Genomic DNA, 114,249 nt, shown 5'->3' on the forward strand with positions numbered 1-114,249 from the left:
GCCGGCGATGCTGGACGGGTACGGGCCGATCCCGCCGTCGATGGCGCGCAGGCTCTTGGCCAACGGTGCGGGCTCGTTCTACCGGGTGCTCGTGGACCCGCGGGGCGGGGCGCCGCTGGAGATCGGGCGGAGGAGTTACCGGCTGACCAAGGCGATGCGGGCTTGGCTGATGCTGCGGGACGGCAAATGCCCTTTCCCCGGGTGCAGCAACAATTCCCTGGACAACGACGCCGACCACCTCCTGGCCTGGGCCAACGGCGGCACCACCGGGATCAGCAACCTGGGACAACCGTGCCGCAAACACCACAGACTCCGGCACACCACCGGCTGGGAACCCACCCCGGCCACCATGAACGAGCCGCCCGGCTGGACCTCACCCACCGGCCGGCACTACACCTCCGAACACCAGGACTGGGAACCACCACGCGGCCCCCAGGGTTTCTTCCCTCGACACGGAGTCTGCTCGAGGAAGTTCTCCTGGACTACCTTGCCGTGTGACCGGCGCGGGTGGGGCAATCCAACGCGGTGGTTATGACAGGCTTCAGCCCACCTGGTACTTGAAGCCCCGGTGCGATCCAACGAACCCGAGTCGCTCATAAAAGCGGTGTGCGTCCCGGCGTGCCTCGTCAGAGGTGAGCTGGACGAGCGACGCCTTCAAAGCGGGGGCGGCACTTTCCATAACCCACCGCATCATGGCTGATCCGATTCCCCCTGACCTGCTGTCGCTGCGGACCCGGACAGCTTCGACCAGAAGCCGCGTCGATCCGCGCCGGGCCATGCCGGGGATCAGGGTGAGCTGCATGGTCGCGATTGCCTCGCCTGTTTCGTCCACGACCATGAGCAGCTCGTTGGAAGGGTCTGCGACGATTGCCGTCAATGCGGACCGGTAGGCGTCGGCATCGGAATCCTGGGCAATGTCACCCCTCGCTGCACTGATGGGGTCGTCCGCGAGGAGAAGCATCAGGGCAGCGAGGTCGCCGCTGGATGCCCGCCGCAGCGTAAACTCCTGGGTCCTGGTGCGAAGGGTTACGGGTAAGTCCAGGGTAAGAATCACTCCTGCAGTCTCCCACTGATCACCCCGGGGAGCCGCCTGCTCCAGGTTCCCGGTGTGCCGTGCGGAGATAGCGGATGTGGGTGGCCAGCGGTGAATGGAGCACCTCGACGGGTTCGAAGTCGAAGGATTCAGCGCCGTCGAAGATCCGTTCACCCGAACCGAGCAGAACCGGTGCGATGTCGAGGGTGAGCTCATCGATCACGCCCGCCGCCAGTGCTTGCCGGACGGTCGAGGCCCCACCGGCAATATCCACGCCGTTGTCACCGGCAGCCTCGCAGGCTGCGGCGTAGGCCGCGTCAAAGCCCCCGGTCACGAAATGGAAGCTCGTGCCGCCCTCCATCTGGATCGGGTCGTGTTCATGATGGGTGAGAACGAAGACGGGCGCGTGATAGGGCGGCTCGGGCCCCCACCACCCACTCCATTCCTCGTCCCAGTCGCCGCGGACGGGGCCGAACATGTTCCGGCCCATCACGTACGCACCCCGGGGGCGCATAAGCCATTCGTCCGCCATCTTGTCGGCGTCGTTGGCCCGTGGATCACCGATGTGCCAGCCGTGCAGCTCCAGCCCCCTCAGGCCCAGGGGGTGCTCACGGCTCTGGTGTGGCCCGGCGACGAATCCGTCCAGCGAGATCGACATATGGCAGGTGGTGTGCGGCATTGCGGACCTCCTGGGCGATTGCGGCCTGACTCTGGCCAAGGGGATTCCGGGATCCTAGCATGCCCCGTGGAACTCAGTCAGCGCCGCGTCGGGAGCGGCCTTCCGGTCTTTAGTCGCTGCGGGTACCGAAAACGATTTCATCCCAGGACGGGACGCTGGAGCGTTTGGGCCGCGCGGGCCGTTCCGGTGCCTCAGCTTCTGGCAACTGGCCCGTGCTGGGGGAAGAGTCATCCTCCCTGGCTGCCGGACGGCGCGGGTTGCTGCCCAGCAGCTCGTCCAGCCCGGCACCGCCGGACGCGGCGCCCGGAGCGGAACCGGAGGGCTTCTGCGGGGACGCCGCGATGGTGATTTCCCTCGTGTCGGTGCTGACGCCGTCGTGCAGCTTCAGCGCGTCATCCTGAAGGTCACGATGCGGCGGAAGGAGGCTGAGCCGGGACAACATCGAGGGCCGCGCGTCGCGGCGCCGGATGAAGGAATCACCCTGCGCGGCGGGGGCGTCGCCCTTCCCGTCCTCCACCTCCGGATCCGCTTCCCCGGGTTCGGCCGCAATCTCCGAGGGGCGGGGGTGGGCTGCCGGCACGCCATGGGTCAGCAGCAGTGCCAGGGCATCATCCGAATCCTCGTCCACGCCAAGGCGCTGGCCCCGCCGCGACCGCAGCATGTCCAGCAGGCCGTCGGCTTCCTTCCCCGGAGCCTGCGGCGGGCCTGCCTCTCCGGACGGCGCGGCCTTTGCCGTGTCCGCGTCCGTTTCGAAGTCAAAGGGACGGTCTGACACGGCCGTGAGCCGGCGGGCCGGTACCGGCCCGTCCAAGGGTTCAAGTTCGCTGAGCTGTTGCGCCCACCGGTTGGTGTTCTGCAAGGACTTGCGGCCCGGATTGAACGTCCACAGGGCGGGCGGTTCCTCGCCAATGCCGGGTGTTCCGCCGGACTTGGCCTCAAAGCTCGCCGACACCGTCCAGGTACCGTCCTGCCGCCGCCACGAGTCCCATTCCACCGTCGCCGGGTCGATGCCGTGGGCGGACAGCCGGTGCGCCACCATGTCGTCGAGGGTGGCCGGGTTGTCGCCGAACGCCGACCGGTAAATGTCGTGGCCGGGGGAGGGCGCTGCGACCTCCACCTTGCGCGCCTGCTGGGCCACGTACTCGCGCTCGGCCAGGACGGGCCCCTCGTACCGTTCAACCTTGGCCAATGGCAGGCCGGACAGTTCCGCGACGTCGGCCGCGGTGGCCCCGGCGCGGATCCGCGCCTGGATGTCGCGGGGCGACATGGGAATGGCGGGCCGCTCAGTGCGCGGCTTGCCCGTGGTCCGGCTGGCCGTCCTGAGGGCCTCGTCGATCGGCAGCTGGAACATCTCGCCGCCGGCCCCGCTCAACAGGAGATGCGTCCCGTCGTCGTGCACGCCTACAAGCCGTAGATCCTGCATACAAATCCTCCACCCTGGCATTACTATCAACCGAAACTCTGCCACCCGGCCGGGTGGATTTGGCTCAAGGGGCAGGGCGCGCCGTGATTTTCCGCCGGATCCTGGGCCTGGCAGGTGCCGGCGGCGGCTTTCAGCGCGGGGCGAGCGCTGCCGCGAGCCGCTCCGGGTGCCGGGTGGAGGTCAACCAGTAGGGGGTCCGGTCGGCGGGGTCGGTGATTTCGATTTTGACCACGGGGTCGATCCAGCCGCGGATGCACAGATACGCCAGGCCGTTCAGCCGGGTGCCGCGCTCCGCCGTCGCCTCGCCGGAACGGAACTGCTGCACGTCGCCCACGAACCGGCGTTCGATCGAGGCCCGGCCCACCGTGAGGGAGTCCTCCGTCACCGTGATGGCGGGGGTGGAAAGCACCAGGAGGACGGTAATGATCAGGAAGAGCACGGCCGCCGCGGTGTAACCCGCCGCCATGCTGATGGGCGCGAACACCAGGATCCCGGCTGCTGAAACACCGGCAGCGATAATCCAGATCCAGGCGTTGGGCCACAACTTTTCCCGGTAGGCGGCAGGTGCCCCTGCGGACGGAGTGCTGGGAACAGATGCGGACGGGCTTGATTCGGGCATACGCCAAGCTTTCCACCTTTGGCCCGCTATTTCGACTTGGCGCAGCGCCGCCCCACTGTGGGACGTGCGCCGGCGGCAGGGCCGCCTAGGAGCGATTTGGGGGCGCGGGTTAGAGTGAGTGACTGTGACTGATCATCCCGCCACAGTAGACCTTGCCCCGGAAACAGCCTCCCCGGCCCCGGGCGCGCCCACCCTCCAGGTGCAGCTGAAGATGCTGGATCCGGAACTGGAAGCCCCGTCCTACGCGCATCCGGGCGACGCCGGCGCGGACCTTCGCGCGCGCGAGGACGTCACGCTCCTGCCGGGAGAGCGCCGGCTTGTACCTACGGGCGTCGCCATCGCCCTCCCGGAGGGCTTCGTGGCCCTGATCCACCCCCGCTCCGGCCTGGCCACCAAACACGGCCTGACGATCGTCAATGCCCCGGGGACCGTGGACGCCGGATACCGGGGCGAAATTTCGGTTACCCTGCTCAACACCGATTCCTCCCAGCCGATCGAGCTGCGCCGCGGCGATAGAATTGCCCAGATGGTGATCCAGCGGGTGGAGTACGCCCAATTCATTCCTGTCAGCGAATTGAGCGGGTCCGTGCGCGGCACCGGAGGGTTTGGTTCCACTGGCGGCTTCAGCGTCCCCGGAGCCTGACACCCCGCCTGTCCACGCTGCCACGCCACTACCCGTCGCGGACCCGGTCCGTGCCGGCACATTCATAACTAAGGAGTCACCCATGGTCTTTGGGCTCGGCAGGAAAGCCAAGAAAGCAGAGCCGGGCGAACCGGACGAAACCCTCACCGCCGCAGAGACCGGTACGGGGGAGTCCGGAACCCCGTCACGCCGCCAGGACGGCCCCTTCGACGAAGCCGAAATCGGCAGCCGCGACGGTTACGTCGACCTGGGCGCCCTCCTGATCACGCCCAGCGAGGGCCTGCAGCTCCGCCTCGAAGTGGAGGAGGCAACCCAGCGCGTCGTGGCTGTCACCCTGGACCTTAACGGATCCAGCCTCCAGCTCCAGGCATTTGCCGCCCCGAAGACCGAAACGCTCTGGGACGAGATCCGCGAGCAGATCGGCCAGTCGGTCGGTGCCCAGGGCGGCCAGGTCGAAGAAGTGGAAGGCGCCTTCGGCACCGAGCTCGTGGCCAAGCTCCCCGCGGGCCTGCCCGACGGCAGCCAGGGGTACCGTGTGGCCCGGTTCATCGGCGTCGACGGGCCACGCTGGTTCCTCCGCGGTGTCCTTGGCGGTCCGGCAGCCCTGGAAAAGCCGGCCGCCGAAGCGCTTGAAGCCCTGTTCCGGAAGGTCGTTGTGGTCCGGGGCGACAGCCCCATGCCGCCGCGCGACCTGTTGCAGCTGCGCCTGCCCAAGGATGCCTCCGCCACTCCTCCGCCCGCCGCGCCCACCCTGGAGGAGCCCGAACGTGGTCCGGAAATCACCCAAATCGGCTGAGCCGGCCGGAGCTTTTCGTGGCACCGCCGGGATCACTCCCATTGACCAGCTTCCGGACAAGGGCCGCGTCCTGTGCGAGGGGCACGTCGAATCGGTGACCTTCGTGCCGGCCGACCGGACCGCCGAGTTCAGTGCCCTGCTCGCCGACGCCGACGCCGGACATCCGGGACCGGGCGCGGGACGCGGCAGGGCGCCGCGGCTGCGGATTGTGTGGCTCGGACGACGGCGGGTCCCCGGCATCGAGGCCGGTGCGCTGTTGCGTGTGGAAGGGATGCTGGCCCGCGGCAAGGACCTGCCCACCATTTTCAACCCCCGCTACGAGATTCTGTCCCGCGAGGAGAACGAATGACCCCGCACCAGCCCGACCCGTCCGATGCCCCGGGCCCCGAGCCGCGGAAGACGCCCGCCGGGGAATCCTCGCCAATGGCTGGGCTGGCGGCCGAGTACGCCGCCAAAGCCGGGCTGCACCGGACCCACGATGGGCGGGTGGACGTGCTGCGCAGCGCCGGCGGCGTACAGGGGATCGCGGAGAGCATCGTTCCCGGGTTGGTGTTCCTGGTCGCGTTTACCATCACCCGCGAACTGACGCTGTCCCTGGTGGCGGCGCTGGCATCGGCCGCCGTGTTCACCGTGGTCCGGCTGGTGCAGCGCCGGCCCCTGACCCAGGCGCTGGCAGGTGTTGCCGGCGTCGGCATTTCAGCATGGCTGGCCAACACCACCGGCAAGGCGGAGGATTTCTACCTGCCCGGCTTCATCACCAACGCCGCCTACATCCTGGCGATGGTCGTCTCGATTTTGGTCAAATGGCCGGTGGCGGGCCTGCTGTTCGGCTTCATTCGGAACGAAGGCGTGGACTGGCGCAAGGATCCTGCACGGGTCAAGGCCTACCGCCTGGGCACCTGGATCATCGTGGCGGTACTGGCGCTGCGGCTCATCGTGCAGGTCCCGCTCTACCTGATGGGCACGGACGGCCTGGCGGCCTTGGCAACCACCCGACTGATCATGGGCGCGCCCCTGTACATTCTCGGTGTCTGGGTCGCGTGGCTGGTTACGCGGCCGGCTCCGGCCGGAGCCGAAGCCGCCCGCGACTGAGCCTGCGGCGGCGCAGCACCCCCGGCGCAGTACCCCGGCGCGCCAGGGGCTGCGCAACTAGCCGTCGAAGCCGTCGTCGTCCGCTGCCGTCCCGTGCGCGCCCGCGGCAGCCGGGCTTCCGGCCACCGGCTGCGGCGTGTCGATGCTGCCCGGCGCCGAGGAGAGCAGCGCACGCAGCCCGTCCTCCGCGGCGATGGTGGTGACGAAGAAGAGCTCGTCGCCGCCGTCGATGACGTCGTCGCGGCTGGGGGTGATCGGCGCCTGGTCCCGAAGGATGGCAACCAGCGTGGCGTCCTCGGGCCAGTGGATGTCTCCCACGGTCATGCCGATCACGTGCGAATCGTGGGGAACGGTGAATTCCACGAGCGACGCCACCCCGGTCTGGAGCGTCAGGAGCCGCACGAGGTCGCCGATCTCCACGGCCTCCTCCACGAGGGCGGTCATCAGCTGCGGGGTGTTGACGGCCACATCCACGCCCCACGAGTCGTTGAACATCCAGTCGTTCTTGGGGTTGTTGACCCGGCCCACGGTGCGGCCCACACCGAACTCGGTCTTGGCCAGGAGGGACACCACCAGGTTGACCTTGTCGTCACCCGTGGCGGACACCACGACGTCGGCGTCCTCAACCTTGGCCCCCTGGAGGGTGGACAGTTCACACGCGTCACCGACCAGCCAGTGGGCGCCGCGCAGGCCGCTGCGGCCGATGACCTCGGGCTTGAGGTCGATCAGGAGGATTTCATGCTTGTGCGCCAGCAGTTCCCTGGCAATGGACGATCCGACGCTGCCGGCACCGACGATAACGACTTTCACTGGTACTCCTTGGCGGGGGCTTTGGCGAGGATCTGGGCGATCTGGGCGCTGCGGTCCACCTGCAGCATGGCGTGCACGGTGTCCCCGTCCTGGTAGGCCGTCCCGGCGTCGGGCAGCAGTCCTTCGCCGAACCGGGTGAGATACGCCACACGCACGTCCGCCGCTTTTTCGATGCTGCTGATCCGGTGCCCGATCCAGCCGGCGTCAAGGTCCAGTTCGGCCAGGACCAGCCGTCCGGAAGGCTCGCGGAAATCGCCGGCAAGGTGCTGTTCGGGAAGGATCCGGCGGAGCACCTGGTCCGCACTCCAGCGCACCGCGGCCACGGTGGGGATGCCCAGGCGCTGGTAGATTTCGGCCCGTCCGGGGTCGTAGATCCGGGCCACCACATGCGGGACGTGGAAAGTTTCGCGGGCCACCCGCGTCGCCAGGATGTTGGAGTTGTCGCCGCTGGACACCGCCGCGAAGGCATACGCCTCACCGACTCCGGCCTGCTTGAGGGTGTCCCGGTCGAAACCCACGCCGGTGACCTTCCGGCCCGTGAACCCCTGGCGGAGCCGGCGGAATGCGCGGTCGTCCTGGTCGATGATGGCCACGGAATGCCCGGCATCCTCCAGCGTGTGCGCCAGCGTTGCCCCCACCCGGCCACATCCCATGATCACGAAATGCGCCACCAGTTTCTCCTTTGTATTCCTGTCACGGTTGTGCAGCTAGAACTCTACAGTCACCGCCGCCCTTCAGGCGGGGTGGCGGCCGTCATGACATCGCCCGCGAATCAGACTAACTTTGTGGGGTGTTGACAATACTGAACGCCGTCAAACGCGTGCTGGTGGGCAGGCCGTTCCGCAATGACCGCCTCTCCCACACCCTGCTGCCCAAGAAAATCGCACTCCCGATTTTCGCGTCCGACGCCCTCTCCTCCGTGGCCTACGCACCGGACGAGATCCTGCTGACCCTGGCCCTGGCCGGCGTCAGCGCCGTGGCATTGTCGCCCTGGGTCGGCCTTGCCGTCATGGTGGTCCTGCTCACCGTCGTGGCCTCCTACCGGCAGAACGTGCACGCCTATCCCTCGGGCGGCGGCGACTACGAGATCGCCAACGAGAACCTGGGCAAGTTCGCGGGCTTGACCGTTGCGTCGGCACTCCTGGTGGACTACGTCCTGACCGTGGCTGTGTCCATGTCGTCGGCGGCGGCGTACCTGACCACCGCTGTCCCGTCGCTCCACGGCCAGCAGGCGGCCATTGCCACCATCGGTGTCATCATTCTTGCCCTGGTCAACCTGCGCGGCATCAAGGAGGCGGGCAGCGTGTTCGCGGTCCCCACCTACATCTTCATGGCCTCGATCTTCGGCATGACGGCGGTGGGCGTCTTTCAGGCCGCCACCGGCCAGCTCGGTCAAGCCCCCTCCGCCGACTTCACGATCGTGGCGGCGCCGGGCTTTGACGAGGGGCTGGTGGGCCTGACCGGCGCCTTCCTGCTGCTGCGGGCCTTCTCCTCCGGGGCCGCCGCGCTCACCGGTGTCGAGGCGATCAGCAACGGCGTTCCCAACTTCCGGCCGCCCAAGAGCAGGAATGCCGCCACCACGCTGCTGCTCCTGGGCATCATCGGCGCCGCCATGCTCGCCGGCATCATCTATCTGGCCAACGCCACCAAGGTGCACATCGTGCTGGACCCTGCCACCGAATTCCTGCTCAACGGCAAGCCGCTGCCGGAGGACTACATCCAGAACCCGGCCATCAGCCAGATCGCGCAGACCATCTTCGGTGCCGGCTCCATCCCGTTCTACATCGTGGTGGCCGCCACCGGCGTCATCCTGGTGTTCGCGTCCAACACCGCCTTCAACGGGTTCCCCGTCCTCGGGTCCATCCTCGCCCAGGACGGCTACCTTCCCCGCCAGCTCCGCACCAGGGGCGACCGCCTCGCCTTCAGCAACGGCGTCCTGGCCCTCGCGGCGGGGGCGCTGGTGCTCATCATTTCCTTCGACGCGGACGTCACCAAGCTCATCCAGCTCTACATCGTGGGCGTGTTCATCTCCTTCACCGCCAGCCAGCTGGGCATGATCCGGCACTGGGGACGGGAACTGAAGCTCGCCAAGGACAAGGCCGTCCGGCGCCGGATGGTCAAATCCCGGACCATCAACACCATCGGCTTCGGCATGACCGGCCTGGTCCTGGTGATCGTCCTGATCACCAAATTCGAACAGGGCGCCTGGATCGCGCTGCTGGCCATGTTCATCCTCTTCCTGATCATGTGGAGCATCCGCGCGCACTACGACAACGTGGCCAAGGAACTCGCCGTGGACGAGGACTCGTCTCCGCGGGCGCTGCCCACCAGGGTCCACGCCGTCCTGCTGGTGTCCCACGTGCGCAAGCCGGTCCTGCGGGCCCTCGCCTATGCCCGGGCCTCCCGGCCTTCCCGGCTGGATGCGATCACGGTGGACATCGACCATGAGGAGACGGCGCACACCGTTGCCGACTGGGAGAAGCTGGAAATACCCGTCCCGCTGACCGTGCTTGCCAGCCCGTACCGCGAAACCGTCACCCCGATCATGGAATACGTCAAGCAAATGCGGCTGGATTCCCCGCGCGACCTGGTGGTGGTCTACATCCCCGAATACGTCGTGGGCAAGTGGTGGGAGCAGCTGGTGCACAACCAGACCGCCCTGCGCATCAAGACCCGGCTGCACTTCGAGCCCGGCGTCATGGTGGCCAGTGTGCCGTGGCAGCTCAAATCCTCCGAAGAAGCAAAGAACCTCCAGGACGTGCAATGACCGCCAGAACATTCCCCGCCGTCACGCACGAAGTGGACGCGGCAGGCCGGGCCGGCGAAGAGGCCGTCGTCGACGTCGGACCGGTGGCCCACGGCGGGCACTGCGTCGCCCGGCACGAGGGCCGCGTCATCTTTGTCCGGCACGCCATCCCCGGCGAAAAGGTCCGCGTCCGGCTGACCGACGCGGGGGAGGACGCGAAGTTCTGGCGTGCGGACACCATCGAGGTCCTGGACGCCTCGCCGGACAGGGTGGAGCATTTCTGGCGGCCCGCGGATTCCCTGCGGGCCTGGAGCCACGGCCACCCGCCGGTGGGCGGAGCCGAGTTCGGCCACATGGCCCTGGCCCGGCAGCGGAGCCTGAAAGCGGGCGTCCTGGCCGAGCAGCTGGAGCGCCTCGCCGGCGTCGGGCTCACCACGGAGGTCGAAGGGGTGGGGAAGGACGCAGGAACGGCGGGCGTGGCGGACGCGTCCGACGGCGGCGGGGGCCTTGGGTGGCGCACCCGGGCCAGTTTCTCGGTCACCCCCGGTGGCAAGCTGGGGATGCATGCCCACCGGTCCGGGTACATCGTTCCCGTCCGGGAGATGCCGTTGGCGACGGAGGCGATCAACGCCTTGCGCCTGTGGGACCTGGACCTGCAGGGCGTCGAACGCGTCGAGGTGGCCGCGCCGGCCAACGGTTCCCGGCCCCTGGTGCTGCTGGCACCGGCACCCGGAACCAGGGACAAGCGGCTGAAGGCCATCGCCGCGGACCTGCCGGCCGATGTCTCGGTGGCGGGCTTCGATCCGCTGACGGGCAGCGTCACCCAGCTGAAGGGCCGCACCTGGGTTCAGGAATCGGTGGCCGGGCACGATTACCGCGTCACCGGCGAGGGGTTCTGGCAGATCCACCGCGACGCGCCCGAAACACTTGTGGGCAGTGTCACAGAATTCCTGCAGGGCGGCGGTTTCCTGCACCCCGGCGCCGTCGTCGCCGACCTCTACGCCGGGGCGGGACTGTTCACGGCCGTCCTGGCCGACGCCGTGGGGGAGACCGGCTCCGTGCTCTCCGTGGAGGGGGCGCGGGGAACCAGCAGGGACGCGCGCAAGAACCTGCATTCGGCTCCCCAGGTGGAGGTGGTACAGGGCAGGGTGGAACGCGTCCTGCGCCAGAAGCCGCGGAATTTCGACGCCCTCATCCTCGACCCGCCCAGGGCAGGCGCCGGCAAGGCCGTGGTGGGCCAACTGGTGGCGGCACAGCCCCGAGCCATCGCCTATGTGTCCTGCGACCCGGCGTCGTTCGCCCGTGATCTGGGTTACTTCCAGCACTCCGGCTGGACGCTGGCGGGCCTGCGGGCCTTCGACCTGTACCCCCATACCCACCACTTGGAGACCGTGGCATTACTGGTTCCGGCTCCGTGATGCCGGCGGTGTTTTCGACTACGATGGCCGTAGTAGTCCCACGTCGCGCACCGAATTCCCGGGCCGGCCGTGTGCAATTTTCGGGCCCTGGAACTACTTAGGGCGTCCTAACTAGCAGGCGGTCAACCGCGCGACAAAGATGAAACTGTTGCGAGAGGAGTCCTGCGATGAGCACTGTGGACAGCTTCGGTTCAAAAGGCAAACTTAATGTAGCCGGAACCGAGTATGAAATTTTCCGGTTGAACTCCGTTGAAGGTGCAGAAAACCTTCCGTTCAGCCTCAAGGTATTGCTTGAAAACCTGCTGAGGACCGAGGACGGCGCGAACATCACTGCCGATCACGTTCGCGCTTTGGCAGGCTGGGATCCGAATGCGGAGCCCGATACAGAAATCCAGTTCACGCCGGCCCGCGTGATCATGCAGGACTTCACCGGCGTTCCCTGCGTGGTTGACCTGGCGACGATGCGTGAAGCGGTCAAGGACCTGGGTGGCGACCCCAAGCGTGTCAACCCGCTGGCGCCGGCCGAAATGGTCATCGACCACTCGGTCCAGATCGATGCCTTCGGCAACTCCGGCGCACTGGAGCGCAACATGGAGATCGAATACCAGCGCAACGGCGAGCGTTACCAGTTCCTGCGCTGGGGCCAGACCGCGTTCGACGACTTCAAGGTTGTTCCCCCGGGAACCGGCATCGTGCACCAGGTCAACATTGAGTACCTGGCCCGCACCGTGATGACCCGCGAAGTGGACGGTGCGCTGCGCGCCTACCCCGACACCTGCGTCGGCACCGACTCGCACACCACCATGGTCAACGGCCTGGGCGTGCTCGGCTGGGGCGTCGGCGGCATCGAAGCCGAGGCAGCAATGCTCGGCCAGCCCGTCTCCATGCTCATCCCGCGCGTCGTCGGCTTCAAGCTCAGCGGCAGCATCCCCGCCGGTGCCACCGCCACCGACGTCGTGCTGACCATCACCGAAATGCTCCGCAAGCACGGTGTGGTGGGCAAGTTCGTGGAATTCTACGGCGAAGGCGTGGCCGAGGTGCCGCTGGCCAACCGCGCCACCATCGGCAACATGAGCCCGGAGTTCGGCTCCACCGCGGCCATGTTCCCGATCGACGACGTCACCCTGGACTACCTGCGCCTCACCGGCCGGTCCGAGCAGAACGTCGCCCTCGTGGAGGCCTACTCCAAGGAACAGGGCCTTTGGCACGATGCTTCCCGCGACATCAAGTTCTCCGAGTACCTGGAACTGGACCTCTCCACCGTCGTTCCGTCCATCGCCGGCCCCAAGCGCCCGCAGGACCGCATCGAACTGACCGAGGCCAAGGACGAGTTCCGCCACGACCTGAAGAACTACGTCTCCCACGACGCCAACGCCGGCACCCTGGACGAGTCCCTCGAAGAGACCTTCCCGGCCTCCGACGCCCCGTCCTTCACCTCCGGCGCAACCCACGTTTCGGACACCGACCGCGAACCGCCGAAGTACTCGGCAGCGCACGGCGGCGCCGGACGCATCACCAGCCCCGTGCCGGTGAAGATGGCTGACGGACGCGAATTCGAACTGGACCACGGTGCAGTCACCATCGCCTCCATCACCTCCTGCACCAACACGTCCAACCCGTCGGTCATGCTGGCCGCCGCGGTCCTGGCGCGCAACGCCGTCGAAAAGGGCCTGACCGCCAAGCCGTGGGTCAAGACCTCCGTCGCTCCCGGCTCGAAGGTCGTCACCGACTACTACGAGAAGTCCGGCCTGACCCCGTACCTGGAGAAGCTCGGCTTCTACATCGTCGGCTACGGCTGCGCCACCTGCATCGGCAACTCCGGCCCGCTGGAGGCAGAGATCTCCGAGGCCATCCAGGCCAACGACCTCGCCGTCAGCGCAGTGCTCTCGGGCAACCGCAACTTCGAAGGCCGCATCAACCCGGACGTCAAGATGAACTACCTGGCCTCCCCGCCGCTGGTCATCGCCTACGCCCTGGCCGGGTCCATGGACTTCGACTTCGAAACCGACGCGCTGGGCAAGGACGAGGCCGGCAACGACGTCTTCCTGAAGGACATCTGGCCCAACCCGGTTGAGGTCCAGCAGGTCATCGACTCCTCGATCGACAAGGACATGTTCGCCAAGGGCTACGAGGGCGTCTTCGACGGCGACGACCGCTGGAAGGCACTGGACACCCCGGCTGGCGACACCTTCGCTTGGGATCCGAACTCCACGTACGTCCGCAAGCCCCCGTACTTCGAGGGCATGCAGGCGCAGCCGGAGCCCGTCAAGGACATCGCCGGCGCACGCGTGCTGCTCAAGCTCGGTGACTCCGTCACCACCGACCACATCTCCCCGGCCGGTTCGTTCAAGTCCGACACCCCCGCCGGCCAGTACCTGCTGGCCAACGGCGTGGAGCGCAAGGACTTCAACTCCTACGGCTCCCGCCGCGGCAACCACGAGGTGATGATCCGCGGTACGTTCGCGAACATCCGCATCAAGAACCAGCTCCTGGACGGCGTCGAGGGTGGCTTCACCCGCGACTTCACCCAGGCTGATGGCCCGCAGGCCTACGTCTACGACGCCGCCCAGAACTACCAGGCAGCCGGCACCCCGCTGGTGGTCCTGGCCGGCAAGGAGTACGGTTCCGGTTCGTCCCGTGACTGGGCTGCCAAGGGCACCGCGCTGCTGGGCGTCAAGGCCGTCATCGCCGAGAGCTACGAGCGTATCCACCGCTCCAACCTGATCGGCATGGGCGTCCTGCCGCTGCAGTTCCCGGCCGGCGAAAACGCTGCCAGCCTCGGCCTGACCGGCACGGAAACCTTCTCGGTGGAGGGCGTCACCGCCCTGAACGAGGGCACCACGCCCAAGACCCTGAAGGTGACCGCCACCGCGGAGGACGGCTCCTCGAAGTCGTTCGACGCCGTCCTGCGCATCGATACCCCGGGTGAAGCGGACTACTACCGCAACGGCGGCATCCTGCAGTACGTGCTGCGCCAGATCTCCGCAAACTAGCGGGTTCCTGCCAGCAGGCAGCATGTCCCGAAGCCCCGGCCGGTCACCGACCAGCCGGGGCTTCGGCTTTGCATCCGGGCTTCGCCTCCAAGGCGAGGCGTTAGAGTTAAACGGCACGTCTACCACCCGAAGGAGGGGTCATTGGGAATCTTGGACACCATCCGGAATCCGCAGGACCTGAACGAGTTGACCGAGGAACAGCTGGGACAGCTGGCCTCGGAGATCAGGGAGTTCCTGATCACGAACGTCTCCCAGACGGGCGGCCACCTCGGACCCAACCTCGGCGTCGTGGAACTGACGCTGGCCGTGCACCGCATCTTCGAGTCTCCCCGTGACAGCATCGTCTTCGACACGGGCCACCAGTCCTACGTCCACAAGCTGCTGACCGGGCGCCAGGACTTCAGCACGCTCCGCCAGGAAGGCGGCCTCTCCGGATACCCGTCACGGGCCGAGTCCGAGCACGACATCGTGGAGAGCTCACACGCCTCATCATCCCTGTCCTGGGCTGACGGCATTTCCCGCGCCCGCCAGCTCACCGGCGAAGGCGATCGCCACGTCGTGGCCATCGTCGGTGATGGCGCGCTGACCGGCGGCATGGCCTGGGAGGCCATCAACAACATTGCCGCGGACAAGAAGCGGCGCGTGGTCATCGTCGTCAACGACAACGGCCGCTCCTACGCGCCCACGGTGGGCGGCTTCGCCGACTACCTCGCCTCGCTGCGCCCCACCATCGACTCGTTCCGGGCGGCCCCCGCCTACGAGGGTGCCCTGGACTGGTGGAAGAAGAAACTCCAGAACGGCGGCCCGGTGGGCCAGTTCACCTACAAGAGCCTGCATGCCATGAAGAAGGGCATCAAGGACTGGTGGGCCCCGCAGGGCATGTTCGAAGACCTGGGCATGAAGTACATCGGGCCGGTGGACGGCCACAACCTCCAGGCCATGGAGAACGCCCTGTCCACCGCCAAGCACTACGGCGGCCCGGTCATCGTCCACGCCATGACGGAAAAGGGGCACGGCTACGCGCCCGCCCGGGCCCATGAAGCGGACCAGTTCCATGCCGTCGGCATCATCGACCCCGAAACCGGCGAGCCCACCGGCTCCGCTGGTGCGCAGTCGTGGACCTCGGTGTTCGCCGACGAAATCGCCGCCATTTCCGACGAACGCGACGACGTCGTCGGCATCACCGGGGCGATGCTCATCCCCGTGGGCCTGCACAAGTTCGCCGCCAAGCACCCGGAGCGCGTCATCGACGTCGGCATCGCAGAGCAGCATGCCCTCACCGCCGCAGCGGGCATGGCATTCGGCGGCCTCCATCCCGTCGTCGCCGTCTACGCCACATTCCTCAACCGGGCCTTTGACCAGCTGCTCATGGACGTCGCACTCCACAAGGCCGGCGTCACCGTCGTCCTGGACCGCGCCGGCGTCACCGGCCCCGACGGCGCGAGCCACCACGGCATGTGGGACATGGCCATGGTCCAGATCGTCCCCGGCCTGCACCTGGCCGCGCCCCGCGACGCCACCCGGCTGCGCGAGGAACTGCGCGAAGCCCTCGCCGTCAGCGACGCCCCCACCGTGGTGCGCTTCTCGAAGGGGTCGGTGGGCCCCGAGGTCGAGGCCCTGGAACGGCTGAGCGACGGCGTGGACATCCTGGCCCGCCGCCCCTCGGGTTCCACCGAAAACGACGTCCTGATCGTCAGCGTCGGTGCGATGTCCGAACTCGCCCTGGACGTTTCCAACCGGCTCGGTGCGCAGGGCATCAGCACCACCGTGGTGGACCCGCGCTGGGTGCTGCCGGTCCGCCGCTCCATCATCGCGCTGGCCTCGCACCACCGGCTGGTGGTCTGCATCGAGGACGGCGTCCGCGCCGGCGGCGTCGGTTCGCGGATCCGGCAGGAAATGCGCGCCGCGGGCGTGGACACCGCCCTGAACGAGGTGGGCCTGCCCGTCGAGTTCCTCGACCACGGCACACGGAGCCAGGTCCTGGAACGGGTGGGTCTCACCGCCCAGCAGATCACGCACGACATCGTCGCGCAGGTGCTGGGAACCAAGGTTCCGTTCGCCCGCCCCCTGCCGGGGCAGCAGCACCCCACCACCGGCAGCCTCCCGATCCTGTGAGGGACGAAGACGCGCTGAAGTACCCGGGAGCGGTGGGGGAGGCCGGCCCTGCCCTGCACACCACTACGACCCGGGTCCCCAACGGACTGACGCCCGGCCAGTTGGTGGTCTCGCGGAACAGGAAATGGAACGGCAAAGCGCACTGGGTAGTCCCGGGGCGCTACCTCGGCGAAGACCAGCACGGATGGTGGATCTTCCAGGGCACCAATGAATTCTGCTCGCGTCCCGGCGCCGCGTTCTACACCCGCTCCGACGCCGTCCTGCTGGTGCCGCGCCGCGGCGACTGGGTGGCCACGTTTTACGACTCCGCCCATCCCAGCGGCGTCCGGGTCTACGTGGACCTCGCCGTCGGGCATGAGTGGACGGACATCCGGCCCGCCGTCACGGAGTTCCACGTGATCGACATGGACCTGGATGTCATCCGCACCGGGCAGCGCGGCGTCTTCATCGACGACCAGGACGAATTCGCCGAGCACAGTGTGGCGATGAACTACCCGCGGCAGCTGATCGAGGACATCCAGTCAGCCGCGGACGAGCTGTACCACGCCGTGAAGGCGCAGCAGGCGCCCTTCGACGGCTCCGATATTGAATGGTTTGCAAAAGGACGCACATGAGCGGAATTGTCAGGGTTTACAGGCGCGACGACGAAGGGACCCTCCACTTCCGGGAAGCCTGGTTCGACGAGGACTACTCGCAGTTCGTGATGAACTTCGGCGTCGTGGGGCACCAGAGCAAGACCGAGGAAACCGACGTCGCCGATGCCTCCGCGGCGGACGGCCTGCTGGACGCCTTCGCCGCGCAATGCGGGGAAGACGGCTACGCCGAAATCCCCGCGGAGCAGCAGTCCTGGGTGGTGGCCCAGTTCGCCCTCAAGACCAGGAAAGGCACGGACCGTGACCGCTTCCTGCAGAAGAAGGCCACCGACGCCCTGATCAGCCACCTCGCCTGGCGTGGACTCGGGACGGTGGAACGCTCGGAATTCACCGACTTCAAACTGAACATTTTCTGCCTCTGCCCGGACGTGAACAAAGCAGTCAATGCCATCAAGGTCTGCATCCGCGGCGAGGACCTGGACTTCACCAAGCTCAGCATCGGCGCGGCACCCTACAGTGACCCGGACCAGTTCAAACTCAAGCACTCAGCGAAACCTGCCAGCAGCTTCAGCCTTTAGGAGGCGCCCGTGACCAGCTACCGCCGTGTCGGTAAATCAGGCCTGACCGTCTCCACCGTGGGCCTGGGCTGCAACAACCTTGGCCGGGCCAACACGGCCACCGAGTCGCAGGACGCCACCGACGCCGTCGTCCACGCAGCGGTGGACGCCGGCATCACGCTGTTCGACGTTGCCGACACCTACGGACGCGAACCCGGGCTCAGCGAAACCATGCTGGGCCAGGCGCTCGGAAACCGGCGCCCCGGCGTCGTCGTTGCCACCAAGTTCGGCATGGACATGAAAGGCGCCAGCGGGCCCGACTTCGGTGCCCGCGGCTCCCGCCGCTACATCATCTCGGCCGTCGAGGCATCGCTGCGGCGGCTGGGCACGGACTGGATCGACCTCTACCAGTTCCACACCCCGGACCCGCTGACCCCCATCGACGAGACCCTCGCGGCCCTGGACACCCTGGTCACCAGCGGCAAGGTGCGCTACATCGGCCACTCCAACCGGGCCGGCTGGCAGATCGCGCAGGCGGAGTACGTGGCCCGCGAGCTGGGCACCGCGCGCTTTATTTCCACCCAGAACCACTACAACCTCCTGGACCGGCGTGCCGAGCTCGAGGTAACCCCCGCCGCGGAGGAATTCGGGCTCGGCGTCCTGCCGTACTTCCCGCTGGCCAACGGGCTGCTCACGGGCAAGTACTCGCCGGGACACGCCCCGGCAGGCTCCCGGCTGAGCCACACCCGCACCACCATGGTGGACGACGCCGACTGGGACCAGCTGGGCAGGTTCAGCGCCTTCGCCAAGGAACGCGGCCTCACCGAGATCGAGGTCGCCTTCTCCTGGCTCGCCGCACAGCCGTCCGTGGCCAGCGTCATTGCCGGGGCCACCAGGCCGGAGCAGGTGCGGCAGAACGCGGCGGCAGCGGACTGGACGCCCACGCCGGAGGACCTCGCCGCCCTCGACGACATCTTTCCCGCGGTTCCCAAGGTCGCCCTCTTCTAGGCAGCCGTGCCCGCCTACCTGCTGGATGTCGATACCGGCATCGACGACGCCCTGGCCCTTGCCTACCTGGCGGCGCTGCCGGACACGGAGTTCGTCGCCGTCACCGCATCCCCCGGCAACGTGGACGCCGACCAGGTGGCCTGCAACACCCTCGCCCTGCTGGAACTGTGCGGCCGACCGGGCGTCGACGTGGCCGTGGGCGCCCGGGCGCCCCTGTCCATCCCGCTGCTCACGACACCGGAAACCCACGGGCCGCAGGGAATCGGCTACGCCGTCCTGCCCGGACCTGAAGGACGGCTCTCGCGGCGGAACGCCGTCGACCTCTGGATTGAACACGCCCGGGCCCGGCCGGGGGAGCTGACCGCCCTCATCACGGCGCCGCTGACCAACTTCGCGCTGGCACTGCGGAAGGAGCCGGCGCTTCCGGACCTGCTGGCGAAGGTGGTCATTATGGGCGGGGCCTTTTACCACCAGGGCAACACCACGCCGACCGCCGAATGGAACACGCACGTGGACCCGCACGCGGCGAAGGAGGTCTACGCCGCCTACCGCGGCCGGCCCCTGGAAAAACTGCCCATCGTCTGTTCGCTGGACACCACCGAACGGATGGAACTGCGCCCGGCCCACGTCGCCGCGCTGGCCGAAGCGGCCGGCGCCCGCGTTCCCGAACTGGTGCTCCCGGACCAGCCCGAAGGGCAGCGCAGCACCTCGGACAACATCCTTGTCCGGCACCTGTCCGATGCCCTGCGCTTCTACTTCGAGTTCCACCGGCTCTATGACCAGGGATACCTGGCCCACGTCCACGACTTCTTCGCCGCCGGGGTCGCCGCCGGCACGCTCGAGTACAGCGCCCGGCCCGCCACCGCCGACGTCGAAACCGAATCGCCCCTGCTGGCCGGAACCACGGTGGCCGACTTCCGCGGGCTGTGGGGCGCGCCGCCCAACGCCAGGATCGTCTCCGGCAACAACCCGGAGCAGGCGTTCCGTGAGCTCGTGTCCGCTGTCGGCAGCCTGGCGCGGCGGGTGGGTTGAAAGGTCAGGCCGCGGGATCCTTGCCCCCGGGTACGTTGCGCCGGCAGGCCAGTAGAATAGGCCACGGACCGGCCCGGCGCAGTTGCCGCCGGACGCTGCCGAGGTGACATAGGCAGCCACAACCCAGCCCGGACCGCCGGGCCCTGCCCGCACCCAAAGGAACATCCCCACATGTCATCGCCCTCCCTGACGCTACCGTCCCAGGAACGCCCCGCGCGCCGCCGGCTGCTGGAAATCCTGGGCGCCCTGGCCATCGCCGGAACATATGTCTACCTGGTCCTCAACCAGCCCACGGACATCACCGGCGGTCCGGGCAGCGCGTCCGCCCTGATTGCCCTCTCCGGGTTCCTCGCCGGGGCAGTCCTGCTGGTCATCGCCGTCCTGCCCACGCTGCCCGCATCCACCCTGGTGCTGATCCCCGTGGCATTGGTCCTGAACATCGTGCTGGGCCAGTTCGTGGGCAGCACCCTGGTTCCCTTCTACCTCGACGCCATCGGCACCGTGCTGATCGCCGTCCTGGCAGGCCCGGCCGCCGGCGCGGCCACCGGCGCCCTCAGCAGCATCGTGTGGTCCTTCTTCAACCCCACGGTGCTGCCGTTCGCCGCAGGAGCCGCGCTGATCGGATGCCTCGCCGGGCTCGCCGCCCGCTACGGCCTGTTCCGCCGTTTCTACCTGGCACCTGTGGCCGGGTTCGTGACCGGCATCATCGCGGGCGTCGTCTCGGCCCCGGTAGCCGCCTTCGTCTTCGGCGGGACGTCCGGCGTGGCCACCGGCGCCATCGTCAGCGCGTTCCGGGCCATGGGGGACACCCTCCTGGCTGCCATCACCAAGCAGGCGCTGATCTCCGACCCCATGGACAAGGCCATCGTGTTCACCATCGTGGCCCTCCTGGTGTACGCGCTGCCGCGCCGGACCCGCCAGCAGTTCCCCTTCATCCGGCGCCACCGGGTGCTCGCAGGCAGGGACCAGGCCGCGGCGGCTGCCAGCCATGCCGAAACCCGGCCGCAGGACACCGCGCCGGGTACACGGCAGAACGGCTGAGCCGGCCCCCGTGACCGTACGTTCCGCGGCGGGGACAGCAGCGCCGGCCAGGCCGGCGCGGCTTAATCCGCTGACCCTCCTGGCAGCCGCCGGCTGCACGGCGGTCATGACGACGGCGGCAGCCAGCTGGGCTGTGTCGCTCGCCGTGACCGCGGCGTGCGTCGGCTTGTCCGTTGCGGGCGGCACGGCCCGCCGGGTGCTGCCCGCGGCTGCCGCCGTCCTGGTCCCGCTGGCGGTGTCGCTGCTGGTGCTGCACGGGTTGTTCTTCCCCGAGGGACGTACGGTCCTGGCCGAGTGGGGCCCTGCCCGTGTTACCGCCGAGGGACTTGGCTTCGCGGTGCAGCGGATCCTGCTCCTGGCAGCGGTGGTCCTCGCCCTGCTGGTGTTCTCGTTCAGCGTCAGCGTCCCGGACCTCGTGGCCGCACTGTCCGCCCGGGGTGTGGCGGGCCGGTTCGCCTTCGTGCTGGCATCCACGCTGACGCTGATGCCCGCGATCGCCGCACGGGCCGAACGCATCCGGCAGGCGCAGGAATCACGCGGCCTGGTGGTATCCCGCAACCTGTTCTCCCGCGCGGCGGCATTCCGGCTGCAGGCCGTACCACTGGTCCTGTCGCTCGTGGAGGACGCTGCCACCCGGGCCACCGCGCTGGAATCGCGCGGCTTCAGCGCCCCGGGGCCGCGGACCAGCTACCGGGAAGTGGCCGACTCCGGGATGCAGCACGTGGTGCGCCTCATCCTGGTAGTGGCGGCTGTGGCCGCAGTAGTGCTCCGCGTTGTGGCAGGCTCCGGTGGCTGAGCGAACGGCCGCCGGTGGCGCCGGTGGCGCCGGCAACCCGGATGCCGCTCACAGCGATGGAAGGCTGGCGCTGGCGGCGGACATCCGGGAGTTCACCTTCCACGATGGCACGGCACCGGCCCTGCATGATGTGGCCCTCTCCGTCGCCCCCGGCTCCTTCACTGCCATCCTGGGCGCGTCAGGCAGCGGCAAGTCCACCTTGGGGAAGCTCCTCGCGGGCTGGCTGGCCCCCGGCGGACACGGAAGGCTCACCGGGTTCCTGGAACTGTCGGGGACCCGGCTGGAGTTCGACGGCGGCGCCGACGATCCGCGGATCGACCCCGCCCGGTGGGGCCGGCACGCAGGGTTCGTGCCCCAGGACCCCGCAGCGATCCTTTCGACGGTCCGGGCCACCGTGGCCGAAGAGCTGGCGTTCGGCCTGGAGAACGCCGGGATGGAACGCAATGCCATGCAGGCCGCGGTGGAGCGTACTGCGGGCCTGCTCGGCCTTCAGGGCCTGCTGGACCGGGATCCTGCACGGCTCTCCGGCGGCCAGCTGCGACGCCTGGCCATTGGCTGCGCGGTCATCGCCGGCCCTCCGGTGCTGATCATGGACGAGCCCTTCGCCTCACTGGACGCCGCCGGCGCCCGGGACCTCGCCACGCTGGTGCGCCGCCTCGTGCAGGACGGAACCGCCGTCGTGGTCCTTAGCCAGGCCGTGGAACCGGCACTGCTGGAGGCACAGCACTGGCTCGTCCTCGAGGACGGCACGGCCACCGCCGCCGGCACCCCCGCCGGCCTGGCTACGGCCCCTGGACTGCCGGCAGCGGTCCGGCGCCCAGCGCAGGAAAGCCCAGCTCAGGAAAGCCCAGCACAGGAACGCCCAGGCCAGGGAGCTGTGCGGTCCCCGGCCAGGCCGGCCGCACCGCCGCCCGCCGCGCCCGGCGCGCCTGCCGCGCTGCAGCTGGCCGGCGTCTCCTTCGCGTATCCGGCAACCGCGGGGGTGGCAGCCGGACGCCGGAGGCCGGCACGCGGCAACTGGCGCCGGGATGCCGCGGGGGCAGGGAGCCTGGACCGCGGGCCGACCGTGCTGGAGGATATCCACCTGGCCGTCCACCCCGGCGAGGTCATCGCCGTGACCGGGCCCAACGGCGCCGGGAAATCAACCCTCCTGCGCCACTTCAATGGCCTGCTCCGGCCCACTGCGGGGACCGTGCTGGTGGCCGGCGGCGACATCGCGGGAGCGCCGGTGGGCCGGACTGCCGCGTCGGTGGGCCTGCTGTTCCAGCATCCCCGGGACCAGCTGTTCGAACGCACCGTCAGCCGGGAGGTCCGGTTCGGCCTGGACCGCCTGTTCCCGCCGGCGGTGGCGGCGGAGCGGGCGGCGGCGGCGCTCGAGGCGACCGGCCTGGCACGCTTCGCCGGGGAGCATCCGGCCGAACTGCCCGCTTCCAGCCAGCGCCTGCTGGCGCTGGCCACCGTCCTGGCCCGCAAGCCGGCAGTGCTGGCGCTGGATGAGCCCACCGTCGCACTGGACGGTCGCGGGCTGGCCCTCTTGGATGCAGCCGTACGGTCGGCGGCCGCGGAAGGCGCCGCCGTCGTGCTGGTCACCCATGACCTGGGCTACGCACGCCCGGCGGCGCACCGCATGGTGGCGCTCGACGGCGGCCGGCTGCTGCCGGCCTAGCTTTCGGCCGGGCGGGACGCCACCCCGGGGGCCAGGAAGCGGCGGCCGTTGACCCGTTCCGACGCGCCTGTCCGGTCCAGGTAGGGCGTGATGCCGCCGAGGAACAGCGGCCAGCCGGCCCCGAGGATCATGCAGAGGTCAACATCCTCCGGGCCGGCCACCACGCCCTCCTCCAGCATCAGGCCGATTTCCTCCGCCAGGGCGTCCTGCACCCGGTGCAGCACCTGCTCCTGCGTGGAGGGATCGGTACCAAACGACATCAGGTCCAGCGTGGCGGCAGGAATGGCCCGGGAGCCGTCCGGGGCGGTCTCCCATAAAGCCTTGACGTTGTTGTCGATGAGCTTGCCCAGGTTGGTGGAGACCGGGAACCGGTCCCCGAATGCGCTGTGCAGCGACTCCTGGACGTGCTGGGCCACCGGCAGGCCCACCATGGCGAGCAGCGTAAACGGCGTCATTGGCAGGCCCATCGGGCGCAGGGCATTGTCCGCGACATCGGCCGGGGTGCCTTCGTCGAACACGGCCGTGACTTCGCCCATCAGCCGGAGCAGGATGCGGTTGACCACGAACGCAGCAGCGTCCTTGACCAGCACTGCGTTCTTCTTCAGCGCCTTGGCCAGCGCGAACGCCGTGGCGAGCACGGCGTCTTCGGTGCGCGGGGCCCGGACAATCTCCAGCAGCGGCATGACGGCCACGGGGTTGAAGAAGTGGAACCCCACCAGGCGTTCGGGATGCTGCAGATCCTCGGCCATGGCCGTGACCGAGAGCGAGGACGTGTTGGTGGCCAGGATGCACTCCGGGGATACGACCGCCTCCAGCTCGGCGAAGACCTGTTTCTTGACGCCCAGTTCCTCGAAGACGGCCTCGATCACGAAGTCCGCGTCCGCGAAGGATTCCTTCGAGACCGAGCCCGTCACCAGGGCCTTGGTGCGGTTGGCGGCGTCCTGGCTGATGCGCTGTTTTGCCAGCAGCTTGTCCACCTCGGCGTGGACGTAGGCCACGCCCTTGTCCACGCGGACCTGGTCGATGTCCGTCAGCACCACGGGCACCTTCAGCTGGCGGGCGAAGAGCAGGGCCAGCTGGCCTGCCATCAGGCCGGCACCCACCACCCCCACCTTGGTGACCGGCCGCGCCAGTTGCCGGTCCGGAGCGCCCGCCGGCCGCTTGGCGCGCTTCTGCACCAGGTCAAGGAAGGCGTAGACCGTGCACCGGAACTCGTCGGTCTGCATCAGTTCGGCGAGGGTTTCGCATTCGAGGGCGGCGGACTCCGCCTGGGTCATGGTGCGGTTTGCCTCCAGCAGGTCCAGGACCTTGCCCGGGGCGGGGGCGGCGTTGGAGGTTTTCGCCTCGACCAACGCCCGTCCCGCTGCCACAGCGGCAGCCCAGCGCCGGGCGGTGTCCGGGCCGGCGGGGTCGACGGCGTTGGGCCGCTCCGGGACCACGTGGCCGCTGATGACCGTGGCGGCCCAGGCCAGCGACTGCTCCAGGAAGTCCGCGGGTTCGAAGAGGGCGTCGGCGATGCCCAGGTTGAAGGCCTGCGTCCCGCTGAGCGTCCTGTTGTTGCTGAGCGGGTTCTCGATCATCACCTTGACGGCGTTTTCGGGGCCGACCAGCCGGGGGAGGAGGTAGACGCCGCCCCAGCCGGGCACGAGTCCGAGGTAGGCCTCCGGAAGTGCCAGGGCGCCGGCTCCCGTGGACACGGTGCGGTAGGTGGACTGGAGCGCGATTTCGAGGCCGCCGCCCAGGGCCGCGCCGTTGATGAAGGCGAAGCTTGGAACGCCGAGGTTGGCCAGGGTTGCGTAGACGTCGTGGCCCAGCTGTGCCATCCATAGGCCGTGTTCGCGCTTTTCCAGCGACTTCACCGCGGACAGGTCCGCCCCGGCCACCAGGTAGTGGGGCTTGCCGGTGACGCCGACGCCCACGATCTCGCCGCGGGCGGCGCGTTCCCGGAGGGACTCGAGCATCGTGCCGAGCTCCACCAGCGTGTTGGGGCCAAGCGTGGTGGGCTTAGTGTGGTCAAGGTCGTTGTCCAGGGTGATGAGGGCAAAGGTGCCCGGGCCTGGTTTTCCTGCCGGTCCCGGGAGCTCGATGTCCTGGACGTAGGAGTGGGTGACGGATTCGTTGGGGAACAGGTCCGCCAGCTTGCGGAAATCTGCGGCGCTCATGCCAGGGCTCCTTCGGCGGTGGTGGTGGCTTGCCCAGTGCGGGTTCCGGCGTAGTCCGGGTGGTGCGGGTTCTCCCAGATGACGGTGGCACCCATTCCCAGTCCGACGCACATGGTGGTGATGCCGTAGCGGACGGTGGGGTCCTCCTCGAACTGCCGGGCGAGCTGGATCATCAGCCGGACACCGGAGGAGGCGAGGGGGTGGCCCACAGCGATCGCCCCGCCGTAGCGGTTGACGCGGGGGTCGAAGTCGGCGATTCCATAGTGTTCCAGGAAACTCAGGACCTGGACGGCGAACGCCTCGTTGATCTCGAACAGACCGATGTCATCGATGGTGAGCCCGGCGTTCGCCAGTGCCTTTTCGGTGGCCGGCACGGGGCCGATGCCCATGACCTCGGGCTCGACGCCGGCATAGGCGTAGCTGACCAGCCGCATCTTCACAGGCAGGCCCAGGCTGGCCGCAGCTTCTGACGACGCGAGGACCGCGGCCGTGGCGCCGTCGTTCAATCCCGCGGCGTTCCCTGCGGTGACCCGGCCGTGGGCGCGGAACGGCGTGCGCAGCGCCGCCAGGTCCGCCATGGTGGTTCCCGGGCGGGGTGGTTCGTCGGCGCTGTGGACGGTCCAGCCCTCGCCCGGTTTGCGGGCGGCGACGGGAACGAGGTCCGGCTGGATCCTGCCGGCACCGTAGGCGGCCGCCAGCTTCTCCTGCGAGGCCACCGCATAGGCGTCGGTGCGCTCTTTGGTGATGGTCGGGAAGCGGTCGTGCAGGTTCTCGGCCGTGTTGCCCATGTTCAGGGCCGCCGGATCCACCAGCCGCTCGGTCATGAACCGCGGGTTGGGGTCGGCGCCCGAGCCTATGGGGTGGTGGCCCATGTGTTCCACGCCGCCGGCAATGACCACGTCGTAGGCACCAAAGCCGATGCCGCCCGCCGTCGTGGTGACCGCGGTCATGGCCCCGGCGCACATCCGGTCGATGGCGAAGCCCGGCACCGAGCGCGGCAGGCCGGCCAGCAGCGCGGCGGTCCTGCCCAGCGTCAGCCCTTGGTCGCCGGCCTGGGTGGTGGCGGCAATGGCCACCTCGTCGATCCGCTCCGGCGGCAGGGACGGGTTCCTTCGCAGGAGGCCGCGGATGCACTTCACGATCAGGTCGTCGGCCCGGGTGCCGGCGTAGATTCCTTTCTCGCCGGCCCGGCCGAAGGGTGTGCGGATGCCGTCCACAAAGACGACGTCGCGGACAGTGCGCGGGGACGCGCCGCTTCCGTGCTGGCTCACGTGTAACTCCTCATCGAGACGTTGCGCGCCGGTGCATGCCGGAGGGCGGCAGCAGCCGGGGCGTCGGTCCCACCGATGTTACTCGTGAGTAACTTAGCTCGCAAGGCCGGTCCGGAGGCTACTGGCTCCCGGCGGCCGGGACGAGTTTGGGTTCCTTGGGCGGCAGCGGCTGGGGATTCAGGAAGGCGGCGGAGATCAGTGGGGCCGTGAGTTCCACCTGCCAGGCCCGGGCGCCCAGGGCGCGGAGCTCGGCGGCGATCGACTCGGTGCCCACATCCGCGGGGGGACGCCACGCCACGCGGCGCAGGTAGTCCGGCGTGAGCAGGTTCTCCAGCGGCAGCTTCAGCTCCTCGGCCTTCTGCTGCAGCAGCGGCCGGGCGGTGGCCAGCCGGGCCGCAGCTTCGGGGTCCCGGTCTGCCCAGACACGCGGCGGCGGCGGTGCGTTGGTGGCCAGGTGGAGCGGAGGCAGCTCCTCCAGCGCGCGGGCGGCGGCGATGCACCGGAGCCAGCGGGGTGCTTCGCGCTGCGCTGCGCGGCCGTGGAATCCCTTGGTGCTGAGGAGCTGGGGCACCGTGGCGGGCATGGCCTTGGCCGCGGCCACCAGGGCGGAGTCGGGGATGAGACGTCCGGGGGCGACGTCGCGCTTCTGCGCCAGCGCATCGCGCTCCAGCCACAGTTCGCGGACGGCCGCCAGCTGGCGGCGGTCCCGGATCTGGTGCAGTCCCGAGGTCTTCCGCCAGGGGTCCACCCGCGGCGGAGCGATACCGGCCTCCAGGATGGCGGCGAACTCCTGTTCGGCGTACTCCAGTTTTCCGTCCGCCTGCAGCAGTTCGACGAGTTCTTCGCGCAGCTCGCTGAGGACCTCCACGTCCAGGGCGGCGTAGCGCAGCCACGGTTCCGGCAGGGGGCGGGTGGACCAGTCGGCGGCGGAGTGTTCCTTGGCGAGTCCGAATCCCAGCAGCTGTTCGATCACTGCTGCCAGGCCGACCCGGGGCAGGCCTGCCAGCCGTGCGGCCAGCTCGGTGTCGAACAGTTTGTCGGGCCACATCCCCAGCTCGGACAGGCAGGGCAGGTCCTGGGTGGCGGCATGCAGGATCCATTCGACCCCGCGGAGGGCGTCGTTGATGATGTCCAGGTTCCCGAAGGGTTCGGGGTCGATCAGCCAGGTACCGGCGCCCTCCCGGCGGATCTGGACCAGGAAGGCCCGCTGCCCGTAGCGGAATCCCGACGCACGCTCGGCGTCAACACCGGCCGGGCCCGTGCCGGCGGCGATGGCGGCGGCGCACCGCTCCAGTCCGGACTGTGTTTCGATGACCAGCGGAACGCCGTCCCGGGGGGCGTCAAGGTCGATGATTTCGGGGATTGGGCTGTCAAAGCCCTCCACCGTGATGTGGGGTGCGGCAGCATCAGCCGGGACGCCGGCTGTGGTGTTATCCGGAATGTTTGGGGTCATGGTGCCCCCAGTTTACCGGCCCGGCCCGGCGCCGTTCCCTGCCGCAGGGCCGCGGCTTCCACGGCCTAGCTCCGGCGCCGGTGCGGAAGGGCGGTGACGCCGTCGGGCAGGGGTGGCAGCCCGGCGAAGGTGCACACCATGTCGGACCAGGCTTCAAGGTGGGCCGTGACGTCCGCCGAGGCGGGCGTCCAGGACGCGCGCAGCTCAATGTCGATGGAGCCGGGACGCCCGGCGAGGGTGCCGAAGCTTTCGGACAGGACGCGGGTGGCGGTTCCGCCGGCCGCCCGGTACGGGGCCTTGTGGTTCTCCAGCGCCTCCACCAGCCACGTCCAGGCCACGGTTCCCAGCATCTGGTCGTTGCCCATCTCGGGCTCGAGTTCGGCCCGGATGTAGGTGACGATGCGGAACTCGCCGTCCCATACCGCCGAGCCGTCCGGGTCGTGGAGCAGGATGAAGCGGCCGGTGGCCAATTCGGTTTGCTCCTCGTCCGGCGTTCCGGAGGCTGATGCCAGGGCCATGGCCGCCGGTCCGTGGACGGGGGTGGCAGGGGCCCCTGACCCGGGTGCCAGGACCTCGGCGCCGAGGGCGACGGCGAAGGGGGCCAGGCGCGCGGGGGCGGGAATTTCCGCCAGGTGCAGTTCCTTGCGGCACTGGGCTTTCCTGAGGGCTCCCAGGGCATGGAGGAAATCCGGTGGAACCTGGTCGAGTGCGTTCACCATGGCAGATTACGCAACCGGGCGGGGCCGGGCGGGTAGGCTCGCCGTCGGCGGCCGTTCAGCCCGCCCGGCCGCCGTGGTAGTCCCGGAGTTCGTGGCGGATTGCGGCAGCGAACGCATCAACGTCCTCCTCGGTGGTGTCAAAGGAACACATCCACCGGACTTCGCCGGCGGCCTCGTCCCAGTCGTAGAACCGGAAGGATGTCCGCAGCCTGTCGGCAACGCCGGGGGGCAGTACGGCGAACACGCCGTTGGACTCGGTCTTCTGGGTGGGGCGGACGCCGTCGATGGTGTCGACGGCGGCTCGCAGCCGGGCGGCCATGGCGTTCGCATGGGACGCTGAGCGGAGCCACAGGTCGCCGTCCAGCAGCGCGATGAACTGGGCTGAGAGGAAGCGCATCTTGGACGCCAGCTGCATGTCCATCTTGCGCAGGTACACCAGCCCGTGGGCGGCGTCGGGGTTCAGGGCCACCACCACTTCGCCGAACAGCAGCCCATTCTTGGTGCCCCCGAAGGACAGGATGTCCACTCCCGCGTCCCGCGTGAAGGCCCGCAGCGGCACGCCGAGGTGTGCTGCGGCGTTGGCAAGCCGGGCCCCGTCCATGTGCAGCTTCATGCCCTTGGCATGGGCGTGGTCGGCAATGGCCCGCACCTCCTCCGGCGTGTAGCAGGTGCCCAGTTCCGTGGTCTGGGTGATGGAGACGGCCAACGGCTGGGCGCGGTGTTCATCCCCCCATCCCCAGGCTTCCCGGTCGATCAGGTCCGGCGTCAGCTTGCCGTCAGGGGTGGGAACATGCAGCAGCTTCAGGCCGCCGATGCGTTCCGGGGCACCGTTTTCGTCCATGTTGATGTGGGCCGTGGAGGCGCACACCACGGCACCCCAGCGGGGGAGCAGCGACTGCAGGGACAGGACGTTGGCGCCGGTGCCGTTGAAGACGGGGAAGCACTCGATGCCCGGGCCGAAGTGTCCGGCCATCAGTTCCTGCAGCCGGGCGGTGTAGTCATCCTCGCCGTACGAGACCTGGTGCCCGTCATTGGCCGCTGCCAGCGCGGCGAGGATTTCGGGATGCACGCCCGAGTAGTTGTCGGAGGCAAAACCTCGTACGTTCGGATCGTGCAGGCGCAGTGCCGCCACGGTGTCTGCTGTGGTCGTCATGGGGTTGCTCACGCTTTCAGTGTAGGTACAGTCTCGTTGGATGCCGTCACGGCGGGGCTCAGCCGGCCAGCCGGAGCCGGACTCCGTTGAGTTCCGCGGCCGGGGTGGTGAAAAGCCGGACGACGGCGGCGGCCAGTTCCTCCACGTCCGTCGCCCCCGCGAAGGACCGCTCCGGAGTGCGGCGCCGCTGTGCCTCGTCCACCAGGGCCTTCACCACCAGGACGACGGCGGCTGCCCCGCCGCCGGCTTCCTCCGAAGCGCGCCGGAAGCCGTCCGCCATGGCCATCGTCCATGCTTCCGCGGCAGCCTTGGCCGCGACGTAGTTTGCTATGGGCGCCGCCGGGTTTTCGACGGTGGTCGAGGAGACCATGGCGAACCGGCCGCGCGGGGAGCGGGCAAGGTCCTCGAAGAAGACCCTGCCGACGTTCCGCAGGGTGGTGATGGCCCCCCGTGCCAGGAAGTCCCAGTCCTCGTCGGACTGGTCGGCGATCCCCTGGGCGCCGCGCCAGCCGCCCACCAGGTGGATGACGGCGTCCACCGTGCCGCCGGCTGCCGCGATGTCGCGGCGCAGCTGCCGGACGCCGTCCAGGCTGGCGAGGTCGCACACCAGGGGAGTGGCGCCGTCGCCCGCCTGCTGTGCGGCGGCAGCGATCCGCTCCTGGTCGGAACCGACGGTGAACACCCGGTGGCCTGCCCCGTGCAGGGCGCGGGCGACGGCAATCCCGGAGGGGCCGCTGCCTCCGGCGACCAGGACTGTCAGCGTGGGTGGGTCCTCCGCGCGGGGCTGGCTCACAGCGCTGAGCTGCCGGTGATTCCGGCCGTCGACTCGATGACGGGGCGCATTTTCTTCTCCAGGGCCTCATAGAACATGGACAGCGGGAATTCGTCGTCCAGCACCTGGTCCGTCAGTCCACGCGGCGTTCCGGCCAGCGGCAGCGCCTCCGGCCCCTTGGCCCAGACGGACGCGGGGTTGGGGGTGACGGTGGCCGACACCAGTCGGTAGGCGGCCAGCCAGTGCGCCGTCTTCGGCCTGTCGATGGAGCGCCAGTAGAGTTCGTCGATGCTGGCGCCCAGGGCGATGACCGCGTCCGGCACCTCGTCCCAGTCGATGGTGAGCCGGGTGTCGGTCCAGTGCAGCACGTGTTGCTGGTGCAGCCAGGCGAACAGGAGCTGCCCGCCCAGTCCGTCGTAGTTGCGGACCCGGCTGCCGGTGATGGCGAAGCGGAAGATGCGGTCGAAGATGATGGCGTACTGCACCAGTTTCGCGTGCCGGCGGGCTTCGGGATCGGCGTCGTCGTCCTTTTCGATCCGGACCGATTCCCGGAAGGCGGTGAGGTCGCAGCGCAGTTCCTCGAGGGAGTACAGGAAGTAGGGCATGCGCTGCTTGATCATGAACGGATCGAACGGCAGGTCGCCGCGCATGTGGGTCCGGTCGTGGATCAGGTCCCACATGACGAACGTGGCCTCCGTGAGGTCCTGGTCCGCGAGCAGTTCCGCGGCGCCCTCCGGCAGCTCCAGGGACGTGATGTCGGCGGCGGCCTTGAGGACGCGGCGGAACCTGGCGGCCTCGCGGTCCGCGAAAATGGCGCCCCACGTAAAGGTGGGGGTCCGGCTGACGGCCACCGTCTCGGGGAAGAGGACTGCCGAGTTCGTATCGTAGCCGGGCGTGAAGTCCAGGAAGCGGATGGGCACGAAGAGCTTGTTTGAGTATTCCCCGGCCTCCAGCCCGGCAATGAACTCCGGCCAGATGACCTCCACCAGGACGGCTTCGACCAGCCTGCTGCTGCTGCCGTTCTGGGTGTACATCGGAAAGACCACCAGGTGCTGGAGGCCATCGCGGCGCAGTTCCTGCGGCTGGAAGGCGACGAGGGAGGACAGGAAGTCGGGGACTGCGAACCCGCCGGCCGCCCAGGCCGAGAAGTCCTGGCAGGCGGCGTCGAGGTAGCCGGCGTCTTGCGGGAAAACCGGGGCGAGGGCCTGGATGGCTTCGGTGATGGCGCGGACGTGCCCGGCAGCCTCGGGGTGGGCGGCGGCGTCCGGGATGGAGCCGTCCTGGACCTGGAATGCCTGGAGTGCGGTGGCCGCGCCTTTGAGGCGCAGCCAGTCGGGATTCTGCGCTGAAATCCCCGTTGTGGCGGTGGCCAGGGTCTCTGTCATCGTCGGCTGCCTTTCTGTTTGCGTGCTTCTTCGGCGAGCGTAGCAAGCAAACAGTAGGACTTATCTAAAAACGTTGCGAGCCCAAGATACTCTTGGGCTCGGCATGCTGGGAAGCGGGTCGAGGCCAGGTCCCGGCTGGCGCATTCAGGAGGCGGGGGCGGCCTCGTCCGGCTCCGCGTTTTCGCTGGTCACGAGGCGCAGGGACACCGAATTGATGCAGTAGCGCTGGTCGGTGGGAGTGCCGTAGCCCTCGCCCTCGAAGACATGGCCCAGGTGGGAATCGCACGAGGCACAGCGCACCTCAATGCGGTCCATGCCCAGGGTGCGGTCGTGGATGTAGCGGACCTTTCCCTCAGCCAAGGGGGCCCAGAAGGACGGCCAGCCGCAATGGGAATCGAACTTCTCGTTGCTGGTGAACAGTTCAGCCCTGCAGGCGCGGCACTGGTAGACCCCAGCAGTGTGGGTATCCCAGTACTCGCCGGTGTAGGGCCGCTCGGTGCCGGCCTGGCGGAGCACGTGGTACTCCTCCCGGGTCAGCTCCTCGCGCCACTGCGCATCTGTCTTCTCGACTGCTGCCTGGTGGCCGGTGCCCTGTGTGCCGGCGCCCACCATGCCCGTTGCCTTGTTGCCGAAGATGCTGTTTCCAAAAATGCTCATAGCACTACCAACGCTCAGGAGTCGCCGATAAATCCCGAGCCTGCATACAGGTGCAGCACGGGCACGCCGAGCTGGTCCTGCGCCTTGTTGGCCCAGTCAGTGTGGAACGTGTCCGCCACCGCGTGCGGCCTGGTGATGACCACTGCCTGCGTGGCTCCTGTTTCCCGGACCTTCGCGACGAGGCCGTCCACGGCCCGGCCGTCCACCACTTCGCCCGTGACGCCCGATCCCAGCCCGGCCAGGGCAGCGAGCGAGGCCGCCAGCGTTTCATCCGCATGGGCGCGCTCGGTGGCGGGGTCCGGATGGCGGGCGGAGAGTTCCCGGAACGCCTTGGCGATGTCCAGCATGGACAGGTTCTCCAGGAAGTCCACCAGCAGGTGCCGCTCGGTGTTCGCGGGCACCAGGACCAGCAGCTGCGTGTCCGTCCCGTTGACCAGGCGTTCGATGTTCAGGCGGTCGTCCGCACCCAGGGGTTCTTCGGTCAGGATGACGATGGGATCACTCATGGCCTTAGCCTAGCCCTGCCGATGCCCTGCCGCACTCAGGAACCGGCGCCGGGTTTGCCGGCCGGTCCACGGCCCGGATGCCGGCATCCGGCTACCGGGCAGTAAGAATAGTCGCATGGCACTTTTTCCCCGAACACGCCCCGCGGCCCCGCCACGCCCCCACGAAGCTGGCGTGACGTCGTCGCGGGCAAAGTGGGCCGCCGCCGGCGCCATCGCCGGCGGGTCGGTGGCCGGCCTGCTGGGCGCGGGGTCCTCCGCGCTCGCGGTGTACTTCGCGCGCCGGGTCATCACCCCTGCCCGCCAGCGGACGGCGGACAAGGAATTGCTCGCCGTCCTCAGGGACGGGCAGACGCAGCAGGTGATTTTCGCAGCCAACGACGACACCGTGGTGGACGGCGTCTACGGGTTCTTTTTCGACGGCGGCAAAGGCCATGCGCGGATCGGCCGCATCATCTCCTACTCACCCTCGGAGCGGACCGTCCTGCGCGAGGTTGAGGCCGTGTACAGCGGGGACCTCGCCGCGGCAAGGTGGGGATGGTGGAGCGGCACGGTCTATCCCGAGCCTGCCGCCGCCGGAATTCCCGCAGAGGACGTGGCCATCCCGGTGGAGCGCGGCGAAGCGCCGGCGTGGCTGGTCCGGGCACGGGGCCGGGCACGCACGTGGGCCATCATGGTGCACGGCCGGGGAGCCACCCGCCAGGAGGCGCTGCGGGCTGCCGGGCCGGCGCTGGAACTGGGGTTGACCAGCCTGCTGGTGTCCTACCGCAACGACGGCCTGGCACCCTCCGCGGACGACGGGCGGTACGGGCTCGGGTCCACCGAGTGGCGGGACATCGAAGCTGCCATCGAGTACGCGGTGGCCAACGGCGCCGAGGAAATTGTGTTGTTCGGCTGGTCCATGGGCGGGGCCATCTGCCTCCAGACCGCGGACCTGTCCCGATACCGCCACCTGATCCGGGCGATGGTGCTCGACGCGCCGGTCATCGACTGGGTCACCGTGCTGGCCCATCACGCCCAGCTGAACCGGATCCCGTCACTGGTGGGCCGGTACGGGCAGTTGATGCTCGGCCACCCGCTGGGCCGCCGCCTCACCGGCCTGTCGGCGCCCGTGGACCTGAAGGAGATGGACTGGGTCTCGCGGGCGGTTGAGCTGCGGACGCCTACCCTGATCATCCACAGCGTCGACGACGAATACGTGCCCTACGGACCGTCCGCCCGGCTGGCCGAGCGCAACCCGGAGATGGTGACGTTCGAGACCTTCCACCAGGCCCGGCACACCAAGGAATGGAACGTGGACCCCGAGCGGTGGGAGCGCCTGGTGAAGGCCTGGCTGCGGCAGCAGCTCGCTCCCCGGCTCAACCCCGGGGCCGCCTCCTAAAAGAGCATCGAACGGCCGACGCCGGCACGGGCTTAGGTGCAGGGGCCGGCGAACCGGCTTCCATACTAGGCTTCGGACATGGGAGCAGAAAGCAGTCCAGCGTACGTGGGCAGCGGGTACAGGCGGCCCGCCGGACTTTCCGGCGTGCTGGCAGGCCTTTCGGACCTCGTGGCGGCACCACCGGGCAGGCCCCGGCAGGCATCCCTGTCTCCCTTGGACGCCATGGCGGTGGGGGACGTGCCCGTATGCACCCCGCAGGACGTGGACGCCGCGGTCGCCGGCGCGCGGCGGGCCCAGCGGTCCTGGGCCGGAACCACCGCGGCCGAACGCCGGGCGGTGGTGCGCCGGTTCCGCAGCCTGCTGCTGGGCCATGAGGAGGACATCCTGGACCTCGTCCAGGCGGAGAGCGGCAAGTCGCGCCTCAGCGCCTTCGAGGAACTGGCCGACGTCGTCCTGACCGCGAACTATTATGCCCGCAACGCTGAACGGTTCCTCCGTCCGCTGCGGCGGAAAGGCGCGGCGCCAATCCTGACCCGCACTTTCGAGTACCGGCTGCCGAAGGGCGTCGTGGGCGTGATCAGCCCCTGGAACTATCCCCTGACCCTTGCCGTGTCGGACGCGATCCCCGCCCTCCTGGCGGGGAACGGCATTGTCCTTAAACCCGACTCGCAGACACCCTTCACGGCCCTGCTGATGCTGCGGCTGCTGCGGGAGGCCGGCCTCCCCAGGGACCTGTTCCAGATTGTCACGGGGCCAGGACCGTCCATCGGCGCCGCGATCGTCGAACGCGTGGACTTCCTCATGTTCACCGGATCCTCCAAGACCGGCCGGGTAGTGGCGCAGCAGTGCGGGGCACGGCTGATCGGCTTCTCCGCCGAACTCGGTGGCAAGAACCCCATGCTGGTCCTCGCCGACGCCGACATCGGCAAAGCGGCCAGCGGGGCCGTGCACGCCTGCTTTTCCAACGCGGGCCAACTGTGCGTCAGCATCGAACGGATCTACGTCCACGCCGAAGCCTACGACCGGTTCCTGGAAGCGTTCACCGCCGAAGTGAAGGCCATCCGGATGGGACCGGGCCCGGACTGGGACATCGGCATGGGGTCCCTCATCAGCGCCGGACACGTCGAAAGGGTGGAGCGCCACGTCCAGGATGCGCTCGCAAAGGGCGCCCGGCTGGTGACCGGCGGCCGCAGGAGGCCGGACCTGGGGCCGCTGTTCTATGAACCCACCGTCCTGACGGGCGTCACCGACCACATGCTGCTCTCCCGTGAAGAGACGTTCGGGCCCGTGGTCGCCGTGTACCGCGCAGCGGACGACGATGCCGCCGTGGCCATGGCCAACGATTCCGACTTCGGCCTGAACGCCAGCGTCTGGTCCGCCCGCCACGGCGCATCCGTGGGCCGCCGGCTGCTGGCCGGCACCGTCAACGTCAACGAGGGGTACGCCGCCACGTGGGCCTCGCACGACGCACCCATCGGCGGGATGAAGGATTCCGGCCTTGGGCGCCGGCATGGCCGCGAGGGCCTCCTCAAGTACACGGAGCCGCAGACCGTCGCCGTGCAGCGCCTGCTCCCGGTGGCGCCCGCCCCCGGCATGACGAACAAGGCATACGCCGGAACCATGAGGCGGGCCATCACGCTGATGAGCGGCCTGCCCGGACGGCCCGGGAAGTCTGTCCCTCCCGGGACGGGAGGGGACTGACATGGCCAAAGGAACCGGGCTGGGCGGCGCAACCGTCCTGGTCACAGGAGGCGGCAGCGGCCTGGGCCGCCGGCTGGCGCTCGGCGCTGCGCAGCGGGGGAGCCGCGTGGTCATCTGGGACATGGACGCCGGGCGCGGCGCAGGCGTCCGCGACGAAATCCGGGCTGCCGGCGGGGACGCAGAGGCCATGGCCGTCGACGTGACGGACAAGGACGCCGTGAGCGCCGCCGCAGCCGGCGCAGGCCGGGTCGACGTCCTGGTCAACAACGCAGGCGTGGTGAGCGGGCGGCACCTCCTTGATGCGGACGACGAAGCGATCGAACGGACGTTGAAGGTCAACGTCCTGTCCCTGTACTGGGTCACCCGCGCTTTCCTGGGCGGCATGGCGGGCCGGCAACAGGGCACCGTGGTCACCATCGCCAGCGCAGCCGGCCTGGTGGGGGTGGCACGGCAGACCGACTATTCCGCCAGCAAGTTCGCCGCCTTCGGCTTCAACGAATCGCTCCGGGCCGAACTGCGCGCCAACAGGCACGGCGTCAACACCTTGGTGGTCTGCCCCTACTACATCGACACCGGCATGTTCGAGGGCGTCCGGACCCGGTGGCCCCGGCTCCTTCCCATCCTTCGCGAAGAAGACGTGGCCGCCAAGGTCCTCGACGCCGTCGAGTCCGGCAGGCAGCAGCTGGTCCTGCCGCCCGTGGTGAATCTTCTGCCGGCCCTCCGGGTGCTGCCGGTGGGAGTCTTTGACCGGCTGATGGACGCGTTCGGCGTGAACCGGACCATGGACCATTTCACCGGCCGCCGGGGCGGTGAGCACGCGGGGACGGCGGAGCGGTAGGGGCAACAGCCCCCCACTTCCGGAAGGGGGCGAATGCCCCTATCGGTTGCGGCACGGCATTCCTACCCTGACTTGCAAGGGGGGCACAACCGGAACAGCAATCGAAATGGGGCCCACAATGCGCATTACGAGGCGACGATTCCTGCAGGCCGGTGCCGTAGCCGGCGCGGGGGTCCTGACCCAGGGTTACGGCAACGGCACGGGCAGGGCCCTGGCGGCGCCGCCGGGTTCCGCGGCGTTCACCGAGCAGTTGCCGGGCCTGGCTGAACTGGGCGTCATTGACCTGACGGCCGGGGGCGGTACGTCGCTGTGGATGCGCAATGCACGGCACCGGTTCCAGGCAGGCATGGGCCTGACCGACACCCTCGCCTACCAGGAAGCCGGCACGGCACGCACCTACCTCGGACCTGTGATCGTTGCCCGGAAGGGCACGGCCACCAGCCTCACTGTCCACAACGACATCGGCCGGCACCCGCTCGCTTTCGCCGTCGACCCCTTACTGGCGCCGGCCGGCAGCGACGACGGCAGGTCGCCCAGGGCGGCCGTCCACCTGCACGGCGGCAACACCAGGCCGGAGTCCGACGGCGGCCCCACCCAGGTCATCCTGCCGGGCGGTTCCTACACCTACCACTACGGCAACAACCAGGACGCCGCCGGCCTGTGGTACCACGACCATGCGCTGGGCCTGACGCGCCTGAACGTGTATGCGGGGCTTGCGGGCGCCTACCTGCTGCGGGACACACCCGGCAGCGGCATTGATACCGGGGACGGAACGCACCTGCCCCCTCCGCCGTATGAGGTGCCACTGCTCATCCAGGACCGGATGTTCACCGAGGACGGTTCATTTGCCTACCCGCCGAACCCGGACCTGGCCGGTGAGGACGGTACGCCCCGTCCCTGGGCACCCGAATTCTTTGGCGACGTGGCGACGGTGAACGGGAAGTGCCGGCCCAACCTCGACGTGGACCGGGGACAGTATCGCCTTCGGATGTTCAACGGCTCCAACGCCCGGTTCTACGACATTAAGTTCGTAGCCAACGGCTCGGCTGTGCCGTTCAAGCAGCTCGGGTCCGACGGCGGCCTGCTCGATGCTCCCGTCAGGCTCAACCGGCTGCTCATCGGGCCGGGCGAGCGGGCGGACCTGGTAGTGGACTTCGCCGGGTTCAAGGCCGGCACCACCGTCGTCCTGGAGAACAGCGCCCGGGTGCCCTTCCCGGACGGGCCGGAGTCCGTCCGGCGCGGGGGGATGCCGCTCCGGCAGATCATGCAGTTCACCGTGCAGTCCCGGTCCGGCTACGACGTGCCCGTGCCGGACCACCTGCGGGCCCGGCCCATCACCCGGCTCGCGGACCTGCCCACCGCCACCCGGCCGATGGCCTTGGTGGAGGTGGCCAACGGTGACGACGTACCCATCATGGCGCTCCTGAACAACCGGACCTTCGACAGCCCCGATATCACCACCGTGCGCAGCGACACGCTCGAGCAGTGGGAGCTCATCAACACCACGGGGGACGCGCATCCCATCCACCTGCACTTCACCCAGTTCCAGGTGGTCGGGAGGCAGAAGTTCGACGTCGACGCGTACCTGTCGGCCACAGGTTTCGTGGATGGCGAAACGGGCCTGCTGGTGCCCGGGCAGGGAAGTACCGTGCCGGCCACGCCGTTCCTCATCGGCCGGGAGAAGGCTGCCCCGGCCAACGAACGGGGGTGGAAGGATACCGTCGTCGCCATGCCCGGCGAGGTGACCAGGATCCGGGTGCCGTTCGGTGCGGGAGCGGCAGGCGGAGCCCCGTTGGCCATCGGTTCATCCTTCACGGGGGAGTACGTCTGGCACTGCCATATCCTCGAGCACGAGGACAACGACATGATGCAGCGGTACGTGATCGAATAGCGCCGGCCGCCGCGGAGTCGTTTCGGCCCGGAGTCAGGGCTGGTGCACGCCCTTGGCCGCAGAACCGACCGGTGCCGTGACCGCACCGGTCAGGCGGATCAGGTCCGCCGGTGCCAACTCGATATCCAGGCCGCGCCTGCCGCCGGAGACCAGCAGGGTATCCAAGGCGAGGGCGCTCGCATCAAGGACCGTGGGGGAGGGAAGCCGCTGCCCCAGCGGGGAGATGCCGCCCAGGACGTAACCCGTGCGGCGCTGGGCGGCGGCGGGATCGGCCATCGCGGCCTTTTTCGCGCCCAGCGCGGCGGCCATGGCCTTGAGGTCAAGGGTTCCGCTGACCGGAACGATGCCGACGGCGAGGCGCCCCTCCACCTCCACCATCAACGTCTTGAAGACGCGGGAAGGATCAATGCCCAGGACGTCGGCAGCTTCGGCGCCGTAGCTGGGTGCCGAGGGATCGTGCGCGTAGGGGTGCAGGACGAAGGGAACCCCGGCCGAGGTCAGTACCGCTGTGGCCGGGGTTCCCTGTGAACTGCTTTTGCGTGCCATACGCGCGGATCAGCCCCGGGCGGGGGACGCCGCGGCAACCTTGCGCTTGATCCTTCCCAGCATCGCGGTCATGCCCCGCATGCGCAGCGGTGTGATGGCCCGCGTAAGCCCCAGGAGCTCAGGCATGTCGTCCGGTACGGACAGGATTTCCGCGGCAGACAGGCCGTCCAGGCCTTCGTGCAGCACGCCGGCAAAACCGCGGGTGGTGGGGGCCTCCGCCGGGGCTTTGAAGAACAGCCGGACGGGTCCGCTCCCGCCGTCTTCCGTTTCGATGGTCAGGAACAGCGGCGACTGGCACTCCACCACCTGCTCCAGGAGCTCGGGGTGGTCCCTGAGCCGCTCGGGAAGCTCGGGCAGTCCCTCCGAGAATTCCAGCAACAGCTGCAGCCGTTCGGGTTCGGACAGGGCCTGGAAGTCATCCACGATCGCCGCGAGGGCGGAAGGCAAAGCTTGAGTAGTCATCGCTTAAAGTCTACGCGGGCCACGCCGCGCATCAGGCTCCTGCCGGGACCGGAACGGAACCGCGCTCGGCGCCCTTGACGATCGGCACGCGGACGGCGTTGCCCCATTCGGTCCAGGAACCGTCGTAGTTGCGGACAGTTTCGAAGCCCAGGAGGTACTTCAGCGCGAACCACGTGTGGCTGGAGCGTTCGCCGATGCGGCAGTACGCCACGACGTCGTCGCCCGGTGCCAGGCCCGCCTCGCCGAGGTAGAGCGCCTCGAGTTCCTCGCGGTTGCGGAACGTGCCGTCCGGGGCGGCGGCACGGGCCCAGGGGATGGACGCGGCCGTGGGGATGTGCCCGCCACGCAGCGCGCCTTCCTCGGGGTACGCCGGCATGTGGGTGCGCTGGCCGGTGTATTCCTCGGGTGAACGGACGTCGATGAGGGGCTTGCCCAGGTGGGCCAGGACGTCGTCCTTGAACGCCCGGATCGGCGCGTCGTTCCGTTCGACGACGGGGTAGTCGCCGCGTGCGGGGGAGGGGCGGTCCCTGGTCAGTTCCCGGCCCTCGGCGGTCCACTTGTCGCGGCCGCCGTCGAGCAGCCGGACGTCCTGGTGGCCGAAGAGCGTGAAGACCCAGAGGGCGTAGGCTGCCCACCAGTTGGACTTGTCGCCGTAGATGACCACGGTGCTGTCCCGGGAAATGCCTTTCGACGCCGCGAGCTCGGCGAACGCCGCGCCGTCCACGTAGTCGCGGGAGACGTCGTCGTTGAGGTCCGTGTGCCAGTCGATCTTCACCGCGCCGGGAATGTGCCCGGTCTCGTAGAGCAGGACGTCCTCATCGGACTCCACGACAATGAGTTCGCCGCGTTCCACTGCGCCGTCCTGGATGGCGGCCGCCAGCCACTCAGTGGAGACCAGCCGCTCGGGGTGGGCATAGGCTGCGAACTTTTCATTCTGTTCAACCGCGTAGGGCATGGCGTGGCCTTTCATTGAGTGCACGGGGAATCCGCGGGACCGGCATTGGGACCTGTCCCCACCCTAGCCAGCGGCTCGGGCGTTGTCCGTATTCCGTTAACAAGGCGACATGTTGCCTTCGTCACGCCGTGGCGCCGTGGCGGGCCTTTCGGCCAGGGCCGCGGCACCAATGCCGGTATCCTTTCTGGGGACCAACCACCAGCAGAACGGACCACCTTGGTACAGATCGAACAGCTTGCCGCCCGCACCCCGGCAGTTTCGGTGGACGAACTCCTCAAGGGTTTCTACCCGTCGCCGCGGTTCGGGGAGGTCTCCTTCGCGAGCTACCGTCCGGACCCCAAGCAGCCCAGCCAGGCCGCGGCCGTGCATGCCCTCAAGGGATTTGCCGACGGCGTGGGGTCGGGCAACGGGGGAGGGCTCTTCAAGAAGCTGTTCGGCAAGAAGGACGCCTCCAGGGCGGGGATCTACCTTGACGGCGGCTTCGGCGTCGGAAAGACGCACCTGCTGGCCTCGCTGTGGCACGCAACGCCGGGCCCCAAGGCGTTTGGCACCTTCGTGGAGTACACCAACCTGGTGGGCGCACTTTCGTTCCGCAAGACGGTCGATGCGCTGAGTAGCTACAAGCTGGTGTGCATCGACGAATTCGAGCTGGACGATCCCGGCGATACCGTCCTGATGTCCCGGCTGATGCGCGAACTCGCCGACGCCGGTGTGAAGCTCGCGGCCACCTCCAACACCTTGCCGGGTTCGCTGGGCGATGGCCGGTTTGCCGCCGTGGATTTCCAGCGCGAAATCCAGGTCCTCGCCGACCAGTTCGACGTCATCCGGATCGATGGCGAGGACTTCCGCCACCGCGGCCTGCCGGCTGCCCCGGCGCCGCTGCGCAACAGCGAACTGTCAACCCACATGAAGGCGGAATTCGACGGGAAGACCGTGGCCCAGGACGAGTTCTCCACGCTCATCCACCACCTCGCCGGCGTCCATCCCAGCCGCTACCGGCAGCTGATTGACGGCATTGACGGCGTGGTGTGGCGCAACGTGGAAACCATCACGGAGCAGGCTGTGGCTTTGCGGTTCGTCGTGCTGGCCGACCGGCTCTACGACAAGGACGTCCCCATCCTGGCCAGCGGTGTCCCTTTCGACAAGCTGTTCACCGAGGAAATGATGACCGGCGGCTACATGAAGAAGTACTTCCGTGCCGTCTCCCGCCTCACGGCCCTGGCCCGCGAGGGCCAGAACCACGAACCGTCCTGACCTGACGTCCCGGCGGGGTTACGCCGGCCCCGGCTTCAGCGCCCACCGGACAGCGAGCCCTGCGATGAGCGCCCAGAACGCGGAGCCTACCTGCCAGGGCCAGGCCGGAGGCGGCGAGCAGGAAGGTGACGGCGGGGGCAATCCTGTCCTCCGCGTCCGCCAGTGCCGCGGAGATGGCCGAGGCCAGGGTGCCCAGCAGGGCCAGGCCGGCTACCGCTTCGAGCATTCCCGCCGGGGCTGCGGTGACCACTGACACCAGGGCGGCGGAGAAGGCAGCCAGCACCAGGTAGCCCAGGCCGGATGTGAAGCCCGCAATCCAGCGCCTTCCCCGGTCCTCCCCGGCTTCTTCGCCGGCGGCGAGGGCAGCGCTGAGCGCCGCAAGATTAATGGCATGGCCGCCAAACGGTGCAGCCAGGACCGTCCCGGCGCCGGTCACAAGCATCGAAGGGCGCCACGGGGTTTCGAAACCAAAGGAGCGCAGCACGGCAACCCCGGGAACGTTCTGCGAGGCCATCGTCACCACGAACAGCGGCAGCGCAATTCCCGCCATCGCCTGCAGGCTGAGCGACGGCGTGGTCCACACGAGGGCCGGCAGGAACCCCTCCGCGGGCGGAACGTCCCCCGCAGCTGCCAGCGGGACTCCGATAATCCCCAACGCCACCAGCAGCGCTGCCGGCACGGCCCAGCGCGGGGCAAACTTCATCATGAATAACCAGCAGATGATGACGGGCGCCACCAGCAAGGGCACGGTGCCGAGGGCCTTGAAGGGCGCCAGGCACAGTTGCAGCAGCACACCGGCCAGCATCGCCTGGGCAAGGGATGCAGGGATCCGTGCCATCAGCTGCCCCAGTGCGGGGACCAGCCCGGTCAGTGCAATCAGCACCGCGGCGGCCAGGAAGGCGCCGACGGCGGCCGGCCAGCCGCCGTCGGCCGTTCCGGACGCCGCAAGCAGCGCAGCCCCGGGAGTGGACCAGGCCAGCGTCACCGGCACCTTCGACCGCCACGCCAGCAGCATGACGCCCAGGCCGACCGCCAGGGTCAGTGCCAGCAGGCCGGACGCGGCCTGCACCGGGTCCGCCCCAACTGCCTTAAGCCCGGCGAGCACCACGGCGAAAGAGGAGGTGAAGCCCACCAGCGCGGTGACGATGCCAGCCACCACGGGCCGGGAATCCGGCCGGGTCCGGCCAGGTGCGGAAATGGTCGATGCGGGGGACTTGGCCATACGGGCAGGTTACCGGGGATGCCGGCCCAAGCGGCAATCAGCGCCGGCCTGCCACCCGGACCAAGGGGCCGCGGTTAAACGCCAAAGGTGCAGGTGCCGCCTCGCGGCGGGACCTGCACCCCGTTGACGTGCTGGGGCGAAGCCCAGGCCAAAATCCTTTACGGAGCCCTGTCGGCCGGCGGAACCGGATTGACCGGAGCGGCCGGCGGAACCTGCTCAGCGGCAGGCGCCTGGCCGGGGGTTCCGTTCTTGTCAATGAGCTTGGAAGCGCCATCCTGGATCTTGTCGACGTGGCCTGCGTATTTGCCGCCGGTCTTGGTGTCGACGAAATCGCCGGCCTTGCTGATGCCGTCCTTGATGGCCTGCTCGTTGCCGCGGATGAGACCCTGAGCCTTGCCCTTTAGATCGTCAATCAAACCCACGGGCACCTCCCTTCAGTCGCGGAGCCAGGTCGCTCCTCGCGCCTTCGATCCTAGCCCGCCGGGGAAAGGGTGCCAAGGAAACCGTGTTCGCCCGCAGCGGAGGGGGTGTGGGCAACAAAAAAGCAGCTCCGCAGAGCTGCTGTCCAAGTGGGCGATACTGGGATCGAACCAGTGACCTCTTCCGTGTCAGGGAAGCGCGCTACCGCTGCGCCAATCGCCCGGAACCGGAAGACCGGCATATGGGATTCAATACTGGAGCGGACGACGAGATTCGAACTCGCGACATCCACCTTGGCAAGGTGGTGCTCTACCAGCTGAGCTACGTCCGCGTGCAGGCTGTCCGGATTGCTCCGGGTTCCTGCGAGTGGCAAGTTACCTTGCCGAGTGGGCGATACTGGGATCGAACCAGTGACCTCTTCCGTGTCAGGGAAGCGCGCTACCGCTGCGCCAATCGCCCATTGCGTCCGGAGATGATCCGGAAACCATGGTTTTCACCGAGGTGGGTACGGGATTCGAACCCGTGTATACGGCTTTGCAGGCCGCTGCCTCGCCTCTCGGCCAACCCACCGTGTAGGCGTTCATTCCGGGGAATGTTTGCCGTGACAGTGTCCTGCGAGCGGACGACGAGATTCGAACTCGCGACATCCACCTTGGCAAGGTGGTGCTCTACCAGCTGAGCTACGTCCGCATTTTGGAGGCTTTGATTCCTTGCCGTTCCCGGCATTTCCTCGCTTCCAACGAGTAAAAACAATATAGGAGGTTCCGGGAATCTCCAAATCGGGGGTCGGGCCGCACGTCCGGATGCCCCTGCTTCCCAGTGCTGGCGCGGATTCCTGCGAGTTACAGCTGTGTAATTCCCGACGGCGGCTGGCTGGCTCCGTCGGCTGGATGGGGGTTCCGCCGTGGTTCCCGGCTGGATTCCCGGGGAGCCGCCAGCGGCATGCGGGGCGATTTTTGAAAAGCGGGAAAGGTGGGCTAGCATTCAAATGCACCCGGGCGATTGGCGCAGTGGTAGCGCGCTTCGTTCACACCGAAGAGGTCACTGGTTCGAACCCAGTATCGCCCACAGTAAAAAGGTCCGTTTCCGCTCAACGCAGCGGAAACGGACCTTTTTTGTGCCCCGGCTGCCGCGCCGGAGACTTTGTCAGTCCCTTGTGAAAGAGTTTTTGTATGACTGATCCGCTTCTCGCCCATGCCACCGAATATGGCCGGATGTACGCCCGGTCCACCTCGGAACAGTTCTCGGTACCCTCCATCACCACCGTGATCAGCCAGCAGCCCCATGGCCTTGACGGGTGGTTCGGGTACATGGGCGCCAGCAGCCTGGCCAACGATCCCCTGCTGGCGGACTGCCTTGGCAGCCCGGCCAAGATCAAACAGGCGGTCAACCGCGCAGCCAAGGCCGCGGAAACCTACCGCGATGAGGCCGCACAGCGCGGGGACCGGGTCCATTACTACTGTGAGCAGGTGGCCCTGCGCGCCCTGGGCCGCCCCCATGCCATGCAGGAAGCGCGCCAGGCCCTGGCCGCCAACGGGGAAGAAGCCTTCGCGGCCCGCTTCGACGAATGGTGGGAGCTGTTCAGGGTGGAGCCGATCGCCCCGGAAATCACCGTCTGGAACAACGCGGTGGGTTACGCGGGCACGCTGGACCTGGTGGCACGGATCAACGGCCGCGTGTGCCTGATCGATTACAAGACCAAGGGGACCACCCGCGACGGCCAGGTCAAGCCGCTGGATGACAAAGTGGTCATGCAGCTGGTGGCCGGCATGAAGGCCGAGGAGAGCCTGGTGGATCCGGTAGCAGGTACGTGGGAGCCCTGGAAGTACGGTGAGAATCCTGTGCTGCTGGCCGTTGCCATCGGCGAGACCGAGGTCCGGCCGGTCCGCGCCAATCCTGACGTCCTCAAACACCACTGGTGGAAGTTCTGCGCCCTGCGCCGCGTCTGGGAGCTGTCCGCGGACACCATCAGCGCCGGTGCCGCACTGCTGCCCATTGCCCCGCCGCCGCTGTCTCAAGTCCGCAGCGCCTAGGAAGGGCCGGTGCATCCGAAACCGTGCACCTAAACTGGATAGGTTCCCTTTGCCGCCAACCGTGAGGAAAAACAGCCCATGGCTATTCTGAATATCCGCATCATCGGGGATCCTGTGCTGCGCACAGTCGCTGATCCCGTGACGGAATTCGGGCCGGAGCTGGCCAAACTGGTCGCGGACATGACCGAAACCATGGAAGACGTCGAGGGCGCCGGCCTCGCGGCACCCCAGGTGGGCGTCAGCCAGCGCGTCTTCACCTACCGCATCGACGGCGTGGAAGGGCACGTTATCAACCCCGTCCTGGAAAACAGCACGGACTACCAGGACGACCATGTGGAAGGCTGCCTTTCCATCCCGGGCCTTGGCTTCCCGGTCCGGCGATTCCGGTCCACCCGGCTCACCGGCGTGGACCTGCACGGCAATCCGGTGTCCATTGAGGCGGAGGGCATGCTGGCCCGCTGCTTCCAGCATGAGAACGACCACCTGGACGGCATTCTCTACACCGACCGGCTGGAAGGCGAAGACCGCAAGGCGGCGCTGCGCTCCATCCGCAACGCCAATTACGACTCCATTGCCGGAACGACGACCGCGAAACGGGCCAAGACAGTTGGCTCAAGTTTCGGCGGCGCAAGCCTTGGCGGGAGCAGTTTCGGCGGGGGCAGCTTTGGCACCCCCGGCCAGGGTGCCGCTGAATGAGGGTCCTCTTCGCCGGCACCCCGGCCGTTGCCGTGCCCTCCCTGGATGCCCTCGTCAAAGCCGGCTTCGACGTCGTGGCCGTGTTGACCCGGCCGGACGCTCCCGTTGGACGTAAACGCGTGCTGACCCCGTCGCCGGTCGCGGCAAGGGCTGCGGAACTGGGCATCGAGGTGATCCATGCGGCGAAGGTGGACGCTGAAGTCACCGCCAGGATCGCCGTTGTGAACCCGGACGTTGCCGCCATCGTGGCCTATGGGGGCCTTGTCCCACCCGCCGCGCTGGGCATTCCCCGGCACGGCTGGGTCAACCTGCACTTCTCGCTGCTGCCGGCCTGGCGCGGGGCCGCTCCCGTTCAGCGCTCGGTCATGGCTGGCGACGACATTACCGGCGCCGTCACTTTCCGGTTGGAGGAAGGCCTGGACACGGGCCCTATCTACGGCACGCTGACCGAACCGGTGGGGCCGGAGGACACCGCGGGTGAACTCCTGGAACGGCTCTCCCACAGCGGGGCAGTGCTCCTCGCCCAGACCTTGTCCGCCATCGACAGCGGAAAAGCGACCCCGCAGCCGCAATCAGGCGACGTCACGCTGGCGCCCAAGCTCACCCTCGAAGATGGCCGCCTCACCTGGACGCACCCGGCACTGGCCGTCAGCAGGCAGGCCCGCGGCGCCACCCCTGAACCGGGTGCATGGACCATGCTGGACGGGCAGCGGGTCAAGCTGGAGGCGGTCCAGCTCCGCCCCGACGTCGCCGGCCTGGCGCCCGGCGCTGTGTCACTGGAGGGAAAGAACGTGCTGGTCGGCACCGGTTCGCACGCCGTGGAGCTCACGCGGATCCAGCCTGCCGGCAAAAAGATGATGGCCGCGGCTGACTGGGCGCGGGGAATGGCTTCACTGGAAAGCGTGGTGTTCGAATGAGCGGGTCCGGCGGCAACGTGGGAGGGCCGGCAAGCGCAGGCGGGCGCGGCAATTCCGGCAAAGGCGGCCGCGCAGGCAGCCAGGGAACCGGCCGCGGCACGGCCGGTGCGGGCAAGGGCGGCGCCGGCAACGCGGGCCGGCGCGACGCGCAGGGCCGTGAGCGCAACCGCGGCCCACGCCGCAACTACACCGAAAGCGCGCCGTCCCAGCGGACACGCCGCGCCGACCCCGCCCGGCTCGTGGCGTTCGAGGTCCTGCGCGCCGTCGCGGCCGAGGACGCCTACGCCAACCTGGTCCTGCCGGCCAGGATCCGCCAGCACGGCCTGGACAAGCGCGACGCCGGGTTTGCCACCGAGCTGAGTTACGGCGCCCTCCGCAGCCAGGGCACCTACGACGCCATCCTTGCCAGGTGCGTGGACCGCCCACTGGACCAGCTGGACCCCGCCATCCTTGATGCTTTGCGCATCGGAACCCACCAGCTGCTGGCCATGCGGGTACCCGCCCACGCCGCGCTCGACCAGACCGTGGGGCTTGCACGCGCAGTCATCGGCGCCGGCCCGTCGGCCCTCATCAACGCCGTGTTGCGCAAGGTCACCGCGCGGAGCCTCGGGGAATGGCTGGACCTGCTCGTCGCGGATGAAACCGACGCCACCAGGATCGCCGCGCTCCGGTACGCACACCCGGAGTGGATTGTCCGTGCCATGCGCCAGTCCCTCGTCGCCCACGGCCGCCCGGCAACGGAAATTGACGAACTGCTCGAAGCGGACAACGCCGCCCCCGTGGTCAACCTTGTGGCCCTGCCCGGGCTCGGAAACCTGGACGAGGCGCTGGAGAACGGCGCCACCCCCGGCGAACTGGTCGAAGGCTCAGCGCTGTCCAGCGGCGGCGACCTGGGCCGCCTGCCATCCGTGCGGGCCGGCACCACACGGGTGCAGGACGTCGGCTCGCAGCTCGTGGCCAGGGCACTGGCAGCGGTGGACCTCGATGCAGGCCCGGACACTAATTCCCAGGGCGGTCCCCAAAACCGCGGGGCCGAGGCCTGGCTCGATCTGTGCGCCGGCCCCGGCGGGAAGGCGGCACTGCTCGGCGCGCTGGCCCACGAACGCGGCGCCACGCTCCTGGCCAACGAACCGGCACCGCACCGCGCCAAGCTCGTCAGCCAGGCCCTGTCCGCCGTACCCCATGACTCCTGGCGGGTGCGGACCGGAGACGGCCGCGAGGTAGGCGCCGAGCAGCCGGCCGCCTTCGACCGTGTCCTGGTGGACGTCCCCTGCAGCGGACTGGGTGCCCTCCGGCGCCGGCCCGAATCCCGCTGGCGGCGCACCCCCAAGGACCTCGCCGACCTTGGCCCGCTGCAGCGCGAACTCCTTGCCTCCGCCGTGGCCGCGGTGCGCCCCGGCGGCGCGGTGGCGTACGTAACCTGCTCCCCACATCCGGCCGAAACCACCGCCGTCGTCGCTGATGTCCTCCGGAAACGCACCGACCTTGAACTCCTGGACTCCGGTGCCGCACTGGACGCCGTCAGCCTGACCGGCAACCTCGGCGCCGGACACGAGCTGACGGCCCAGCTGTGGCCGCACCTCCACCACACCGACGCCATGTTCCTGGCCCTCATCAGGAAGAAATCCTGAGCCGACCTGCTCTGTCAGCCTGACCCATACATCTTCAGCGTGACCCAAACACCTTCAGCGAAAGGCACCCCCGTGACGCAGTGCTGCATCAACCCGAGCATCCTGTCCGCCGACTTCGTCAACCTCGAGGCTGAACTGCAGCGGATCAGCAACGCCGACGCCGTGCACGTGGACGTCATGGACAACCACTTCGTGCCGAACCTGACCATCGGGCTGCCCGTGGTCCAGCGGATCCAGGCCGTCAGCCCGGTTCCGCTGGACGCGCACCTGATGATCGCCGACGCCGACCGATGGGCGCCCGGCTTCGCGGACGCCGGCCTGGCCTCCGTCACCTTCCACGCCGAAGCCTCCATTGCCCCCATCAAGCTGGCGCGTGAACTGCGCAGCAGGGGAGCGAAGGCGGGGATGGCCCTGCGCCCGGCCACACCCGTGGAGCCGTACTTGGACATGCTCTCCGAGCTGGACATGCTGCTCATCATGACCGTGGAACCGGGCTTCGGCGGACAGGCCTTCCTGGATGTCACCCTGCCCAAGATCCGCCGGGCACGCGCCGCGGTGGACGGCTCCGGGATCGGGGTGGCCATCCAGGTGGACGGCGGCATCACGGAGGGCACCATCGGGCGTGCCGCCGAAGCGGGCGCCAACGTCTTCGTGGCAGGCTCGGCCGTGTACGGGGCCGAGGACCCCGCCGCGGCCATCGACCTGCTCCGCAACAAGGGAAGCCGGACGTTACGTGCGGCGACGGCGGAATAACCTGACGGGCCGGCCGGTTGTGGCACAATAACAACACACATACGTGCTCCGGGGTCGGTGTAAGTCCGAACCGGCGGTGACAGTCCGCGACCCGCGAGCCGGTGGTTCTCCCATGGGAGCCCCGGCAGACGGTTGAACCGGTGAAATTCCGGTACCGACAGTTAAAGTCTGGATGAGAGAAGCACGTACAGCTGTATCTGCGCAGCCTTCGGGCCGCGCAGCGTTCTGCTGTCGTATCCCCCGGAGCCATCGCGGTTCGACAGGGAAGGAACGACAGGAATGAACCCCCAGCGATGGCTCTTTAACGCCGAAACCCCTGCTGCTTCGACGGCAGCCACACATCCCGGACCAGCACAGCCCGCATTGGGCGCCGCATGACGGGCGCCACGGGAATGCAGCCCGCCGCCGGCGTGGTCACTGCCTTCAGCCCGGACGAAACGCTGGCGATGGAAGCCGCCCTCACAGCGGCCCTGAAGGGCCCGCGCGGGGCAAATCCGCTGGTCGGCGCTGTGGTCATTGACGCCGACGGCCGGCAACTGGTCACCGGCTACCACCGCGGCGCCGGCACGGCACACGCCGAAGCCGACGCAATCGCCCAGGCCGCCGCCGTCGGCCTGGACCTGTCCGGCTGCACCATGCTGGTCACCCTGGAACCCTGTGACCATGTGGGCCGTACCGGGCCCTGCACCGAAGCGATCATCGCCGCCGGAATCACCGATGTGGTGTATGCCGTGGACGATCCCCACGACCCCGCCGCCGGTGGAGCCGCGACGCTGCGGGCGGCAGGCGTGCAGGTGCGCAGCGGCCTCGGCGCCGACGAAGCCCTGGACCTGAACCGCCAGTGGTTTGAGGCCGTGGCGGCCAGGCGCCCTTTTGTCACGCTCCACATCGCCCAGACGCTGGACGCACGGATCGCCGCCGAGGACGGCACCAGCCAGTGGATTTCCAGCCCCGAGTCCCTCGCCGACAACCACGCCATCCGCAGCCGGATCGACGCCATCCTGGTGGGCACCCAGACCGTCCTGGTGGACAACCCCCGCCTCACAGCCCGGACCCCCTCCGGCGAGCCCGCCGCGAGCCAGCCGGTGCGGGCGGTCATGGGGCTCCGCGAGGTCCCGGCCGAGGCCGCCATCCTCGGCGACGACGGACTCGCCGTCCACCTCCCCACCCGGGATCCGCACGAGGCACTGTCCATGCTGTATGCCTCCGGTATCCGCCACGTCATGGTGGAAGGCGGCTCCCGCATCCTCAGCTCGTTCCTGGCGGCCGGGCTGGTCGATGAACTGATCGTCTACCTTGCGCCCACCCTCCTCGGATCCGGCACGCCCGCCCTGAACGGGCTGGGCATCACCAGCCTTCCCGATGCCCAGCACTGGGAATGGGACGCCTCCGACGGCGGCGCCGTACGCACGCTCGGACGGGACCTTCGGCTCCACCTCAGGCCGCAGCGAAGGGTTCCGCTGGACCAAACACCTACAGACCCGCAATCTTCAGACCCACAACCGTCCCGCGGACCCGCGGATCAAGCCCAGGGAGGCTACTGATGTTCACCGGAATTATCGCCGAACAAGGGCACGTGCTGTCCGTCGAGCGCGACGGGGACAGCAGTGCCACCGTCCGGCTGCACGCACCCGGCACCACCGAGGGTTTGGCCCTGGGCGGCTCCATCGCCGTGAACGGGGTGTGCCTCACGGCAACCGACATCGACGGCAAGGAGTTCAGCGTCGACGTCATGGGCGAGACACTGGTCCGCAGCACCATCGGCGAGCTCGCCCCCGGAGACGCGGTCAACTTGGAACGGTGCGTCCCCGCCGGCGGCCGGCTCGACGGGCACGTCGTCCAGGGCCACGTCGACGGCGTCGGCGTCCTGCTGGAACGCGAACCGCAGGGCAACTGGGAGCGGCTCCGTTTCGGCGTCCCCGGCAACCTGGCCCGCTATATCGCCGAAAAAGGCTCCATCGCCATCGACGGCGTCTCCCTGACCGTCACGGCTGTCAGCGACGCCGGCGAAACCGAACCGTGGTTTGAGGTGGGCCTGATCCCCACCACGCTGGCCGAAACCGGCCTTGGCACTAAGACCACCGGCAGCCGGGTCAACCTGGAAGTCGACGTGCTGGCCAAGTACACCGAACGCCTGCTCGCGTTCGCCGGCCCCCGCGCCGCCGCCACCGGCGAAGCCGCAGCTGCCGGAGGTGCCCGGTGAACGCCGCCGTACGCGTTGACGCAGCCGTGGCAGGTGCAGCAGCCACTGCTCCCGTCCACGCCCTGGACTCCATCGAGGACGCGGTCCGGGCGCTGGCCGCCGGCCGCCCGGTCCTCGTTGTGGACAACGAGGACCGGGAAAACGAAGGGGACATCATCTTCGCCGCCCAGCACGCCACGCCGGCGCTGATGGGCTGGACCATCCGGTACAGCTCCGGGGTCATCTGCGTCCCGTTGACCGGCGAACGCGCCGACGCCCTGGCACTGCCCCCGATGGTTGCCGTGAACGAGGACGCCAAGGGGACCGCCTACACCGTGTCCTGCGACGCCGCCATCGGGGTCAGCACCGGAATCTCCGCCACGGACCGGGCGCTGACCGCCAGGATCCTCGCCGACCCGCAGGCCGTGCCGGCGTCGATCACCCGTCCGGGGCATATTTTCCCGCTCCGTGCCGTTGACGGAGGTGTGCGCGAACGCCAGGGCCACACCGAGGCAGCTGTGGACCTGTGCCGCCTCGCCGGCCTGGAGCCGGTGGGGGTGATCGCGGAGGTGGTCTACGACGACGGGGAAATGATGCGCCTGGACGGCCTGCGTTCGTTCGCAGCTGAACATGGCTGCCCCCTGATCTCGATTGAGGACCTCGTGGCGTATCTTGAAGCCGGGGCCGGGGGAGCCCAGGGAGATGCCCGGGTGACGCCGGGTGGAGAGAAGGAGAAACGATGACGGCATCGGCAGCCAGCGACGACAGCCACCAGAACGGCCACCAGAAACACCACACGGTATCCGGCGATGCTCCCTATCCCGTCAGTGGAGGGCCCATCGTGCAGCTGCCCACCGCCTTCGGCGACTTCGTGGCCCAGGCCTGGACCGACGTCCTGACCGGCGTTGAACACCTTGCCGTCAGTTCGCCCAACCCGCCCGCGGACGGTGAGGCGCCGCTGGTCCGGCTGCACTCGGAGTGCCTCACCGGCGACGTCTTTGGTTCCTACCGGTGCGACTGCGGGGAGCAGCTGGCTTTTGCCCTGGAACTGATCCGGGACAACGGCGGCACCCTGCTCTACCTGCGGGGGCAGGAAGGCCGCGGTATCGGCCTGGCCAACAAGATCAAGGCCTACGCGCTCCAGGAAGCCGGGTTCGACACGGTGGAAGCCAACGAGCAGCTGGGCCTGCCGGTGGATGCCCGGTGCTACAAAGCCGCGGCCCAGATCCTCGCCGAGATGGGCCTGCACGAGGTGCGGCTGTTGAGCAACAATCCGGACAAGCAGAACAGGCTGGCCAAGGCAGGGGTCAGGGTGGTGGAGATGGTTCCCACCGAGGTCCCGTCCCGCGAACAGAACATCCGGTACCTGCGCACCAAGAAGGAACGCATGGAGCACCGGCTCCTGCTGGACACCCAGGCGCCCCCGGTGCCCGTGTCCACCCCAGACACCCCTTTCGACCACGAACAAGACTGAATGGAAACCCAAGCAACCCATGAGCGGACACGGCGCCCCCGATATTGACCTCACCACCCTCAACCCCGCCCAGACATCGCAGCTGAAGCTTGCGATCGTCGCGGCCAGCTGGCACACGCAGATCATGGACGGGCTCCTGGATGGTGCACTGCGCGCCGCCAAGGACGCCGGCATCGCCGAGCCCACGGTCCTGCGTGTTCCCGGCAGCTTTGAGCTGCCCGTCGCCGCCGCGCGGCTGGCACCGCACTTCGACGCCGTGGTGGCCCTCGGCGTCGTGATCCGCGGCGGCACGCCGCACTTTGACTACGTCTGCCAGGCCGCGACGTCGGGACTCACCGACGTCAGCGTCCGCACTGGCGTCCCGGTCGGCTTCGGCGTGCTCACCTGCGACAACGAGCAGCAGGGCCTGGACCGCGCCGGGCTGCCCGGCTCCAAGGAGGACAAGGGCCACGAGGCCGTCACCGCGGCGCTGGCCACCGCCGTCGTCCTCAAGCAGTACGCCTAGCCCTTTGCCCGGACGTGGCGGGCGGGGTGTGTATTCGCTCACATCGCGCCCGTCATGCAACGGCCCGGGAAGCGCCCCCGCGGCCACACCAAGTAGGCTGGAGGGCGTGAAGAATTTCGAGACGCTGTTCGCTGAGCTCAGCGAGAAGGCAGCCACCCGCCCGGAAGGCTCCCGCACCGTCGCTGAATTGGAGTCCGGTGTTCACGGCATCGGCAAAAAAGTCGTTGAGGAAGCAGCCGAAGTCTGGATGGCTGCCGAATATGAATCCGATGAAGCCGCGGCCGAGGAAATCTCCCAGCTGCTGTACCACCTGCAGGTTCTGATGCTGGCCAAGGGCCTGACCCTGGAAGACGTCTACAAGCATCTGTAGCCACCGGCCCGGCGCACTGCCGCCGGCCCCGCTGTGGCCTGCACTGCCTGATTCCCAGACCTTCCACCAAGAAAGATTCCCCATGCTGCGCGTAGCCGTCCCCAACAAGGGCTCCCTGTCCGAAGCCGCCTCTGCCATGCTCTCCGAAGCCGGATACCGGCAGCGGCGTGACAGCCGTGAACTGGTCATGGTGGACCCCGACAACGACATTGAGTTCTTCTTCCTCCGCCCCCGCGACATCGCGGTCTACGTCGGCCAGGGGACGCTCGACGTCGGCATCACCGGCAGGGACCTGCTGCTGGACGCCGAAGTGGAAGCCGAAGAACTGCTTCCGCTCGGATTCGCGGCCTCCACGTTCCGCTTCGCCGGTCCCGTGGGAAACTTCAGCTCCGCCGCTGAGCTCGAGGGCAAGCGCCTGGCCACCAGCTACGACGGACTGCTGCGCAAGTACCTGGCCGACCGCGGCATCAACGCCAAGGTGGTCCGGCTGGACGGTGCGGTGGAATCCTCCGTGCGGCTCGGCGTCGCGGACGCCATCGCCGACGTCGTGGAAACCGGCAACACCCTCAAGGCCGCCGGCATGGAAATCTTCGGCGACCCCATCCTCAAGTCCGAAGCCGTCCTGATCCGCCGCACCGGAAGCGGCGGCGCCGCCAACGGCACGGCCAAGGAAATCGACGTCCTGATCCGCCGCCTCCAGGGCGTCCTCGTGGCCCGGCAGTACGTCCTGATGGACTACGACATCCGCAAGGAACTCGTGGAAAAGGCCGCCGGCCTGACCCCCGGCCTGGAATCCCCCACGGTCTCGCCGCTGCGCGACTCCGACTGGGTCGCCGTCCGGTCCATGGTGCCCAAGAAGGAAACCAACCGGATCATGGATGAGCTCTACGACCTCGGCGCCCGCGCCATCCTGGTCAGCAGCATCCACGCCTGCCGCATCTGAGACCGGCAACCCACCACAGCACCGCAGAATTCCAGGAGTTCCCATGGCAGTAGCAGTACGGGTCATTCCCTGCCTTGACGTTGACGCCGGACGCGTCGTCAAGGGCGTCAACTTCGAGGGCCTCCGGGACGCCGGCGACCCCGTGGAACTTGCCCACCGCTATGACAACGCCGGCGCCGATGAACTGACGTTCCTTGACGTCACGGCGTCCTCGGGGAACCGTGAAACCACGTTCGACGTCGTCCGCCGCACCGCCGAGGAAGTCTTCATTCCGCTGACGGTCGGCGGCGGCGTCCGCGGCGTGGCCGAGGTGGACAAGCTCCTGCGCTACGGCGCGGACAAGGCCTCCATCAACACCGCGGCCGTGGCCCGTCCGGACGTCATCGACGAAATCACCCGGCACTTCGGTTCCCAGGTGCTTGTCCTGTCCGTGGATGCACGCCGCACCCGCCCGGGCTCCCAGCCCACGCCGTCGGGGTTTGAAGTGACCACCCACGGCGGACGCACCGGGACCGGCATCGACGCCATCGAGTGGGCCAGGGAAGCGGCCGACCGGGGGGTGGGGGAGATCCTGCTGAACTCCATCGACGCGGACGGCACGAAGGACGGTTTCGACCTCGAGCTCATCAAGCTGGTCCGGGCCGCGGTCAGGGTTCCGATCATCGCGTCCGGCGGTGCGGGGGAGCCGGCGCACTTCCCGCCGGCCGTGGCCGCAGGCGCGGATGCCGTGCTTGCCGCGTCGATCTTCCACTGGGGACCGGACGACATGATGTCGCAGGTCAAGGACGCGATCCGCGCGGCAGGCTTCGAAGTACGCTGATCCCTGCCCACAAGAACAAAGCCGGGTCTCGAGCCTGGGCCCACGCCCGCAGGGTTCCCTGGCAGGGAGCCGGTGCGGACTTGCGAGGTTAGGGGGCGGGGACTAGAGCCCTACCTCGGCGGACTGGAGGAGGGCGACGGCGTCGGGCTGGCCTTCGAACGTGACGAGGGCATGGCGGGTGCGGCCGTGCGCATGCATCAGCAGCTCGCCCGGCTCACCGACGATCGCCACGGAGAGGGGTGCGCGCTTGGCCACGTGGCGCGGACCGGAGGGCCGGACCAGGACGATGCCGAGGTCCACGCCGCGGTACAAAATCGCGGCACGCTTGACCAGTTCGTCCCAGAGGGCGTCCGAGTACGCCTCATCCAGGGCACGCGGTGCCCAACGGTCCACGGCGCGCCGGACGTCTTCCGTGTGCACGAAGTATTCGATCAGGTTGGAGCTCTCGTCCAGCGCCTTGATGTTCATGGGCGACAGTGCGGGCGGCCCGGCCCGGAAGGTGTTCACCAGGCGGGCGTAGTCCTCGTTGCTGGTGAGTTTGGCAGCCAGCTTGGCGGTGGCCTGGTCGGAGGCCTTGGCCAGGCGCTTGATGATCAGGCCGAGCCCGACGGCTGCCTTCCGTTCCCGCAGGTAGAGATGCGCGGCGAGGTCCCTGGTGCGCCAGCCCCTGCACAATGTGGGCGCGTCAGGACCGGCCGCAAGCAAGGTTTCGGCCAGGACTTCTCGGGACGGTTCGACGAAATGCATCACTTGGAAAACTAGCACGAGAGCCGCGAAGTTGGGCAGCATCGCGGGCGCGGCTGGCGTGCCGTTGTTCACATCGGGAAAGGGTGCCGGTGAAGGCACTAGACTTGACCCGATGTCTGAGCAGCAAACCCCCGCCCCAACCGCCGTGTCCGGCGTGTCCCCGTCGCTGGAATCCGTGCCGTCGCCGACCGCCGGAACTGCCGCCGGCCCGCTTCCGCAGGATGTGGCGGCAGCCCTCAAGCGCGATGCCGCCGGCCTGGTGGCCGCAGTCGTGCAGCAATACGACACGAACGAAGTGCTGATGCTCGGCTGGATGGATGACGAGGCGCTGCACCGGACCATGACCACCGGACGCGTCACCTTCTACTCCCGCTCCCGCCAGGAGTACTGGCGCAAGGGCGACACCTCAGGCCATGTCCAATGGGTCAAGTCCGTCGCCATGGACTGCGACGGCGACGCACTGCTGGTCCGCGTCGACCAGGTGGGCGCCGCCTGCCATACGGGCACGCGGACCTGCTTCGACGGCAGGGACCTCGACGTCCGGACTGGCCAGGCGGACGGGGCGGCGCACTAGCGGCGTACCAGCGAGGGCAGGCTGCCCAGCCGCGGAACCGTTCCGGCCCGCGGCCATCCGAGAAGCACACCCCAGGAGCCGGCAGGTCCGGTACCTTTCGAAGAACAGGCGGACAAGCAAAGCCATGCAGGACCTTGGAACGATCAGCCCGACCCTTGAGGAGTTCCGGGAACTTGCCGGCCACAGCCGCGTGATCCCCGTCAGGCTCAAGGTCCTTGCCGACGCCGAGACGCCCATCGGCCTGTACCGGAAGCTGGCGCAGGGGCAGCCCGGAACGTTCCTGATGGAATCCGCCGCGGTGGGCGGAGCCTGGTCCCGCTACTCCTTCATCGGCGCACGCTCACGGGCGACGCTGACCACTAAGGACGGCCAGGCGCACTGGCTCGGCGAGCCCCCGGCGGGCGTGCCCGTGGACGGCAGCCCCGTGGACGCCATCCGCGACACCATTGACGCCCTGCGCACGGACCGCTTCGAGGGGCTGCCGCCCTTCACCTCGGGCCTGGTGGGCTTCCTCGGCTGGGAAACTGTGCGGCACTGGGAGCGGTTGGTCAGCCCGCCGGAAGACGACCTGCAGCTGCCCGAGATGGCCCTCAACCTGGTCACCGACATGGCCGTGCACGACAACGTGGACGGCACCGTGCTGCTCATCGCGAACGCCATCAACTTCGACAACAGTTCGGAGCGCGTCGATGAGGCCTGGCACGACGCCGTGACACGGGTCAAGGCGCTCCTGGCGAAGATCAGCGCGCCCGTGGTGCAGCCCGTCTCCGTCCTGGCCCCTGCCGCCCTGGACTTTGCCTCCAGCGTCCAGGAACGCTGGGACGAGGCCGAGTACCTCGCCGCCCTGGACCGCGGCAAGGAAGCCATCGTGGACGGCGAAGTCTTCCAGGTAGTGATCTCGCGCCGCTTCGAGATGGAATGCCAGGCGTCCGCCCTGGACGTGTACCGGGTCCTGCGCAACACCAACCCCAGCCCCTACATGTACATCTTCAGCCTGGCCGACGCCGACGGCCGGGAGTATTCGATTGTCGGGTCCTCCCCGGAAGCATTGGTGACCGTCACCGGCGAGGAAGTCATCACCCACCCCATCGCCGGGTCCCGCCCACGCGGCAAGACCGTCGAAGCGGACAAGGCCCTGGCCGAGGAACTCCTGGCGGACCAGAAGGAACGCGCCGAGCACCTGATGCTGGTGGACCTGTCCCGGAACGACCTGTCCAAGGTCTGCGTTGCCGGAACCGTGGACGTCACCCAGTTCATGGAGGTGGAGCGCTTCAGCCACATCATGCACCTGGTGTCCACCGTTGTTGGCCAACTCGCCCCGGAGGCCAAGGCCTACGACGTCCTGAAGGCCACGTTCCCCGCCGGCACCCTGTCCGGTGCACCCAAGCCCCGTGCCCTGCGGCTCCTGGATGAACTGGAACCGCACCGCCGCGGCATCTACGGCGGCGTGGTGGGCTACCTCGACTTCGCCGGCGACATGGACATGGCCATCGCCATCCGTTCGGCGCTGATCCGTGAGGGCCGGGCGTACGTCCAGGCCGGTGGCGGCATCGTGGCCGATTCCGTCAACCCCACCGAGGCCCTGGAAACGGTGAACAAGGCCGCCGCCCCGCTGCGCGCCGTCCACACGGCAGGATCGCTGCACAACATCTCCGCGGATTCGCTGCCCGGCGGGACGGACTCCTGATGCCCGACGCCGGATCCACGGCAACGCAGGCAGGGAAACCCAGGAAGGCCGGTTCCACCCCGTTCTGGGCCCGGAAGTCCACCCTGGTGCTGCTGGTGGCACTGCTGGCCCTGGCCGCGTTCGGCACCACCACGCAGACCTGGCTGACCGTCGCCCTCGACCCCGACCAGGTGGGGCAGGCGGTGGCCGCGCAAAACGCCCTGCAGGTGCAGGGCAGCAAGGCAGCCACCACGGTCACCGCCTTGGCGCTGGTGGCCCTGGCCGGCGGGCTCGCCGCGGCCATCGCGGGCAGGATCGCCCGCTGGATCATCACCGCCATCATCGTGCTCGCCGCGGCCGGCGTGGCCGCGGCCGCGGCCACGGTCCTGGCCGACCCCCTGACGGCGGCGCAGGGATCCATCGCAGCCGCCACCGGCATTTCCGGGAGCCAGGCGCACGTGGAGGTCACCGCGTTCCCCGTGCTCGCCGTCGTCGCCGGCTGCCTGCTGGCCCTGGCCGCCCTGCTGATCCTTCCCGGCTCACGGTACTGGCGCACACGGACCAAATATGACGCCCCGGGAACGGCGCAGGCCGGCCCGGCCGCGGGCCCGGTCGATGAAATCGACAGCTGGGACCGGCTCTCCCGCGGCGACGACCCGACCTAATGCCGGGCATGCCTGTCCGCGGCCCGGCCGGACGGCCCGCGGTACGCGGCAGGCGGCCAATAAATGGCAGAATGTAAAGCAGTATCCATCCTGAGGAGATTTCCATGAGCAAAGCACCTGCGTCCGTTTCCCAGTCAGGCACCCGCACGGTTGCCCCCGGCGCCATCGACCACAGCCAGGAACTTGGCCACGGCAACAGCCCCGCAGCCTGGACCTGCGTCATCGTCATGCTCGTTGGCGCACTCATCGCCGCCATCGCCTTCGTGATCGCCAGCACCCCCATCTTCATCGCCGGTGCGGCCGTCATGGTCCTGGGCCTGATCCTCGGATACGTCATGCGCAAGGCAGGCTACGGCGTCGAAGGCAGCAAGCTGAAGAACTCCGGCCACTGATGGCGACTGTTCTCGACGACATCAATGCCGGTGTCAGGGAGGATCTGGAGGCCAGGAAGCGGCTCGTTTCGCTGTCTGAGCTGAAGGACCAGGTCCAGGCCGCCGCGGCCGCGCGGGACGCCTGGGCTGCCCTCGGCGGCACCTCCCCAACCCGGGAACAGCTGAAAGTCATCGCCGAAATCAAACGCCGCAGTCCCTCCAAAGGGGACCTGGCCAGCATCGGCGATCCCGCCTCGCTGGCCCGGCAGTACGCCGACGGCGGTGCCGCCGTCATCAGCGTCCTCACCGAACAGCGCCGGTTCAAAGGCTCGCTCGCCGACCTCGACGCGGTGCGTGCCGCCGTCGACGTCCCGCTGCTGCGCAAGGACTTCACCCTTGACGAGTACCAGATCTGGGAAGCGCGTGCACACGGCGCGGACCTCATCCTGCTGATCGTCGCGGCGCTGTCGGACGCGCAGCTGAATGACTTCTCGGCGCTGAGCCACGAACTGGGCATGAACGTGCTCGTGGAGACGCACACCGAAGAGGAGATCGAGCGGGCCGTCGCCGCGCAGGCGCGCATCATCGGCGTCAACGTGCGGAACCTCAAGACGCTCGACGTCGACCGTTCACTTTTCGCCTCACTGGCGGGACTGATCCCGGCCGGGTCGCTCGTTGTGGCCGAGTCGGGCGTCCGGGACGCCGACGACGTCACGCACTACGCCGCCAGCGGCGCCAACGCGATACTGGTGGGCGAGGCCCTGGTGAGCCACTCGACGCCGCGCGAGCGGATCGCCGAATTCACCGCCGCGGGTGCCGCCGCCATCGCCGCCCGCGGCTGACGCCCGCGGCGCGGGAAACCCGTCCGACACCGGCCGGACTGCACACTTTTGAACACTTACTCTGAACAGGACGGACTGATGGCCGACGCACCCTCAGGAAACGCCAACAACACCGCGGAAGCCTTCCTGCAGGGCGGTTCCCTCCGGCACGCCCCCGGGCCCTACTTCGGCAACTACGGCGGACGCTGGATGCCTGAGTCCCTGATCGCCGCCCTGGACGAGCTCGAGGAAACCTTCAACAAGGCCAAGGACGATCCCGAGTTCCGCGCGCAGATCGACGACCTGAACAAGAACTACTCGGGCCGGCCCTCCCTGCTGACCGAGGCCAAGCGCTTCTCCCAGCACGCCGGCGGCGTGCGCGTGTTCCTCAAGCGCGAGGACCTCAACCACACCGGATCGCACAAAATCAACAACGTCCTGGGCCAGGCGCTGCTCGCCAAGCGGATGGGCAAGACCCGCGTCATCGCCGAGACCGGCGCAGGCCAGCACGGCGTCGCCAGCGCCACTGCGGCGGCGCTGATGGGCCTGGAGTGCGTGGTCTACATGGGCGCCGAGGACTGCCGCCGGCAGGCGCTGAACGTCGCCCGGATGGAACTGCTGGGCGCCAAGGTCATCCCTGTCACCAGCGGCTCGCAGACCCTCAAGGACGCGATCAACGAGGCCCTCCGGGACTGGGTTGCCAACGTGCACAACACCCACTACCTGCTGGGCACCGCGGCCGGAGCCCACCCGTTCCCGGCCATGGTCCGCTACTTCCACGAAGTCATCGGCGACGAGGCCCGCGCCCAGATCCTGGAACAGGAGGGACGCCTCCCGGACGCCGTCTGCGCCTGCATCGGCGGCGGCTCCAACGCCATCGGCATCTTCCACGGCTTCCTGGACGACCCCTCCGTGAAGATCTACGGTTTCGAGGCCGGCGGCGACGGCGTGGAGACCGGCCGGCACGCAGCCACCATCACGCTGGGCAAGCCGGGCGTGCTGCACGGTGCGCGTTCCTACCTGATGCAGGACGACGACGGGCAGACCGTCGAGTCGCACTCGATCTCCGCAGGCCTGGACTACCCCGGCGTCGGTCCGGAGCACTCCTACCTGTCGGACATCGGCCGGGTCAGCTACGAACCGATCACCGACAGCGAGGCCATGGACGCCTTCCGCCTGCTCTGCCGGACCGAGGGCATCATCCCCGCGATCGAGTCCTCGCACGCACTGGCCGGCGCCATCAAGGTGGGCCAGCGGCTTGCGGCCGAGGACCCCGCCTCAGCTTCCGAAAAGATCATCATCGTCAACCTGTCCGGCCGGGGCGACAAGGACGTTGCCACCGCCGCGGAATGGTTCGACCTGTTGGACAAGGATTCCGCGGAATCGGAAATCGGCAAAGAGGGGGAGCAGCTGTGAGCACCACGCAGACCACCAGCAAATCGGCGGCAGCCATCGACAAGGCCCGCGCGCAGGGCCGCGCCGCCCTGATCGGCTACCTGCCTGCCGGGTACCCGAGCGTGGAGGAGACCATCGCCGCGGGCATCGCCCTGGCCGAAAACGGCGCGGACCTGATCGAAATCGGCATCCCGTACTCCGACCCCGTGATGGACGGCCAGGTCATCCAGGCAGCCACCACCGAGGCCCTGGCCAAGGGTTTCCATGTCAAGCAGGTGTTCGACGTCGTGGCCGGCATCACCAGCAAGACCGACGCCGCCGTCCTGGTCATGACCTACTGGAACCCTGTGGTCCGGATGGGCGTGGACGAGTTCTCCCGCAGGCTTGCCGAAGCCGGGGGAGCCGGGCTCATCACGCCTGACCTCATCCCGGACGAGGCCGCTGAGTGGATGGAAGCCTCGGACAAGTACGGCCTGGACCGGGTGTTCCTGGTTGCCCCCTCTTCCACCACGGAGCGCATGCAGCGGACCGTGAACGCGAGCCGCGGGTTCGTGTACGCCGTTTCCATCATGGGCGTCACCGGCGCCCGCACCTCCGTCAGCTCGGCCGCCAAGGACGTCGTGGCCGCCGCCCACGCGGCCGGCGCCGAACGCGTCTGCGTCGGGCTCGGCGTCTCCAACGCGGACCAGGTCCGGGAGATCGCCGCCTACGCCGAAGGCGTCATCGTGGGCACCGCCCTGGTGGCGGCCGTACGCGACGGGGGAGTGGACGCCGTCGCCGCCCTCACCAAGGACCTCAGCACTGGCCTGGCCCGGGAAACTGGGGCGGACAAGGACGGGGCATAACCCATGCACAGCCTTCTTCAGGCCGCCGCCCTGGTGCCGGCCAGCATCCCCAGCCCGGACTGGTCCGGGTTCGACATCCCGCTGCCGTGGGGCAGCCTGCGCATCCACGCGTACGCGCTGTGCATCCTGGCCGGGATCGTCCTGGGCCTGTGGCTGACCTCGGTCCGCTGGGCCAAGCGCGGTGCGCCTGAAGGCAGTGTCTGGGACATCGTCATCTGGGCCATCCCCTTCGGCATCATCGGCGGCCGGCTGTACCACGTGTTCTCGTCGCCGGACGCCTACTTCGGGCCCGGTTTCGACGGCACCGGCGACCTCTCGCTGATCCCGCAGATCCAACGCGGCGGCCTGGGCATCTGGGGCGCCGTCGTCCTCGGTGCCGTGGGGGCATGGATCGGCTGCCGCCGCAGCGGCGTCAAGCTCAGCGCGTTCGTTGACGCGGCCGCACCCGGGCTGCTTCTGGCGCAGGCCGTGGGCCGCTGGGGCAACTGGTTCAACCAGGAGCTCTTCGGCGCTCCCACCACCCTGCCGTGGGGCCTGCAGATCGACCCCAACAACCCGAACTTCCCCGCTGGCATGGCCTCGGGCACCCTGTTCCACCCCACTTTCCTTTACGAATCCCTGTGGAACCTGGCCGGCGTCGTGATCCTGCTCGCGCTGGACCGGCGGTTCCATTTCCGCCGCAGCAGGCTCTTCTGGCTTTATGCCATGTACTACACGCTGGGCCGGGTCTGGATCGAGGCGATGCGCATTGACGACGCCGAACAGATCAACCTCTTCGGCATCACCACCCGGCTCAATGTCTGGACCAGCATCTTCGTGTTCCTGGCGGCACTGGCAGCCTTCATCATCCTGGGAATGAAGGGGCGGCCGGAGCCGGACACGGTCTACCTGGCCGGGCACGGACCGGAAAAGGCCGGGGTGGCTCCGGTGGTCTCCGGCGCTGATGATGACGTCCGTTCCCCGGACTCCGTTGTCTCAGATAGTGATTCGCGTGGTAATCTCCCAGATAACCAAAGCGGTTCCCGGCATGCTTCCGACCCCACGGAAGAGGCCGAGGCGGCACCGGCAGGCTCCAAGCCTGGAACGGGTGCAACGGCTTCCGGAACTTCCGGCAGCACAGCCACAGGATCCGCGTCGGAGGCCGGCCCCGGTAAGTAGGGAGCCGGTCGCGCAGGGCAGCAGAGCCACCGCTCGAAGGGCCCGAAACCACAACGTCGTGGCATGGGGCACCGTCCGGACGGCATAGAGCTGCGGTCCGGTGTTGCCCAGGGCAGGAGCCTGCGTAACCGTTAGTTCAGCAGGCTGCGCTGACCTACAATTTCCAGTAAGTAACACTTTGTTGTGCCCAATGTGAGCGGCGCCCGACGAGTGGGGCCAATGGTGTCCCTTCCATACGCACGATCAGGAGGAAGGACGTCTCCCATGACCCAAACTCTTCACACTCCCAGCTGGTCCGAACCGGATCAGCCTGAGACTGCATTGTCGCCGTTCAAGCGCTTCGCCGCTTTGCCGGAGGCTGCCGGGCTGTACAACCCGGAGCAGGAGAAGGACGCCTGCGGCCTGGCGATCATCGCCACCCTGCGCGGCGAACCCGGGTACGACATCGTCGACGCCGCGCTGACCGCGCTGCGCAACCTCGAGCACCGCGGCGCCGTGGGTGCCGACGAGGGGACCGGCGACGGCGCCGGCCTGCTCATGCAGATCCCGGACGAGTTCTTCCGCGCGGTCACCGAGTTTGAGCTGCCCGCTCCCGGCCAGTACGTGGCCGGTACCGCGTTCCTTCCCGCCGAACAGCGCGAAGCCGACGCCGCGAAGGCCGGCATCGAGGGCCTCGCCGCCGATGAGGGCCTGAAGGTCCTCGGCTGGCGCGAAGTGCCCGTCGTCGCCGACCTCGTGGGCGCCATGGCCCGCGCCTGCATGCCCTACTTCTCCCAGCCCTTCCTGGCGACCGCCAACGGTGAGGAACTGGACCGCAACGAACTGGACTCCCGCGCCTGGCGTATCCGCAAGCGCGCCCAGAACAAGTTCGGCGTCTACTTCCCGTCGCTGTCCTCCCGGACGATCGTCTACAAGGGCATGCTCACCACCGCCCAGCTGGAGCCGTTCTACCCGGACCTGTCGGACAAGCGGTTCAAGACCAAGCTGGCGATCGTCCACTCGCGCTTCTCCACCAACACCTTCCCATCCTGGCCGCTGGCGCAGCCGTTCCGGACCATCGCCCACAACGGGGAGATCAACACCGTCAAGGGCAACCGGAACTGGATGCGTGCCCGCCAGTCGCAGCTGGCCAACCCGCTGCTCGGTGACTCACCCGAAGAGCTGTATCCCATCTGCACGCCCGGCGCTTCGGACTCCGCGTCCTTCGACGAGGTGGCGGAGCTCCTGTGGCTGTCCGGCCGGCCCATCACGCACTCGATCATGATGATGATCCCGGAGGCCTGGGAAAACCACGCCACCATGGATCCTGCCCGGCGGGCTTTCTACGAGTACCACTCGCTGCTGATGGAACCCTGGGACGGCCCCGCCGCCGTGTCCTTCACCGACGGCAATCTCGTGGGTGCCACCCTGGACCGCAACGGCCTGCGCCCCGGCCGGTTCTGGATCACCGAAGACGGCCTGATCGTCTTCGCCTCCGAGGTGGGCGTCATCGACGTCGAACCCTCCAAGGTGGTCAAGAAGGGCCGCGTGTCCCCGGGCAAGATGTTCCTGGTGGACACCGAGGCCGGCCGCATCATCGATGACGAAGAGGTCAAGGCCGAAGTCGCCGCCGCCAACCCGTGGGCCGAATGGGTCAAGGACAACCTGATCGACCTGAACGAATTGCCGGAGCGCGAGCACGTGGTGCACACCGCGGCGTCCGTCAACATCCGCCAGCGCACCTTCGGCTACACCACCGAGGAACTGAAGATCCTGCTCGGCCCGATGGCCCGCACCGGTGCCGAGCCGCTCGGCGCCATGGGTTCGGACACTCCTGTGGCCGTGCTGTCCAAACGTCCCCGGCTGCTGTTCGACTACTTCGTGCAGTCCTTCGCCCAGGTCACCAACCCGCCGCTGGACGCCATCCGCGAAGAGCTGGTCACCTCGCTGACCTGCGCCATCGGCCCGAACGGCAACCTGCTGGACACCAAGCAGGTCCGCCAGCCCCAGGTCCAGCTGCCGTTCCCGGTAATCAACAACGACCAGCTCGCCAAGATCGCCAACATCGAGGACGCCGACGGCAACCGCGTGGCCATGAAGGTCCGCGGCCTGTACCGCCCGGAAGGCGGCGAGAACGCCCTGCGCGCCCGCCTGACCGAAATCTGCGAGCAGGTTTCCGGTGCCATCAACCGCGGCGTGCAGTACATCGTGCTGTCCGACCGCGACTCCAACGCCCAGTGGGCGCCCATCCCGTCGCTGCTGCTGGTCAGCGCCGTGCACCACCACCTGCTGCGCAGCGCCAACCGCACCAAGACCGCCCTGGTGGTCGAGGCCGGCGACGTCCGCGAGACGCACCACGTGGCCGTCCTCATCGGCTACGGCGCCTCCGCCGTCAACCCCTACCTGGCCATGGAATCCGTGGAGCAGCTCATCGCCGCCGGCGACGTCACGGGCGTGACCCCGCAGGATGGTGTCTACAACCTGATCAAGGGCCTCGGCAAGGGCGTCCTGAAGATCATGTCCAAGATGGGCATTTCCACGGTTGCCTCCTACACCGGCGCCCAGACCTTCGAGGCGCTGGGCCTGGGCCAGGAGCTGGTGGACGAATTCTTCGCCGGCACCCACTCCCAGCTGGGCGGCGTGGGCCTGGACGTCATCGCAGCCGAAGTTTCCGCGCGCCACCAGATGGCCTACCCCGACGGCGGCATCGAGCAGCCGCACCGCCCGCTGCTGGGCGGCGGCGAGTACCAGTGGCGCCGCGACGGCGAGCCGCACCTGTTCAACCCGGAGACCGTCTTCCGGCTGCAGCACGCCACGCGTGAGCGCCGCTACGACATCTTCAAGGCCTACACCAAGGGCGTGGACGACCAGTCCACCAACCTGATGACCCTTCGCGGCCTGCTGAAGTTCAAGAACGAACGCCCGGCCGTTCCCCTTGAGGAAGTGGAGCCCGTCTCCAGCATCGTCAAGCGGTTCTCCACCGGCGCGATGAGCTACGGCTCCATCTCGCAGGAGGCCCACGAGACGCTGGCGATCGCCATGAACCAGCTGGGCGGCAAGTCCAACACCGGTGAAGGTGGCGAGGACGTCGACCGCCTGCTCGACCCGAAGCGCCGCTCCGCGGTCAAGCAGATCGCGTCCGGCCGCTTCGGTGTGACGAGCCTGTACCTGACCAACGCCGACGACATCCAGATCAAGATGGCGCAGGGTGCCAAGCCCGGCGAAGGCGGCCAGCTGATGGCGCAGAAGGTCTACCCGTGGGTGGCCCGCACGCGGCACTCGACCCCCGGCGTCGGGCTCATCTCCCCGCCCCCGCACCACGACATCTACTCGATCGAGGACCTCGCGCAGCTCATCTACGATGCCAAGCGCGCCAACCCCTCGGCGCGGGTGCACGTGAAGCTTGTCTCGGAAGTCGGGATCGGCACCGTGGCGTCCGGCGTGACCAAGGCCAAGGCCGACGTCGTACTTGTCTCCGGACACGACGGCGGCACCGGCGCCTCGCCGCTGAACTCGCTCAAGCACGCCGGTGTCCCGTGGGAACTTGGCCTGGCCGAGACGCAGCAGACGCTGATGCTCAATGGCCTGCGCGACCGCGTGGTGGTGCAGGTGGACGGCCAGCTCAAGACCGGCCGCGACGTCGTCATCGCCGCGCTGCTCGGTGGCGAGGAATTCGGCTTCGCCACCGCCCCGCTGGTCGTGGAAGGCTGCATCATGATGCGCGTCTGCCACCTGGACACCTGCCCGGTGGGCGTTGCCACGCAGAACCCCGAGCTTCGCGCCCGCTTCAGCGGCAAGCCGGAATTCGTGGTCAACTTCTTCGAGTTCCTGGCCGAGGAAGTCCGCGAGATCCTGGCCGAGCTCGGCTTCCGCAGCCTTGAGGAGGCCATCGGCCACGCCGAGGTGCTGGACACCCGCGACGCCGTGGACCACTGGAAGGCCGACGGCCTGGACCTGGACCCGATCCTGCACGGCCTGGAGTTCGACGACGACGCGCCGCTGCGGAACATGACCGGCCAGAACCACGAGCTGGACAAGCACTTCGACCAGCGGCTGATCACCATGGCCACCGAGGCGCTGACGGACCGCAGCCCGGTGAAGATCACCGTGGACGTGATCAACACCGACCGCTCCGTGGGCACCATGCTGGGCCATGTCGTCACCAAGACCTTTGGCACCGACGTGCTCGCCACCGACACGATCGACGTCACGCTGAACGGCACCGCGGGCCAGTCCCTGGGCGCCTTCCTGCCGGCGGGCATCACCCTGCGGCTCTACGGTGACTCGAACGACTACGTGGGCAAGGGCCTGTCCGGTGGCCGGATCATCGTCCGCCCGGACCGCACCAACGTCTTCAAGGCGGAGACCAACGTCATCGCCGGCAACGTGATCGGCTACGGCGCCACCAGCGGCGAGCTGTTCCTGCGCGGCCAGGTGGGGGAGCGGTTCCTGGTCCGCAACTCCGGTGCCACGGCCGTCGTCGAGGGTATCGGCGACCACGGCTGCGAGTACATGACCGGCGGCCAGACGCTGATCATCGGACGCACGGGGCGCAACTTCGGCGCCGGCATGTCCGGTGGCACGGCGTACGTCCTGGACCTGGACAGCGCCAAGGTCAACAAGGAAGCCCTGCAGTCCGGTGAACTCCAGCTCCGCGAGCTGGACGCCGAGGACCGCGACATCGTGCACGGCCTGCTGGTCAAGCACGTGGAAGAAACTGACTCCCAGCTGGCGGCGCGCCTGCTCGAAAACTTCGACGACACCGCCGCCCGCATCACCAAGGTACTGCCGCGCGACTACGCGGCCGTGCTGCAAACCCGTCTCGACGCCATCGAAGAGGGCCTTGACCCCGACGGCGAAGAAGTATGGTCCCGAATCCTGGAGGTAACCGGTGGCTGATCCACGCGGATTTCTGAAAGTACGCCAGCGTGAAACCCAGCCGCGCCGTCCCGTTCCCGTCCGCATCATGGACTGGAAGGAAGTCTATGAGGCCCAGGAGAAGGGCACGCTGAAGGCCCAGGCCGGGCGCTGCATGGACTGCGGCGTTCCGTTCTGCCACCAGGGCTGCCCGCTGGGAAACCTCATTCCCGAGTGGAACGACCTCACGTGGCGGGACAAGGGCGAGGAGGCCATCGAGCGGCTGCACGCCACCAACAACTTCCCCGAGTTCACCGGCCGGCTGTGCCCCGCGCCGTGTGAGGCGTCCTGCGTGCTGGGGATCAACCAGCCCGCGGTCACCATCAAGCAGGTGGAAGTGTCCATCATCGACGAGGCCTGGGACAACGGCTGGGTGAACGCGCTGCCGCCCGCCCGCCTGACGGGCAAGACGGTTGCCGTGGTGGGTTCCGGCCCTGCAGGCCTGGCCGTCGCCCAGCAGCTGACCCGGGTGGGCCACACCGTCGCCGTGTACGAACGCGACGACAAGATCGGCGGCCTGCTGCGGTACGGCATCCCCGACTTCAAGATGGAAAAGGAGCAGGTGGACCGCCGCGTCGAGCAGATGAAGGCGGAAGGTACCCGTTTCCGGACCGGCGTCGCCGTCGGCACTGACGTGACGTGGGAGCAGCTGCGCCGGCGGTACGACGCCGTCGTGGTGTGCACCGGTGCCACCGTTCCGCGCGACCTGCCCATCCCGGGCCGCGACCTGGACGGCGTCCACTTCGCCATGGATTATCTGGTGCCCGCCAACCGTGCCGTTGCCGGGGAAACCATTGAGAACCAGATCCATGCCCAGGGCAAGCACGTGGTGATCCTTGGCGGTGGCGACACTGGGGCGGACTGCCTCGGCACCGCCCACCGGCATGGCGCGGCCTCCGTCACCACCCTGGCGATCGGCAAGCAGCCGCCGGTGGAGCGCGCCAGCCACCAGCCGTGGCCGACGTTCCCCAACCTGTTCGAGGTGGCCAGCGCCCACGAGGAAGGCGGCGAACGCACCTACCTCGCCTCCACCGTGGAGTTTGTCGGCGAGGACGGCAAGCTCACCGGCGTCAAGGTGGCCGAGACGGAATTTGTCGACGGCAAGCGACTGCCCAAGGCCGGCACCGAGCGGATCATCCCCGCCGACCTGGTGTTCCTGTCCCTCGGCTTCACCGGAGCCGAACCTGCGGGCATCACCGAGCAGGTGCACGCCGAATTCGACGGCCGCGGCAACGTGGCCCGCGACGGCTACTACATGACCAACACCGAGGGGGTCTTCGTTGCCGGTGACGCCGGCCGTGGCCAGTCCCTCATTGTGTGGGCCATCGCCGAAGGCCGTGCGGCCGCTGCCGCCGTCGACAAGTACCTCATGGGAAGCACCATCCTGCCCGCGCCGGTGGCTCCGACCGACCGCGCCATCGCCGTCCTCTAGGACTGCACCGAGGGTTCACCTCTTCGACAACTTAACCAATGCAAGTGACCAATAGGGTAGGTATATGAGACGCGCAAAAATTGTGGCTACGTTCGGCCCGGCTATTGCCAGCTACGAAAACACCCTCGCGGTGCTGGAGGCCGGTGTTGACGTCGCCCGCATGAACATGAGCCACGGCGACTACTCCGTGCATGACAACACTTACGAAAACGTCCGCAAGGCCGCGTCCGACCTTGGCAAGGCTGTGGCCATCATGGCCGACCTGCAGGGTCCGAAGATCCGCCTGGGCCGTTTCGTCGATGGTCCGCACGCCCTGGCTGTCGGTGACATCTTCACCATCACCACCGAGGATGTTCCCGGCACGCAGGAGATCTGCTCCACTACGCTGAAGAGCCTCACCGAGGACGTCAAGGTGGGCGATGCCCTGCTGATCGACGACGGCAAGGTGGCGCTGCGTGCCATCGAGGTCGACGACGTCAAGGTCGTCGCCGAGGTGACCGTGGGCGGCATGGTGTCCAACAACAAGGGCATCAACCTCCCCGGCGTCGCCGTGAACGTTCCGGCGCTGAGCGAGAAGGATGAGGACGACCTGCGCTGGGCGCTGCGCCGCGGCGTGGACCTGGTGGCACTCTCCTTCGTCCGTGACGCCGCTGACATCACCCGCGTGCACGAGATCATGGACGAGGAAGGCCGCCGCGCCCCGGTGATCGCCAAGATCGAAAAGCCGCAGGCCGTGGACCAGCTGCACGAGATCATCGACGCATTTGACGCGATCATGGTGGCCCGTGGCGACCTGGGCGTGGAGCTGCCGCTTGAAGAGGTGCCGATCGTGCAGAAGCGCGCCATCGAGCTGGCCCGCCGGTGGGCGAAGCCGGTCATCGTGGCCACGCAGGTGCTCGAATCCATGATCGACAACCCGCGCCCCACCCGTGCGGAGGCCTCGGACTGCGCCAACGCGGTCCTGGACGGTGCCGATGCCGTGATGCTGTCCGGTGAGACCAGCGTGGGCAAGTACCCGATCGAGACGGTCAAGACCATGGCCAGGATCATCGAATCCACCGAGGTCCACGGCCTGGAGCGCGTCCCCCCGCTGGGGACCAAGCCCAAGACCCGCGGCGGCGCCATCACGCGTGCCGCCGTCGAAATTGCCGACCAGCTGGACGCCAAGTACATCTGTGCGTTCACGCAGTCCGGTGACTCCGCCCGGCGCCTGTCCCGACTGCGCCCGGTCAAGCCGGTCTTCGCTTTCACCCCGGTGGAGCAGGTCTGGAACCAGATGGCGCTGACGTGGGGCATCCAGCCGGTGCTGGTGCAGATGGTGGACCACACCGACGCCATGACCGCCCAGGTTGACCGCAGCCTCGAGGAAATGGGACTGGTGGAGGACGGTGACCTGGTGGTCATCGCCGCCGGTTCGCCTCCAGGCAAGGCCGGTTCCACCAACTCGCTGAAGGTGCACAAGGTGGGCGACCTCGCCGACTCCACGCGCGCCGGCGACGTCACCAGCAACAAGGAAAAGCTCGGCCCCTGGCCGGAAAAGAAAAAGAAGCCCTAGCCTTCACTCGCGAAAAGAACCCCTGCCGGCCGGCAGGGGTTCTTTTGCTGTCTGCTTGATGCGCTCCCGGGTGACTTAACCGGTGGTGGCTGGGTCCGGCGTCGTACTTTTCCGCGGACCCAGCCTGCGGCTTAGTTGACCTGGTTGATGATGGTTTCGGCGACCTCGCGCATGCTCAGGCGGCGGTCCATGGAGGTCTTCTGGATCCAGCGGAATGCTTCCGGCTCCGTCAGGCCCATCTTGGTGGTCAGCAGGCTCTTGGCGCGCTCAACCAGCTTGCGGGTGGCGAACTGTTCCTGAAGGTCGGAAACTTCGCTTTCCAGCGCCTTGATCTCCTCGTGCCGGGAGAGTGCGATCTCCAGGGCGGGGATGAGGTCCGCGGGCGTGAACGGCTTGACGACGTAGGCCATGGCGCCGGCGTCGCGGGCGCGCTCCACGAGTTCCTTCTGGCTAAAGGCGGTCAGCAGGACCACGGGGGCGATGCGGGCCTTGACGATCTTCTCCGCCGCGGAGATGCCGTCCATGACGGGCATCTTGACGTCCATCAGGACCAGGTCAGGCTTCAGTTCCTCGGCGAGCTGCACGGCCTTCTCGCCGTTGTCCGCCTCGCCCACAACCTCATAACCCTCGCCGCGCAGGATTTCGATGATGTCGAGGCGGATGAGGGTTTCATCCTCTGCCACAATGACGCGGCGCGCCGGCTGGGACGTGGGCTTTGACTCCGTCTGTTCAGTCACGGGATCTCCTTGAAAAGGTACGGCGGGACATCACTATCTTAGGTGCCACCGCGGCTGTACTTGGCTTGCAGGGGTGCTTGCGGCGACGGCGGCGCGATTCTCGAATTCAGCCTATCTGCATGTAGAGTAATTCCGCGTACGTGAAGCGATCGCGTTGCTCACAATCAGCTGTGGGCGTACCGGGTTGCTTCCCGTATTCCGCGCCCGAGTGGCGGAATTGGCAGACGCGCCGCACTCAAAATGCGGTATCGAAAGGTGTGTGGGTTCGAGTCCCACCTCGGGCACAGTGTTTCCGCAGGTCAAGGGCCTGTTCAAGGAATCTGCGTGTACAAAATCCGCCAAAGTGTGTACACGAGCGTACCGTTTTGTGTGTGGCCAGCATCAGTACTCGCACCAAAAAGGACGGTTCCAAGTCCTACATGGTTCGCTGGCGGGACAAGAAGACCAAGGCCGCCCAAGGCCTTACAGTAGCCACTCTTATCGAGGCGGAAACCCTAAAGAGGTTGCTGGACGCCAACGGCCAGTCTTTCGAGATTGCTCAGCACGCAATCCTAACGAATGAGAAACGCCCTCCGACTGTGGCTGAAGTCATCCAGGAACACATTGACCTGCTGGTCCGACCATCGAGCGGAACGGTCAAGACGTACCAGACCATGCTCGAACTCCACATCCGGCCAGTCATTGGACACGTCCCTGTGGACAAGCTCGACTATCGCGTCATTGCCCATTGGGTGAAGTCGATGATGGCTAAGGGTAAGGCACCCAAGACGATCCATAACATCCATGGCCTGATCTCGGCTTCGATGAATACTGCCGAGATGCTCGGTTACATCAGCCGCAATCCCTGCCGGGGCGTCCAGCTTCCGAACATTGAGAAGGCTGAAGATGAGGCCATGTTCCTCACGCATACTGAGTACAGGCTGATCATGGAGGGGATGGGGGAGCGGTACAAAGCGTTCACGGACTTTCTGGTCATGACCGGGACCCGCTTTGGTGAAGCCACTGCATTGACTGTGGCGGACGTGGACCTGCTGTCTAATCCGCCAACTGCACGGATCAACAAGGCTTGGAAGCGGGATGGGCAGAACCAGTTCTATGTTGGCCCGACTAAGACCGGGGCCGGCAAGCGAACCATCGGGCTGAACCCCGCGCTGTTGGAACTGCTGATCCCGCTGGTGGCAAGCAGGCCAGGAAAGGACCTGGTCTTCACGACGCCCACGGGCGGCCGGATTGTCCACAAGCTCTACTGGGCCGATTACTGGGTGCCAGCCGTTCGGACAGCCCAGGCAGTCGGCTTGACCAAGAACCCCAGGATCCACGACCTTCGGCACACGCACGCGTCGTGGCTGATCCAGGACGGCGTACCCCTGTTCACCATCTCGCGCCGGTTGGGGCACGCCTCGACGAAGACTACCGAGCAGGTTTACGGGCACCTGATGCCTGAGGCTTTGCAGGTGGGTGCCGACGCCACTGAGCGGTCTGTGATGGCTTTCCAGCGGCTATAGGGAGCAATTGGTTGTCCTGCAGCGCTCCTTGCTGGCGGCTGAGAACTTTGGTCATGTTGGCGGCTGTTGCGGCCCGCATGAACCAGAGAAACCTGCACCTTTCCTTTTGGAGACGCCGTGGACATCGAATTCTTTGAGCCCGCCGAAGCAGCAGCACTGATGCGCTGCACGGAGTCCTGGTTGCGCGATGGCGCGACCAGCGGACGATTCCCTCACGCCTGCTGGGGCAAAGGAAAGATTATCTTCACCTCAGAGCATATCCGGGAGATTGCGAGATTGAGTGAGATCCTTCCTGGAGGCACCGTGTCCGAGAACGCACCGGAGCAACCACTAACCAAGCAGCGGCTCATAGGGACCCGTTCCAAGGTCCGCCTGGCCACGGTGAACTGATTCGAGCTACCAGCCGCCTTTCGGTTCGGTTTTGACAGTTGCTCCAGCATGTGTCCGGCACTACATGTCCTCTTAACGCCTTCACGAGGTTGCCGAAGTTAGCGTGGAACAACTTCCTGCGATACAGAAGGGCCGTTCAAATCATTCGCTCCGTAGCCCCAGCCCTGTCCGCTGCCGCCGCACTCCTGCTAATTGGCCCTCTTGCTGGCTGTGACGCAGCCGGCCATGCCATCGAGGGCATGGGGTCTGCTACGAGCAACTCTTCCGGTCAGCCCACGGGCGCTGGCTCCGCCGGTGAAGCAGCCCACGCTCTCGTCCAGCTCGGGAGCATCGCTGTTAAGGGCCGCGCCCCGAAGACCGGCTACACCCGCGATGAGTTTGGGCCGGCCTGGGCCGACACGGATCATAATGGCTGCGACACTCGTAACGACATCCTCGCACGCGATCTGACCGGGGAGACGTTCAAGCCCGGTACCAGCAACTGCGTCGTCGCGTCAGGAACCCTGGCCGACAAGTACACCGGCACCACTATCAACTTCGTCCGGGGGCAGGACACCAGTTCGGACATCCAGATCGATCACATAGTTCCACTCAGCGACGCTTGGCAGAAAGGTGCCCAGCAGCTGAGCGTGGACCAGCGTAAAGAATTCGCGAACGACCCCCTAAACCTCTTCGCTGCCGACGGCCCCACCAACAGCGCCAAAGGGGACAAGGATGCCGCCACGTGGCTTCCGCCGAACAAAGCTTTCCGGTGTGAATATGTCGAGCGGCAAACCGCCGTCAAAACCAAATACAGTCTCTGGGTCACCCAAGCGGAGCATGATGCCGTCAAAGAGATCCTTGAAGGCTGCAAGTAGACCAACGGGGTGAAGACAGCGGTGCCAGCGGGATGTCCCCGGCGCTAGGCGACGTTGAGCCGAAACTTCTCGGGAACAGTATGCGGCGAGTCCTCCATCTAGCACTCAACACTAATCTTCATCGGTGTCTTAGTCGGCACAATAGTTCGAAGCCTCTCGGTACCCCACTTCTCCTTGGGCTGGGTCGAGTTGTCAGACATTTGGGTGCCAGTGTCCAGAACGGCAGAAAATTAACAATTTTGGGACAACATTTTCCTGACCTTAACAATTGTTAATCTGTTGCACCGGTCAAGGCACCACACCCGTTGGAGTTCGTCCCGCCATCTGCACATGAACGCCTTCTCGTACGCCTACGAACTCAGTTTCTTCGGCCCGCGTGAAGGAAACAATGAACCCCATCCCGTAGAAGCGAGCACCATTGGTTAGAGACAATTTACGATCCGTCCTGTCGGCAACGCATCAGCTGCCACGGATAGTCTCTCTCCACAGCTACAGAGCAACGGCCGAGCTTGATTGAAGTGCGAAGCAGGATGGTGGCCGTCCTGGGAGGATTCTGCATTGGTGGCTTGGCACTGTTCCGAAACCGTGGAAATGTTGAAGTTGGGATGCTACTTCTCAATCAATTATCCGATGCTTAGGACGCTTGGCAGTAGCCTTGGACAAGTCCCTCTGAACAGAATCCTCATTGAGACAGACCACCCAACCGGAGACCAGTTCTTTGTTCGTGCACGTCAGCCTGGAAACGTAAGGGATGTCGAATGGGCACTAGCGCGTTGTCAACCTGCTCTTCTTCAAGATGGTGCGCTCCAAGACAAAGTTCTGGCAGATGGTGGGCCGGGGAACGAGGCTCCGGCCGGAGTTGTACGGACCTGGTGAGGACAAGAAGGACTTCTTCATTTTTGACGTCTGCCAGAACGTTGAATATTTCAATGCCGAGCTGCCCGGTTCCGAAGGTTCCCTGGGACAGTCACTAGCGCACCGCAGCTTTGCCGTCCGAACACAGCTCCTGGCGGAAGCCCGCGCGGCAGGGATAGACGGCGATTTTGTGCCTGCACTTGAATCAGGCCTGATGGGGCAAGTGGCAAGGCTGCCCAGGGGGAACTTTCTGGTGCGGCCGCAGCTGCAGTGGGTGGAGAAATTCGCACAAGCCGAATCGTGGGCGGCACTTGGGACGCATGACCTTACAGACCTGCAGACAAAGCTGGCCCCCTTGGCGACCCTGTCTTCCGCTGCCGATACCGAGGAAGCCAAGCGCTTCGACCTGCTGATGTACCAGGCCCAGTTGGCGTCACTGAACTCTGCGGTCGCCGTTGAGCCTTACCGCAGGAAGATCTTCGAGATTGCTTCGGCACTTCAGGATCAGTCGAGCATCCCCGCGATCGCAGCCCAGCTGGTCCTCATCCAGTCGATCCTCGAGGGCGGGGAATGGGGCCAAGTTTCACCGCAGTGGCTTGAATTGATTCGTGTGCGCCTCCGGGCGCTGGTGCACCTGATCGAGAAGAAGCGCCGCAAGGTGGTCTACACGAACTTCGAAGACACCCTGGGCGAGCTCGCCGAAGGCGAGCTGAAGGGGACCCTGAAAGCGTCGTTGGATCTTGCCCGCTACCGTGAGAAGGCCAGAGCCTACCTGCAGGGATTCCTGGACCACGTCGCCATTCAGCGCCTTCGCCGAGGCCTGCCCTTGACTGAGACTGATCTCGCTGAGCTGCAACGGATGTTGATCGAGAGCGGCGCGGGCTCGACTGAAGAACTTGCAGCCGCTACCGAGCAAGCCGAGGACCTTGGGTTGTTCGTGCGATCTTTGGTCGGCATGGATAGGCAGGCCGCTTTGGATGCCTTGTCCGACTTCATTGGGGATAAGACCCTCAACGCCAACCAGCTTCACTTCGTGGACATGATCGTCCAGCAACTAACAGAGAACGGTGTCGTTGAGGTAGGCGCCCTTTACGAGTCGCCGTACAGCGACGCCGCTCCGGCCGGGCCCGAGAGTCTGTTTCGGGAAGAAGACATCGATCTACTGGCGGAGGCACTCAAGCGTGTTCGCGTAGCGGCGATGGCGGGCTAACTGGGCTGATCCGCTCCAAACTGAGCCTCGACCCAAAGTGCGACCTCAGGAGAGTCCAAGGGAAGGCTCTAGAAGAGGTGGCTCATCTAGTCGAACCAGTGTCCGCGCTCAGCGTTGCTCCGGCTGATAAGGCTTGTCGACTGGTTAAGATCATCGGATGGCTAAACGCATCGTGATTGAACTCGTTGATGACCTGGACGGATCCGAGGCGACCGAAGCAGTCCGCTTCGGACTGGACGGCAACGACTACGTAATCGACCTTGCAGGACAAAACGCCGATGAGCTACGCGCACTTTTGGCCCGCTTCGTGGACGCCGGCCGCAAGACGGGCGCCACCAAGCAGGCGCCTGCAGTCCGTCGCCTCCCACCGGCGGCTGAGATAAAGGCCGTTCGTGTCTGGGCGGCAGAGAACGGCATCGAGGTGAACGCACGCGGACGCATAAAGGATGACGTCGTACAGCGCTACTTGACCAGCTTGAGCTGACTGCCCTTAGGAGCGCAGCACTGACAGGCAAGGAATTTGGGAGAGCAATGACAGCAGCATGGGTGGTCCGGCAGGGCCGCGGCGGCCAGTTCGCCGACGAAATGATCCGTTCCGGGTACCTCGGCGTGGACTTCATCGGCGACTATGACATCCGGTCGCACCTGGGCGTGGGAGCGGAAGTCTTCCGCGCGGCGATGAACGACATCTACCAGGAGATGTACCCGGAGAAGACCCGGGTGTCGGTGGGTTTGGCGATGGGCAACCTGTGGGCGGCGTCCGAGGGCATCGCCGACGGGGACGTGGTGCTGGCGCCGAAGCCGGACCGGACCTACCAGTACGGGGTTGTCACCGGAGGTTACGAATACCACCCCGGAACGGACCTGCCTCACCGCCGGCCGGTGGACTGGAAGGGCTCCATCAACCGGGACGACATGAGCCCGACCCTGGCCTCCACGGCCGCGGTGCCGATGACGGTGTTCCAGCTGGAAGCCCACGCCGCCGAACTGGCCACCCTCACCCAGTTGACGGAGGCGGCACAGCCGCTCGTGCAGGCCATGTCGTCTGAGGTGCAGGAGCAGCTGGCCTTCCAGCTGGAGAAGCAGCTCGAAGAGTTCCTGGTCCACAACTGGGCCAGCACGTCGCTGGGCCGGGAGTTCGACATCTACACCGAGGACGGCCAGCCGGTCGGCCAGCAATACCCGTCCGACACCGGCCCGATGGACATCCTGGCGATCAGCAAAGACCGGACCCGGCTCCTGGTCGTCGAACTCAAGCGGGGCAGGGCCAGCGACGCCGTCGTCGGCCAGATCCAGCGGTACATGGGTTATGTCCAGGACGCGCTGCTCGAGCCCGGCCAGAGCGTCGAGGGCGTCATCATCGCGCAGGAGGACGACCTGCGGATCCGCCGGGCACTGTCCATGACGCGGAACATCCGGTTCATGAAGTACCGGGTCGAGTTCCATCTCGACGAAGCATGACGATGGGCGGCGGCTAGGGCGGAACACCGGCAGTCTGAGACGGGCAGCCCCGCCGCCGGCGCTGCCCCAACCCTAGGGGCGGTTCCTGTGCAATGACTGAGTCCCTGAGAACACGGACAGAGGGTGGCGGACTATCCGCACCATGCGACGGCGTCGAATGTCGCAGCACCTTCGCTCGCGAGGATCGCCGTCCAGAAGGTTCCGCCGTGTCCTCCGCTCACTGTGGTAGCGGTGTAGGTTGCCGGACCCCAAGGGTCTGACTGCGGATTGACGCCGTTGGTGGACACGCACTTTCCGTAATTAGGTCCTGAGGCTGCTGCAATCCCCGCCGGGGCCATGATAGCTAGCACGGTTGCACAGGCCAGAATCAGAATCTTGCGCAAAATAACCTCCACATGGTTCGGGCAGGACAAGTACAGGAGGAAGTATCCGCCTCTCCAGCCGCTCTGGCCAGAGTCAATCGATGCCTTTAACGGATCGAAGAGCGAAGTTGCTTAGATCCAATGGGTAACTACGCATGCCTGCAGGTAACGGAACCTCCTGCCACAGATAGGCTTGAACCATGACGTTGGGGGACGCGGCGGAGCCGCTTGTGCACATCAAAGACTTCCGGATGGACTTCGGGGACACCACGGTTATCCGGGACCTGTCCTTCGACGTCCACGCCGGGGAGACGTTCGGTTTCCTGGGGTCCAACGGGTCGGGGAAGACCACGACGCTGCGGGCCCTGCTGGGCATCTACCAGCCCACGGCCGGCACCCTGCACATTGGCGGGAAGGTCTTCGAACCACGTGACGGAGCCCGTCTCGGGTACCTGCCCGAGGAACGCGGCCTGTACAAGAAGGAACCGGTCCTGGATGTGATGGTCTACTTCGGCCGGCTCAAGGGCCTGTCCAAGGCCGCGGCCCGGTCCTGGTCCGAGTCCTACCTGGAGAGGGTCGGAATCCCGGAGAAGGCCAAGACCCGGCTGGACAAGCTCTCCGGCGGCCAGCAGCAGAAAGTGCAGCTCGGGGTGACGATCATGAACAACCCGGAGCTGCTGATCCTGGACGAGCCGACCAAGGGCTTTGACCCGGTGAACCGCCGGCTGTTGATGGACATCATCGAAGAGCACAAGCGGGCCGGGGCGACCGTCATCATGGTCACGCACCAGATGGAGGAGGTCGAGCGGCTCTGCGACCGGGTCATCCTGCTCAAGGACGGCGTCTCCCGCGCCTACGGCACCGTCGAGGAAGTCCAGGAGGAGTTCGGCGGAACCGTCTACCGGGTGACCTACGACGGCGTCCTCCCGGACTCCGACCTGTACGAGATCATCTCCGTCAGTGACGGCCGGGCAGAGCTGGCACCGGGCCAGGGGGCGTCGGAGGAGAAGGTCCTGCGCGAGCTCGTCCAGGCCGGGGTCAGTCTCCGGTCGTTCACTCCGGCGCGGATCTCCCTGGATGAAATCTTCATCAAGGTTTACGGCGAGCAGCACGAACTGGCGGAGGCAAACTGATGGCGGCACGGCACAACCTCGGCACCGTGGTCGCCTTCGAATTCATCCGGACCATCAAGAAGCGTGGCTTCGCCATCGCCACCCTGGCGATCCCGTTCATCCTCATCCTGGTCTTCGCCCTCGTGTACGCCTCCAACGCCAGCTCAAAGGACAGCGCCGACGCGCAGAAGAGCGCCAAGTTCGCCTTCGCGTACTCGGATGCCTCCGGCATCATCATGTCCCCGGGCGCCAAGCTGGCCGGCGGCACCTACACCGACAACCCGGCGGCCGCCATCGAGGCTGTGAAGAACGGGACGTCCGAGGCGTACTTCGAATACCCGGCCGATCCGACCACTGAGCCGGTGAAGGTCTACGGGGCCGACAAGGGCATGTTCGAGAACGGCAAGTACGAGGCGGTGGCGAAGCAGCTGCTGGAGGCATCCGCGCAGTACCAGGTCGGCTCACCCCAGCTGACGGCGGCACTGACCGGGAAGGTGAAGTTCGACTCCGAGACGTTCAAGGACGGCCAGCCCGCCGCCGGCATCGGGGGAGTGATCCCGCCGCTGCTGTTCCTGGTCGTGTTCTACATCTCGATGATCCTGCTCTCGAACCAGATGCTGAACTCGACCTTGGAGGAGAAGGAGAACCGGGTCACCGAGATGATCCTGACCACCCTGAACCCGACGACACTCATCACCGGCAAGATCATCTCCCTGTTCATGGTCGGCCTGGTGCAGATCGGGGTGTTTCTGGCCCCGGTCGGGCTCGCCTACCTGTTCTTCCGCGACTCCCTGGCGCTGCCGGACATGAACCTGTCCTCCATGGTCTTCGAACCGGGGCCCATGATCACGGGGCTGCTGCTCCTGCTGGGCGGGTTTACCGTCTTCACCGGTGTGCTCGTGGCCATCGGGGCGATCATGCCGACCGCCAAGGAAGCCGGCACCATCTTCGGCCCGCTGATGGCCATGATGTTCATCCCCTTCTACACATTCAGCCTGGTCATCTCCAACCCCGAAGCCCTGATTGTGCAGGTCTTCACCTACTTCCCGCTGACCTCCCCGGTCACCGCCCTGCTCCGCAACGCGTTCGGCACCCTCGGCCCGGTCGAGGCAGGGATCGTCATCGCCGAGCTGTTCGTCATCGGCATCGCCATCCTGCGCCTCGCAGTCCATCTGTTCCGGTACGGGTCAATCGAATACGGCCGCAAACTCTCCATCGCCGGGACCTTCCGCCGCAAGGAATTTGCCAGCAGGTGAGCGCCTGGTCAGAACCGAAGCGGCGGTGGGCCCGAACCATCGCCTGGATCCTGCTCGTCCTCGCCTCGCTGGTCCTGATCGGCTACGGCATCTGGCGCGCCGACTGGAACATCTGGCTGCCTGCTCCGGCCGAGCAGGAAGAGGTCTGGATCGGCAGCCGCTACATCTACGCCGGTTCCGCGCTGTCGATCGCTGCCGCCGTCTGGTCGGGCGCACGGGAGAACCGTCTATGGGTGACCATCTGCGTCGCGCTGCCAGGCGTTCTCGTGGGCTGGGCGACAATGGATTCCCCCTACGACCTAAAGCGGCACTTGGCCGCCGTCGTGTCGTTCCCCCTGGCGCTGGCCGGTCTTGCCGAGGTCCTGAGGGTGCGCGGCCGCCGGCAGACGGAATAGACGGTTGGGGTGAGCCCCGTCGGCTGCCGTACACATGAGATCCGAACGCCATTCCTGATAGAAAGACCCCTGTGAAACAAAGTATTTTCGCCCGCGTCGCCCAGCTCGCCAAGGCCAACCTGAACGCCCTCCTGGACTCCGCCGAAGACCCGCAAAAGATGCTGGACCAGATGGTCCGGGACTACTCGGAGAACATCCGCGAAGCCGAGGCTGCCGTCGCCACCACGATCGGCAACCTCCGGATGGCCGAGGAGGATCACGCCCGCGCCATGACCGACGCCAACACGTGGGGCAACAAGGCCATCGCCGCCTCGAAGAAGGCCGACGAGTTCCGCGCCGCCGGGAACCCCGTGGACGCCGACAAGTTTGATGCCCTGGCGAAGGTCGCCATCGGCCGGCAGATGACCGCCGAAACCACCGCCAAGGCACAGGAACCGAGCTTGGCGGCCCAGAACGAGGTCGTCGACAAGCTCAAGCAGGGCCTGGACCAGATGCGCGGCAAGCTCGGTGAACTGACGGCCAAGCGCAACCAGCTGGTCAGCCGTGCCCGGGTCGCCGCCACCCAGTCACAGGTGAACGACGCCCTCAAAGCCCTGGACGCCGGAGACCCCACCTCGGCGATCGGCCGGTTCGAGGACAGGATCCGCCGCGAAGAAGCCACCGTCCGCGGCCAGCAGGAACTCGCCGCCTCATCCCTGGATGCCCAGTTCGCCTCCCTGGAAGACCTCGGCGAGCAGACCGAAGTGGAAGCCCGCCTCGCCGCCCTTAAGTCCATGGACCGGAAGGCCATCGAGTACTAAGGCGGCAGCCATCGAAGGCCCAGGCCGTGACCTGAACTCCTTTAACCCAAGCCCGGCGTAGGTTTTAAAAATGCATTATGAAATCACCAGTGACCGCAAAGTACTTGGGGTGCCCGTCTTGGACGCCCAAGAGCTGCCCGGTGACGACTCTGCAATTGTCCTGCTGGACTACTCGAAGATGGGTGAGGGTTCTCAGCGGAACCTGGTGAAGGTTCGAAATGACGGTTCAATAGCTTGGATCGCAGAACTTCCCGATACAGGCAATCAGGAATGCTACCTTTCCATGGATTTGGGTCCTGCCGGCGTAGTTTTCGCCAATACGTGGCTCTGTTATCGGGTATCCATCGACGCTGGAACGGGAAGAGTCCTCGGGAAGGAATTCACCAAGTAGCTCTGTTCGGTCGACGGAGCTGCCACCATCCCACAGGAGTCCTCGTCCCAAATGGGACGAGGACTCCTGTGGTTGGTCGATCTCTGGCCGCTAAAGTGGAACCCGCACATTAACGAGTCCAACTTTCGGGGACCAGTTCAATCGGTCCGGGCCTCTGTCCTCCCAGGCGCCGGGCCAACGGTTGCAACCTCGGGCACATAGGATGAACCGATGACCGACGAACCCACCACGCCGCCCCATCGATTCCTGACTCCCACCCAGGTAGCCGAAGAGCTGAACGTGAAGCCGAACCAGGTCCATGCACTGATCAAGGCAGGGGACCTGCGGGCTTTCCAGGTCGGTGGCCGGGGCATGTGGCGGATTGGCCGGCAGGACCTTGAGGACTACATCGCCGATGCGTACCGGCGCACTGCCGAACGGATCGCCGCGGGCGAGCTTCAGGACGAGGGCGGGACAGGCGAGGAGTAGCTAATCTCTCCCATGGTCAGGCCTGACCTCCAGCACGGCGTCTTGAGGCTCTCCTGGGCCGGGGCTTCACACTGTGAAGCTGTACTCAAGCTCCCCGTCGCTTCCACTTGAAGTGCAGATGGCGCTGTTTCCGATGACGTTCGACCGGCGCTTGCACGGTCTGTTCGCCTTCATCTCGAAACCGACGTCCTACCCATGCCGCCCTGGAGTCGACGGCATGCCTTGGCAAGAACGAGACGTCACCCAGCAAATAGGGGGCAGGAAGTCCTTTACCGGAGGCGCTAACCAACGGCAAACTTTCCTCTACGTGGAAAGCTCCAGTGCGGCACGTGTATGGGTTGGGGTTTACGCATGGAGCGCGGAAGAAGGGATGGCCGATCGCGCCGCAGCGACCCAAACATCTGCGACCCAAGGCAGGCAATCATGCTTGGCATCACGAAGAAGACGCTCGCTGTTCTTTCCGCACTCACCCCTATGCTGTTCTTTGGAGGCGCTCCGGCCGCGACCGCCGCGAGCACAGGCGCAGCCAGTAGCGGCGCCGAGGTGGCGACCTACAGTGAGTGCTACCCGAGCGGTTCCGGGTCGTTCTGCTGGGAGGAGGTCTGGTTCGAGAATTCAGCGCTGACTCCTACAGGAGGCGTGGCCGTCACTTGGTCCATCACAACGACTTCCACGACCTACGACGCATCGGGGGCCGTTATTGATGATCGGTCGACCGTGGACAGGTACGTGGCGGCCATTCAACAGGGTCACCGGACGGACAAGCTGCGCGAGACGCGCACGATCACCGATGCCACCGGAATGACCTGCACCTATTCCTACGATTGGCTCGTGACCAACTACGAAGTCCGGGTCGACAACATCGTCAGCCATTGCACCCCCTGAATTGCCGGGCCAGACATACCTGTGACCGTCTGGGCCGGCGCTGAGTTCACCGAGGAATCTCCAGCGTGGCTGCCCGCCAACTATTGGTGGCCGTGCCTGCTGTTCGCCCCGCGCCGCGGCCGCCCTTGCCGCCAGCCAGGGATGATCTCGTTCAGCCGGGCTTCCCTTGCCGCGGACAGCTTCCCGGCCCGGTAGTCGATCCTCTGGGTGTGCAGCCACACCCCCAGCGTGCGCTCCTCGCGGTCGTCGGTCTTGTTGTGCCGGGGCAGCTCGTTGCCGGCCGCCAGGTAGGCGGCCACCTCGGCCAGGCGCTGGCTCCACCGGGCTGCGTCGGCATCTTGCTTGCTCGGTTGGTCCCGCCAGCCGGGGATGGTGTCCAGCGCCTGGGCGTAGACGGGGGAGAGGGTGCCGTCGGCTGCGTGGCTCCTGCGCCGGACAAGTCACCCGGCCAGCGATGATTCCCGGGCGGACCGTCCGTGGACCGGCAGCCGGCCTTCAGTCGCATGGAACGCCAGGAGGTCGTCCAAGATCCGCTGGCCGGCAGCGGTGACCCGAGGTGGTGCCGGCGGCAGGGCGGCCTGGTGCCGGGCCCGGAGCCCTGGGTCCTGTCTGGCGGCGATCGCCAAGTGATACCGGACCGTAGCCTCGGGGGCGCCGGCCACTGCCGCGATCTTCGAAGCAGGGATGCCCTGCCCGTACATCTGCACCCACTCCGGGTGGGGGGCCGGGCGTTTGGTCTGGGTCATCAACCTGCCCCTCACCCCTCGCCTGCCTGTCGTTGGCCCTAGCCTACGTGAGGTGCCCCTATTCTCCGGGCATGGGAAAGGGTGCGCCCCGTTCGCTGAGCGCACCCTTTTCGCATCCCCATGCAACCGGATCCCCATCCGAATGAAGTTATTGTAAGCATGCTTATGATTGTCTGCGCAACCCCTGGTGCCGTAGCTCTCGCGGAGACCTAGACGATGGCCCCGTTTTTGATCTTTACCTGCCGGGAGCGGCGGGGGAGGCCCTGGGCCCAGAACGCGATCATGAGACCAACGGTCGCTGCCCCGCCGGCGAGGGTCCAGGGAGAGGACCAGGATCCTTCCGGGGTGGGGATCGAGAAGGCGATCCAGACGGTGGCAAAGCCGAAGAGGACATCGACGGCGGCCTGCACTGGTCGGGCCCGATAGTCCGGGTAGGCCAGCCGGACGAAAGGAATGACCGGGAGTACGAACAGGCCCAGGCTGGGGATCGGGTAGACGACGTTGAAGGTGAAGATCACCAGGCCGAGCGCGAGCAGGCCTAGGAACTTCAGCACGTCCAAGACCCGCAGCGGGTTCTCGCGCGTCCACCGGCTCAGCAGCAGCCCCCAGGCCGGCAGCCCGAGCAGCCAGCCGCCGGCCCAGACGCCCTGGTCCCAGAGCGCCAGGACAACGAGCAGCGCGCCGGGAAGCACGAACGCCACGGCCTGCAGCAGCGAGGGAAACCTGCCCGCCGGGCCGAAGATGCACGCGCCGATCAGCAGGTAGCCGGCCACGTACCAGGGCAGCAGCTTCGGCAACGACCCGCCCATCAGGTTGGAGATCAGCAGCGTCAGCGTGAGGACCATGACGCACACCGCTGCGAACGTCCACGGCCGCTGGCCGCCGGTCATCGTCCCTGCCGGCGTTCCAGCCAGCGCGAGTACAGCTGGCTGCTGTTCCGGAAGAGCCACCCCGAGCGGGCCATGCCCGCGGCCAGGCTGAGGATTGCCGCGGCGACCAGGCCGGTGTACGGGAGTGTTTCGGGGGACGTGCCGCGGGGCGTCAAGAAGGTCATGGCGGCGGCGATCAGCACCGTGGCGATCATCAGGGACTTGACGACGCCGGGGTTGATTCGGATGCCCTGCTCCACCCGCGGCACATCCTTGGCCGGTTTCGGCAGCTTCTTCGAAAACCGGACTCCAATGGTCAGGAGCCAGCCGATGCCGGAAATCGGCGCACCCAGGAGGACCATCGAGATGCCACGGCTTGTGTCCTGCCCGACCAGTCCGGAAAGGATTGCATCGGCAGCTCCCGTTATCGCCATTGCCAGCCCGTACCACCAGGCCCAAAAAATCCAGGACCGGCGCTGCGCGTAGCCAAGTTCAAGAGCACGTTCGTCAGCCGCCACCGCAGTGGCATCCCCCAATGTCATGAACCGCACTCTACCGGCAGACCAATAGGTCGGCAGCGATCCCGGCACTGCGGGCGCTGATGAAGCTGTTGCTCCTGGCCAGGTACTCCAGTACCCGATCTCGCCCTGTGGAACAGCCGGGGTTACGAAGTCATCATGGTGAGCACCAAGATCGTTGAGGTCTGAACCGCCTTAGCTGATCCTCCTTTGACCGCCCAAGGCAAACAGGGCCAGATCTACCTGTCGGGGAGACCATGTGTGACCGCGGCGTTCGGCCTCGGACGCCAGTCCAGCGACGATCGTCATGTACCTCTCGTACCGTCCCCTTGCAGCGGACAGCGAAAGTCCGAGCCTTTCCAGGCCCATCTGGGCCCGTCGATCATAGATCGCCATGCGGTCCGGGGCGGCCGCTGTGAGAAGAGCTGAGGCAAGGGCGTCACCGCGGACAAAGCCGGGCAAAGCGCTTAGAGCTTTTCGGCCTTTAGCAGCTGCTGAGGCAAGGTCTAGGGCAGTGTCGTTGACCGCGGAGACGGCGTGACCCGTGGTGTCGCGAACTTCGGAATCGTCCATAGCCATGAGGTCTCGGACCCAACGAGTGTCGGCGTGGAGACGCTTCCAGAAGAGCAAAGCCCCGATGTCAGCCTTGCCAATCGACCCCGAACTGCGGATTCGGTCCGATGCCTCAATGAGAACCTCGTCGTAGACCTCTGACGCGTCGGAGTGAAAGTCAGCATGTGCTTGACGGAGGAGGCTCGGGGAAACGAGTTTTGACGTAGACATGATGCCTGTGAACGCCGCGACCGAAACACAGAATCCCCGCAGCAACTACGTGGTAGAGGCCCCTGACGTTCATCACGTCATTTTCTCGGACCCTGACCACATGAAGGTGGCCGCGATAAGCGACCCACGGGTTCCGAATGCGCTGCTGACGCCCGCCTTCTCACATCGCTAACAGAGTGCGGACAAGGTCGGCTGTCGGCGATAAATCCAAGTCAACCCCAGGAGTTGATCAAGTGTGCGAGGTTCAGTCCATGACAAGGTCTGACGCAACCGAGACCCTTTTGAATGAGCAGACCTGGCCACCGACCCGCCGTGCCGGAAATAAAACTTCAGCCGTACCCTGGAATTGGCCCACTCGAACGTCTGGTTCGAACAGTAGCTCCGGAGATCCCAAGCCACCATTCGCGGGTGCTGCAATCTAAAGAGGCACGCATTGGTTGTTGAGCTTCGGCGCCCCCGCCTGGGCTGGCCAACCAAGCCAGAAGTCCTTGACGCGGAACATCTACGCCTGCCGCTGAGCTGATGGGGGCCTCGTCGATATTGGACATTTCCATGATCGGTGCTCGCGAGCCTGCGGCTCCATGGCACGGCGGACAGGTCGACCTCCATCTGGGTTTCAGGACACTTCGCAAGAAGCCGAGCCGAGCTCGCTCAGTTGATTTCTTTCGAGGTGTGAGGGCAGTCGCTTGAGTGGAATTGCGATAGCGATAAGTATGCGGTCTCAGTGGCCGGGTCTCTGAAGTCGGGAACGGGAGATTGGAACGTTGAGGATAGCTCCCGAAGCTGCTTCTCTATCTGGTCCGGCTGGGCGCTGTATGTTCCCTCTCCCCGCCTGACAATGCCGGCGCCGCACAGCAACGCCATTTGTCGACGGATCGTGGACTTCGACAGTTCCAAGGCGACAGCTGCATCTGCACAGGACGCCGGGCCAAGCGCGATCAGGAAACGAAGGAGTCGACTTCGCGTCCGGTTCATCAAGATGTCCTCTGCCACGGAGACCACCACCGAATGACTTTGGGAGAGAGCTAAACGAGCTGTAGACGGGTCTACAGGAGAACGATACGCTCATCCGCAAGGGGATGGAAGCGTCGCAGAAGCGTTATTGCAGGCGGCCTTCGGCGGGGGAATACTGGGCACCAGGGTTGGCGTGGCATTGCACCAGGAGGGAGGCGCGTCTTGTCTTCTGACCAAGAGGGACTCAGTGCTGGCTTGTCTCCGCAGGCAGAGTTGGCGCGTCGCCTGAACCTTCTGCTTGATGTTGTGGTTGCCGAGCGAGGTCAGCCCGTCACGTTCCGTGAGGTTCAGGAGAAGCTGCAGAGCAGGGGAATCAAGCTTTCTCGAGCCCGCTGGTTCTACATGAAGGACGGCACGGGGAGACTAGTCAGTGACCCGGCATTGCTTGGAGCTCTGTGCGAAATCTTCAATGTCGACCCTGGGTATCTGCAAGGTGGCGAGGCAGCTGACCTGCCCGAACGAATTGATTCACAGCTTGAGTTTGTGAAGTCCCTGCGCGCAGCCCGTGTGAAGACCTTTGCGGCCAGAACTCTTGGTGATGTGTCCCCGGAGACGCTGCGTGCCATCACACAGTACTTGAACAGGGACATCAGCCGGCGGCCGGAAGGCGAGCAAGCAGCGGCGGGTTCATCGTCAGACGCGGGTGAAGCAGCGGAATAGATCGAACAGGCGCTACCGCCGTCGCAACGTTGCCACTACTTCTCGAGCAGGTAGCTTAGGTGCGCGTCGAGCAGTTCCTTTATTCGGACTGCGTTGGCAGAGTACCGGGGCGAGCGCCCGTGCCGACGCCCGGGTTCGACGTCGACTATCACCACGCCCACGTCCTCCAGGGCCGTGAGGTGCTTAGCCACGCTCGGTTCGCCGGCGCTGACGGCGGCGACAATGTCGCCGCGCGTCGCCGGTCCATTCGCCGTAAGAAATCGGAGAATCTCGTTCCGCGACCGGTTGCCAAAGGTAGCGACGGCAGCCTCAACGTCAGCCGACCAGGCGGCGTCGTGTGGCTGGGTAATCCGCGGCATAGCCACATTCTTCCCGAAGGTTGGCGAAAAAGTAAGAACGGCACCCTTGACGATACTTTAAGTATCTTCGACAATAACTTCAATAGCTTCTACTGGTCGTTGGTGGATCTGCGCATCCACATCCGCGAGTTGCTCCACCCGTGACTCTGCTTACTACTCGATCTGAACAAAAGCGGTGAAGTCGTGGAACTCGACGCCAAAGCAAATAAACCCATCCGGGAACCAGTTAAGACCACCACTGTCGACGTCTCATTGCTAAACCCTCCTGCGGCAGGGGAGTGCAATATCCCGATCGACCGCATCATGAGCGCGGTGAACAGTGTTCAGGGTTACGTGGTTTCCCGTCTGACGCGGATTGGGCGCATGTGCGATGTGGACGACCTCATGCAGGATATCCGGGTCGCCGTATGGGACGGCGTGACGAAGGGGCGCTACCGGGAGTTGCCGGGCATTCCCTTCGAAGCCTGGGTCCAAGGTGTCTGCAACAAGATCTGCGCGGCACACGTCCGGCGCGAACTCAGTCATCAGACTTTGCCGCTGCTCATGGATTTCACGACGGCGGAACCCTCACCTGAAGTGCTTGCTGTCGTCAGCGCCGGGTTGGGTTGGGACAGCACGGAGAAGTATGTCGATCACGCCTGGGCTCAGGCCATGCTTGGCCTGGTGCAAAGAAACGTGAGGGAGGATATCTGGCAATTGGCTGTCTCAAGCCTAGTCGGGCCAAGGCATTACGGGCCACCCTCGCCAAGGGACAGGAGGCGCTGGCATGCCGTCACCGTCGTGCGGCAGACCGCCATGACTATCAATGCTGCTTTGAACTGCCACCCCGAGCCGGGGGTCAGCATGGAAGGTCTTTGCCGGTCCGCTGCGGATTGCCTTCCTACGGCTGTTCTGAGAAGAGTCGCGGAGACCATAGTCCGTCCAGGTTTGCGCGGCCTGCCTAGGTCTGAGCAGATGGCGGCGCTGGCGACGGAGCTTGGTGTCACTGAGCGGTATGTCGCCGTGAACATCGGTTTCGCGCGGCAGTTGTACCGGACAGCTTGGCGCGTGCTCCAGCACGAGGCCAGCAGGCAGACTGCATAAGTCATGGTTGGCTGGGGGGCGGGAAGCCGGGTACTGCGCACACTCCATGCCGTGGGCCGCCAGCGCTCGTTCGTTGCCAGACTCTTCGTTGTCTTGCTGATAGGCGGTCTCCTTTTCCTATTCTGGCCGGGCCGTAGGCCGGGTGCGCTGCCGGCCCAAAGCCCGACAGCAAGCACGCCTTTCGCGTCGGCATCTTCCGGGACGCCCTCAGCACCGGGCGCGTCCACTGCTGTCCCTGACGAAACCGATGCGGCCGCACCGGCCTCACCTGTTGATCTTTCGCCAACAAGGGACTTCCGCGCGCTCGCTGCAGAGGCAGCAAGGGGAATCTATACGTGGGACAGCCGCTCGTCGTCGTACTCGGACGTGTATGCACGGGTGCGTTCGTGGTGGGAGTTGCTTCCCGATGGATCCAACCCCTTGTCGGTGTTGGTCAAAGAGTTCGAAGCCACTGGTGTGACTGCCACTTCCTTTGCGGGTCTTGGACAGCAGTCGGCGCGCCGGAGCGCCAAAGCTCAATCTGTTCGCTGCGATCTCGAGCTAGCCAAAGTTCAAGAATTCCCACCGCCGTGGGCCGGCCTTCACGTGTGCACTGTGATCGTGCAAGTGCTCGATGAGACGAGCAGGGATCGAAACACTTATTCCGCACCTATAACGGTGATGCTGAACTGCCCGCCTGCGGCTACAGCTCCGGCTGACCGCTGCGCCATGGTTGCCTTCTATGCGACCGCGGACCGGATCGTCTACTGATGGTCGGTCCTATGGCCGTGGCCGGTCTCGTTAGAAGACGGGCACTGCTGAAAAGTGTCGCTGCCGCTGTGACTGTCCTTGTGCTTCTCGGCCTGATGGCGTTCGTCGCGGGTGTGGCTCTACTTGCCGGTCTGAGAGGTAAGCCAACTGTCGCTTGTGCTCCGGCTGATGCTGCATCTAGCAGCACGGCTACGGGGACTGCCGATGGCCTGGAGGTCCGCGATGGTAGCCAGGTGCTATACGAGCTGAACTCGCGACAGGAAAGCGTGGCTCGCGCGTACATTGGGGTCGGAAAACAGCTTGGTGTACCCCGTTCGGGACAGATCATTGCCATCATGATGGCAATGCAGGAGTCGAGTTTGCGCGTACTCGCAAATCCCAGGGTTCCGGCTTCCATGGGCTTTCCAAATGATGGCGTTGGGAGCGACCATGACTCGATAGGCTCGGCTCAACAACGTCCCACGGCGGGGTGGGGGAGCGTTGAGCAGCTTATGGACGTTTTCTACAACGCTCGCGCCTTCTACGGCGGCCCTTTGGGTCCCAACCGAGGAAGTCCTCGAGGGCTGCTCGACGTACCGGGATGGCAGGCGATGGACAAAGATCTGGCTGCTCAGGCAGTCCAGGTATCTGCTTTTCCCGAGCTTTACGCGCGTTGGGAGCGTGCGGCGACAGCAGTCGTTGCTGCGTTGGAACCGGACACGTCGCCAGCTCCTTGCTCATCTTCGCCGCCCAAAGTGGGGCCTGCGGCCTCTTGGAAATACCTGAGTCAGCTCCGCCAGGACATTCTGCGGTTCACGCAGGAAGGTCTAGGTGGACGGTATGTGTGGGGTGGCACTGCATTCAAAGCCTGGGACTGTTCCGGCTACGTGCAATGGATCTATCGGCAGGCTGGAATCGAACTGCCGCGGGTGGAGCAGTGGCGTGTTGGGGTACGGACCGACGACCCGCAGCCGGGGGACCTGGTGGTTCAGAATCCCCAAGGACCGGATAACTGGGGGCACGTTGGCATCTACGCGGGCAACGGCATGATGTGGAGTGCCTTGAACCCCGCCGTGGGGACATTACTGCATCCAATTAGCTGGAATTCTGGCACCGCCTACTTTGATCTGCTTCCACGCTGAGGGCTCGTGTCGCGCGCTGTGGGCATCTCGGCCATGGGCGAGTCAGCGCATAAGCGACGTCCTGTTGGGAGACCCACCTCCCCGCGATGAGTGGGGTCAAGCAAGTCTGGTCGTTGTCATGTCCGATAGGCATGTTCGATGTTCAGGTCATGTCGTTCCATGCTTCACCTCCCATGAACTTGTGAGCTCATCTGCTCACTCCATGGAATACGACGGACGGAGCACCCATGTTTCTGGCAGCGGTGGACCCGGGAATCACGCCCAACGCGAGTTTCCCCTTCCTTGAATCGCTCAAGCAGATAGGCGGCGGCATCCTCGTCGGCGCCTTCATCATCATCGCCATCGTGGCGATCATCGGTGCAGCCCTGCTGCTGGCCGGCAAGCTGAGCCAATCGTCGCGCCTGGCTTCCAGCGGCGGCGTGATTCTCCTCTGGACGGGACCCGTGGCCGCTATCCTTGGCGGCATAAACGGCTACATTCTGTGGTCGCAGACAGCCTTTCCGCTCGGGTTTTAGGCATTGCCCGTGAAATGCGACCTCAATGGATGGTGGCCGCCGGGCTGTGGTGTTGTATCCCAAATTAACGACAACGCCATTGGCGCCGTCACTTCACTCTTCGCGAATATCCTCGAAAATATGGCGTCCTGGCTTTGGGCATTCATCACCGGCGCCTTCGAAGTGTCGAACGTCGACGACTCCCAATGGGTATCGATCCAAGGGCTCACAAGCTGGTGGGTAGTTGTCATGATGACACCGCTCGTCGTGGTGATGATCCTACAGATCCTGTCCGGGTTGATAAGCCAGCAGCCGAGGAGAATCGGGCGCGCGATGGTCGGTGGGGCTGCTGCCGTTCCAATGGTCGGTGCCGCGGTCTATCTCGTCCGCCAGGTCACCCGGGTAAGCGACTCAGCCTCTGCCGCTCTGCTCCAATCCATAGGTTCTGATCCCTACTTGGTTTTCATGAGGCTCTTCGGATTCGAACGGGCACCGAAAGGATCGGGCCGGGAATGGAACTTGGTATCGCTGGCACCTGGGACGACGGGCGGCCCGGTCGGAGCCGTTGTTGTCACAGCGATGGCGGTAATTGTCGTGTGGATTCTTGCCTTCATCCTGATGTGCTCGATGATCTTCCGCTCCTTTGCACTTGTCGTCCTGGCCGCAGTTGCGCCGGTTGCTCTCATGCTGGTGCCCTGGGACAAGACACAGGCATGGGCGCGACGCTGGTGCGAGGTTGTCGTTGCCCTAGTTCTTGCCAAGCCATTGGCGGGAACAGTCTTGGCCGTTGCGGTTAAGCTCTTTGCCGACTCCAAGTCCTTTGCGGGATTGGCTGCTGGAACGGTGGGCATGGCCCTCGCCTGCGGTGCACCACTCATGGCCTTGCGCTTGGTGAGCTTCGCCGGAGGGGAACTCGCTGCAGCTGCCCAAACGGCGGGCGGTGGCCACGTCCTGTCGCGAAGCACCAGTGTTGCGGCCAGACAGATTAGCCGGCAGGCAGGCGGCCGCCTGACGCTCGCGAACATGGTGAGTCGTTCCGCCATGACACGGCCGATCAGTTCAAGCCGAAACGTCTTCCCGACACAGGTGTCAGCTCCTCCTGTGCCTGCCGGACTGACTGCACAGGGTACTGACAGCGGGCAACGATCCTTGAACACGGGACCACCAAACGTCCCGCCAAATCCGACGTCGCCGGGATCATCGCGTGAAAGTCCTAACGGTCAGGGCGGCCCAGCTCCAGCAGTCGCTCGGCACAACACAGCTCCAGAACTAGGGCCGCGAGCCCGTAGCACCAACACCCCCGGCCCAACCAAACCTCCGAAACCCCAGCCACCAAGAATTGATCCATCGAAGGGAGGTACCCCGTATGTCTGAAGACGGGCGCGCGTTGGAAGCCGTCAAATTCCCAAGGTACGAACGCCGCGGCTTTTTCCTTGGGCTCAAGTGGTACCAATTGCTCATCGTGGCCGGGGGAGTTGCAGTAGCCATCGTTGCCTCTGCGAGCCACGGTCCAGTCGGTTTGTTCACCACCGGACCCATGTGGCTCGCGCTGATACTGCTCGGAATACTGCAGTACTCCCGTGTCCCATATCCAGTCTGGGCACAACAGATCGCGACGTTCTTTTACCGCGCAGCTGCGGGCCAGACGAGGTTCCTCGCGAAGCCGGAAGCTCCACGCCTTGCCGGCCGGCTTGCCCTTCCCGGTGGGTTGGGCAGTCTGGAGATTCGAACTACCGCCCGTGGGGAATGCTTCCTGGTAGATGGCCATGGCAAGGAGGCAATCGCAGTTCTTCGGTGCAGTACGCGTTCATTCGCTCTCTTGGATGCTGACGATAAAGCATGGGCGGTCCAGGCCTGGTCACGGGTTCAGGCCGGCATGGCCCAACGGCAAAGCGTTGCCCGCATCGCCATCCAGGACTACACGGTGCCCTACCCGTCATCTTCCCTCTGGGATTTCTACCGGGAGAATGCCGTGCCAGCTCCAGACGGCAAGGAAGACGCTGGGTGGGGCCAACGTGCATACGAGGACTTACTGGGGGCCGCCGGCTCAGCCATGAGCCATGAGCTGGTTGTCGCGGTTGTCCTGGACACGAGCAAGGCGCGACGGCGGATCAAGGAGTCGGGCGGGGGCGTCACCGGCCTTGAACACGTCCTGCGGCTCGAAGTCGAGGCGATGCGAACGTCTCTGGGTACCCATAACGTCAAGGTCGAGGAATGGTTCGGCGAATCGGGGCTGCTTGCCATCATTCGCGGTGCTTTCGATCCTGCCCTTTTACCCCCGGGCAAAATGACGGCCGCGACAGCTCCGCCGTCGAATGCATCAGAAGCAGAGTTTCCCGATGACCTCACGAGGCACGGCCCGATGGGCGTGGAGGAGCACTGGACGTACTTGCGGACGGATTCCGGCTTCCATCAGACCTTCTGGATCGCTGAATGGCCGCGGCAAAAAGTCTTTCCGGGCTTCCTTCACCCCCTGATCTATGTGGGCGAATTCCGCCACACCTTTACCGAGGTTATTCGGGCGGTACCTACTTCTGAAGCGCTTCGTGACATCCGCTCAGCCCAGGAAGCCCACGAGACCCGTCGCCGCATCAATGCACGCTTCGACAGACCGCTCACCCGTGAGCAAAGGGCCGAGGAGGAAGAAGTGACACAACGGGAGGAAGAAATTGTCGCCGGCCACGGTGACGTCCGCCCGGCCGCATATATGACGGTCACAGCGACTTCATTGGAGGACTTGGCACGGCACCGCCAGGAGCTTGAGTCCGCAGCGGCGGGTGCTTTCGTTGAGCTGCGGCTTCTCTACGGACAGCAATGGGCGGCCTTTGTTGCCAGCGGCCTGCCACTGGGACGGGGACTGCGATGAAGAGGACCAAGGCCACTTTCGAATACCTTCCGTCGGGCAAGAACCGGGACGAGCGAAAAGCACGACGCCGACCGGCACCACATGAGTCCGGGCAGGCGAGTGCTCCGTCGGAGCATGCACAGCCGGGACTTCAGAAGTTTCGCTTGACGGGCGATTGGGGGAGTAAAGAACCGAACTCGCTCCGGGGCCCGCACCGGTTACGTCCAGCGCCGCACCGCGCCTCAACCATGACGTTCGCGGCCGCTTACCCTTTTCTTACCGAATCGGGGCTGGGGCACGAAGGCACCTACATCGGAACCGATGTCTTCGGGTCAGGAGCCTTCTCCTACGATCCCTGGATCCTTTACGACAAAGGGATCATCAGCGGCCCATCCATCGTCGTTATCGGAACCGTCGGCACAGGCAAATCGATGTGCGGCAAGTCGCTCGTGGCGCGGTCCATTACGTTGGGCAGGAAAGCAGCAGTGGCCTCTGATCCCAAGGGTGAGTGGGTCGCCGTCGCCAAGGCTGTCGGTGGCAAAGTCATCTCCGTCGGACCTGGCCGTCCGGCACGAGTAAATCCGCTGGACGCCGGGCCACGGTCAAGCGCCCTCACCGAGGCGCAGTGGCAGGCCGTCGTTCGGCAACGACGCCGGTATCTCCTGGTGGCACTGGTCTCCCTCATGCGTCAAGGAATGCCGCTCCGACCCGTCGAGCACACGGCCTTGGATATCGCCCTCATGGAAACCATGGCGGAAAACTCCAACCCCACGCTGCCCATGGTGCTTGACCATCTATTGCGACCGTCGAAGGAGATGGTGGCGCTTGTCGGCGCGGAGGGCGGAACCGCCGTCAGCCATTCCCTCCGGCGCACCGTGTCCGGTGATCTCGAGGGCATGTTCGATGCTCCGTCTACCGTAGCCTTCGACGCGGACGCCCCAATGATGGTGATGGATACCTCCGCCCTCATCGGAGCGTCAGAGCAGGCCCTTTCGCTAGCCGCCGCTTGCGGCGCCACCTGGCTCGAGGCGGCGATCACCAATCCCGACGGCGGCAAGCGCCTTGTGGTGTACGACGAAGGTTGGCGGATGCTCGCCGATCCCTACATGTTGGCGAAGATGAGCGAGCAGTGGCGCCTTGCCAGAACATACGGCATTGCCAACCTGCTGATCATGCATAAGGTCGCTGACCTCAATGAGATCGGTGACAGCACCAGCGGACATCGGCAGAAAGCCCTGGGCCTCCTCACCGAAGCAGATACCAGGATCATCTACCGCCAGAAGCATGATGCCATGCGACTAACAAAGGAAGCCTTGGGCCTCACCGAAGCTGAGTGCGGCCACGTAGAGAACCTTCCGAAGGGGGTCGGTCTCTGGAAAGTCGGGAACCGCTCCTTCATCGTGGCCAACAGGGTAACAACGGACGAGTTGGCCGTTTTCGGGACAGACGAAGGGATGCTGTGAGACGGCCAGCGAGTTCCCGGGCTGCCAGCGACAATCCGCTCGTCACCGCTGCTCTCATTGGAGCGGCAGCTTACGTATGTCTCTGCGCGCTGGTGCAGGCCGCGGCGCAGCTCGCGGCCTCTTGGCACTGCGGCGCCTTGCCGCCGTCGCCCTTCAATCCGGGTGCCGTCGTCGGACTTTTGGCCAACAGGATGGACTGGATAACCATCCGCCGTGGGGACTGCGCAATCGGCACGGACAGCGTTTGGTGGATCCTGGCTCCGGCCCTGCTGCTGGTCGGAGCGCTCGCCGTGGCTGCGCTGATTGCGTGGAGGCGGTGGAAGCAATCGGGAGCGTGGCTCCGGCAGGACATCCTGAACCGCGACGGAGTTGCCCGTCGCGCCGAAATCGTCCACGACTTTGGGGCGAGGGCGGTGCAGAAGCGGGGGAAGTTCACGCGCCCGGGACTGGTGAAGCCTTCGGTGCAGGATCTGTCCTGGACCCTTGGCCAATCCCGCGGCGTCACGGTCCACGTTTCCACTGAAGAATCGATGGTGATCCAAGGTGCTCCCCGATCCGGCAAGGGCCTCTACGTGGTCATCAATGCGATCCTCGACGCGCCCGGTGCCGTCGTAACGACGTCTACTCGGGCCGACAACCTTGTAGTGACCATGAAGGCAAGAGCTTCTGCCGGGCGCCCGGTGACGGTGTTCGATCCCCAAGGCATGTCAGGCTTGCCGTCGTCCCTTCGCTGGTCACCGGTGCGGGGATGTGAGGACCCGGACGTTGCCACCCGGCGAGCGCTGGTCATTACCGCGGACACGGAGATGAGGGGCGAAAACGCTGCGTGGCAGAAGCGATCGCTGATCGTCCTCCAATGTCTGCTCCATGCTGCTGCCCTGTCCGGCGAGGGAGTGGCTGCATTCCGACGCTGGTCCTCCAGCCCTGTGCTTGCCCGGGAAGCGCTGGAAGTGCTGGGCAGGCCGGGCGCGGCGCTTGGTTGGCAGTCGGACCTAATGGGAATCCTGGAAGACGACCCGCGGAATACCTCGAACTCCTGGATCGGTGTCTCGGCAGCGGTTGCCCCGCTGTCTTCACCGAAGGTTTTGGCTGCACTGAACCCGCAGGACGAGTCCGAGGAGTTTGATCCGAAGGCGTTCATTCGGGAACGGGGCACGCTCTATTTGATCGGCACGCGCGCGGGCGCGGCTGCTGCCGGTCCATATCTTTCCGCCCTGATCGACGACATCGACAGCGCGGCACGCGAAATGGCGTTCGTTTCGCCAGGCGGCAGGCTCGAACCGCCGCTGTCCCTCGTACTCGATGAGATCGCGAACCTTGCACCGTGGCCCGGGCTGCCTGTGGCCCTCGCCGATGGAGGCGGTATCGGCATCTCCACCCTCGTCGTCCTGCAATCCCTGTCCCAGGCGCGCTCAGGCTGGTCCATCGATGAGGCGTCGACAATATGGGACTCCGCCATCATCAAGGTGATTTTCGGAGGCGGATCTGACGAACACGACCTCCGATCGCTCGCCGGTCTGCTCGGCGAGCGCAGCTTGACGCTCACCACGCGTTCCTGGTCGTCACAGGGCCGGCAGGACGGCGAACAGCTTCGCGACCGTCCGGTGATCGCCTTGGACGAGATTCGACGCCTCCCTGCTGGCACCGCACTCATGCTGGGTCGGCGCACGCGGCCCATTTTGTTGGATCTCCTGGAATGGCACAAGCGCAAGGACGCCGGGGAACTGCGCCGCCTGAAGGCTGAGATGGAGCGCCTGTTGGCCGACGGGCACAAGCAGCGTCAACAGAAGACCGGAGGGGCTCCTGATGCACAGCCGTGACAACGTCGATGAGTTTGATGTTCCCTCCTCAGGTTCCTTTGGGGACGACGAGATTACTGCACAACTTTTCAGGTCGGCATTTGCCGGACAGGCTGGGCCCAAGTCCGTGACTCGCCGCTGGCGGGAGATGACGACCGAGCAATCACAGGAGGCATGGCGATCGCTATTTGCCTGGGTGCGATGGCTCGTGGCCACCTACCAGCTGACGACGTCGGTCGTCCCGGACTGCTGGTGGCGTCATCCTGAGATCGTGGCTGAGTTGTACGCGCTGCACCGCGCGGAGCTGGCCTCCTACACGACGGACGATCCGGGCTTCGGGCCGCTCGCCTTTCACGAAAGGCTCCCACACGCCGTCGAACGTTTGAGGACGCACACCAGGGCGGCCGGATGCGTAGGACTGCAGGCACACAAGGAGCCCGCACCGCGCGTGCTTGCGAACGACGATCCGGCCTTCATCGACTGGTGCAAGGCGGCCCATCAACTGGTTCCCGAATTCTGAGTCATGTCGCTCGGATGATCCGGTAACCATGAACCGGTGTCTGCGCAGCTTAGCTGCGGTCCAAGAAGCAGAAGGGTGGCTGTCGTGGCCGCTGCACCTGAAGTTCCGTCAAGCCCAACCGCTGGCCTGAACTCCGCGCTGGAGACTCGGCGAATGGCGCCGGAGGAGCGCGTTGCTGCATTGATGGACGGACTCCACTCGATTCTTGAAAAGGCTGTCGAGTCGCCGTCGCATTGGCAGGTTCTCCTTGACGCTTCCGCCAGCCTGTGGCGCTACTCCGGGGGGAACGTTGCCCTGCTGATGATGCAGATGGCACAGCGCGGTACGGACGAGCCGACGCTCGTGGCCGGCTACAAGGAATGGGAGCGGCACGGGCGGACTGTTCTTCGCGGTGAGCATGCTTTTTGGGTGGTTGCGCCAAGGACGGCCCGCGTACAACAGGTGCTCTTGCCTGACGGCACTCGTCACCGCATCCCCCTTGGCGACAAGGCTCCCAAGGGCGCCGTTGACGAGGGGAAGAAGACGCTCATCACTGGGTGGCGGGGCCAGGCGGTCTTCGACGTCTCCCAAACCGAGGGTGCCCCGCTGCTGGTTCCTCGATCAGCTGGGCTTCCTCCATCCGGGGCGTCCCAGCTGTGGGGGCCACTGGAAAGAGTTGCCCGCGCCCATGGCTTTGCAGTGCACGTCACGGACTCGCAGTTCGGGCTCACAAGCGGCTTCACGGATTTTGGCCAGCACCGCGTTCAGGTGGGGGGCTGGCTGAACTCAGAGGAACGCGCAGCGGTGCTCGCGCATGAGCTGGGGCACGTCTTGCTCCACGGCCCGAACGACAATGTGGGGAAACTGTACGGGAGCAGCGTGGACCACCGTGGGCTGGCCGAAGTCGAGGCGGAGTCAGTGGCCTACACGGTGCTTAAGGCGCACGGAATTGATAGAGGGCCTCAATCAGCAAGCTATCTGTCCGGCTGGGCTGATGCAGTTATCGAAGCGGAGCAGTCAGCAGCCGGAGATACCTCCCGAAAGCAGCCAGCCTCACGAGTGGATATTGCCAAATCAGTGCTTGGCCGGGTGACGGCCGCAAGCAAGGAGATTCTGGAAATGACCGATCCGCCAGGACTGGGCGGGAAGGTCCCGGCTGCAGAAGCCTCCCTGTGGGTTGAAGGCCAGGAAACTTATGCCGGCGTTACGCCTGCAGCGGGGCCCTCGCGTGGCTTGGAGATCTCCGGCCCGTGAGGTTAACCGATCAAGCGTTGGATGGGAAAGCCCCGTCCGCGAAGGAAGGACGCACGATATGAGCACCAAGATACCGATTAACATTGCCGGCAACCTCGTGGCAGATCCGGATCTGACCTACGGTGAGTCGGGGGTGGCTCACGCCAAGCTCCGCGTTGCGGTGAACCAGCGGGTACAGGGTCCAGACGGATCCTGGCATGATGGGGAACCTGTTTTTCACAACGTCTCCGCGTTCCGGGCGCTCGCCGAGAATGCCTCCAATTCGCTGAAGAAGGGCGACCCCGTCACCGTTTCGGGTGAGCTGGAATTCCGTTCCTTTGAAAAGGATGGGGAGCGGCGTGAGGCTCGTCGGATCGTAGCCGAGACCATTGGCCCGGACCTTCGCTTTGGTACCGCTGCATACCAACGTTCTGCGCGTGCCGCTGGGCCTGGTGCTTCAACAGAGGCGGGCCTGCACGCGGCGCCGGAGTCGACGTACAACATCGCAACTAAGGGGCCGGTGTCGGTATCCCCTTTCGGCGAGCCGGCGCGGAATGAGGTTAGTCTCTGACCCTGCGCCGTCGGGAGGCCTTGCTGAGCTTGCCCCCTAGCGAGAGACGGCAATGGCCTGGTCTTTCCGCCGAGGACCAGGCCATTGTCATCCTGTCTCGCTGATGGACCGCGGTGCCTGCTATAGCCGCGAACTGCCCTTCCATTCGTCCGGTTCCATCCGCTTGATGCTCGAAGAGTGGGCCCATCCCATGTGGTACTTGCCGGAGGAATCCAGCCATTCGATGAGACCGTACTTGTGAGTCCAGCCAACCGCCTTGCCATAGATTCCGCCGACATACACTAACGGTCGGGCGTACTTCGGGAAGTCCCGAATAGGCGCCGGATCATCTATCGGACGGCTGGACTCAGCGTCCATCCGGGCCATCATGGGCTCGAGGTCTTCTGGCGAGCCGGACTTGATCACGCAAACAACTATAGAACATATGTTCGAATAAGGGTTTGGGGCCAAGTCAGCGGCAGGAGCTTCAGGTATTCCGCGCCCTTCCAACAGATGGCGTTACAGGAGCCGCCCCGCGCCCTTCGGCGGGAGCCCAGGCCAAACAATCCACCGCCTGGATGAAGTACGTGTCCGGCCATGGCGCGCCAGGCATAACCTGGGCTGGGTCCGGGGAGATGAGCAGGACCGATCCGGGCCAGATCGGTTCCGGAAGCGACTCCAGCCAGGCCCGCTGAGTGTGGTTGAAGCGATTCCACCGGATTGTGACCCAGGAGCCGGTGGGCTGCACTGCGTCAACGCTAACCAGCGTCACCTCCGCTGTTGTGCCGCCAAGCGCTTTGGCATTGCTGAAGGATCTCCACTGTTCCGTCGCCTGTTCCTGCCAGGCCCGACGTTGTCTAGTCCGTCGCCACCATTGCCATCCAGTAAGTAGTGCAGCAGCGAACAGCGTGGCGCAGCCTACTAACTTTGCGGAGAAGGGAACGCCGGCGGAGAGAAGGAGAACCAGAGAGAGGGCAGCCGCGGATAGAACAACCGCGCTGGCCAGTACCAACCCGGCTGTCGTAACTCTCGGTTTCACCGCTGGGTTCACGACCAATGTTTTGCCTCTACATCAGCTTAGATCTGCCAGCCGGAACTCGTAAGGACGACGTGCTGGGATCGATGCATTTCAGTTGTACTGATCTCGGGCTGCGGGGCCGCCTGAGAGCTTCTGGCGCTCTCAATTGCTTCGTGGAGTCTTTGCCGCTGGCCCAGCTGTTCCCATTCGTAGTCCGCCGTGGGAGCTCCCAATGGCAGGTGGGAATCGTAGATTCCCCATCTGTCCCTGAACAGGGCAACATCGCGAATCAGCCCGCCCGAGGATTCTGTCGCACCCACGGCGGCAGTCAGCTCGTCCTTCCACGGAGCATCCTGCGTCAGGGCAGCCCAGGTGACGGATTCCATCCTCTGGCGGATGCGTTCGCGGACCTGGACGATCATGTCTGCCAACTCGGGTCCAAGCACAGGGAACGATTCGCGCAAAGGGTACATCTCCATCGTCGGTGATCCTTTTGTGTAGCGACGAAGCCGCGCGCTAAGGAGGGCCATCGGGTCGTGCACTGAATGGCTGTCCTGCACGGTCCGCTCCATGACGCGCTCTGCGCCGTGATGGCCGACCGCTGTAGCTTTTCGCCAGGCGGCAACTGCGGCGCCCCACGACGGTGACGCGCTTAGTTCCTGCACTGCGAGCGGGGCACCCTTTCCCAGACAGCGTCTGAGGTCCTCACCGGCGGCAATCTGCGCGAGGTAGTCGTACTCGGCATACAGCCGTTCAAGGTTGTCCGCCTTCCTGCTCTCTGCTTCGCGGACCTCGTGGGCAGTCCGCTCGGCACCTTCTGCGGCCAATATCTCTCCGAGAATGCTGCGCCACGACAGCTGCAGCGAGGGGTCGACGGCTTGGTGTTCTGAGTCGTCGCCCTCGCTGACATATGCTGCGTTCCCGGACCGGCCGCGCGTCATGCTCACGTAGAGCAGCTCGCGGGTCAACCGTCCTTGGGTGACCACTGTGTGCCCGGTATCGACCGTAAGGCCTTGGGATCGGTGAGCGGTAGTCGCGTAGCCGAGCTCAACGGACGTCTCAAGATAGGCCCGGGGGAGTACGACGCTCGCCCCAGTCTCCCGCCGCACTGCGTGAACTGAGCCGTCGTGCCTGTTGACCGCTCTGACGTCGAACAGCGTCCCGTTTCGGACAAATTCGCCTTCGCTGTCAATGAGCCGGCGATTGTTGCCGCGGGCGATGATGGTGTCACCGGAACCGGCCTCCAAGCCGTCGGCGAGTTGAGCTGCCAGCTCTGCATCCACAACTCCCTGGGCCACCAGGTCTGCTCGGGCCCGCTCGTTGAGCATGCTGACCGTCTCGTTGTCTGCGGCAATCAGGATGGAAGACTTACCCGACTGCATATCGGTCTGCCACGCAAGGTACGCCTGGTCCAGCATGTTTAGATAGGAGCCGTGCCGGATCCGCCGATGCTGCTCGTAGTCCTCGATCGCTGAGTAGTCTCCCGCCCGCAGCTTGAGGGACGATGAGCGCTCCCACTCCTCATGGAACCTCCAAATGGTGCTGAGGCGTGTGGCCAATCCCTGGCGGTCGAGCCAGCCGAGGACGCCGCCAGCGTCGATTGCGTCCAACTGGCCTGGGTCTCCCACCAGGAGGATTTTCGCACCGGCTTCCTTTGCTTGCTGCGCGAGTGCAGCAAGCTGAAAGGTGGATACCATGGACGCTTCGTCAATGATGACGAGTTGATTCGGGCGAAAGCACCACCGCTGGTGAGTCGCAGCGAGCCGGGCCCCTTCCTGGGCGAACGTGATGCTTCGCCGGTCGTACTTGGACGAACTCAAGAGCCCCTGGACATGGAAGAAGCGCTCAGCCCGCGCAGCCGCACCGTGTCCCATCGACTCGTGCAGCCACTTGGTCACGTTCTCGGTGACCATACGAAGTTCCTGGCCCAGCACCTCTGCGCTCGCCGCAGCCGGGGCCAGCCCGATGACACTGCCCGCCCCGTGCTCTGCCTCCCAAACTCCCTTCACTGCACTCAACGTGGTGGTTTTTCCCGTTCCCGCCGGGCCGACGATGGCGTCCAGCCGGTTTCCGCTAAGGACGACGTCTGCAGCTGCCGCGCGCTGATCGGCATGTAGCCTCGGCACTTGCAGACGGCGGCCGCTGTCCAGCGAGTCCATGACGACTGATGGGCGGACAGCCGGTCCGCCGTTGTCCTTCCTAGCCGTCATGATGGCGTCCTCGCAAGCGAGTGTTGAAGCGTCGGTGTAGAGGCGTGATCCATGGAAGTCGAAAACGCTCCGCTGGTTGAGCTGCAGGTCCGGGCCAGCGTTCGGTGGAAGGGAGTAGCGGTACTCGTTCAGGGGCACTGATTGTTGTTCGGCAGCGGTGGCGACTGCATCTATCAGAGCGGCCCGGTCTGATGAGGTGCTGCAGCGGATTTGGGCGCAGACTCTCTCCGCTTCTGCAAGTAGGTTCCAGCGGTTCCAGGTTGAGCGTTTTCCGGCAACCCGTTCCCTGGCGATGGTCGCGACAGCGGATGTCCAGTCGGGAGTGAAGTCCAGGAAGGTAAAAGGGGCGACGCGGGAACGGTTGATGGTGTGGGCGAGGACGTCAGCTGGCTGGAAACCTGTGGCAATTGCTCGAGCCTGCCATTGTTTCGACAGCTGGTGCAGTGGCGTGGGACTCTCGGACTTTGGGGCGCGAGTAGAAAGGGTTGCCTGCTGGCGGAGCTTGATGGTTGTCGTGGTGGTTGGGGGATGGCCGTGTTCTACGGTCCATGAAGCCACGAGCCGATCAGTTTCCAAATTAATGAGGCGGGAGCGATTGGAGAATTCGTGGATGAGTTTCTCGTCGATTCCGGTGAGCTGTTGGCTGGGGTTGCGGGTTGCGGTGAGGGGAGTGCGTATCTCGGGGTCGCACCCGAGATTCCGTTGGAGGGCGTCGAACAGGAGTCCGTTGTAGTGTTCGCTCGCCGCGACAGCTGCTTTATAGAGAGCACGGGAGTCGAGAGTGACCCATGCTCCGTCGGTGACGCGCTGTGTGCGGTTGGCGATAACTAGATGGGTGTGGAGCTGCGGATCGCCGGTGCGTGATTCCCAGTGGTCGAAGGCTGCGGCAACAGCGCCGCGCGTGCCGATGTGGGCGACGCCGTTGCGGCCGGCCCTGGTGTGGATGACGTTCGTTTCCAGCCATGCAAGGGTTGCCTTCACCGCACCATGATGGGTTCTCAGGATCTGCTGTTGCTTGCTGCGGGGGCTCAGAGCCCAGAGTACGGACACCGACTTTGGGACGCTGAACGTCAGGTCGAAGCCAACGACCGCGTTCCGTTGAACTGATTGGCCGGTCATGTTCTCGACAGCGGCAGGTTGGGCATGCGGCCGGCCCAGGGGAGTGCCGGTCTGCGGATGTACCGCCAAATCAAAAACCGCTCTTGCGTCGGTTTCCGTGACGGCCTCACCCAGCGTCTTACTGATGCCGTTTAGTCCGCCGCCAATCCAACGCCCCTGGGGTGTGCCCGCCTTCATGTAGTACGTGGTGGGGTCCGGGGGAGAACCGGAAAAGTCATCCATCATTGTCGTCTTGAACAGGTAGCGCAGACCCGACCGGGCAGACAGACGTGCGATAGACATGGTCACAGTCGAGGTGCCCCTGCCTGCTGTTTGCTTGGATCCCAACCCCTCCGGCGGAGGATGTCCAAGGTTTGGACGTCAAGAGCCACTCCCTTGGCGCGGGAGATTGAGACAAGCAAGGCCGCGGTGTGGGCCAGGTCCTGCACATTAGTCCGTTGAGCTCGTTTAAGGCGTGCGACCTCCGACTGGAGGAGGTTGATGCTCAGCCGCTGTTCCGAACTCTCGGCTTCGAGCCGGTCGATCTCTGCGGCTTGAGAGCGGAGCTCGGACTGAACCACTTGGCGTTGGCCCTCGCAGGATATCCTCTCGGACTCCAGACGACGCTTCGTAGCCTGCAACTGCGCTTTGAGATGCGGCGAGCTCAAAGTTGTTGCCGGCACTGTAGAAGGTCGAATTGTGGCTCGGTGCCGACGACTCCGGTGCCTGTTCGCGCAACGTTGGGAGCAGAACCGGTGGCTCCTCCGCGTCGCTTCGAAAGTGGTACGGCACTCTTCGCAATTCTTCTGGTTCACGTTGATTCATCAGCGAGGCTCAGCGGGGCGACATGACTGGCCGTGACAGCATCTAACGCTGGCGCCTTGGATGCCAGAGGTGTGAGGGCTGGATTTTAACGAGGAAGGTGAGGAGTGGAGCGGCTCTCGAGTAAGAGCTCGGCGCGTTCGACTACCGACAAGTGGTATTCGTTGAGGCGCTCGCGGGCTAGGGGACTCGCCAATTCACAGTCTAGGATTTCGACTAAATGCCGGTGAAGCTGGGCTTCCGCGTGGCGGGAGAAGAACACGAGCAAAGCGGGGCGGTGGTCCTGCAGGACCAGCTCACGCTGGCAACTTGTAACGTCATTCCAAATTGGCTTGATCTGCATGAGAAGTAGCCTTGCCCGCAGCGCGAAGATGCCCTGCCGGAGGCGTCCCGCCATGCGGGGGAGAAGTAGTCCAAGACTGACCAGGAGCACAGCAGCCGTCTCTCCGATCCAGTAGAAGCCTGTCAGTGCGGCAGCTGTTTGACTGTCGGCGCCTTCAGCTGCAAGCACAGCGCCATAGATCAGCCGGTCCAGCAGGACAAGTGCGAAGAGGACGCATCCCCCTGCGATGAGGGAAAAAGCCGACCGGAAGGCCGGTGCGTGCATGTGCGGGACGTTTCTGCGGCAGACCCGGGCTATGTCGAGGCAGACCGACATAATGAAAGCGGAGCCTGTCCAGAGGAAGACTGCCATCCCGGGCTGGTCAGCGTAGGTCAGCGGCAAGTTGGGATCGGTGCCATCCACGCGGCTGGCGAGAAACCCGGCCGTCACTGTGGTGCACACGGCGGCAGCAGCGAACCTGCCCAAGACGAGCTGCCGCCGTCGTACTTCTGTATCTGTAACCGCTGCCAGCAGAATCGCCGTGCGAAACTGCCAGAACCCCAGGAGCAAGGACAAGAGGGTAGCCAGCCCGACGCGGTTGTGTCCGCCGAGTAGTGGATCGACGGTGTAGTAGACCGCTGGGACATAAAGGGTGCAGGCGATTGCAGCCAGGATAGTGGCGCGGAAGACGCTTCCACGGTGAGCATCGAGCGCTGTTGGAAGCCTGAGAACAGTCAGGACCCAGAGTGCGGCGGCAGGGACCGCTTCCATCAGCCGAATACTTGTCGAAATGCCAAGGGCTCGGGCATGGCATCGACGTCGCTGTTGATGATTCGAGTAGCGAGCTGGTCGGCCAAGACTTCAGCCATGAGTTCTGCGCCGTCTGTGTAGCTGCTGCGTCCGAGCACGCGGAGTACGTCCTGGCTCAGGTCAGGCAGGAAGGTCGCGGCGAGGTCTGCACTACTTTCTTCGAGGTCATGACAGAGAATCATGTGGCTGAACTCGTGAAGGACGATCTGCTGCCGGTGCCAGGCCGACTTTACGGGGGCATGCAACACGATGTCCCGGTCCGCGCAGATTAGCCACACGCCGCAGAGTTCCGATCCGGATAGGCCAGGCAGTTCGTCGACAATGATGGGACGGCTTCTTTGCTGTTCCAGTTGGTCTCGGATGACCTGAAGCGTTGGCGCTTTGGGCAAGCCGAAGGCTTGCTCCGCCTTGCGGGCTAGTTTTCGAGCTTCACGATAGTTCATTGCTTCGGAAGGTTGAGGGGGCGGGAATATTGATGGGGCCGATTTGGTCGAGCGAGTAGCCGCCCGGGTACAAAGACGAGCCGGCCTTTCCTGCGGTGAAATGGGGCTTTTGGTTCAGAGGCAGACGTCGGCGGAGGTTGTTGCGGACTGCCAGCATGCTTTCCAGGACGGCTTGGGAGATTTGACCGGCGCGGGGGAGCCCGAGTGCGTCCACGAGGCGGTGGTCAGCCAGCATCACGCTCACCAGGCGCGCTGCGAAAGGTCGTAGAGGAAGCGGCAGACGGCTCTGGAAGACCTGAACGGTCGCGTCCATCAAACTTTGGCCATCAACCGATGGAGAGATGTGCGTTGCCTCGTATTGGTTGAAGAATCGCTCCGCTTCGGCATAGGTCTCAGGCATCCCGTGTATGTTCATCCGGGACCCCAGCTCAGTGAAGAAGCGGGATGCAGCGGCCAGTTCTGCTCCCGTGGGCTGGCGCCACGCATGATGCTGGGCCCAACGGATCGGAACGACCAGCAGGGTCAGGAGGACGTAGAGGTAATCGTCTCGGCTGCCGGGGACGTTGCGGTGAGCGCGATTAAGCAGGGCGATCATGTGCTGTCCCCGGTCACTGTCGAGGCCGTTTGAGATGAGCTCGTAGATGACGATTGCGGTGTCGTAGGAGCGCTTCATGGGACGCGCCGGGATTTCGCCGTTCCGGTGGAGAGTGGCCGCGATGCTTGGGATAGCAAAATTCCGGTAGTACGAGAGGAAGAAACCAAGCTCCATATCTGCTGCCAGGTCGTACAGGACCATGGTGCGGAAGGTACCTTCCCAGTCGTCTGGGGAAGGCGTTTCTTGTCGACGGAGGCTGTCAGCGAGGGTGGGATGAATCTTCATCGAGGCCCCCGTTCTTAGTAGCTGCTATTGCACGCTCGAACTATGGGCTGCGAAGGCTCCCCAGCTCGGCTAACTTGCTTACATCGTAGAACTGTTGCCCTCGCCTGACTAGGCGAATGTAGACGGGTCTACATAGCTTTCTTGGCGCGATTGTTGGCGAGTGTCTGCTCCAGGCCCTTTTCCCCCTGACGCATCATCAGGGCATGTGCTGCCATGAAGGCCGGAGCGGCAATGGGTGTTAGTACATTCATCCAGCGCTGTGTCGGCCGCACGCGCCACTCTATCTCCATGCGCGTTGCCTGGCCTTCCTCCTGGGGAACGAGTGTCACCCGCCCGGTGCCCTGCAAGTGCCCGCCGGCGTCGAACTCTATTTCACTGGGCGCGGCGACCTTTGTGGGGTGGATGGTGATGGTGAGGGTGTAACCCAGGAAGGCTTTGAAGTTCAGGTGGGCCGTGGTCGCCTTCAGAATCTCCTCGTGAGCCCCGCTTGGTGCTTCCGTTCGCTCAAGCGGCGCCGCGAAGGTGCAGTGCGGCCACCACTGAGGCCAACTCATATCGGTGTCTGCAATGACGGCCCACACCTCTTCGGGCGAGGCGGGGAACTGCCAGGTGGAGTTGAGGTCGAAGAGGCGAGACTTCATATGAATATCTTGGCATCAACTCCAGCACGTCCTGCTCCACCGGCTTCGCGAGGCAAGCAAGGAAGGCATTTTCGACGTCTCCGGCATCGTTGAGCATAACTCTGTGCTTCGGGCTGATTGTCAGGTAGGACTCTAAGACTCAACAGTTGGCGTGTGCAGGAACTGCTTTCGAACCCTATTCTGACGCGCTTTTCGCCGCTGCTTGACGTCAGGCTGGGGTGTGATTCAGGTGGTCGTTTTTTCACTCCACAGCCGTAATCCCCTCGAACCTCTGGAATTGTTACTCGCGCGGCAGTTCGTCCTCGCGGCACCGGAGTAGGTACACGCGGCAAGTTGTTCGACTGAGAAGGTCACTTCGTCGTTCTCCGCGACGAGAATGCGCCCTAGTCCATCGAGCCATACCCAGATGATGGATGCCTCCTCTGAGACGTCGTCTATGGTCCCAGGGCGCGGAATCTCATTTGGCCGCTGAACCACGACGCGGTCCCCTGTGTTTAGGAAGACCCAGTCGTCGTCCGTGCTGAGACTGCGGCTTGAGTTCGGCATATACTCCTCCATCTTCTCTTTGCCGTTCACTGCTGACTCGACAAGGCACGGACTGCCTCGCTCTTCGGGCGTTAAATTCGTTGAACCGTCTTCCCACCTCTCGAGCCAGCGCATGAGCAGGGTGAGGCCCGGCTGGAGTGCCACGAGGCCGGAGATCGTCACAGGGTGGCGGCGGCCGGGTTCCAGTCTTCTGACAACGGCGTCGGGTTCCCAACCGTCGATGCGCCCGCGCTGCTTCTCCGCTGTCGGCCGACTCGATTGAAGGCTGACTGCAACGAGGGGATGAGGTTTCCCGGCGTCACCCCTTGGCTGCTCTACCGCTGCGCAGGAAGGACACTCGTTGTGGTGCGTGACTGGGACCGCACACCACAACGAGTGTCACTATCGCGCCTCTACTGCGCAGTTGTTAAGGCCTGCAGGGCCGCGCTCGAGTTCGAGGATTTGCCGACAGGCTGCTTGGGCAGTTTGCCGAGCGGGTACTTGAGCTGGGCCGTCTTCTCGACGTAGTTCCGCAGAGCATCACGAACGGCGAAGTACGCCGGCTTGGGGTTGTAGTTCTCGTCCAACAGGCACGGCTTCGCTCCCGGGAGCCATGAATAGAGGTGCTTGTCCGTGAAGCCCCAGACGCTGATTTCCTTGATGCCGGCGTTGAGCGCCTCAGTGACGATGTCGCCGTAGATCTGCGCCTGCGAGATGGGGTCGTATGTGTGCACGTCCAGCTCCGCGATAGAGACCTCGAGTCCCAGGCCGTGGAAGAAGTTCGTCATCTCGGTGATGGCTCCGGGCGGAGGCCCCTCGAGTGTTTCGTGCATCTGCAAGGCCACGCCGTTGATAGGCACCCCGTCTGCAACGAGACCGGAAACGAGGTCGTACAGTTCCTGCCGCTTCCCTGGGAGTGATTCCACAAGGTTTTCGTTCAGGAAAAGCTTGGCCTTCGGGTCCGCATCATGGGCAATCCGGAACGCGTCTGCGATGTAGTCTGGGCCGAGGGCGTTGTAGAAGTCGTTGTGCTGAAGGCCCCCACCCATCGTCTCCAGCGCTTCGGTTACGACGTCCCAGCGGTCCATCTTGTTCTTGTACCGCTTCATGATCGTATTGAAGTGATTGACCATGGCGGCGCGGAACGCGACAGGGTCATTGACCTTAGATACAAGGTAATCGGGGTTGCAGCAGCCCGAGATCAGGCCGTGGCCCTTGACCTGCATGTCGTTCGTTTTGCCGAAGGCCGCCAGTCGGTCCAGGCCCTCGAAGTCGAAGATGCCCTCTTGCGGCTCAACGAATTGCCACTTCATGTCGTTCTCGGGGGACAGGCTGTTGAACTGCTCGGCCAGCACCTTCGCGAACTGGGGTTCTGCCAAATAGTTCGAGGGCCGGCCATCGGCCGTTGATGTCATGCCTTTGATCGAACCGGATCCGATGATGAGGCCAGCCTTCGCGGCCTCCTCCCGGAGCGAGCCGATGCCACCCTCGGCCCCCACTGCGGGGAGGGCGTCTGAGGTTGGGCTTGGCGTCGTCGAGGCGGTTGCAGCCTGGCTGGCGAACGCCGACATCGTCAGACCCAGGCTGACTGTGGCTAGCATGGCTAGAGCTTTTCGCGTCTTCATTGGGGCGAATTCCTTCGAGTAGGTGACTGCCAACAGCGCGTTCGGCCGCAAGGTGACTGCTCGAAATACGAGCCAGCATCCGGTGCGCTGGGATGGTTTCTGACCCCGGGTGGGGGCAGCCGTGCCATTCCGCCGCGGCCGGGTAAGGCGGCGGCACCGAGTTCTGCTTCGGTGGTGAAAAAGGTAACCCGAAATTGTGACATGTGCAACAATTTCTTTTTTGCTTGTCTGCGCCCGTTGATTTGAAGCGCTGAAGACATGCGTGCGGTTCTTGCGCAGGGCGCATGGCGCAGGAGATCAGGGGCCTGATCCGGAGGATGAGGCCCTGATCTGCCCACCGAGGTTCAGCGCGGAACCTGTGAGCCCCCCACTGTCTGTGTCGTCGGGGTCGGCGCAGTCGTATTCCGGACGAGCTTTCCGGTTATGCCTATTTTGCGTAGGGGTCTAGCTGTTGAGGTCGTCGTGTCGCTGGCGGATCAACCCGAAGGGGACGGCAGGATGAGCACGCACGATATACCTGCCCGTCGCGATCCGTGTCACGAGGATCCCTGTCCGGTGCTTGAATGCGGCCTTCTGCACGACCGATATCGCCTCTTCCAGAGCCGTATCCACCTCAGAGGCGTCCTTGACCTGCACCTCAAGCATGCCGGGTTGCCCCAGCTCTCCGGTCGTGATTTCCATGTGTTCCTTTCACCGCACCGGGTACGGGGTGCGAGGCGAAGCGAGGGGCGCTACGGCGGAAGCTGGCCAAGCTTGATGCAGCATCCAGCGGTTTGCAGGGAGCCGGGGTCAAGAGCCCTTGGACTGGCGGGGCGTCGGGGTGAACAGGTGCGTGGCCCGAGGGTGCCGTTTACAGAAGTGCCCTGTGGCCGGCCGGGTAAAGACACTTATCGGCCGCGAGGCCAGTGTCCGGAGCGACGGTCCAGACGTCATCCATTGCCTTTGGCAGTGCGATTGGCAGCCGTCCGACGGGTGCAACTTCGCCACTGAGCACCCGCAATAGTGCAGAATCGGATACTCCAAAACTCGCAGTAAGCGCGGATGCGACCGTTGAGATCGGGGTAAGGATTGCGCCCCGGTCAAGGGCGACATCCACGATTAGGGGTATGCGGGAGGCTATCGCATTCAGTCGGTAGATGAGGCCGGGCCGGAACTCGAGCCCTCCTTGGTGGAAGAATGATTCGAGGAAAAGGTCGTCTCTGGCGTCGAATGGCGCGGCGATTCTGATAATTGCCAGATCTGCTTCATCCGGCGTGGGAACGATGGTTCCGAGCGCGCCGGCTATAGCGGGATCGATTCCCTCTATGTAGAGACGTTGGCCCGGCGCAACGGGAAGGGTCGCTTCAGTTCCGTGGAGCTTGTTCTCGAGGACACAGACGGAGCGGGATTGCGCCAGGTCGCCCGCCGCACGGTGTTCCGGGCAGCCAACAACGCGGCCCGCTGTATCTTCGTCGACGAAGGGGTTGTCGAAAAGCCCGAGCCGGAACTTCACCAGCAGCAATCGACGCGCCGAGGCGTCGATCCGGGATTCCGCGACGAGACCTTCATCGACGAGGTCGCGGAGGATTTCGACGCATTCTTCGCCGCCGAACTGGTCCGCTCCTGCTTCAAGAATTTTCAGCATGCGCCCCCGGGCGTCAAGGTGCTCGACTCCCCAGGCTCTGGCGGGTAGGACCTGGTCACCAATAACGTTGTCGTTAACAAGTTCCCAGTCCGTCACAATGACACCGTTAAAGCCGAGTTCTTCGCGCAGAAGTTCCTGAATTATCTGGCGGTTATAGCCAAAACCTACTTCTTCTACCGGCTGCCCGTTTATTTCAATACCCAACGGCATCCCGTAATACGGCATGATTGCCGCAGTGTCATGCTCGATGGCAGTCCTAAAAGGTGCCAGATGGTCTTCGAACCGGCCACCGGGGTACACCTGTTCGCGGCCATACGGGAAGTGGGCGTCCTCGCCGTCCTTTTGCGGTCCCCCGCCCGGGAAGTGTTTAGTCGTGCAAGACACGCTGCCGGGGCCGAGCGTGGCGCCTTGGAAGCCTTCCAGATACGCGGCCGTATGGGCTATGACCCGATCCAGGCGGGAACCGAAAGTCTGCAGTTGGCGCCCCCATCGGGGCTCAGTGGCTAA

The 114,249-nt window shown here is 66.0% G+C and carries 108 protein-coding genes, 7 tRNA genes, 1 pseudogene and 1 riboswitch (1 of these 117 only partly in view); of the genes and pseudogenes, 72 read left to right on the plus strand and 44 right to left on the minus strand.

Going from position 1 to position 114,249, the window contains the following annotated elements:
• Nucleotides 1-535, plus strand: a 535-nt coding sequence (locus tag ACYSM9_RS08660) for an HNH endonuclease signature motif containing protein (RefSeq protein WP_461856579.1), incomplete at its 5' end; no start/stop codon positions are given.
• Between the two features lie 6 nt (nt 536-541).
• Here ACYSM9_RS08660 and ACYSM9_RS08665 read toward each other — a convergent pair.
• The 4 genes from ACYSM9_RS08665 to ACYSM9_RS08680 all read right to left on the minus strand — a co-directional run bounded on the left by ACYSM9_RS08665 (nt 542) and on the right by ACYSM9_RS08680 (nt 3,754).
• A complete protein-coding gene (locus ACYSM9_RS08665) occupies nt 542-1,054 on the minus strand; it encodes a GNAT family N-acetyltransferase (RefSeq protein ID WP_461856580.1) in 513 nt (170 codons plus the stop codon).
• A gap of 19 nt (nt 1,055-1,073) precedes the next feature.
• Nucleotides 1,074-1,712 (minus strand): dihydrofolate reductase family protein, encoded by a 639-nt coding sequence (locus ACYSM9_RS08670; protein WP_461856581.1) that lies wholly within the window; start codon nt 1,710-1,712, stop codon nt 1,074-1,076.
• Nucleotides 1,713-1,821: 109 nt separating this feature from the next.
• Entirely contained in the window at nt 1,822-3,135 is a 1,314-nt protein-coding gene (gene sepH / locus ACYSM9_RS08675; RefSeq protein ID WP_461856582.1) for a septation protein SepH, read from the minus strand.
• 130 nt (nt 3,136-3,265) lie between these two features.
• Nucleotides 3,266-3,754 (minus strand): DUF3093 domain-containing protein, encoded by a 489-nt coding sequence (locus ACYSM9_RS08680; RefSeq protein WP_461856583.1) that lies wholly within the window; start codon nt 3,752-3,754, stop codon nt 3,266-3,268.
• 124 nt (nt 3,755-3,878) lie between these two features.
• Between ACYSM9_RS08680 and dut the strand changes: the two genes are divergently transcribed.
• The 4 genes from dut (at nt 3,879) to ACYSM9_RS08700 (ending at nt 6,285) form a co-directional block, all read left to right on the plus strand.
• Complete coding sequence (gene dut / locus ACYSM9_RS08685; RefSeq protein WP_461856584.1) at nt 3,879-4,397, plus strand: dUTP diphosphatase; 519 nt, start codon at nt 3,879-3,881, stop codon at nt 4,395-4,397.
• Between the two features lie 82 nt (nt 4,398-4,479).
• Nucleotides 4,480-5,193 carry a DUF3710 domain-containing protein gene (locus ACYSM9_RS08690; RefSeq protein WP_461856585.1) on the plus strand — a complete coding sequence of 238 codons (714 nt, stop codon included), beginning with the start codon at nt 4,480-4,482 and terminating at the stop codon, nt 5,191-5,193.
• On the plus strand, nt 5,165-5,542 hold the full coding sequence (locus ACYSM9_RS08695; RefSeq protein ID WP_461856586.1) for a single stranded DNA-binding domain-containing protein: 378 nt from the start codon (nt 5,165-5,167) through the stop codon (nt 5,540-5,542). Before ACYSM9_RS08690 ends, ACYSM9_RS08695 begins: the two co-directional genes overlap by 29 nt.
• Nucleotides 5,539-6,285, plus strand: coding sequence for a DUF3159 domain-containing protein (locus ACYSM9_RS08700; protein ID WP_461856587.1), 747 nt, complete (start codon nt 5,539-5,541; stop codon nt 6,283-6,285). Before ACYSM9_RS08695 ends, ACYSM9_RS08700 begins: the two co-directional genes overlap by 4 nt.
• Nucleotides 6,286-6,342: 57 nt before the next feature.
• On the opposite strand, the gene ACYSM9_RS08705 is transcribed toward ACYSM9_RS08700, so the two are convergent.
• Together ACYSM9_RS08705 and ACYSM9_RS08710 are read right to left on the minus strand one after the other, a co-directional pair.
• Entirely contained in the window at nt 6,343-7,095 is a 753-nt protein-coding gene (locus ACYSM9_RS08705; RefSeq protein ID WP_461856588.1) for a potassium channel family protein, read from the minus strand.
• Nucleotides 7,092-7,766 (minus strand): potassium channel family protein, encoded by a 675-nt coding sequence (locus ACYSM9_RS08710; protein WP_461856589.1) that lies wholly within the window; start codon nt 7,764-7,766, stop codon nt 7,092-7,094. Before ACYSM9_RS08710 ends, ACYSM9_RS08705 begins: the two co-directional genes overlap by 4 nt.
• A 119-nt stretch (nt 7,767-7,885) precedes the next feature.
• On the opposite strand from ACYSM9_RS08710, the gene ACYSM9_RS08715 reads away from it, so the two are divergent.
• From ACYSM9_RS08715 to ACYSM9_RS08765, 11 genes are all read left to right on the plus strand, one after another.
• Nucleotides 7,886-9,862 (plus strand): APC family permease, encoded by a 1,977-nt coding sequence (locus ACYSM9_RS08715; RefSeq protein ID WP_461856590.1) that lies wholly within the window; start codon nt 7,886-7,888, stop codon nt 9,860-9,862.
• Nucleotides 9,859-11,259: a class I SAM-dependent RNA methyltransferase gene (locus ACYSM9_RS08720; RefSeq protein ID WP_461856591.1), complete on the plus strand. Its 1,401-nt coding sequence runs from the start codon at nt 9,859-9,861 to the stop codon at nt 11,257-11,259. The genes ACYSM9_RS08715 and ACYSM9_RS08720 overlap by 4 nt, the downstream gene beginning before the upstream one ends.
• A gap of 167 nt (nt 11,260-11,426) precedes the next feature.
• The gene (locus tag ACYSM9_RS08725; protein ID WP_461856592.1) at nt 11,427-14,252 is read left to right on the plus strand and encodes an aconitate hydratase; all 2,826 of its coding nucleotides are present in this window, start codon (nt 11,427-11,429) and stop codon (nt 14,250-14,252) included.
• 141 nt (nt 14,253-14,393) lie between these two features.
• The gene (gene dxs, locus ACYSM9_RS08730; RefSeq protein WP_461856593.1) at nt 14,394-16,367 is read left to right on the plus strand and encodes a 1-deoxy-D-xylulose-5-phosphate synthase; all 1,974 of its coding nucleotides are present in this window, start codon (nt 14,394-14,396) and stop codon (nt 16,365-16,367) included.
• Nucleotides 16,364-16,981, plus strand: a complete 618-nt coding sequence (locus ACYSM9_RS08735; RefSeq protein ID WP_461856594.1) for a DUF402 domain-containing protein — start codon at nt 16,364-16,366, stop codon at nt 16,979-16,981. Before dxs ends, ACYSM9_RS08735 begins: the two co-directional genes overlap by 4 nt.
• Entirely contained in the window at nt 16,978-17,538 is a 561-nt protein-coding gene (locus ACYSM9_RS08740) for a hypothetical protein (RefSeq protein ID WP_461856595.1), read from the plus strand. The genes ACYSM9_RS08735 and ACYSM9_RS08740 overlap by 4 nt, the downstream gene beginning before the upstream one ends.
• 9 nt (nt 17,539-17,547) lie before the next feature.
• Nucleotides 17,548-18,525, plus strand: a complete 978-nt coding sequence (locus ACYSM9_RS08745) for an aldo/keto reductase (protein WP_461856596.1) — start codon at nt 17,548-17,550, stop codon at nt 18,523-18,525.
• Between the two features lie 6 nt (nt 18,526-18,531).
• The gene (locus tag ACYSM9_RS08750; protein ID WP_461856597.1) at nt 18,532-19,557 is read left to right on the plus strand and encodes a nucleoside hydrolase; all 1,026 of its coding nucleotides are present in this window, start codon (nt 18,532-18,534) and stop codon (nt 19,555-19,557) included.
• Nucleotides 19,558-19,728: 171 nt separating this feature from the next.
• Nucleotides 19,729-20,598 (plus strand): ECF transporter S component, encoded by an 870-nt coding sequence (locus ACYSM9_RS08755; RefSeq protein ID WP_461856598.1) that lies wholly within the window; start codon nt 19,729-19,731, stop codon nt 20,596-20,598.
• Nucleotides 20,599-20,608: 10 nt separating this feature from the next.
• Entirely contained in the window at nt 20,609-21,394 is a 786-nt protein-coding gene (locus ACYSM9_RS08760) for an energy-coupling factor transporter transmembrane component T (RefSeq protein WP_461856599.1), read from the plus strand.
• The gene (locus ACYSM9_RS08765; protein ID WP_461856600.1) at nt 21,387-23,060 is read left to right on the plus strand and encodes an ABC transporter ATP-binding protein; all 1,674 of its coding nucleotides are present in this window, start codon (nt 21,387-21,389) and stop codon (nt 23,058-23,060) included. The genes ACYSM9_RS08760 and ACYSM9_RS08765 overlap by 8 nt, the downstream gene beginning before the upstream one ends.
• On the opposite strand, the gene ACYSM9_RS08770 is transcribed toward ACYSM9_RS08765, so the two are convergent.
• The 9 genes from ACYSM9_RS08770 to ACYSM9_RS08810 all read right to left on the minus strand — a co-directional run bounded on the left by ACYSM9_RS08770 (nt 23,057) and on the right by ACYSM9_RS08810 (nt 33,138).
• The gene (locus tag ACYSM9_RS08770) at nt 23,057-25,222 is read right to left on the minus strand and encodes a 3-hydroxyacyl-CoA dehydrogenase NAD-binding domain-containing protein (protein ID WP_461856601.1); all 2,166 of its coding nucleotides are present in this window, start codon (nt 25,220-25,222) and stop codon (nt 23,057-23,059) included. The genes ACYSM9_RS08765 and ACYSM9_RS08770 overlap by 4 nt on opposite strands.
• Nucleotides 25,219-26,493 carry a thiolase family protein gene (locus tag ACYSM9_RS08775; RefSeq protein WP_461856602.1) on the minus strand — a complete coding sequence of 425 codons (1,275 nt, stop codon included), beginning with the start codon at nt 26,491-26,493 and terminating at the stop codon, nt 25,219-25,221. The genes ACYSM9_RS08770 and ACYSM9_RS08775 overlap by 4 nt, the downstream gene beginning before the upstream one ends.
• A gap of 118 nt (nt 26,494-26,611) precedes the next feature.
• Nucleotides 26,612-27,946: an HRDC domain-containing protein gene (locus tag ACYSM9_RS08780; protein WP_461856603.1), complete on the minus strand. Its 1,335-nt coding sequence runs from the start codon at nt 27,944-27,946 to the stop codon at nt 26,612-26,614.
• A 65-nt stretch (nt 27,947-28,011) separates the two neighbouring features.
• A complete protein-coding gene (locus ACYSM9_RS08785) occupies nt 28,012-28,665 on the minus strand; it encodes a DUF3000 domain-containing protein (RefSeq protein WP_461856604.1) in 654 nt (217 codons plus the stop codon).
• Nucleotides 28,666-28,720: 55 nt separating this feature from the next.
• Complete coding sequence (locus ACYSM9_RS08790) at nt 28,721-29,818, minus strand: threonine aldolase family protein (RefSeq protein WP_461856605.1); 1,098 nt, start codon at nt 29,816-29,818, stop codon at nt 28,721-28,723.
• Nucleotides 29,819-29,876: 58 nt separating this feature from the next.
• Nucleotides 29,877-30,611: an SDR family NAD(P)-dependent oxidoreductase gene (locus ACYSM9_RS08795; protein WP_461856606.1), complete on the minus strand. Its 735-nt coding sequence runs from the start codon at nt 30,609-30,611 to the stop codon at nt 29,877-29,879.
• On the minus strand, nt 30,608-31,975 hold the full coding sequence (locus tag ACYSM9_RS08800) for a DUF6421 family protein (RefSeq protein WP_461856607.1): 1,368 nt from the start codon (nt 31,973-31,975) through the stop codon (nt 30,608-30,610). Before ACYSM9_RS08800 ends, ACYSM9_RS08795 begins: the two co-directional genes overlap by 4 nt.
• 144 nt (nt 31,976-32,119) lie before the next feature.
• A complete protein-coding gene (msrB, locus tag ACYSM9_RS08805; protein ID WP_461856700.1) occupies nt 32,120-32,587 on the minus strand; it encodes a peptide-methionine (R)-S-oxide reductase MsrB in 468 nt (155 codons plus the stop codon).
• 59 nt (nt 32,588-32,646) lie between these two features.
• Nucleotides 32,647-33,138, minus strand: a complete 492-nt coding sequence (locus ACYSM9_RS08810) for a hypothetical protein (RefSeq protein ID WP_461856608.1) — start codon at nt 33,136-33,138, stop codon at nt 32,647-32,649.
• A gap of 115 nt (nt 33,139-33,253) precedes the next feature.
• Here ACYSM9_RS08810 and ACYSM9_RS08815 point away from each other — a divergent pair, with 115 nt between their 5' ends.
• The 4 genes from ACYSM9_RS08815 to ACYSM9_RS08830 all read left to right on the plus strand — a co-directional run bounded on the left by ACYSM9_RS08815 (nt 33,254) and on the right by ACYSM9_RS08830 (nt 38,946).
• Nucleotides 33,254-34,516: an alpha/beta hydrolase family protein gene (locus ACYSM9_RS08815; RefSeq protein WP_461856609.1), complete on the plus strand. Its 1,263-nt coding sequence runs from the start codon at nt 33,254-33,256 to the stop codon at nt 34,514-34,516.
• Between the two features lie 78 nt (nt 34,517-34,594).
• Nucleotides 34,595-36,217 carry a succinic semialdehyde dehydrogenase gene (locus ACYSM9_RS08820; protein ID WP_461856610.1) on the plus strand — a complete coding sequence of 541 codons (1,623 nt, stop codon included), beginning with the start codon at nt 34,595-34,597 and terminating at the stop codon, nt 36,215-36,217.
• A gap of 1 nt (nt 36,218) precedes the next feature.
• Nucleotides 36,219-37,055 (plus strand): SDR family oxidoreductase, encoded by an 837-nt coding sequence (locus tag ACYSM9_RS08825; RefSeq protein ID WP_461856611.1) that lies wholly within the window; start codon nt 36,219-36,221, stop codon nt 37,053-37,055.
• A 118-nt stretch (nt 37,056-37,173) separates the two neighbouring features.
• Complete coding sequence (locus ACYSM9_RS08830) at nt 37,174-38,946, plus strand: multicopper oxidase family protein (protein ID WP_461856612.1); 1,773 nt, start codon at nt 37,174-37,176, stop codon at nt 38,944-38,946.
• Between the two features lie 33 nt (nt 38,947-38,979).
• Here the strand turns inward: ACYSM9_RS08830 and ybaK are convergent, their stop codons facing one another.
• Genes ybaK through ACYSM9_RS08845 form a run of 3 tightly spaced genes read right to left on the minus strand, consistent with a single transcriptional unit; the run spans nt 38,980 to nt 40,909 of the window.
• Nucleotides 38,980-39,492: a Cys-tRNA(Pro) deacylase gene (gene ybaK / locus ACYSM9_RS08835; protein ID WP_461856613.1), complete on the minus strand. Its 513-nt coding sequence runs from the start codon at nt 39,490-39,492 to the stop codon at nt 38,980-38,982.
• 9 nt (nt 39,493-39,501) lie between these two features.
• Entirely contained in the window at nt 39,502-39,954 is a 453-nt protein-coding gene (locus ACYSM9_RS08840) for a SufE family protein (RefSeq protein ID WP_461856614.1), read from the minus strand.
• Nucleotides 39,955-39,985: 31 nt separating this feature from the next.
• Nucleotides 39,986-40,909: a sulfurtransferase gene (locus tag ACYSM9_RS08845; protein WP_461856615.1), complete on the minus strand. Its 924-nt coding sequence runs from the start codon at nt 40,907-40,909 to the stop codon at nt 39,986-39,988.
• A gap of 216 nt (nt 40,910-41,125) precedes the next feature.
• Between ACYSM9_RS08845 and zapE the strand changes: the two genes are divergently transcribed.
• Nucleotides 41,126-42,163: a cell division protein ZapE gene (zapE, locus tag ACYSM9_RS08850; protein WP_461856616.1), complete on the plus strand. Its 1,038-nt coding sequence runs from the start codon at nt 41,126-41,128 to the stop codon at nt 42,161-42,163.
• An 18-nt stretch (nt 42,164-42,181) separates the two neighbouring features.
• On the opposite strand, the pseudogene ACYSM9_RS08855 reads toward zapE, so the two are convergent.
• The 7 genes and pseudogenes from ACYSM9_RS08855 to ACYSM9_RS08885 all read right to left on the minus strand — a co-directional run bounded on the left by ACYSM9_RS08855 (nt 42,182) and on the right by ACYSM9_RS08885 (nt 44,495).
• A pseudogene (locus ACYSM9_RS08855) lies at nt 42,182-43,385 on the minus strand (benzoate/H(+) symporter BenE family transporter).
• Between the two features lie 158 nt (nt 43,386-43,543).
• Nucleotides 43,544-43,807 (minus strand): antitoxin, encoded by a 264-nt coding sequence (locus ACYSM9_RS08860; RefSeq protein ID WP_461856617.1) that lies wholly within the window; start codon nt 43,805-43,807, stop codon nt 43,544-43,546.
• A gap of 148 nt (nt 43,808-43,955) precedes the next feature.
• A tRNA-Val gene (locus tag ACYSM9_RS08865) sits at nt 43,956-44,027 on the minus strand.
• Nucleotides 44,028-44,060: 33 nt separating this feature from the next.
• Nucleotides 44,061-44,136 (minus strand) — tRNA-Gly (locus ACYSM9_RS08870).
• Nucleotides 44,137-44,192: 56 nt separating this feature from the next.
• Nucleotides 44,193-44,264: transfer RNA gene (locus tag ACYSM9_RS08875), tRNA-Val, on the minus strand.
• Between the two features lie 40 nt (nt 44,265-44,304).
• A tRNA-Cys gene (locus ACYSM9_RS08880) sits at nt 44,305-44,375 on the minus strand.
• Between the two features lie 47 nt (nt 44,376-44,422).
• Nucleotides 44,423-44,495, minus strand: a tRNA-Gly gene (locus tag ACYSM9_RS08885).
• Nucleotides 44,496-44,801: 306 nt separating this feature from the next.
• Between ACYSM9_RS08885 and ACYSM9_RS08890 the strand changes: the two genes are divergently transcribed.
• The 14 genes from ACYSM9_RS08890 (at nt 44,802) to hisF (ending at nt 56,129) form a co-directional block, all read left to right on the plus strand.
• Nucleotides 44,802-44,873, plus strand: a tRNA-Val gene (locus ACYSM9_RS08890).
• 104 nt (nt 44,874-44,977) lie between these two features.
• On the plus strand, nt 44,978-45,838 hold the full coding sequence (locus tag ACYSM9_RS08895) for a cytochrome (RefSeq protein WP_461856618.1): 861 nt from the start codon (nt 44,978-44,980) through the stop codon (nt 45,836-45,838).
• A 78-nt stretch (nt 45,839-45,916) separates the two neighbouring features.
• Complete coding sequence (gene def / locus ACYSM9_RS08900) at nt 45,917-46,534, plus strand: peptide deformylase (RefSeq protein ID WP_461856619.1); 618 nt, start codon at nt 45,917-45,919, stop codon at nt 46,532-46,534.
• Complete coding sequence (gene fmt / locus ACYSM9_RS08905; protein ID WP_461856620.1) at nt 46,531-47,451, plus strand: methionyl-tRNA formyltransferase; 921 nt, start codon at nt 46,531-46,533, stop codon at nt 47,449-47,451. Before def ends, fmt begins: the two co-directional genes overlap by 4 nt.
• Complete coding sequence (locus tag ACYSM9_RS08910; protein ID WP_461856621.1) at nt 47,448-49,082, plus strand: RsmB/NOP family class I SAM-dependent RNA methyltransferase; 1,635 nt, start codon at nt 47,448-47,450, stop codon at nt 49,080-49,082. The genes fmt and ACYSM9_RS08910 overlap by 4 nt, the downstream gene beginning before the upstream one ends.
• A gap of 72 nt (nt 49,083-49,154) precedes the next feature.
• A complete protein-coding gene (gene rpe / locus ACYSM9_RS08915; RefSeq protein ID WP_461856622.1) occupies nt 49,155-49,835 on the plus strand; it encodes a ribulose-phosphate 3-epimerase in 681 nt (226 codons plus the stop codon).
• Nucleotides 49,836-49,874: 39 nt separating this feature from the next.
• A riboswitch (FMN riboswitch) is annotated at nt 49,875-50,024 on the plus strand.
• Nucleotides 50,025-50,209: 185 nt separating this feature from the next.
• Nucleotides 50,210-51,379 (plus strand): bifunctional diaminohydroxyphosphoribosylaminopyrimidine deaminase/5-amino-6-(5-phosphoribosylamino)uracil reductase RibD, encoded by a 1,170-nt coding sequence (gene ribD, locus ACYSM9_RS08920; protein ID WP_461856623.1) that lies wholly within the window; start codon nt 50,210-50,212, stop codon nt 51,377-51,379.
• Nucleotides 51,379-52,038 carry a riboflavin synthase gene (locus ACYSM9_RS08925; RefSeq protein WP_461856624.1) on the plus strand — a complete coding sequence of 220 codons (660 nt, stop codon included), beginning with the start codon at nt 51,379-51,381 and terminating at the stop codon, nt 52,036-52,038. Before ribD ends, ACYSM9_RS08925 begins: the two co-directional genes overlap by 1 nt.
• Nucleotides 52,035-52,760 carry a 3,4-dihydroxy-2-butanone-4-phosphate synthase gene (gene ribB, locus ACYSM9_RS08930; RefSeq protein WP_461856625.1) on the plus strand — a complete coding sequence of 242 codons (726 nt, stop codon included), beginning with the start codon at nt 52,035-52,037 and terminating at the stop codon, nt 52,758-52,760. Before ACYSM9_RS08925 ends, ribB begins: the two co-directional genes overlap by 4 nt.
• Entirely contained in the window at nt 52,757-53,491 is a 735-nt protein-coding gene (gene ribA, locus ACYSM9_RS08935; RefSeq protein ID WP_461856626.1) for a GTP cyclohydrolase II, read from the plus strand. The genes ribB and ribA overlap by 4 nt, the downstream gene beginning before the upstream one ends.
• Nucleotides 53,492-53,510: 19 nt before the next feature.
• The gene (gene ribH, locus ACYSM9_RS08940) at nt 53,511-53,996 is read left to right on the plus strand and encodes a 6,7-dimethyl-8-ribityllumazine synthase (protein WP_461856627.1); all 486 of its coding nucleotides are present in this window, start codon (nt 53,511-53,513) and stop codon (nt 53,994-53,996) included.
• A gap of 106 nt (nt 53,997-54,102) precedes the next feature.
• On the plus strand, nt 54,103-54,366 hold the full coding sequence (locus tag ACYSM9_RS08945; RefSeq protein WP_009358176.1) for a phosphoribosyl-ATP diphosphatase: 264 nt from the start codon (nt 54,103-54,105) through the stop codon (nt 54,364-54,366).
• An 82-nt stretch (nt 54,367-54,448) separates the two neighbouring features.
• Complete coding sequence (gene hisG, locus ACYSM9_RS08950) at nt 54,449-55,309, plus strand: ATP phosphoribosyltransferase (RefSeq protein WP_461856628.1); 861 nt, start codon at nt 54,449-54,451, stop codon at nt 55,307-55,309.
• A gap of 43 nt (nt 55,310-55,352) precedes the next feature.
• Nucleotides 55,353-56,129 (plus strand): imidazole glycerol phosphate synthase subunit HisF, encoded by a 777-nt coding sequence (gene hisF / locus ACYSM9_RS08955; protein WP_461856629.1) that lies wholly within the window; start codon nt 55,353-55,355, stop codon nt 56,127-56,129.
• A 102-nt stretch (nt 56,130-56,231) separates the two neighbouring features.
• Here the strand turns inward: hisF and ACYSM9_RS08960 are convergent, their stop codons facing one another.
• Entirely contained in the window at nt 56,232-56,876 is a 645-nt protein-coding gene (locus ACYSM9_RS08960) for a TIGR03085 family metal-binding protein (RefSeq protein WP_461856701.1), read from the minus strand.
• 112 nt (nt 56,877-56,988) lie between these two features.
• Here ACYSM9_RS08960 and hisI point away from each other — a divergent pair, with 112 nt between their 5' ends.
• The 11 genes from hisI (at nt 56,989) to pyk (ending at nt 72,254) form a co-directional block, all read left to right on the plus strand.
• Nucleotides 56,989-57,450 carry a phosphoribosyl-AMP cyclohydrolase gene (gene hisI / locus ACYSM9_RS08965; RefSeq protein ID WP_461856630.1) on the plus strand — a complete coding sequence of 154 codons (462 nt, stop codon included), beginning with the start codon at nt 56,989-56,991 and terminating at the stop codon, nt 57,448-57,450.
• A gap of 124 nt (nt 57,451-57,574) precedes the next feature.
• On the plus strand, nt 57,575-59,137 hold the full coding sequence (locus ACYSM9_RS08970) for an anthranilate synthase component I (RefSeq protein WP_461856631.1): 1,563 nt from the start codon (nt 57,575-57,577) through the stop codon (nt 59,135-59,137).
• A complete protein-coding gene (locus tag ACYSM9_RS08975; RefSeq protein WP_461856632.1) occupies nt 59,137-59,781 on the plus strand; it encodes a Trp biosynthesis-associated membrane protein in 645 nt (214 codons plus the stop codon). Before ACYSM9_RS08970 ends, ACYSM9_RS08975 begins: the two co-directional genes overlap by 1 nt.
• Nucleotides 59,782-59,885: 104 nt before the next feature.
• Complete coding sequence (locus tag ACYSM9_RS08980) at nt 59,886-60,173, plus strand: HGxxPAAW family protein (protein ID WP_461856633.1); 288 nt, start codon at nt 59,886-59,888, stop codon at nt 60,171-60,173.
• On the plus strand, nt 60,173-60,994 hold the full coding sequence (gene trpC, locus ACYSM9_RS08985; protein WP_461856634.1) for an indole-3-glycerol phosphate synthase TrpC: 822 nt from the start codon (nt 60,173-60,175) through the stop codon (nt 60,992-60,994). The genes ACYSM9_RS08980 and trpC overlap by 1 nt, the downstream gene beginning before the upstream one ends.
• A 78-nt stretch (nt 60,995-61,072) precedes the next feature.
• Nucleotides 61,073-62,389, plus strand: coding sequence for a tryptophan synthase subunit beta (gene trpB, locus ACYSM9_RS08990; RefSeq protein WP_461856635.1), 1,317 nt, complete (start codon nt 61,073-61,075; stop codon nt 62,387-62,389).
• Nucleotides 62,386-63,213, plus strand: coding sequence for a tryptophan synthase subunit alpha (gene trpA, locus ACYSM9_RS08995; protein ID WP_461856636.1), 828 nt, complete (start codon nt 62,386-62,388; stop codon nt 63,211-63,213). The genes trpB and trpA overlap by 4 nt, the downstream gene beginning before the upstream one ends.
• 3 nt (nt 63,214-63,216) lie before the next feature.
• Nucleotides 63,217-64,371, plus strand: coding sequence for a prolipoprotein diacylglyceryl transferase (gene lgt, locus ACYSM9_RS09000; protein WP_461856637.1), 1,155 nt, complete (start codon nt 63,217-63,219; stop codon nt 64,369-64,371).
• A 264-nt stretch (nt 64,372-64,635) separates the two neighbouring features.
• Nucleotides 64,636-69,249 (plus strand): glutamate synthase large subunit, encoded by a 4,614-nt coding sequence (gltB, locus tag ACYSM9_RS09005; RefSeq protein ID WP_461856638.1) that lies wholly within the window; start codon nt 64,636-64,638, stop codon nt 69,247-69,249.
• Nucleotides 69,242-70,699 carry a glutamate synthase subunit beta gene (locus ACYSM9_RS09010; RefSeq protein ID WP_461856639.1) on the plus strand — a complete coding sequence of 486 codons (1,458 nt, stop codon included), beginning with the start codon at nt 69,242-69,244 and terminating at the stop codon, nt 70,697-70,699. Before gltB ends, ACYSM9_RS09010 begins: the two co-directional genes overlap by 8 nt.
• Nucleotides 70,700-70,763: 64 nt before the next feature.
• Nucleotides 70,764-72,254: a pyruvate kinase gene (pyk, locus tag ACYSM9_RS09015; RefSeq protein ID WP_461856640.1), complete on the plus strand. Its 1,491-nt coding sequence runs from the start codon at nt 70,764-70,766 to the stop codon at nt 72,252-72,254.
• Nucleotides 72,255-72,385: 131 nt separating this feature from the next.
• Here the strand turns inward: pyk and ACYSM9_RS09020 are convergent, their stop codons facing one another.
• Complete coding sequence (locus ACYSM9_RS09020; protein WP_131134321.1) at nt 72,386-72,991, minus strand: ANTAR domain-containing response regulator; 606 nt, start codon at nt 72,989-72,991, stop codon at nt 72,386-72,388.
• Between the two features lie 202 nt (nt 72,992-73,193).
• Here ACYSM9_RS09020 and ACYSM9_RS09025 point away from each other — a divergent pair.
• From ACYSM9_RS09025 to ACYSM9_RS09095, 15 genes are all read left to right on the plus strand, one after another.
• A tRNA-Leu gene (locus tag ACYSM9_RS09025) sits at nt 73,194-73,275 on the plus strand.
• Between the two features lie 87 nt (nt 73,276-73,362).
• Nucleotides 73,363-74,496, plus strand: a complete 1,134-nt coding sequence (locus ACYSM9_RS09030) for a tyrosine-type recombinase/integrase (protein WP_461856641.1) — start codon at nt 73,363-73,365, stop codon at nt 74,494-74,496.
• A 117-nt stretch (nt 74,497-74,613) separates the two neighbouring features.
• On the plus strand, nt 74,614-74,886 hold the full coding sequence (locus tag ACYSM9_RS09035; RefSeq protein ID WP_461856642.1) for a hypothetical protein: 273 nt from the start codon (nt 74,614-74,616) through the stop codon (nt 74,884-74,886).
• A gap of 239 nt (nt 74,887-75,125) precedes the next feature.
• Nucleotides 75,126-75,743 (plus strand): HNH endonuclease family protein, encoded by a 618-nt coding sequence (locus ACYSM9_RS09040; RefSeq protein WP_461856643.1) that lies wholly within the window; start codon nt 75,126-75,128, stop codon nt 75,741-75,743.
• 585 nt (nt 75,744-76,328) lie between these two features.
• Entirely contained in the window at nt 76,329-76,619 is a 291-nt protein-coding gene (locus ACYSM9_RS09045; RefSeq protein ID WP_461856702.1) for a TatD family hydrolase, read from the plus strand.
• Nucleotides 76,603-77,808, plus strand: coding sequence for a type I restriction-modification enzyme R subunit C-terminal domain-containing protein (locus tag ACYSM9_RS09050; protein WP_461856644.1), 1,206 nt, complete (start codon nt 76,603-76,605; stop codon nt 77,806-77,808). Before ACYSM9_RS09045 ends, ACYSM9_RS09050 begins: the two co-directional genes overlap by 17 nt.
• A 157-nt stretch (nt 77,809-77,965) precedes the next feature.
• Entirely contained in the window at nt 77,966-78,292 is a 327-nt protein-coding gene (locus ACYSM9_RS09055) for a histone-like nucleoid-structuring protein Lsr2 (protein WP_461856645.1), read from the plus strand.
• 47 nt (nt 78,293-78,339) lie between these two features.
• Nucleotides 78,340-79,269, plus strand: coding sequence for an endonuclease NucS domain-containing protein (locus ACYSM9_RS09060; protein ID WP_461856646.1), 930 nt, complete (start codon nt 78,340-78,342; stop codon nt 79,267-79,269).
• Between the two features lie 562 nt (nt 79,270-79,831).
• A complete protein-coding gene (locus tag ACYSM9_RS09065) occupies nt 79,832-80,764 on the plus strand; it encodes an ABC transporter ATP-binding protein (RefSeq protein ID WP_461856647.1) in 933 nt (310 codons plus the stop codon).
• Entirely contained in the window at nt 80,764-81,999 is a 1,236-nt protein-coding gene (locus ACYSM9_RS09070; protein ID WP_461856648.1) for an ABC transporter permease, read from the plus strand. Before ACYSM9_RS09065 ends, ACYSM9_RS09070 begins: the two co-directional genes overlap by 1 nt.
• The gene (locus ACYSM9_RS09075; RefSeq protein ID WP_461856649.1) at nt 81,996-82,394 is read left to right on the plus strand and encodes a hypothetical protein; all 399 of its coding nucleotides are present in this window, start codon (nt 81,996-81,998) and stop codon (nt 82,392-82,394) included. Before ACYSM9_RS09070 ends, ACYSM9_RS09075 begins: the two co-directional genes overlap by 4 nt.
• Nucleotides 82,395-82,465: 71 nt before the next feature.
• Complete coding sequence (locus tag ACYSM9_RS09080) at nt 82,466-83,194, plus strand: PspA/IM30 family protein (RefSeq protein WP_461856650.1); 729 nt, start codon at nt 82,466-82,468, stop codon at nt 83,192-83,194.
• 70 nt (nt 83,195-83,264) lie between these two features.
• A complete protein-coding gene (locus ACYSM9_RS09085; protein WP_461856651.1) occupies nt 83,265-83,585 on the plus strand; it encodes a hypothetical protein in 321 nt (106 codons plus the stop codon).
• Nucleotides 83,586-83,795: 210 nt separating this feature from the next.
• A complete protein-coding gene (locus tag ACYSM9_RS09090) occupies nt 83,796-84,053 on the plus strand; it encodes a helix-turn-helix domain-containing protein (protein ID WP_461856652.1) in 258 nt (85 codons plus the stop codon).
• 423 nt (nt 84,054-84,476) lie between these two features.
• Complete coding sequence (locus tag ACYSM9_RS09095; RefSeq protein ID WP_461856653.1) at nt 84,477-84,938, plus strand: hypothetical protein; 462 nt, start codon at nt 84,477-84,479, stop codon at nt 84,936-84,938.
• Between the two features lie 80 nt (nt 84,939-85,018).
• Here the strand turns inward: ACYSM9_RS09095 and ACYSM9_RS09100 are convergent, their stop codons facing one another.
• The 6 genes from ACYSM9_RS09100 to ACYSM9_RS09125 all read right to left on the minus strand — a co-directional run bounded on the left by ACYSM9_RS09100 (nt 85,019) and on the right by ACYSM9_RS09125 (nt 88,829).
• Nucleotides 85,019-85,318: a helicase associated domain-containing protein gene (locus ACYSM9_RS09100; protein ID WP_461856703.1), complete on the minus strand. Its 300-nt coding sequence runs from the start codon at nt 85,316-85,318 to the stop codon at nt 85,019-85,021.
• A gap of 60 nt (nt 85,319-85,378) precedes the next feature.
• Nucleotides 85,379-85,684 (minus strand): hypothetical protein, encoded by a 306-nt coding sequence (locus tag ACYSM9_RS09105; protein ID WP_461856654.1) that lies wholly within the window; start codon nt 85,682-85,684, stop codon nt 85,379-85,381.
• Between the two features lie 209 nt (nt 85,685-85,893).
• Nucleotides 85,894-86,574, minus strand: a complete 681-nt coding sequence (locus ACYSM9_RS09110) for a hypothetical protein (RefSeq protein ID WP_461856655.1) — start codon at nt 86,572-86,574, stop codon at nt 85,894-85,896.
• On the minus strand, nt 86,571-87,095 hold the full coding sequence (locus ACYSM9_RS09115; protein ID WP_461856656.1) for a hypothetical protein: 525 nt from the start codon (nt 87,093-87,095) through the stop codon (nt 86,571-86,573). The genes ACYSM9_RS09110 and ACYSM9_RS09115 overlap by 4 nt, the downstream gene beginning before the upstream one ends.
• 171 nt (nt 87,096-87,266) lie before the next feature.
• Nucleotides 87,267-87,854: a hypothetical protein gene (locus ACYSM9_RS09120; protein WP_461856657.1), complete on the minus strand. Its 588-nt coding sequence runs from the start codon at nt 87,852-87,854 to the stop codon at nt 87,267-87,269.
• Nucleotides 87,855-88,505: 651 nt separating this feature from the next.
• Entirely contained in the window at nt 88,506-88,829 is a 324-nt protein-coding gene (locus tag ACYSM9_RS09125; RefSeq protein WP_461856704.1) for an ArsR/SmtB family transcription factor, read from the minus strand.
• Nucleotides 88,830-89,030: 201 nt separating this feature from the next.
• On the opposite strand from ACYSM9_RS09125, the gene ACYSM9_RS09130 reads away from it, so the two are divergent.
• Nucleotides 89,031-89,528, plus strand: a complete 498-nt coding sequence (locus tag ACYSM9_RS09130; protein ID WP_461856658.1) for a hypothetical protein — start codon at nt 89,031-89,033, stop codon at nt 89,526-89,528.
• Nucleotides 89,529-89,563: 35 nt separating this feature from the next.
• Here ACYSM9_RS09130 and ACYSM9_RS09135 read toward each other — a convergent pair whose 3' ends face one another.
• Nucleotides 89,564-89,887: an ArsR/SmtB family transcription factor gene (locus ACYSM9_RS09135; RefSeq protein ID WP_461856659.1), complete on the minus strand. Its 324-nt coding sequence runs from the start codon at nt 89,885-89,887 to the stop codon at nt 89,564-89,566.
• Nucleotides 89,888-90,070: 183 nt separating this feature from the next.
• Here ACYSM9_RS09135 and ACYSM9_RS09140 point away from each other — a divergent pair, with 183 nt between their 5' ends.
• On the plus strand, nt 90,071-90,970 hold the full coding sequence (locus ACYSM9_RS09140) for a hypothetical protein (RefSeq protein WP_461856660.1): 900 nt from the start codon (nt 90,071-90,073) through the stop codon (nt 90,968-90,970).
• A gap of 329 nt (nt 90,971-91,299) precedes the next feature.
• Here the strand turns inward: ACYSM9_RS09140 and ACYSM9_RS09145 are convergent, their stop codons facing one another.
• Nucleotides 91,300-91,437, minus strand: coding sequence for a hypothetical protein (locus ACYSM9_RS09145; RefSeq protein ID WP_461856661.1), 138 nt, complete (start codon nt 91,435-91,437; stop codon nt 91,300-91,302).
• Between the two features lie 774 nt (nt 91,438-92,211).
• Here ACYSM9_RS09145 and ACYSM9_RS09150 point away from each other — a divergent pair.
• The 9 genes from ACYSM9_RS09150 to ACYSM9_RS09190 all read left to right on the plus strand — a co-directional run bounded on the left by ACYSM9_RS09150 (nt 92,212) and on the right by ACYSM9_RS09190 (nt 101,745).
• Nucleotides 92,212-92,841 carry a C40 family peptidase gene (locus ACYSM9_RS09150; protein ID WP_461856662.1) on the plus strand — a complete coding sequence of 210 codons (630 nt, stop codon included), beginning with the start codon at nt 92,212-92,214 and terminating at the stop codon, nt 92,839-92,841.
• A gap of 227 nt (nt 92,842-93,068) precedes the next feature.
• Nucleotides 93,069-93,356 carry a hypothetical protein gene (locus ACYSM9_RS09155; RefSeq protein WP_109864358.1) on the plus strand — a complete coding sequence of 96 codons (288 nt, stop codon included), beginning with the start codon at nt 93,069-93,071 and terminating at the stop codon, nt 93,354-93,356.
• A 9-nt stretch (nt 93,357-93,365) separates the two neighbouring features.
• Nucleotides 93,366-94,709, plus strand: a complete 1,344-nt coding sequence (locus tag ACYSM9_RS09160; protein ID WP_461856663.1) for a type IV secretion system protein — start codon at nt 93,366-93,368, stop codon at nt 94,707-94,709.
• Nucleotides 94,702-96,201, plus strand: coding sequence for an SCO6880 family protein (locus tag ACYSM9_RS09165; protein ID WP_461856664.1), 1,500 nt, complete (start codon nt 94,702-94,704; stop codon nt 96,199-96,201). The genes ACYSM9_RS09160 and ACYSM9_RS09165 overlap by 8 nt, the downstream gene beginning before the upstream one ends.
• A gap of 227 nt (nt 96,202-96,428) precedes the next feature.
• A complete protein-coding gene (locus tag ACYSM9_RS09170) occupies nt 96,429-97,643 on the plus strand; it encodes an ATP-binding protein (RefSeq protein WP_461856665.1) in 1,215 nt (404 codons plus the stop codon).
• Between the two features lie 92 nt (nt 97,644-97,735).
• The gene (locus tag ACYSM9_RS09175) at nt 97,736-99,463 is read left to right on the plus strand and encodes a type IV secretory system conjugative DNA transfer family protein (RefSeq protein ID WP_461856666.1); all 1,728 of its coding nucleotides are present in this window, start codon (nt 97,736-97,738) and stop codon (nt 99,461-99,463) included.
• Nucleotides 99,450-99,962 (plus strand): hypothetical protein, encoded by a 513-nt coding sequence (locus ACYSM9_RS09180; protein ID WP_461856667.1) that lies wholly within the window; start codon nt 99,450-99,452, stop codon nt 99,960-99,962. The genes ACYSM9_RS09175 and ACYSM9_RS09180 overlap by 14 nt, the downstream gene beginning before the upstream one ends.
• 153 nt (nt 99,963-100,115) lie before the next feature.
• Nucleotides 100,116-101,195, plus strand: coding sequence for an ArdC-like ssDNA-binding domain-containing protein (locus ACYSM9_RS09185; protein ID WP_461856668.1), 1,080 nt, complete (start codon nt 100,116-100,118; stop codon nt 101,193-101,195).
• A gap of 58 nt (nt 101,196-101,253) precedes the next feature.
• Complete coding sequence (locus tag ACYSM9_RS09190) at nt 101,254-101,745, plus strand: single-stranded DNA-binding protein (RefSeq protein ID WP_461856669.1); 492 nt, start codon at nt 101,254-101,256, stop codon at nt 101,743-101,745.
• 120 nt (nt 101,746-101,865) lie between these two features.
• Here ACYSM9_RS09190 and ACYSM9_RS09195 read toward each other — a convergent pair whose 3' ends face one another.
• The 9 genes from ACYSM9_RS09195 to ACYSM9_RS09235 form a co-directional block, all read right to left on the minus strand.
• Nucleotides 101,866-102,150 carry a hypothetical protein gene (locus ACYSM9_RS09195; protein WP_461856670.1) on the minus strand — a complete coding sequence of 95 codons (285 nt, stop codon included), beginning with the start codon at nt 102,148-102,150 and terminating at the stop codon, nt 101,866-101,868.
• Nucleotides 102,151-102,801: 651 nt separating this feature from the next.
• The gene (mobF, locus tag ACYSM9_RS09200; protein WP_461856705.1) at nt 102,802-106,353 is read right to left on the minus strand and encodes a MobF family relaxase; all 3,552 of its coding nucleotides are present in this window, start codon (nt 106,351-106,353) and stop codon (nt 102,802-102,804) included.
• A 607-nt stretch (nt 106,354-106,960) separates the two neighbouring features.
• Complete coding sequence (locus tag ACYSM9_RS09205) at nt 106,961-107,965, minus strand: hypothetical protein (protein ID WP_461856671.1); 1,005 nt, start codon at nt 107,963-107,965, stop codon at nt 106,961-106,963.
• The gene (locus ACYSM9_RS09210; protein ID WP_461856672.1) at nt 107,965-108,447 is read right to left on the minus strand and encodes a hypothetical protein; all 483 of its coding nucleotides are present in this window, start codon (nt 108,445-108,447) and stop codon (nt 107,965-107,967) included. The genes ACYSM9_RS09205 and ACYSM9_RS09210 overlap by 1 nt, the downstream gene beginning before the upstream one ends.
• The gene (locus ACYSM9_RS09215) at nt 108,434-109,327 is read right to left on the minus strand and encodes an oxygenase MpaB family protein (protein ID WP_461856673.1); all 894 of its coding nucleotides are present in this window, start codon (nt 109,325-109,327) and stop codon (nt 108,434-108,436) included. The genes ACYSM9_RS09210 and ACYSM9_RS09215 overlap by 14 nt, the downstream gene beginning before the upstream one ends.
• A gap of 128 nt (nt 109,328-109,455) precedes the next feature.
• Complete coding sequence (locus ACYSM9_RS09220; RefSeq protein WP_461856674.1) at nt 109,456-109,968, minus strand: SRPBCC family protein; 513 nt, start codon at nt 109,966-109,968, stop codon at nt 109,456-109,458.
• A gap of 938 nt (nt 109,969-110,906) precedes the next feature.
• Nucleotides 110,907-112,118, minus strand: coding sequence for an endo-1,4-beta-xylanase (locus ACYSM9_RS09225; RefSeq protein ID WP_461856675.1), 1,212 nt, complete (start codon nt 112,116-112,118; stop codon nt 110,907-110,909).
• 444 nt (nt 112,119-112,562) lie between these two features.
• Nucleotides 112,563-112,799: a hypothetical protein gene (locus ACYSM9_RS09230; RefSeq protein ID WP_461856676.1), complete on the minus strand. Its 237-nt coding sequence runs from the start codon at nt 112,797-112,799 to the stop codon at nt 112,563-112,565.
• 169 nt (nt 112,800-112,968) lie between these two features.
• Nucleotides 112,969-114,249, minus strand: the 3' portion of a protein-coding gene (locus tag ACYSM9_RS09235; RefSeq protein ID WP_461856677.1) for a glycoside hydrolase family 3 protein. 564 nt of this gene lie beyond the right edge of the window; only the last 1,281 of its 1,845 coding nucleotides appear in the window; its start codon lies beyond the right edge, outside the window — the gene reads right to left on this strand; the stop codon is at nt 112,969-112,971.

It is taken from the genome of Arthrobacter sp. C152 (assembly GCF_054890965.1).

Coding starts and splice junctions, on each gene's coding strand:
- ACYSM9_RS08670 (WP_461856581.1), bottom strand. CDS start 1,712: ATGCCGCACACCACCTGCCATATGTCGATCTCGCTGGACGGATTCGTC.
- sepH (WP_461856582.1), bottom strand. CDS start 3,135: ATGCAGGATCTACGGCTTGTAGGCGTGCACGACGACGGGACGCATCTC.
- ACYSM9_RS08680 (WP_461856583.1), bottom strand. CDS start 3,754: ATGCCCGAATCAAGCCCGTCCGCATCTGTTCCCAGCACTCCGTCCGCA.
- ACYSM9_RS08690 (WP_461856585.1), top strand. CDS start 4,480: ATGGTCTTTGGGCTCGGCAGGAAAGCCAAGAAAGCAGAGCCGGGCGAA.
- ACYSM9_RS08700 (WP_461856587.1), top strand. CDS start 5,539: ATGACCCCGCACCAGCCCGACCCGTCCGATGCCCCGGGCCCCGAGCCG.
- ACYSM9_RS08720 (WP_461856591.1), top strand. CDS start 9,859: ATGACCGCCAGAACATTCCCCGCCGTCACGCACGAAGTGGACGCGGCA.
- ACYSM9_RS08725 (WP_461856592.1), top strand. CDS start 11,427: ATGAGCACTGTGGACAGCTTCGGTTCAAAAGGCAAACTTAATGTAGCC.
- ACYSM9_RS08740 (WP_461856595.1), top strand. CDS start 16,978: ATGAGCGGAATTGTCAGGGTTTACAGGCGCGACGACGAAGGGACCCTC.
- ACYSM9_RS08755 (WP_461856598.1), top strand. CDS start 19,729: ATGTCATCGCCCTCCCTGACGCTACCGTCCCAGGAACGCCCCGCGCGC.
- ACYSM9_RS08770 (WP_461856601.1), bottom strand. CDS start 25,222: ATGAGCGCCGCAGATTTCCGCAAGCTGGCGGACCTGTTCCCCAACGAA.
- ACYSM9_RS08780 (WP_461856603.1), bottom strand. CDS start 27,946: ATGACCCCAAACATTCCGGATAACACCACAGCCGGCGTCCCGGCTGAT.
- ACYSM9_RS08785 (WP_461856604.1), bottom strand. CDS start 28,665: ATGGTGAACGCACTCGACCAGGTTCCACCGGATTTCCTCCATGCCCTG.
- ACYSM9_RS08790 (WP_461856605.1), bottom strand. CDS start 29,818: ATGACGACCACAGCAGACACCGTGGCGGCACTGCGCCTGCACGATCCG.
- ACYSM9_RS08800 (WP_461856607.1), bottom strand. CDS start 31,975: ATGACAGAGACCCTGGCCACCGCCACAACGGGGATTTCAGCGCAGAAT.
- msrB (WP_461856700.1), bottom strand. CDS start 32,587: ATGGTGGGCGCCGGCACACAGGGCACCGGCCACCAGGCAGCAGTCGAG.
- ACYSM9_RS08810 (WP_461856608.1), bottom strand. CDS start 33,138: ATGAGTGATCCCATCGTCATCCTGACCGAAGAACCCCTGGGTGCGGAC.
- ACYSM9_RS08815 (WP_461856609.1), top strand. CDS start 33,254: ATGGCACTTTTTCCCCGAACACGCCCCGCGGCCCCGCCACGCCCCCAC.
- ACYSM9_RS08820 (WP_461856610.1), top strand. CDS start 34,595: ATGGGAGCAGAAAGCAGTCCAGCGTACGTGGGCAGCGGGTACAGGCGG.
- ACYSM9_RS08825 (WP_461856611.1), top strand. CDS start 36,219: ATGGCCAAAGGAACCGGGCTGGGCGGCGCAACCGTCCTGGTCACAGGA.
- ACYSM9_RS08830 (WP_461856612.1), top strand. CDS start 37,174: ATGCGCATTACGAGGCGACGATTCCTGCAGGCCGGTGCCGTAGCCGGC.
- ybaK (WP_461856613.1), bottom strand. CDS start 39,492: ATGGCACGCAAAAGCAGTTCACAGGGAACCCCGGCCACAGCGGTACTG.
- ACYSM9_RS08840 (WP_461856614.1), bottom strand. CDS start 39,954: ATGACTACTCAAGCTTTGCCTTCCGCCCTCGCGGCGATCGTGGATGAC.
- ACYSM9_RS08845 (WP_461856615.1), bottom strand. CDS start 40,909: ATGCCCTACGCGGTTGAACAGAATGAAAAGTTCGCAGCCTATGCCCAC.
- ACYSM9_RS08895 (WP_461856618.1), top strand. CDS start 44,978: ATGACTGATCCGCTTCTCGCCCATGCCACCGAATATGGCCGGATGTAC.
- def (WP_461856619.1), top strand. CDS start 45,917: ATGGCTATTCTGAATATCCGCATCATCGGGGATCCTGTGCTGCGCACA.
- fmt (WP_461856620.1), top strand. CDS start 46,531: ATGAGGGTCCTCTTCGCCGGCACCCCGGCCGTTGCCGTGCCCTCCCTG.
- ACYSM9_RS08910 (WP_461856621.1), top strand. CDS start 47,448: ATGAGCGGGTCCGGCGGCAACGTGGGAGGGCCGGCAAGCGCAGGCGGG.
- ribD (WP_461856623.1), top strand. CDS start 50,210: ATGACGGGCGCCACGGGAATGCAGCCCGCCGCCGGCGTGGTCACTGCC.
- ACYSM9_RS08925 (WP_461856624.1), top strand. CDS start 51,379: ATGTTCACCGGAATTATCGCCGAACAAGGGCACGTGCTGTCCGTCGAG.
- ribA (WP_461856626.1), top strand. CDS start 52,757: ATGACGGCATCGGCAGCCAGCGACGACAGCCACCAGAACGGCCACCAG.
- ribH (WP_461856627.1), top strand. CDS start 53,511: ATGAGCGGACACGGCGCCCCCGATATTGACCTCACCACCCTCAACCCC.
- hisG (WP_461856628.1), top strand. CDS start 54,449: ATGCTGCGCGTAGCCGTCCCCAACAAGGGCTCCCTGTCCGAAGCCGCC.
- hisF (WP_461856629.1), top strand. CDS start 55,353: ATGGCAGTAGCAGTACGGGTCATTCCCTGCCTTGACGTTGACGCCGGA.
- ACYSM9_RS08960 (WP_461856701.1), bottom strand. CDS start 56,876: ATGCATTTCGTCGAACCGTCCCGAGAAGTCCTGGCCGAAACCTTGCTT.
- hisI (WP_461856630.1), top strand. CDS start 56,989: ATGTCTGAGCAGCAAACCCCCGCCCCAACCGCCGTGTCCGGCGTGTCC.
- ACYSM9_RS08970 (WP_461856631.1), top strand. CDS start 57,575: ATGCAGGACCTTGGAACGATCAGCCCGACCCTTGAGGAGTTCCGGGAA.
- ACYSM9_RS08975 (WP_461856632.1), top strand. CDS start 59,137: ATGCCCGACGCCGGATCCACGGCAACGCAGGCAGGGAAACCCAGGAAG.
- ACYSM9_RS08980 (WP_461856633.1), top strand. CDS start 59,886: ATGAGCAAAGCACCTGCGTCCGTTTCCCAGTCAGGCACCCGCACGGTT.
- trpC (WP_461856634.1), top strand. CDS start 60,173: ATGGCGACTGTTCTCGACGACATCAATGCCGGTGTCAGGGAGGATCTG.
- trpB (WP_461856635.1), top strand. CDS start 61,073: ATGGCCGACGCACCCTCAGGAAACGCCAACAACACCGCGGAAGCCTTC.
- lgt (WP_461856637.1), top strand. CDS start 63,217: ATGCACAGCCTTCTTCAGGCCGCCGCCCTGGTGCCGGCCAGCATCCCC.
- gltB (WP_461856638.1), top strand. CDS start 64,636: ATGACCCAAACTCTTCACACTCCCAGCTGGTCCGAACCGGATCAGCCT.
- pyk (WP_461856640.1), top strand. CDS start 70,764: ATGAGACGCGCAAAAATTGTGGCTACGTTCGGCCCGGCTATTGCCAGC.
- ACYSM9_RS09040 (WP_461856643.1), top strand. CDS start 75,126: ATGGGGTCTGCTACGAGCAACTCTTCCGGTCAGCCCACGGGCGCTGGC.
- ACYSM9_RS09055 (WP_461856645.1), top strand. CDS start 77,966: ATGGCTAAACGCATCGTGATTGAACTCGTTGATGACCTGGACGGATCC.
- ACYSM9_RS09060 (WP_461856646.1), top strand. CDS start 78,340: ATGACAGCAGCATGGGTGGTCCGGCAGGGCCGCGGCGGCCAGTTCGCC.
- ACYSM9_RS09065 (WP_461856647.1), top strand. CDS start 79,832: ATGACGTTGGGGGACGCGGCGGAGCCGCTTGTGCACATCAAAGACTTC.
- ACYSM9_RS09070 (WP_461856648.1), top strand. CDS start 80,764: ATGGCGGCACGGCACAACCTCGGCACCGTGGTCGCCTTCGAATTCATC.
- ACYSM9_RS09085 (WP_461856651.1), top strand. CDS start 83,265: ATGCATTATGAAATCACCAGTGACCGCAAAGTACTTGGGGTGCCCGTC.
- ACYSM9_RS09090 (WP_461856652.1), top strand. CDS start 83,796: ATGACCGACGAACCCACCACGCCGCCCCATCGATTCCTGACTCCCACC.
- ACYSM9_RS09095 (WP_461856653.1), top strand. CDS start 84,477: ATGCTTGGCATCACGAAGAAGACGCTCGCTGTTCTTTCCGCACTCACC.
- ACYSM9_RS09105 (WP_461856654.1), bottom strand. CDS start 85,684: ATGACCCAGACCAAACGCCCGGCCCCCCACCCGGAGTGGGTGCAGATG.
- ACYSM9_RS09110 (WP_461856655.1), bottom strand. CDS start 86,574: ATGACCGGCGGCCAGCGGCCGTGGACGTTCGCAGCGGTGTGCGTCATG.
- ACYSM9_RS09115 (WP_461856656.1), bottom strand. CDS start 87,095: ATGACATTGGGGGATGCCACTGCGGTGGCGGCTGACGAACGTGCTCTT.
- ACYSM9_RS09120 (WP_461856657.1), bottom strand. CDS start 87,854: ATGTCTACGTCAAAACTCGTTTCCCCGAGCCTCCTCCGTCAAGCACAT.
- ACYSM9_RS09125 (WP_461856704.1), bottom strand. CDS start 88,829: ATGAACCGGACGCGAAGTCGACTCCTTCGTTTCCTGATCGCGCTTGGC.
- ACYSM9_RS09135 (WP_461856659.1), bottom strand. CDS start 89,887: ATGCCGCGGATTACCCAGCCACACGACGCCGCCTGGTCGGCTGACGTT.
- ACYSM9_RS09150 (WP_461856662.1), top strand. CDS start 92,212: ATGGACGTTTTCTACAACGCTCGCGCCTTCTACGGCGGCCCTTTGGGT.
- ACYSM9_RS09155 (WP_109864358.1), top strand. CDS start 93,069: ATGTTTCTGGCAGCGGTGGACCCGGGAATCACGCCCAACGCGAGTTTC.
- ACYSM9_RS09165 (WP_461856664.1), top strand. CDS start 94,702: ATGTCTGAAGACGGGCGCGCGTTGGAAGCCGTCAAATTCCCAAGGTAC.
- ACYSM9_RS09170 (WP_461856665.1), top strand. CDS start 96,429: ATGACGTTCGCGGCCGCTTACCCTTTTCTTACCGAATCGGGGCTGGGG.
- ACYSM9_RS09180 (WP_461856667.1), top strand. CDS start 99,450: ATGCACAGCCGTGACAACGTCGATGAGTTTGATGTTCCCTCCTCAGGT.
- ACYSM9_RS09185 (WP_461856668.1), top strand. CDS start 100,116: ATGGCGCCGGAGGAGCGCGTTGCTGCATTGATGGACGGACTCCACTCG.
- ACYSM9_RS09190 (WP_461856669.1), top strand. CDS start 101,254: ATGAGCACCAAGATACCGATTAACATTGCCGGCAACCTCGTGGCAGAT.
- mobF (WP_461856705.1), bottom strand. CDS start 106,353: ATGTCTATCGCACGTCTGTCTGCCCGGTCGGGTCTGCGCTACCTGTTC.
- ACYSM9_RS09205 (WP_461856671.1), bottom strand. CDS start 107,965: ATGGAAGCGGTCCCTGCCGCCGCACTCTGGGTCCTGACTGTTCTCAGG.
- ACYSM9_RS09210 (WP_461856672.1), bottom strand. CDS start 108,447: ATGAACTATCGTGAAGCTCGAAAACTAGCCCGCAAGGCGGAGCAAGCC.
- ACYSM9_RS09215 (WP_461856673.1), bottom strand. CDS start 109,327: ATGAAGATTCATCCCACCCTCGCTGACAGCCTCCGTCGACAAGAAACG.
- ACYSM9_RS09220 (WP_461856674.1), bottom strand. CDS start 109,968: ATGAAGTCTCGCCTCTTCGACCTCAACTCCACCTGGCAGTTCCCCGCC.
- ACYSM9_RS09225 (WP_461856675.1), bottom strand. CDS start 112,118: ATGAAGACGCGAAAAGCTCTAGCCATGCTAGCCACAGTCAGCCTGGGT.
- ACYSM9_RS09230 (WP_461856676.1), bottom strand. CDS start 112,799: ATGGAAATCACGACCGGAGAGCTGGGGCAACCCGGCATGCTTGAGGTG.